The sequence below is a fragment of the Oerskovia turbata genome, from assembly GCF_000718325.1.
GTDB classification, from domain to species: domain Bacteria; phylum Actinomycetota; class Actinomycetes; order Actinomycetales; family Cellulomonadaceae; genus Oerskovia; species Oerskovia turbata.
This window is the reverse complement of record NZ_JOFV01000010.1, coordinates 1-112,556: the sequence shown is the minus strand read 5'-3', so window position 1 is coordinate 112,556 and position 112,556 is coordinate 1. Positions and strand designations below refer to the sequence as shown.

Here is a 112,556-nt window from a genome sequence, read left to right as displayed (position 1 = left end):
ACCGAGGTCCCGGCGAGGTAGAACGCGTGCGAGAGCACGATGATCAGGGCGATGAGGCCCAGGAAGATGATGGCGGGGTGCGGGACCTTGTTCCCGACCCGTTCGATTCCGTCGAGCATGCGCTCGAGGGGAGTGCGACGTACGACCGCGGCTTCCGACATGTCGGCCTCTCATGTCCCGATCGCCCCGTGCGGAGTGCGCGAGGACTCGGAGCAAGTATCGCGAGGAGAACGTGTGGATGTGAGGTGAATCACCGGGAGCGGGTGATCGGATGCCGCACCCGCGGGGACGGGTACGGGCCACCGTCTGCCGTGGACGTCTGCCGTGGGTGCTGAGGACGGTCGGGAGCGGGTCCCGGCGGGGCCGACGAGGGCTCGGTGGGGGGGCGGGGCAAGTGCCGGTTCGACCACGGCGCTCGGTTCGCGTACAGTATTCCTTCGGTGGCAGGTGTCCACCCGATGTTCTCTGCCTCCGCGGCAGGTGCACGGGGTGATGCCGATCACGAAGGGCAGTGGCGCAATTGGTAGCGCAGCGGTCTCCAAAACCGCAGGTTGCAGGTTCGAGCCCTGTCTGCCCTGCAAGGCGTCGCCCCTCCCGGGGCGTGCGCGTAGTCCGGTAACGGGTTACACCACGAGAGGTCAGCATCGGTTTCGGTTTCAACGTCACGTAGTGGGGATGAACAGTGAGCGAATCGCCATCAGAGGCGCTGGGTGCTGAAGGCGTGCGCGCCGGCGGTGACAAGAAGAAGGGCGACGCGAAGAAGGGCAACATCTTCTCGCGCATCGCGCTCTTCGTCCGCCAGGTGATCGCCGAGCTCAAGAAGGTCGTCACCCCCACTCGTTCCGAGCTGATCACCTACACCACCGTCGTCCTCGTCTTCGTGGCCGTGGTCATGGCGTTCGTGACGGTGCTCGACTTCGGGATCGGCCAGGCCGTCCTGTGGGTCTTCGGGGGCTGATCCCCGGAGGGCGCCCCGCGTCGCGAGCATCTCGCGGCGCCGGAGTTGTTCGCGCCCGGAGCGTATGGACCGGTACCGGTCCCGTCAGTTGCATGTTCGCGTAGTCAGCAGAAAGCAGGTTCGTTCGTGTCCCAGGAGTCGCTGGACCAGGCGGAGAACGTCGATCCCACCGAGCCCGTCGCCGAAGGCGCCGCGGCCGAGCTCGACGCGCCCGAGGCAGCCATCGACGAGGTCGAGGCGGACGACGAGGCGCAGGACACCCCGGACGCCGAGGTGGGGGACGAGGAGTCGGCCGAGGCCGACGACGAGCCCCGCGTCGACGAGGACGGCGACGTGCTCGACGACCTCGACCCGATCGAGGAGTTCAAGAAGGACCTGCGCACCAAGCCTGGTGACTGGTTCGTCATCCACTCCTACGCGGGCTACGAGAACCGTGTGAAGGCCAACCTGGAGAACCGCATCCAGAGCCTGAACATGGAGGACTTCATCTTCCAGATCGAGGTCCCCATGGAAGAGGTCGCGGAGATCAAGAACGCGCAGAAGAAGATCGTCCGCCGGGTCCGTATCCCCGGTTACGTCCTGGTGCGCATGGACCTGACCGACGAGTCGTGGGGCGCGGTCCGTCACACTCCCGGTGTCACCGGTTTCGTGGGCCACACGCACCAGCCCGTGCCGCTGACGCACGACGAGGTCTTCTCCATGCTGGCCCCGACGATCGAGCCCAAGGCCGAGGCCGGCAAGCCTGCCGCGACGGCCAAGGCGCCGTTCGAGGTCGACTTCCAGGTCGGCGAGTCGGTCACCGTCACGGACGGTCCGTTCGACACGCTCCCCGCGACGATCTCCGAGATCAACGCCGAGGGCCAGAAGCTCAAGGTCCTCGTCTCCATCTTCGGCCGGGAGACCCCGGTCGAGCTGTCGTTCAACCAGGTCGCCAAGATCTGACCCTGCTCGACAGCACCTGCAACCGGGTCATCGCCCACGGCGTCGGCCCAGACACAGAAAGCACGGAACACTCATGCCTCCCAAGAAGAAGGTCTCTGGGCTGATCAAGCTCCAGATCCAGGCCGGTGCCGCAACTCCCGCCCCCCCGATCGGCCCTGCGCTCGGTCAGCACGGCGTCAACATCATGGAGTTCTGCAAGGCCTACAACGCGGCGACCGAGTCGCAGCGCGGCAACGTCATCCCCGTGGAGATCACGGTCTACGAGGACCGTTCCTTCACCTTCATCACGAAGACGCCGCCGGCCGCCGAGCTGATCAAGAAGGCCGCGGGTGTCGACAAGGGTTCGCCCACGCCGCACACGGTCAAGGTCGCGAAGCTGACCTCTGCGCAGGTGCGCGAGATCGCTCAGACCAAGCTCGAGGACCTCAACGCGAACGACCTCGACGCCGCGACGCTCATCATCGCGGGCACGGCCCGTTCGATGGGTATCACCGTCGAGGGCTGAGCACCACCCCCTCCGGACCGGTCCTGACCGGTCCTTCGGTCGGCCTCCTGGCCGGCCAGTCATGAATCATCAGGTCCCGGCAGGTTCGCCCGCCGGGACAGTGGCAGGGTCCGCGCGGACCCGTAGACCACGACTGCTCGAGAAGGAGAAGCAGATGGCAACGCGCAGCAAGGCGTACCGCGCCGCAGCGGAGAAGATCGACCGCGACGAGCTCTACACCCCGCTCCAGGCTGTTCGCCTGGCGAAGGAGACCTCGCCCACCAAGTACGACGCGACCGTCGAGGTCGCTTTCCGTCTCGGTGTCGACCCCCGCAAGGCGGACCAGATGGTCCGTGGCACGGTCAACCTCCCCCACGGCACGGGCAAGACCGCTCGCGTCCTGGTCTTCGCGAACGGCGAGAAGGCGGAGCAGGCCCGTGCGGCCGGCGCCGACATCGTCGGTGGCGACGAGCTCATCGAGAAGGTGGCCGCGGGCTTCACGGACTTCGACTCCGCTGTCGCGACGCCGGACCTCATGGGCAAGGTCGGTCGTCTCGGTAAGGTCCTCGGCCCCCGTGGTCTGATGCCGAACCCGAAGACCGGCACCGTCACGATGGACGTCGCGAAGGCAGTCGAGGACATCAAGGGCGGAAAGATCGAGTTCCGTGTCGACAAGCACGCGAACCTCCACTTCATCATCGGCAAGGTCTCGTTCGACGAGAAGGCGCTCGTGGAGAACTACGCCGCAGCGATCGAAGAGGTCCTGCGTCTGAAGCCGTCCTCCTCGAAGGGCCGCTACATCACCAAGGCGACGCTCTCGACCACGATGGGCCCCGGCATCCCGCTGGACCAGTCCAAGGTCTCGAAGCTTCTCGAGGACGACGCGGCCTGATCGCCTCGCCCTCCAGCCCGACGGCGTCTCTCCCCTTCGCGGGGAGGGGCGCCGTCGGGCTTTGGTCGTCCTGGGGTGGTGCGCGTGGCCGGCTGTGGCTGGCTGTGGTTGGTGCTGGCAGATGCATGGGTTGAGATGTCTGGTTCGTCCTGCCGGTGACGTGATCCGCTCGGTGCCGCGTGGAGACGTTCACTGTCCCGATCGTCCCGGTTCATGCCCGGTCTGCTTGGTGCGGCCACAGTGATGCCTGTCTGGACAAGTGAGTCTCGCGACGCCGTCCGGACAACACATCCATGACGTGCACCATGACGACTGAAGGGTTGGACATGCGCAAGATCGCACACCTGGCACTCGCCGGGAGCCTGGCGGCGGGGACGTTCCTCGTGCCGGCGGCCGCGTTCGCGGCCGAGGGGGAAGCCCTCGTCCTGCAGGGAACTCGTACGGACAAGACGCTCGTGATCGGCCTGGACGGGGCCAGGCTCGACAAGATCGAGGCCGCGTCGACCCCGAACCTGCACGCGCTCATGCAGCGCGGGACGTACGGGCACAGCCTCCTGTATGCCACGAGCGACGCGCAGGAGGTGAGCCAGCGTGGAGCCCAGACGGTGTCGGGCGCGGGCTGGTCGACGATCCTGACGGGCGTGTGGACGGACAAGCACAACGTCCGGGACAACTCGTTCGCGGGCAAGAACTACGCGCAGTACCCGAGCTTCCTCGACCGTCTCGAGCAGGTCGACCCGAGCATCGCGACCTTCGCGGCCTCGACATGGGCGCCCATCACGTCGTCGGCGAGCAACGGGGACATCGTCTCGGCCGGGATCGACCTGCGCCTCGCGACGGGGTCGGACGTCAAGACCGAGCAGGCGGCGATCACGTACCTCGGGACGCAGGACCCGGACGTCAGCTTCCTTCACCTGGACGACATCGACGGCGCGGGCCACAGCCACGGCGCCGACGCTGCGCAGTACACGGCCGAGCTCGAGGTGCAGGACGCCCGCATCGGACGGATCCTCGCCGCGATCGAGTCGCGCCCGACCCGCGCTGTCGAGAGCTGGAACGTCATCGTCACGGCCGACCACGGGCACCTGCCCACGGGTGGTCACGGTGGCCGGGCCCAGACCGAGCGCGCGACGTTCGTCATCGCGGCGGGGGACGGCATCGAGGCGCAGGGGCGGCGGGAGAACCTCGCGATCACCGACATCGCGCCGACCGTCATGCGCCAGGCGGGTGTCGCCGTGGATCCCGCGTGGGGCCTCGACGGCACGGCCATCGGTGACGACGTTGCGGACGACTTCGACAGCCTGCGCCCGGCCCTCGCGCCGCGCGTCGACGAGACGACGGTCCCGGCCGGGACGCTCGGCTTCACGACGACCCCGCCGTCCGGCTGGAGCGTGGACAACTCGGCCATGCCGTCGGGTGGCGTGACCGAGTGGCGTGGCTGGTCGTTCACGACCCAGTCGTTCTGGTCCGCGGCGGAGCCGGGGCAGGCGCGCGAGAACTTCACCCGCGGGCGTGACGTGATCGCGGTCGCGGACTCCGACGAGTGGGACGACAAGAGCCACGGCGCGGGGAAGTTCGACTCGACGCTCGTCACGCCGACCTACGCGGTCGCGGGCAGGGAGCAGGCCGTGCTGAGCTTCGAGCACTCCTACCGTCACGACCGTGTGCAGGTCGCCGAGGTCCTCGTGAGCTTCGACGGCGCCGCACCGGTTCAGGTGGCTGCGTTCCCGGCCAGCGAGAACGGCCGACGCACGATCGTGACGGACGTCCCCGCCGGGGCGCGGGCCGCGCAGTACCGCTTCCGCTACAGCGGGACGAACGACTGGTTCTGGGCTCTCGACCAGGTGCGCTTCGCGACCTCGGGCGGCACGGACCCGGCCGGTGCGCAGGGCGTCGCGCTCCAGGCCGTCGTCGAGGAGCCCGTCGTCGAGGGACGGCTCTCGATGACGGTCGCGAGCGACGGTGCGCCTGTCACGCTCGCGGGCGGCCTGGACGGGGACCACCTGACCTACACCGCGGCCCTGCCGGTCGTGAGCGTCTCCGACACGCGCCTCGAGGCCGCCGGGTGGGCGGTGTCCGGGCAGTCGACCGCGTTCTCCGCAGGCGCGACGACGTTCGGTGCCGAGCGGCTGGGCTGGACGCCGCGTCTCGTGGTGGACAAGCCGGGCGTGCGGGTCGGGCCGAGCGTCTCCTCGGTGCTGGGCGGGGGAGCGGGGCTCGCGGTCCCGCAGACCCTCGCCGGTGCTGACGCGATCGGCCGCAAGGGCACGTCCGACGTCACGGCCGACCTCGCTCTCGAGCTTCCGGCCGACACCGCGCCAGGTTCCTACGGGGCGACGCTGACGATGTCGCTCTTCCCCGTGGACTGACCCTCTGCTCGCGGAGCCCCGGCCCACGGGCCACGGTTCTGCGAACGGCACCGAGCCGCCTGGTTCGTCGCTCCCGAGGGGAACGACGCGCCAGGCGGCTCGGGTCGTGCGAGGTTTCGACGGGCCTCCGGGGAGGGCTTCAGCAGGCGCCGAGGTCCTTCCACACGCCCCAGTCGCTGGGGGCCGGAGCGTCGCCGCGCGTCCACCACTTGGCCTGCCAGGTGCGCCCGTTGTGGGAGACGGTGTTGCCGCCCGTGTAGACGGTCGTCGCGCTCCACGGAGCGGCCGAGCAGGTCCCGCCGGTGGTCCCACCGGTCGTGCCGCCGGTGGTCCCGCCGGTGGTCCCACCGGTCGTGCCGCCGGTGGTCCCGCCGGTGGTCCCGCCGGTGGTCCCACCGGTGGTCCCGCCGGTGGTCCCACCGGTCGTGCCGCCGGTGGTCCCGCCGGTCGTGCCGCCCGTGGTCCCGCCTCCGGAGCCCGTACCGAGCCGTGCGCCGACGGCCGTCGCGAGCGCGTAGTTGTTCTTCTTGTCCCAGTTGATCGACCAGGTCATGACGCCGCCGATCTTGCCGTACGGCGTCGCAGGCTTGAAGGCGCCGCAGTTCGAGCCCGTCTCGAGGCAGTCGACGGCCTTGATCACGTTCGCGATGGGCTGGTAGCCGCCACCCGCCGCGGCCTGGACCGCGGGGACGCCGATGCCGACCTGGTCGGGCCGCAGGCCCATCTCGAGCTGGATGCAGGAGAGCGAGGTGAGGAAGTCGACGCTGCCCTGGCTGTAGACCTGCTGATTGCAGCCCATCATCGCGCCCGAGTTGTAGTACTGGGTGTTGACGATCGTGAGGATGTCCTTGATCGCGAGCGTGAGCTGGTAGTAGCCCATCGAGGTCGCCTGGTAGTCGATGGTCTGCGGGGCCATCGCGATGATGAGGCTCGGACCGGCCTTGGCCGACAGCTGTCGCAGCGCACTGGCCATGTACGTGGCGTTGATGCCGTGCTCGAGGTCGATGTCGACGCCGTCGAAGCCGTACTCCTGCATGAGGGCGTACGAGGTGTCGGCGAAGTTCTTCGCCTCGGTCGCGTTGGAGACGATGACGTTCCCCTTCTCGCCGCCGACGGACAGGATGACCTTGCGGCCCTGTGCCCGGATCGCGGCGATGTCGGCCTTGAACTGGGGCACGGTGTACCCGTCGAGCTCGGCCGTCGAGAGGTTGAACGTGATCCCGCCGGGGGTGCCGGCCAGGTTGTCGGCGAACGCGACGGCGACCAGGTTGTAGGCGGGCGGGATGTCGCTCAGCGGCATGACGACCGAGCCGTTGTCGAAGTTGTGCCAGTAGCCAGTGAGCCACTGGTGGCCCGGGGCGGTGGCAGCCGCGACGGTCGCGGGCTGGGCCGCGGGCTGCGGGGCGGCCTGGGCGCTCGTACCGGCGAGCGCGAGCCCGCCGAGGGCGACCGTGGCGGCGGTCAGCGCCGCGAGCAGGCGAGCCGGACGGCGGGCGCCGTCGGCGGGGTGTCGATGGGTTCTCACGTGGTGCTCCTCTAGCAAGGGGTCCGGGACGTCGTCGTCTCACCGGGACCGTCCGAGTGTCCGATCTGGGTCGGCCATGCCGACGCTACGTGAGCCGCGTCACGCCTGTGATGAGGGGATTCACCACTCTCTGCTGCGAGCGGTACGGGGATCCCCGTACGGGTCGCGTACCCGTAGCCGCGACCTCCCCCCGCCCGACGACGTCGCGCGGGTCGCGTGGAGCGGGTCGCCGAGGCGCTCGCCGGAGGCGCGGGAAGAGCCTGCGGGCGCGTGTATCAAACGCGGTGCCCGTCCCTCTCTCCCGGCAGGAAGGGGTCCGGTGCACCACCGGCCCGCTGTGTCGAGCGTGCGTGAGCACGGGCCGGAGGGAGGTCCTGCGGTGGCGGAAATGCTTGTCCCACCTGGGCAGACGCCCCTAGACTCGGGTTCCCCCGAAGTACCCGAGCACGATCGAGAGCAGACGGCGCACCCAGCCATGACACGGATCACCGAGGACGTCCCGGAAGTCGACGAGCCGGAGGTGAGCCTCGGGGACCGTGCCGCGGCCGCCCTGCTCGACTACCGGGAGGGCAAGCACCAGGCACTGGCCGACTTCGTGCGAGAGGCCACGCCGTTGCTGTGGCACACGGTCAGGGCCCAGGGCGTCGTCCGCGAGCAGGCCGACGACATCGTCCAGAACACCTGGATGGCCCTCGTGCGCAACGCGCACACGATCCAGGAGCCTCACGCGGTCCTCAAGTGGCTCCTCGTGACGGCCAAGCGCGGCGCCTGGGAGGCCGTCCGCAAGCAGCGTGACGACCAGAGGCGCCGGACCGAGCTGCCGGACGACATGCTCGACGGGCCCACTGGCACCCTGCCCTCCTCCGACCCCACCCCCGAGACCCAGGTCCTCGAGGTGGAGCGCGACCGCTACCTGTGGCGCGCTGTCCTCCAGCTGCCGGACCGCTGTCAGCAGCTCCTCCGGTTGATCTCGTTGGCGGACCGACCCGACTACAAGTACATCTCGAGCGCCATCGGCATGCCGGTGGGCAGCATCGGGTCCAACCGTGGGCGGTGCTTGGCAAAGCTCCGCGACATCATCGAGAGCGAGCAGGGGGACAGGACATGGGAAACATCATGAGCGCACCGTTGGGGTACAGCCCCGAGGAACCGCTGGACACCGTCGACCTCGAGATCCTGGCGGATCTCGCCCGTATCCACACGATGCTCGACCCGGTGCCGGACGGTCTCGTCGAGCGGTCGCTGTTCGCGATCACGCTCGCCGGTCTGGAGGCCGAGGTCATGGAGCTCGAGTACGTCCGCGTGCCGGAGATGTCGGTCCGGGGCGAGGCGCCGCCGATCGAGGCACGCACCATCACCTTCACGGCCGAGTCCCTCACCGTCATGATCACGCTGTCCGCTCGTGACGACGGTCGGATCCGCATCGACGGGTGGGCAGCGCCGGCCGGCGAGCTGACGGTCGAGCTGCACCGCCCGGACGGGATGGTCTCGACCGTCGCCGACGAGGACGGTCGGTTCGTGTTCGACGCCGTCGGGCCCGGTCCGGCGAGCCTGCTGCTGCGCGCCCTCGGCGCCGGCGGCGACGCCGTGACGACACCGATCATCGAGCTCTAGCCGTCCCGTCCTTCCGTCTTCTCGGAACGCCGGGCCGATCGGCCCGACGGTAGTCCCCTTCGTGCATTGGAGCACTGATGAGCCAGACCCCTGAGCAGCCTGCCGTCCCGCAGGGGCGACCGGCGTTCGGCGACCGTCCGGGCCGACTGCAGTGGCGTACCCGGACGCTCGACCCGATCACCGCACCACGCGGAGCGGGCAAGGCGTCACCGCACCCCACGTGGTACGTCGGCGACCGCATCCTCCTGCCCACGTCCCCCGAGGACCGGACGGCCGAGGGGCCGCTCCGCAGGCTCAGGGAGACCGCTGCGCGCTACGGCCTGACCGTCGAGATCGAGGAGTCGAGCGAGCAGGACGCCGCCCTGCTCGTCGAGGCGGACCTCGACCCCGAGACGACGGACGACCTTCGACAGGTCTTCGGGTTGTCGGTCCGGCTGCGCCGGGCTGTGGGGAACAACGGCCCGCTGCCCGACGCATGGGAGGTGATCGAGGATCTCGGTGGTCGTCTCGGTGCCGACGACGACGGCAGCCCTCGGGTCGCCCTCGACCACATGATCGCTCCGGCGCCGTACATCGGGGGGCAGCCGGCGATCCAGCCGTTCCCCTACACGCAGGGTCACCCGTACACGCAAGGACATCCCTACACCCAGGGCCATCCCTACACGCAGGGTCACCCGTACACGCAAGGACATCCCTACACCCAAGGTCACCCCGCCGGTACGGCGGAGTACTCCGTACCGGGGTGGGGCGGGCGGACCCCGGTCAACTGGGTCGGTCCGGTTCCTGCCCGCTCGCGGGGCCGCGGCGCCGACGACTTCACGGACGTGGACGGGGTCCGGCGCCCGGTCGTCGCCGTCCTGGACACCGGGGTCGGCAAGCACCCCTGGTTCGACGACGACCTCGACGTGCGTGGCACGGTCGTCGTGCGTGACCCCGAGCTGTTGGGCCAGCGGCTGTCGATCCTCCCGGAGACGGAGTACGAGTACGAGAACCCGGAGATCGGCGGGGTGTCGATCTCGCCCCTCACCGGCCCGCTCGACCCGGTCGCCGGGCACGGCACGTTCATCGCCGGCCTCGTGCACCAGAAGTGCCCGGACGCGGTCATCCTCGCTCCGCGCCTCTACGGCGGGTCGGGCGTCGTCCCTGAGCGGGACCTCCTGCGCTCGCTCCGCCGACTCCTGCTCTGGCACGTGCTCGGGCTCAGCGGACGGGCGGGCTACGCGCCGGTCGACGTCCTGGTCCTGTCGTTGGGCTACTACCACGAGCGTCCCGAGGACGCGGCGTTCGACGCTCCGTTCGGCACGGTCATCCGGGCGCTGCGGCGCTACGGCGTCCTCGTCGTGGTGTCCTCGGGCAACGACGGCCAGGTCCGCCCGATGTACCCCGCTGCGTTCGCGCCGCACATCGACCGTAAGGTGGAGCCTCCCGTGCCCCTGGACCCCTCGGAGCTGCTCCTCGCGGAGCCGCCGGTCATGGCCGTCGGTGCGCAGAACCCGGACGAGACGACGGCGCTGTTCAGCAACGACGGCCCGTGGGTGACGTGCGTCCGCCCCGGTGCGGCGCTGGTCTCGACCGCCCCGACGACGATGGACGGCGCCGTGGCTCCCTCGAGGTGGGTCAAGGAGCTCTGGTCGGACGGACGTCGAGCGACGATCGACCCCGAGGGGTTCCAGGGAGGGTTCGCGTCCTGGAGCGGGACGTCGTTCGCGGCGCCGGTCCTCGCGGGTGAGCTTGCGGCGACCCTGCTGGCCCGTCGAGCGCAGGATCCGACGTCACCCGCCGTGCTCGAGCCCGGTCGTGGGACGCCGCGACGCTGCGCCTGGCTGTGGGGATCCGTTACCCTGGCGACTGGGCTGGTGCCCGGAGATCCGGCGGTAGACATGGGGTGATCGGCGTGGCGCGTCGTGTGCCGGTGAGCGTGCTCGACGCGTGGGCGACGGCCCAGTCCGTCAACGCCCAGGGGCAGCACGCGCGCGCCGCGCGTCTCTTCCGGCAGATCACGGACCAGGTCGGCGAGCCTTCGCCCGAGGAACCACGGGAGATCGCGTACGTCAGGGTCCGGGCGCTCGTCGGGTTCGCGCAGACTCAGTTCGAGCTGACGGGCTCCCTGGCGGCCTCCTTGGAGACGCTCGACACGGCGGCACGGTGGGTCGAGACGTCCCACCTGCCTGAGCTCGACCTGATCGTCCATGGTCAGCGTGGCCTCCTGTTCTACCGGACGGGGCGGGGGGGGCGAGTCGCTCGCCGAGCTGGATGCCGCCGCGTCAGGGCAACGGGACGCCGATCCGCTGGACGCCGCAGTGCTGCTCCTCAACAGAGGGTCTCTCCACCTGGAGCTCGGCAATCTCGACCGCGCGTCCGCCGACCTTGCCGGGGCCGTCAGGTACGCGGACGAGATGGGTGACCAGCTCCTGCTGTCCAAGGCGAAGCACAACCTGGGCTACGTGGAGTTCCTGCGCGGCGACCTGCCGACCGCTCTGCGGGCCATGGAGGAGGCCGAGCACGGCGCGCCCGAGAGGCACGCGTCGGTCGGGCTCATCGACAAGGCGCAGGTCCTGATCGAGGCGGGTCTGCTCTCCGACGCGGACGCAGCGCTCGCCGAGGCGCGCGAGCACCTTGCGCGCAACAGGATGGTCAGGGACGTCGCCGAGGTCGAGCTCCTGCGCGCCCAGTGCCTCGTCGGCCTGCGCCGCTACACCGAGGCTCAGCGGCAGGCCCGAGCTGCTGCGGCCCGGTTCGATCGGATCGGCAACGGTCCCTGGGCGGCTCGTGCTCGGGTCGCCGAGCTCCAGGCGCGGCTCGCCGAGGACCGGTCGGTGGGTATCTCGGCCCGTGTGGCTCGTCGACGGGCGGCGCGGGCGCTCGAGCTCTCCGACGTCGGCGTCGGGCTCGGTGAGGCCGCAGGGCGTGGGGTGACCGTGCCTGCGCAGCTTCTTGCCGCCGAGTGGCTCCTCACGGCGACGGACCTGGCCGGGGCGCGGGAGGTGATGGCGAGGGTTCCTCGTCATCTGGGGCGTGCCGCACTGCCGCTCCGTCTGCAGCACCAGGCCGTGTCGGCGCAGCTGGCGTTCGCCACCGGGGAGCGTGGTGCTGCGCTCCGTGCCGTGCGCAAGGGGCAGCGCATGCTGGCCGAGCACCGTGAGGGGCTGGGATCGGTCGATGCCGTGACGGCCTCCGCGGTGCACGGCGTGCGGCTGGGGCACGTCGATGTCGCGGCCGCCCTGCGCACCGGCCGCGCGGCAGCGTTGCTCGACGCCGTCGAGCGTGGACGGGCGACCGTCGCGGGGAGCGGACGGGTCCGGCCGCCCTCGGACTCGCGGTCTGCCGAGCTGCTCTCCGCGGCGCGCCAGGAGATCGAGTCGGCCCGGCTCCTGGGGGCGAACCTCTCGGGCGAGCTGCTCGAGCGCCGTCGTGCGCACATGAGCGAGGCGCGGCGCCTGCAGGAGGCCGCCCGGCGTCGCGCCTGGCAGGACGGTGGGGGAGCGGCGACGCCGACCGCGGTCACGGCACGTCGCCTGCGCAGGGCGCTGTCGACGGCGAGCCCGTCGACGGTCGTCGCGGACTTCGTCGTGGCGGACGAGACGCTCCGCGTCCTGCGGGCTGACGCCTCGGGGCTGAGCATGATCCGGCTGGCCCCGATGGTGGAGGTCGGCGAGCGCATCCGGCGCGCGCGTGCGGATCTCGACGTCCTGTCGAACGGACTGATCCCGGCTCCCATGCGGGCCGCCGCCCGGGCGTCGCTCGACCGGAGCCTGGCGTGGCTGGACCGCGAGGTCCTCGCGCCGATCGACGCGCAGGGCGACCTGCACGTCGCCGCGCGCGACCTGCTGCTCGCGGTGCCGTGGTCGTCGTTGCCCTCGCGTGCGGGGCGGCGGACCTGGGTCAACTCGTGGATCGACCTGCAGGAGGCGTCGGTCGAGCGGACCAAGCCCGACGTCGTGGTCGTGGCGGGGCCGGGGCTGCGGGCCGCGGTCTCCGAGGCCGAGGCCGTGGCGCAGACATGGGGGCAGGCGACCGTCCTGACCGGCGAGGAGGCCACGTGCTCTGCCACGGTCGAGAGGCTCCCGTCGGCCGCGGTCGTGCATCTCGCGACACACGGGCGCCACGAGACCGACAACCCCTTGTTCTCCTCGTTGCGGCTCGCGGACGGTCCGTTGTTCGCGCACGAGCTCGACGGCGTGGACCTTCGAGGGGCGGTGGTCGTCCTCTCTGCCTGCGAGGCAGGACTGTCGACGGTCCGGATCGGTGGTGAGCCGCTGGGACTCACGAGCGTCCTCCTGCGGCTCGGGGCGGCGGCCGTGGTGTCGAGCGTCGCCCCGCTGCGGGACGACGTCGCCGCGCGGGTGATGCCCGAGTTCCACGGCCGGTTGCGGGCGGGGGCCACGCCGGGGGACGCGCTCGCGGCCGCGGTCGCGAGCGAGGACGAGCCGGTTCCCCTGGTCTGCTTCGGGCCGCTCGCGCTCTGACGGGACGGGCGTCCCCGGATTTGGAGCACGGGCGCACGTCACGTACCCTGTTCCAGTACCCAAGACCGCCGGTCGTACCGTCCTGCCCGCTGACTCGTCAGCTGCAGTCCGGACCGAAGTCCCGCAGAAGTGCGGAGGCCAGCGCAGGTGAGAGTTCACGGAGCGGGCGAGAGCCTGCACTTCGAGCCCCGCGCCTGCGCGGGGCTCTTCTCGTCTCCGCAGGACCTCACCCCCCAGGGCCCCCGCCCTGCGGAGACCGGTGGCACCACCACCGGAAGGATTGCCATGGCGAGGCCGGACAAGGCAGCCGCAGTCGCAGAGCTCACGGAGAACTTCCGCGAGTCGAACGCGGCCGTGCTGACCGAGTACCGCGGGCTCACCGTCGCGCAGCTCAAGCAGCTGCGTCGGTCGCTCAGCGGCAACGCAACCTACGCCGTGGTGAAGAACACGCTGACCGCCATCGCGGCCAAGGAAGCCGGCATCGAGATCGACGCCGACTTCAAGGGCCCCTCGGCCATCGCCTTCGTGACCGGTGACCCGGTCGAGGCGGCCAAGGGCCTGCGTGACTTCGCCAAGGCGAACCCCGCACTGGTCATCAAGGGCGGTGTCCTCGACGGACGCTCCCTGACCGCTGCGGACATCACCAAGCTCGCGGACCTCGAGTCCCGCGAGGTCCTGCTGGCCAAGCTGGCCGGCGCGTTCAAGCAGCCGCTCTACCAGGCGGCGTACCTGTTCAACGCGCCCGCCTCGCAGGCCGTTCGCACCATCGATGCCCTGCGCCTCAAGCAGGAATCGGAGAGCGCTGCCGCCTGATCCTCGTCTGAGGATCACGCAGCACGCACACACCCCCTCTGCTTCCAGCAGGGCTCTGTGGATCGTTGACAGGGCTGCTGCCGAGCACCAACCGAAAGGACCGCCATCATGGCGAAGCTCAGCACCGAAGAGCTCATCGAGCAGTTCAAGGGCCTCTCCCTCATCGAGCTCTCCGAGTTCGTGAAGGCGTTCGAGGACGCTTTCGAGGTCACCGCGGCCGCTCCGGCCGCCGTCGCCGTTGCAGGCCCCGCGGCCGCTGCCGCCGAGGAGGTCGAGGAGAAGACGGAGTTCGACGTCATCCTCGAGGCTGCCGGCGACAAGAAGATCCAGGTCATCAAGGAGGTGCGTGCCCTCACGAGCCTCGGCCTGAAGGAGGCCAAGGACCTCGTTGACGGCGCCCCCAAGCCCGTCCTGGAGAACGTCGCCAAGGACGCTGCTGACAAGGCCAAGGCTGCCCTCGAGGGCGCCGGCGCGACCGTCACCGTCAAGTGATCGCTGCCCTTCGGGGCGGTATCGCATGACAGGTCGCCTCGCGCGGCCTGACAGGTAGCACAGGCGACGAGGCCCGTACCCCCTCGGGGGTGCGGGCCTCTCGTCGCCTCTTCGTCTCCCGGCCCGACGCCGGAGCTCGCCTTCCACGGGAAGGCGGCGGACGCCGTCGGGCAGGGAGTTTCTTCGTGTTCTTGGGCGGCATATGGCGGCCACCGAGAAGATGTCCTCACCGGCCCGGTGGGGGAGTGCAGTGGGCGTGACGACGGTCTTGACAGGCCGCGGTTTCGCGTCGCTGGACACGCTTGACTGGGCCGGGTATGCTAGCGCTTTGCGCTCGCGTGTGCCCTCGGCACCCTCTGAACTGCCCGGACCGTCTTCGGTGTGCGTCCATCGTGCACCACGGCAGCCTCAGGGGGAAGAGGTCCTCCAGCCACGCAGCGTACAGCGTGCAATCGATCTGCAGGGAAGGACCCCTCTTGGCTGCCTCGCGCACCCCTTCTGCTCCGTCCGCCGACGCTATCGCGAACCGCACCGCTTCCCGGCGCGTATCTTTCGCCAAGATCTACGAGCCTCTCGAGGTGCCCGACCTGCTCGGGCTCCAGACCGAGAGCTTCGACTGGCTGCTGGGCAACCCGGCGTGGCGCGCACGCGTCGACGCCGCGGCCGCCGCCGGGCGCCAGGACGTCCCCGCGACGTCGGGTCTCGAGGAGATCTTCGAGGAGATCTCCCCGATCGAGGACTTCGGCTCCTCCATGTCTCTCTCCTTCTCCAACCACCGCTTCGAGCCCCCGAAGTACTCGGCCGAGGAGTGCAAGGAGAAGGACTTCACCTTCGCCGCGCCGCTCTTCGTCACCGCGGAGTTCGTGAACTACAACACCGGTGAGATCAAGAGCCAGACGGTCTTCATGGGCGACTTCCCGCTCATGACCGCACGCGGCACCTTCATCATCAACGGCACCGAGCGCGTCGTCGTCTCGCAGCTCGTCCGTTCGCCCGGTGTGTACTTCGAGCGCCAGGCAGACAAGACCAGCGACAAGGACATCTACTCCGCGAAGATCATCCCCTCGCGCGGTGCGTGGCTGGAGTTCGAGATCGACAAGCGCGACGCCGTCGGCGTCCGCGTCGACCGCAAGCGCAAGCAGTCCGTCACGGTCCTGCTCAAGGCCCTCGGCCTGACCGAGTCGCAGATCCGCGAGGAGTTCGCGGACTTCCCGTCGGTGCTCGACACGCTCGAGAAGGACCACGTCCACACCGAGGAAGAGGCGCTCGTCGACCTCTACCGCAAGATCCGTCCGGGCGAGCCGCCCACGGTCGAGGCCGGTCGCTCGCTCCTCGAGAACTTCTACTTCAACCCCAAGCGCTACGACTTCGCGAAGGTCGGCCGCTACAAGGCGAACAAGAAGCTCGGCGTCGACGCGCCCCTGGGCGACTCCACGCTGTCCGTCACGGACATCGTCGCGACGATCAAGTACCTCGCGGCCCTGCACGCCGAGGTCACGACCCTCCCCGGCACGCGTGCCGGCGAGCCCGTCGAGATCCGCGTCGAGACCGACGACATCGACCACTTCGGCAACCGTCGTATCCGTGCCGTGGGTGAGCTCATCCAGAACCAGGTCCGTACGGGCCTGTCCCGCATGGAGCGCGTCGTGCGCGAGCGCATGACGACCCAGGACGTCGAGGCGATCACGCCGCAGACCCTGATCAACATCCGCCCCGTGGTGGCGTCGATCAAGGAGTTCTTCGGCACCTCGCAGCTCTCGCAGTTCATGGACCAGAACAACCCGCTCGCCGGCCTGACGCACAAGCGTCGTCTGTCCGCGCTGGGCCCGGGTGGTCTGTCCCGTGACCGCGCCGGCATGGAGGTCCGTGACGTCCACCCGTCGCACTACGGCCGCATGTGCCCCATCGAGACCCCTGAGGGCCCGAACATCGGTCTGATCGGCTCGCTCGCCTCCTACGGGCGCATCAACCCGTTCGGGTTCATCGAGACGCCGTACCGCAAGGTCGAGGCGGGCAAGGTCTCCGACGAGGTCGTCTACCTGACGGCCGACGACGAGGACCGCTACGTCATCGCCCAGGCGAACACCGAGCTCAACGCCGACGGGTCGTTCCGTGCCGAGCGCGTCCTGGTCCGCACCAAGGGTGGCGAGACGGCCGACGTCCTCGGCACCGAGGTCGACTACATGGACGTCTCGCCGCGCCAGATGGTGTCGGTCGCGACCGCCCTCATCCCGTTCCTCGAGCACGACGACGCGAACCGCGCACTCATGGGTGCCAACATGCAGCGTCAGGCCGTGCCCCTGGTCCGTTCCGAGGCCCCGCTCGTGGGCACCGGCATGGAGCGCCGTGCAGCCATCGACGCCGGTGACGTCATCGTCGCGACCAAGCCCGGTGTCGTCACCGAGGTCTCCGCGGACCTGATCGTCGTCGCGAACGACGACGCGACCACGACGAGCTACCGCGCGGCGAAGTTCCGCCGCTCGAACCAGGGCACGTCGTACAACCAGCGTGTCGTCGTCGACGAGGGTGCTCGCGTCGAGGTCGGCTCCGTGCTGGCCGACGGCCCTGCGACGGACGAGGGCGAGCTCTCGCTCGGCCGCAACCTGCTCGTCGCGTTCATGTCCTGGGAAGGCCACAACTACGAGGACGCGATCATCCTGTCGCAGCGCCTCGTGCAGGACGACGTCCTGTCCTCGATCCACATCGAGGAGCACGAGGTCGACGCCCGTGACACGAAGCTCGGCCCCGAGGAGATCACGCGGGACATCCCGAACGTCTCCGAGGACGTCCTGGCGGACCTCGACGAGCGCGGTGTCATCCGCATCGGCGCAGAGGTCGGCGCGGGCGACGTGCTCGTCGGCAAGGTCACGCCCAAGGGTGAGACCGAGCTGACCCCCGAGGAGCGCCTCCTGCGCGCCATCTTCGGTGAGAAGGCCCGCGAGGTCCGCGACACGTCGCTCAAGGTTCCCCACGGCGAGTCCGGCACCGTCATCGGCGTCCGCGAGTTCAACCGCGAGGACGGCGACGAGCTGCCCGCGGGAGTGAACCAGCTGGTTCGCGTGTACATCGCGCAGCGACGCAAGATCACGGACGGCGACAAGCTCGCCGGCCGTCACGGCAACAAGGGTGTCATCTCGAAGATCCTCCCCGTCGAGGACATGCCCTTCCTCGAGGACGGCACCCCGGTGGACGTCATCCTCAACCCGCTGGGTGTCCCCGGTCGTATGAACGTCGGCCAGGTCCTCGAGACCCACCTCGGGTGGGTCGCGAAGCAGGGCTGGGACATCTCGCAGACCGACTGCGCAGCCGGCGAGGGCGACCTGTCCTGGAAGGAGCACGTCCCTGCGGTCGCTGCTTCGTCCGAGCCGGGCCGCCCCGTCGCGACGCCGGTCTTCGACGGGCTCGAGGAGGAGGCCCTCACGGGTCTGCTCTCCACGACGCTCCCGAACCGCGACGGCAACCGCATGGTGGGCCGCGACGGCAAGGCACGTCTGTTCGACGGCCGCTCCGGCGAGCCGTTCCCGGAGCCGGTCTCCGTGGGCTACATGTACATCCTGAAGCTCCACCACCTGGTGGACGACAAGATCCACGCCCGCTCGACCGGTCCGTACTCGATGATCACGCAGCAGCCGCTGGGTGGTAAGGCGCAGTTCGGTGGACAGCGTTTCGGCGAGATGGAGGTGTGGGCGCTCGAGGCATACGGCGCGGCGTACACCCTCCAGGAGCTGCTGACGATCAAGTCCGACGACGTCCCGGGCCGCGTGAAGGTCTACGAGGCGATCGTCAAGGGCGAGAACATCCCCGACTCGGGCATCCCGGAGTCCTTCAAGGTCCTCCTGAAGGAGATGCAGTCGCTCTGCCTGAACGTCGAGGTGCTCTCGAGCGACGGTGTCTCCATCGAGATGCGTGAGTCCGACGACGACGTGTACCGCGCTGCCGAGGAGCTCGGCATCGACCTCTCGCGTCGCCCCAACGCAGCATCCACGATCGACGAGATCTGATCTCGGAAGCGGTGGGGGCGTCCGTGAACGAACGCCCCCACCGCCACCCGACACTCTGTAGCACCTCCACCGCGCCGGCCGGGACGAACCCCGGACAGGCCGGCAGACGAAGGAAGTAGGACCACCTTGCTCGACGTCAATGTCTTCGACGAGCTGCGTATCGGACTGGCCACGGCAGACGACATCCGTGACTGGTCTCACGGCGAGGTCAAGAAGCCTGAGACCATCAACTACCGCACCCTCAAGCCCGAGAAGGACGGACTCTTCTGCGAGAAGATCTTCGGCCCCACCCGGGACTGGGAGTGCTACTGCGGCAAGTACAAGCGCGTGCGCTTCAAGGGCATCATCTGCGAGCGCTGCGGCGTCGAGGTGACGCGCTCGAAGGTGCGCCGTGAGCGCATGGGCCACATCGAGCTCGCCGCCCCTGTCACGCACATCTGGTTCTTCAAGGGTGTGCCCTCCCGCCTCGGTTACCTCCTCGACCTGGCGCCGAAGGACCTCGAGAAGGTCATCTACTTCGCCGCTTACATGATCACGTCGGTCGACGTCGAGGGCCGTCAGGAAGACCTCCCCAACCTCCAGAACGAGATCGACCTGGAGAAGAAGGAGATCACGGACCGTCGCGACAACGACATCAACACCCGCGCCCAGAAGCTCGAGGCCGACCTGGCCGCGCTCGAGGCAGAGGGTGCTCGTGCCGACGCCCGTCGCAAGGTCCGGGACTCGGCCGAGCGCGAGATGGCGGCGATCCGCAAGCGCTCCGACGCCGAGCTCGACCGCCTGGACCAGGTCTGGGACCGTTTCAAGAACCTCAAGGTCGCCGACCTCGAGGGCGACGAGATGCTCTACCGCGCCCTCCAGGACCGGTACGGCAACTACTTCGAGGGCTCGATGGGCGCCGCGGCGATCCAGAAGCGTCTTCAGGACTTCGACCTGGTCGCCGAGGCCGAGCTGCTGCGCGAGATCATCCGCAGCGGCAAGGGCCAGAAGAAGACCCGCGCCCTCAAGCGCCTCAAGGTCGTCAACGCGTTCCTGACCACGACCAACTCGCCCACAGGCATGGTGCTGGACGCCGTCCCGGTCATCCCGCCGGACCTGCGCCCCATGGTGCAGCTCGACGGTGGCCGCTTCGCGACCTCGGACCTCAACGACCTGTACCGCCGCGTGATCAACCGGAACAACCGCCTCAAGCGTCTCCTCGACCTGGGCGCCCCGGAGATCATCGTCAACAACGAGAAGCGCATGCTGCAGGAAGCTGTGGACTCGCTCTTCGACAACGGCCGTCGTGGTCGCCCGGTCACGGGCCCCGGCAACCGTCCTCTGAAGTCGATCTCCGACATGCTCAAGGGCAAGCAGGGTCGATTCCGTCAGAACCTCCTCGGCAAGCGTGTCGACTACTCGGGCCGTTCGGTCATCGTGGTCGGCCCGCAGCTCAAGCTGCACCAGTGCGGTCTGCCCAAGCAGATGGCCCTCGAGCTCTTCAAGCCCTTCGTGATGAAGCGCCTCGTGGACCTGAACCACGCGCAGAACATCAAGAGCGCCAAGCGCATGGTCGAGCGCGCCCGCCCGGTCGTGTGGGACGTCCTCGAAGAGGTCATCACCGAGCACCCCGTGCTGCTCAACCGTGCGCCCACGCTGCACCGCCTCGGCATCCAGGCCTTCGAGCCCCAGCTGGTCGAGGGCAAGGCCATCCACCTGCACCCGCTCGTGTGTGCCGCGTTCAACGCGGACTTCGACGGTGACCAGATGGCCGTGCACCTGCCGCTGTCGGCCGAGGCCCAGGCAGAGGCGCGCATCCTCATGCTCTCGAGCAACAACATCCTGAAGCCGTCGGACGGGCGTCCGGTGACCATGCCTTCGCAGGACATGATCATCGGTCTGTACCACCTGACGAACGACAAGAAGGACGCCAAGGGTGCGGGGCGCGCGTTCAGCTCGGTCGCCGAGGCCATCATGGCCTTCGACTCCGGCTCTCTGGACCTGAACGCCGAGGTCAGCATCCGCATGGACGGTCTGGTCTTCGCCGAGGGCGAGGCCCCCGAGGGCTTCGTCCCCGGAGAGCCGTTCGTCTTCGCGACGACCCTCGGTCGCGCGCTCTTCAACGAGACGCTGCCCGTGAGCTACGGCTACGTGAACGGCATCGTCGACAAGAAGAAGCTCTCGACGATCGTCAACGAGCTCGCCGAGACCTACCCCAAGGTCGAGGTCGCTGCCTCGCTCGACGCGCTCAAGGAGGCCGGCTTCCGCTGGGCCACCCGTTCGGGTGTCACCATCGCCATCTCCGACGTCGCGACCCCCGCGGCGAAGGCGGCGATCCTGGAGGAGCACGAGGCCCGTGCCCTGAAGGTGCAGCAGGAGTACGACCGTGGTCTGATCACCGACGACGAGCGTCGCCAGGAGCTCATCGAGATCTGGACGCAGGCCACCGACAAGGTCGCGACCGCGATGCGCTCGAGCTTCCCGGAGCGCAACACCGTCTACACGATGGTCGGCTCGGGTGCTCGCGGTAACTGGATGCAGGTCCGTCAGATCGCCGGTATGCGCGGCCTCGTGGCGAACCCGAAGGGTGAGATCATCCCTCGCCCGATCAAGTCCAACTACCGCGAGGGCCTCTCGGTCCTCGAGTACTTCATCGCGACGCACGGTGCCCGCAAGGGCCTCGCCGACACCGCTCTGCGCACCGCCGACTCGGGCTACCTGACCCGTCGTCTGGTCGACGTGTCGCAGGACGTCATCGTCCGCGAGGAGGACTGCGGCACCGAGCGTGGCCTGACGCTGCCCGTGGGCGAGAAGATCGGCGACCGCCTGGTCCGTCACGACAAGGTCGAGACGAGCATCTACTCGCGCACCCTCGCCTCCGACATGGAGGACGCTGACGGCAACGTCATCGCCAAGGCGGGGGACGACGCCGGTGACCTAGTCATCGACGCACTCCTCGCGGCCGGGATCGACACGGTCAAGGTCCGCTCGGTCCTGACCTGCGAGTCCCGCGTCGGCACGTGCGCCAAGTGCTACGGGCGCTCGCTGGCCACCGGCAAGCTCGTCGACATCGGCGAGGCCGTCGGCATCATCGCGGCCCAGTCGATCGGTGAGCCCGGCACGCAGCTGACGATGCGTACCTTCCACACCGGTGGTGTGGCCTCCGCGGACGACATCACGCAGGGTCTGCCCCGTGTGACCGAGCTCTTCGAGGCACGTACCCCGAAGGGTGAGGGCCCCATCGCGGAGTTCTCGGGTCGCATCACGATCGACGAGGCGGAGCGCACGCGCCGCATCGTCCTGACCCCCGACGACGGCTCCGAGGAGCTCGCCTACCCGGTGACGAAGCGTTCGCGCCTCCTCGTCAGCGACGGCGACCACGTCGAGGTCGGCACGCAGCTCGTCCAGGGTGCGGTCGACCCGAAGAAGGTCCTGCGCATCCTCGGCCCCCGCGCGACCCAGAAGCACCTGGTGGACGAGGTCCAGGAGGTCTACCGCTCCCAGGGCGTGGACATCCACGACAAGCACATCGAGGTCATCGTGCGGCAGATGCTGCGTCGCGTGACCGTGCTGGACTCGGGCGACTCGCAGCTCCTGCCGGGCGAGCTCGCCGAGCGCGGGCGCTTCGAGGACGCCAACCGTCGCGCGGTGTCGGAAGGTGGACAGCCGGCCTCCGGCCGTCCCGAGCTGATGGGCATCACGAAGGCGTCGCTCGCGACGGACTCGTGGCTGTCGGCGGCCTCCTTCCAGGAGACGACGCGTGTCCTCACCGAGGCGGCGATGAGCGGTCGTCGTGACCCGCTCCTCGGCCTCAAGGAGAACGTCATCCTCGGTAAGCTCATCCCGGCCGGTACGGGTCTGCCCCGCTACCGCAACGTCGAGGTCGAGCCCACCGAGCAGGCCAAGACGGAGCTCTACCCGAGCTTCGGCTACGACGAGATCGACTTCCAGGGGCTCGGCATGGGCTCCGGCGAGGCGATCCCGCTCGAGGACCTGGACTTCGGCGACTACCGCTGACCTCGGCGCCGTGGCCCGACGACCCTGCGTCGTCGGGCCACGGCGGACCGAGTAGCACAGGGGGTGACCTCGGCGCGCTGGACGCGCCGAGGTCACCCCCTGTCTCTTTGACTACCTGCCGCCTGGCAGGTAACGTAGTAGACCGTGCCCGCGCCGTCGTGCACGCTGTGTCGTTTCCAGCGTGCCGATGTGAGTGCGCGAGCATTCCGGTGCCTGAGCTCTTCGGCCGATCCTCGGATCGTTCGTGGGTCCAGCCCGGACCATCGAGCCGGTGGTACGTGGCGATTGCGACGCTCAGCGTCGCAGGTGCCGTTTGCCGTCGGCACCCACAGCCCGTTGAGACCACCGCCGGGGATCACCCCGGTCCAGCTCGAGAAGACACGGAGACGTAGTGCCTACGATCCAGCAGCTCGTCCGCAAGGGGCGGACCTCGAAGGCAGGGAAGTCCAAGACTCCCGCCCTCAAGGGTTCCCCGCAGCGGCGTGGTGTGTGCACGCGTGTGTACACCACCACCCCCAAGAAGCCGAACTCCGCACTGCGCAAGGTCGCACGCGTGAAGCTCTCGTCCCAGATCGAGGTCACCGCGTACATCCCCGGTGTCGGCCACAACCTCCAGGAGCACTCCATCGTGCTCGTCCGCGGCGGTCGTGTGAAGGACCTCCCCGGTGTCCGCTACAAGATCGTCCGTGGCGCGCTCGACACCCAGGGCGTCAAGAACCGCAAGCAGGCTCGCAGCCGCTACGGTGCCAAGAAGGAGAAGAGCTAATGCCTCGTAAGGGCCCCGCCCCGAAGCGGCCGCTCATCGTCGACCCTGTCTACGGTTCCCCGGTCGTCACCCAGCTCATCAACAAGGTCCTCCTGGACGGCAAGAAGTCGACCGCCGAGGCGATCGTCTACGGTGCCCTCGAGGGTGTCCGCGCGAAGACCGACGGTGACCCCGTCGTCGTCCTCAAGCGTGCTCTCGAGAACGTGCGCCCGGCCCTCGAGGTCCGTTCGCGCCGTGTCGGTGGCGCGACCTACCAGGTCCCCGTCGAGGTGCGCCCCACGCGTTCCACGACGCTCGCGCTGCGCTGGCTCACGGACTACTCGCGCGCCCGTCGCGAGAAGACCATGACCGAGCGCCTCATGAACGAGATCCTCGACGCGAGCAACGGCCTCGGTGCCGCGGTCAAGCGTCGTGAGGACATGCACAAGATGGCCGAGTCCAACAAGGCCTTCGCGCACTACCGCTGGTAGTCCGCCCGACCGGCCCTGGGGGATCACCCCCGGGGCCGTCGGCGGGTCCGGCCGGCTTCGGTAGAAGCAGCGCCCCCCGACTCAACCCACACAAAGGGGAAGTACCCGTGGCACTTGACGTGCTGACCGACCTGAACAAGGTCCGCAACATCGGCATCATGGCCCACATCGATGCCGGTAAGACCACGACCACCGAGCGCATCCTGTTCTACACCGGGGTGAACTACAAGATCGGTGAGACGCACGACGGCGCATCGACGACCGACTGGATGGAGCAGGAGAAGGAGCGCGGCATCACGATCACGTCTGCCGCCGTGACCTGCTTCTGGAACAAGAACCAGATCAACATCATCGACACCCCCGGCCACGTGGACTTCACGGTCGAGGTCGAGCGCTCCCTGCGTGTGCTCGACGGTGCTGTTGCCGTGTTCGACGGCAAGGAGGGCGTCGAGCCCCAGTCCGAGACCGTCTGGCGCCAGGCCGACAAGTACAACGTCCCGCGCATCTGCTTCGTCAACAAGATGGACAAGCTCGGCGCGGACTTCTACTTCACGGTCGACACCATCGTGAACCGCCTCAAGGCCAAGCCGCTGGTCATCCAGCTGCCGATCGGCTCCGAGAGCGACTTCACGGGCGTCGTCGACCTGCTCGAGATGCGCGCACTCGTGTGGCGCGGCGAGACCAAGATGGGCGAGGCGTACGAGGTCGAGGAGATCCCCGCGGACCTCCTCGAGAAGGCGCAGACCTACCGTGCCGAGCTCGTCGAGAACGTCGCCGAGGCCGACGAGGAGCTCCTCGAGAAGTACCTCAACGGCGAAGAGCTGACGGTCGCGGAGATCAAGTCCGCGATCCGCAAGCTCACCGTCTCGGGCGAGGCCTTCCCGGTGCTCTGCGGCTCCGCGTTCAAGAACAAGGGCGTCCAGCCCATGCTCGACGCGGTCATCGACTTCCTGCCGTCGCCCCTCGACGTCCCGGCCATCAACGGCCACGACGTCAAGGACGAGGAGAAGGTCGTCGAGCGCCACCCCGACGCCACGGAGCCGTTCTCGGCCCTCGCGTTCAAGGTCGCGTCGCACCCGTTCTTCGGCAAGCTGACGTACGTCCGCGTCTACTCCGGCCAGGTCACGCCGGGCACCCAGGTGCTCAACGCGACCAAGGGCAAGAAGGAGCGTCTGGGCAAGATCTTCCAGATGCACTCCAACAAGGAGAACGCGGTCGAGCTCGGCAGCGCCGGCCACATCTACGCGTTCATCGGCCTCAAGGACACGACGACCGGTGACACCCTGTGTGACATCGCGAACCCCGTCGTCCTCGAGTCCATGACCTTCCCGGAGCCCGTCATCGACGTGGCGATCGAGCCCAAGACGAAGGCCGACCAGGAGAAGCTCTCGGTCGCCATCCAGAAGCTCGCCGAGGAGGACCCGACCTTCCGCGTCAAGCTCGACGAGGAGACCGGCCAGACCGTCATCGGCGGCATGGGCGAGCTCCACCTCGACATCCTCGTCGACCGCATGCGTCGCGAGTTCAACGTCGAGGCCAACGTCGGCAAGCCGCAGGTCGCGTACCGCGAGACCATCCGCCGTACCGCGGAGAAGATCGACTACACGCACAAGAAGCAGACCGGTGGTTCGGGTCAGTTCGCCAAGGTGCAGGTCACCTTCGAGCCGCTCGACCTGACCGAGGGCGGCGAGCTCTACGAGTTCAAGAACGCCGTCACCGGTGGTCGCATCCCGCGTGAGTACATCCCGTCGGTCGACGCCGGTATCCAGGCCGCCCTCCAGCTGGGTGTCCTCGCCGGCTTCCCGCTCGTGGGCGTGAAGGCTACGCTCATCGACGGCGCGTACCATGATGTCGACTCTTCGGAGATGGCGTTCAAGATTGCCGGCTCGATGGTCCTCAAGGAGGGCGTCAAGCGGGCGGACCCGGTTCTGCTGGAGCCGGTCATGGCGGTCGAGGTGCGTACGCCCGAGGAGTACATGGGCGACGTGATCGGCGACCTCAACTCTCGTCGCGGCATGATCCAGTCCATGGAGGACGCGACGGGTGTCAAGGTCGTCCGTGCTCAAGTACCGTTGTCCGAGATGTTCGGGTACATCGGTGACCTGCGGTCGAAGACCCAGGGTCGCGCTGTGTACTCGATGTCATTCGACAGCTACGCCGAGGTTCCTCGGAACGTTGCCGAAGAGATCATCAAGAAGACCCGGGGCGAGTGAGTCCCCACAGGTCGAAGACCCTGTAACAACCATCAACCTGTAGCGACCCGCACGCCCCGCAGATGTCTTGTGCATCTGCATCGTTCGGCACAACTACCCAAGTCCCAGGAGGACCCCAGTGGCGAAGGCCAAGTTCGAGCGGACCAAGCCGCACGTCAACGTCGGAACCATCGGTCACGTCGACCACGGTAAGACGACGCTGACGGCAGCGATCTCGAAGGTGCTGCACGACAAGTTCCCGGACGTGAACCCCGAGTTCAAGTTCGACGAGATCGACAAGGCGCCGGAAGAGAAGCAGCGCGGTATCACGATCAACATCGCGCACATCGAGTACGAGACGGACAAGCGTCACTACGCTCACGTCGACGCTCCCGGTCACGCCGACTACATCAAGAACATGATCACCGGTGCCGCTCAGATGGACGGCGCGATCCTCGTGGTCGCGGCGACCGACGGCCCGATGGCTCAGACGCGTGAGCACGTTCTGCTCGCCCGCCAGGTGGGTGTCCCCTACCTGCTGGTCGCGCTGAACAAGTCCGACATGGTCGAGGACGAGGAAATCCTCGAGCTCGTCGAGATGGAGGTGCGCGAGCTCCTCTCCTCGCAGGGCTTCGACGGTGACGAGGCCCCCGTGGTCCGCGTCTCCGGTCTGAAGGCTCTCGAGGGCGACCCCGAGTGGGTCAAGTCCGTCGAGGCCCTCATGGAGGCCGTGGACGAGAACGTCCCCGAGCCCGTCCGCGAGCTCGACAAGCCCTTCCTCATGCCCGTCGAGGACGTCTTCACGATCACCGGTCGTGGCACCGTCGTCACCGGCAAGGTCGAGCGCGGCACCCTCGCGGTCAACTCCGAGGTCGAGATCGTCGGCATCCGCAACCCGCAGAAGACCACGGTCACGGGTATCGAGACGTTCCACAAGCAGATGGACGAGGCTCAGGCCGGCGACAACACCGGTCTGCTGCTCCGCGGCATCAAGCGCGAGGACGTCGAGCGCGGCCAGGTCGTCGTGAAGCCGGGTTCGATCACCCCGCACACCGACTTCGAGGCTCAGGTCTACATCCTGGGCAAGGACGAGGGTGGGCGTCACAACCCGTTCTTCTCGAACTACCGCCCGCAGTTCTACTTCCGTACCACGGACGTCACCGGCGTCATCACGCTGCCCGAGGGCACCGAGATGGTCATGCCCGGTGACAACACCGAGATGACGGTCGAGCTGATCCAGCCGATCGCCATGGAGGAGGGCCTCGGCTTCGCCATCCGTGAGGGTGGCCGCACGGTCGGATCGGGCCGTGTCACGAAGATCATCAAGTGATCTTCTGACCTCCTGATCCACTCCGGCAGCTCCTGAGCCTCGCGCTCAGGGGTTCCGGGACGGATCGATCGAAGGGCCCGGGTACCGCGAGGTACCCGGGCCCTTCGGCGTCCCGGGGGAGCGAGGGGCGGACGGCAGTCGATCCGAGGGCAGCGACCTTGGAGAGAGCTGTCGTCGAGGTGCTCCTCAGGACTCGACCAGGTCCCGTCCCTGCTGGTGAGCGTGGCGCGGACGGTCGTGCAGCGGTGTGCAGGCCGGCCTGGCGACCGTGGCGGCACGGTGGCCCTGGTCACAGAGTTCGGCAGGAGGCCCCATGGCGGTTACCCTGGAAGGACGACGTGCGCCGCTCGACGCGTGAGCACGTCGAGCGTCGCGTGAGGTTCGGCCCGAGTGGCTGGCGCCGCGCGCACGACGATTGGTCTTCCACGGTTTCCTGTGGCAGACTGTTCAGGTTGCCTGTTACGGGTGCGCTCTTTCATGTGTCGAACAGTGTGTTGAACCGCTAAGCATGCGGACCTCGGTGTTCCGAGGTTGCCGCGGGTTGAACTCTCTGTCGACACAGATCGAGGACCCCGCGGAACCCAGGTTCTGCACAGGCTCGACAACGTTGTGAACGGCTGTGACGCCGTCGGGCGCCAGAAGTTGGCCCGATGCGTGAGCGGTTCACATATCCAACGGCCCTGCACCGTTCTCGGTGCGTGCGCTCGGAAGGTCGCGATAGGCGACACGCCCGAGCGCGGGGGTCGGACAGCTAGCGGTTCGAGAGAGAGAGTCAGACGACGCCATGGCGGGACAGAAGATCCGCATCCGGCTCAAGTCCTACGACCACGAGGTGATTGACAGCTCGGCGCGCAAGATCGTCGACACTGTCACCCGCGCTGGTGCAACGGTCGTGGGCCCGGTGCCGCTGCCGACGGAGAAGAACGTCTTCTGCGTCATCCGGTCGCCTCACAAGTACAAGGACAGCCGCGAGCACTTCGAGATGCGCACGCACAAGCGGCTTATCGACATCATCGATCCCACGCCGAAGGCCGTCGACTCGCTCATGCGTCTCGACCTGCCTGCGGACGTGAACATCGAGATCAAGCTCTGAGGCGGGAGGACAACATGACTACGCCCCAGCAGAACGAGCGGCCCGTCACGGCCGTGCTCGGCACGAAGCTCGGCATGACCCAGCTCTGGGACGAGGCAGGCCGCCTGGTCCCCGTCACGGTCGTCGCCGTGGGCACGAACGTCGTGACCCAGGTCCGCACCGCGGAGACCGACGGTTACGCCGCGGTCCAGCTGGCCGCAGGCCAGATCGACCCGCGCAAGGTCACGAAGCCCCTCAAGGGCCACTTCGAGAAGGCCGGCGTCACGCCGCGCCGTCACGTGACCGAGATCCGCACCACCGATGCCGGTGAGTACACCCTCGGCCAGGAGATCACCGCGGAGGCCTTCGAGGCCGGCGCGAAGGTCGACGTCGTGGGCACCACCAAGGGCAAGGGCACCGCCGGTGTCATGAAGCGTCACGGCTTCCACGGCGTGGGTGCCTCCCACGGTGCGCACCGCAACCACCGCAAGCCTGGTTCGATCGGTGGGGCCTCGACCCCGTCGCGAGTCTTCAAGGGCGTGCGCATGGCTGGTCGGATGGGCTTCGACCGTCAGACCACGCAGAACCTGACCGTCCACGCGGTCGACGCAGAGAAGGGTCTGCTGCTCGTCAAGGGCGCAGTTCCCGGCCCCAAGGGCGGCGTCGTCCTCGTGCGTAGCGCCGTGAAGGGAGCATGACACTCATGGCAGCTCTCACTGTCGACGTCCTCGACGCCACGGGCAAGAAGGCCGGCACCGCCGACCTTCCCGCCGAGGTGTTCGACGTCCAGACGAACGTCCCGCTGATCCACCAGGTTGTCGTCGCGCAGCTCGCTGCAGCCCGTCAGGGCACGCACGACACCAAGAGCCGCGGCGAGGTCCGCGGTGGTGGACGCAAGCCGTACAAGCAGAAGGGCACCGGCCGCGCCCGTCAGGGTTCGACCCGTGCACCTCAGTTCGCCGGTGGTGGGGTCGTTCACGGCCCGACGCCGCGCGACTACAGCCAGCGCACCCCCAAGAAGATGAAGGCTGCTGCACTGCGCGGCGCCCTCTCCGACCGGGCTCGTGCCGGCCGTGTCCACGTCGTGACCGGCTTCGGGATCGACGGCCAGCCGTCGACCAAGGCCGCGATCAGCTCGCTCGCCAACCTCTCTCCCCGCAAGCACGTGCTCGTGGTGCTGGAGCGCGGCGACGAGCTGACGAGCAAGTCCCTCCGCAACGCGGAGCAGGTGCACCTCCTGGTCGCTGACCAGCTGAACACCTACGACGTGCTCGTCTCCGACGACGTGGTCTTCACCGAGGGCGCACTCGCTGCGTTCCTCGCCGGACCCGCCACGGGCTCTTCGGTCAAGGCCGTCGCGTCCGAGTCGGAAGCAGCTGACGAGGCCGAGGAGGCCGCGAAGTGACCGCCGTGACGAAGGACCCCCGCGACATCCTGCTCGCGCCGGTGGTCTCCGAGAAGAGCTACGGGCTCCTCGACGAGGGTAAGTACACCTTCCTCGTGGACCCGCGGGCCAACAAGACCGAGATCAAGATCGCCGTCGAGCAGATCTTCTCGGTCAAGGTTGCCTCCGTGAACACGATCAACCGCAAGGGCAAGACCCGGCGGACGCGTTTCGGGCTGGGCAAGCGCAAGGACACCAAGCGTGCGATCGTCACCCTCCGCGAGGGCACGATCGACATCTTCGGCGGGCCGGTCGGCTGAGGCCGGACGAGAGCAGATTGAGGACAGATCCCCATGGGAATCCGTAAGTACAAGCCGACGACGCCCGGCCGCCGCGGCTCGAGCGTTGCCGACTTCGTCGAGATCACGCGCTCGCAGCCGGAGAAGTCGCTGGTCCGTCCGCTCACCAAGAGCGGTGGCCGCAACAGCACCGGTCGGATCACCACCCGTCACAAGGGTGGTGGCCACAAGCGCGCATACCGAGTCATCGACTTCCGTCGTCACGACAAGGACGGCGTGCCCGCGAAGGTCGCTCACATCGAGTACGACCCCAACCGCACGGCACGCATCGCGCTCCTGCACTACGCGGACGGCGAGAAGCGCTACATCATCGCGCCGAACAAGCTGAAGCAGGGCGACGTCATCGAGAACGGCGCAGGCGCCGACATCAAGCCCGGCAACAACCTGCCGCTGCGCAACATCCCGACCGGTACGGTCATCCACGCCATCGAGCTCAAGCCCGGTGGCGGCGCGAAGATCGCCCGTTCGGCTGGTGCGTCGGTGCAGCTCGTCGCCAAGGACGGCCCCTACGCCCAGCTGCGTATGCCGTCCGGTGAGATCCGCAACGTCGACCTGCGCTGCCGCGCCACGGTCGGCGAGGTGGGCAACGCCGAGCAGTCGAACATCAACTGGGGCAAGGCCGGCCGTATGCGTTGGAAGGGCAAGCGCCCCTCCGTCCGTGGTGTCGCCATGAACCCGATCGACCACCCTCACGGTGGTGGTGAAGGCAAGACCTCCGGTGGACGCCACCCGGTGAGCCCCTGGGGCCAGCCTGAAGGCCGTACCCGCCGTCCCAACAAGCCGAGCGACAAGCTGATCGTGCGTCGTCGCCGTACCGGCAAGAAGCGCTGATAGGAGCCTGACAGATGCCACGCAGCCTGAAGAAGGGCCCCTTCGTCGACGGACACCTTCAGAAGAAGGTGGACGTCCAGAACGAGAAGGGGACCAAGAACGTCATCAAGACCTGGTCCCGTCGGTCGGTCATCACGCCCGACTTCCTCGGTCACACTTTTGCCGTGCACGACGGACGCAAGCACACTCCGGTGTTCGTCACCGAGTCGATGGTTGGCCACAAGCTCGGCGAGTTCGCACCCACCCGGACCTTCCGCGGCCACGTGAAGGACGACAAGAAGGGCCGTCGTCGCTGATCTGCGTGCAGACGCAGATCACGAGACGACGACTCCGAACGTCATGACGAGACAAGAAGGCAGGACAGCAATGGAAGCCAAGGCGCAGGCGCGGTTCGTCCGTGTCACGCCCCAGAAGGCCCGGCGCGTCGTGGACCTCATCCGTGGCAAGCAGGCCACCGAGGCCGTCGCGGTGCTGAAGTTCGCACCGCAGGCCGCGAGTGAGCCGATCCGCAAGGTCGTGGAGAGCGCGATCGCGAACGCACGGGTGAAGGCCGACCGCGCGAGCGTGGCATTCGACGAGCAGGAGCTCGTCGTTGCCCAGGCGTTCGTGGACGAGGGCCCGACCCTCAAGCGGTTCCGGCCTCGCGCTCAGGGGCGCGCGAGCCAGATCCTCAAGCGGACGAGCCACATCACCGTGGTTCTCGTTCCGCGCGAAGACACGAAGGGAAGGGCCCGATAGTGGGACAGAAGGTTCACCCGCACGGGTACCGCCTCGGCATCACCACCGACCACCGGTCGCGTTGGTTCGCCGACAGCACCAAGCCCGGACAGCGGTACCGCGACTACGTCCGTGAGGACGTGCAGATCCGCAAGCTCATGGCCACCGGCCTCGAGCGTGCCGGCATCTCCAAGGTCGAGATCGAGCGCACCCGTGACCGTGTGCGTGTGGACATCCACACGGCACGTCCGGGCATCGTGATCGGCCGCCGTGGCGCAGAGGCAGACCGCATCCGCGGCGAGCTCGAGAAGCTCACGGGCAAGCAGGTCCAGCTCAACATCCTCGAGGTCAAGAACGCTGAGATCGATGCTCAGCTCGTGGCCCAGGGGATCGCCGAGCAGCTCGCGAGCCGCGTGTCCTTCCGCCGTGCGATGCGCAAGGGCATGCAGTCCGCGCAGCGCGCCGGCGCCAAGGGCATCCGTGTCCAGTGCTCGGGCCGTCTCGGCGGCGCCGAGATGAGCCGCTCCGAGTTCTACCGCGAAGGCCGTGTGCCGCTGCACACGCTCCGCGCGAACATCGACTACGGCTTCTTCGAGGCCCGCACCACGTTCGGCCGTATCGGCGTCAAGGTGTGGATCTACAAGGGCGACATGACCGAGAAGGAGTTCGCTGCGCAGCAGGCGACCGCCGCTCCCCGCCAGGGCCGTGGTGGCCCCCGCGGTGGCGACCGTCCTGACCGTGGCGGAGACCGTCGTGGCGCCGGCCGTCGCAACGAGCGTCCGGCACAGTCCGAGGCACCTGCAGCTGCAGGGGCGGAGGCACCTGTCGCCGAGAAGGCTCCTGAGTCCGGAACGGAGGCCTGAGCATGCTGATCCCGCGCAGGCTGAAGCACCGTAAGCAGCACCACCCCTCGCGCTCCGGCGCCTCGAAGGGTGGCAACCAGATCGCGTTCGGCGAGTTCGGCATCCAGGCTCTCGAGCCTGCGTACGTCACGAACCGCCAGATCGAGGCTGCTCGTATCGCGATGACCCGTCACATCAAGCGAGGCGGAAAGGTCTGGATCAACATCTACCCGGACCGCCCGCTGACCAAGAAGCCGGCGGAGACCCGCATGGGTTCTGGTAAGGGTTCGCCCGAGTGGTGGATCGCCAACGTCAAGCCCGGCCGCATCGTCTTCGAGCTGGCCGGTGTCCCGGAGCCCCTGGCTCGCGAGGCCATGCGCCGCGCGATCCACAAGCTCCCGATGAAGTGCCGTTTCGTGGTGCGCGAGGGTGGTGGCAACTGATGGCTATCGGAACCAAGGAACTGGCTTCGAGCGAGCTGGACACGTTCGACGACGAGAAGCTCGTCGCCGAGCTGAAGAAGGCCAAGGAGGAGCTTTTCAACCTCCGTTTCCAGTCGGCCACCGGCCAGCTGGAGAGCCACGGTCGCCTGAAGGCCGTGCGCCGCGACATCGCGCGGATCTACACGATCCTGCGCGAGCGCGAGCTCGGTATCCGTACCGCACCGAGCGTGAGTGAGTGAGGCTGGAATGAGCGAGAACGCAACGAACGCCGCACCGGTGACCGAGACGGCCGCTGAGCAGCGCGCCAACCGCAAGACGCGGCGCGGCTACGTGGTGAGCGACAAGATGGACAAGACCGTCGTGATCGAGGTCGAGGACCGGGTCAAGCACCCGCTCTACGGCAAGGTCATCCGACGCACGAGCAAGGTCAAGGTCCACGACGAGCAGAACGCTGCTGGTGTCGGAGACCTCGTCCTTATCATGGAGACCCGCCCGCTGTCCGCGACCAAGCGGTGGCGCCTGGTGGAGATCCTCGAGAAGGCCAAGTAGGCCTTGCGGCCTACCAGGTCGTGACGGGCGGGAGTCCCGCCCGTCACGACCGGTCTCGGGCCGCACCAAGGTGCGGCAACCAGTAGACAGGACGGCGGGACCCCGCCGTGCCTGGCCGGTTCACCCGCAAGGGACCCGGCACTGACAGCTATCCGTTCGGCAAGGCTCGCTCCGCGAGAACCAGCTCGACGACAGGAGTTCACTACATGATCCAGCAGGAGTCGCGACTTCGCGTCGCCGACAACACGGGTGCCAAGGAGATTCTCTGCATCCGTGTTCTCGGTGGTTCGGGCCGTCGCTACGCCGGAATCGGCGACGTCATCGTCGCAACCGTCAAGGACGCTATCCCCGGCGGCAACGTGAAGAAGGGCGACGTCGTCAAGGCGGTCGTCGTCCGCACCGCCAAGGAGCGCCGTCGTCCGGACGGTTCCTACATCAAGTTTGACGAGAACGCGGCCGTGATCCTCAAGAACGACGGCGAGCCCCGTGGCACGCGCATCTTCGGCCCCGTGGGCCGCGAGCTGCGTGACAAGCGGTTCATGAAGATCATCTCGCTGGCTCCGGAGGTGCTCTGAACATGGCGAAGATCAAGAAGGGCGACCTGGTGGTCGTCATCTCTGGCAAGGACCGCGCAAGCCAGGGTCGCGTGCTCGAGGTCCTCACGGACTCCGACCGCGTGATCGTCGAGGGCATCAACCGCGTCACGAAGCACACCAAGGTGGGTCAGTCCCAGCGTGGGACGCGTACCGGTGGCATCGAGGTCGTCGAGGCGCCGATCCACGTGAGCAACGTGATGGTCGTCGACCCGGAGACCAAGAAGGGCACCCGCGTCGGGTACCGCACCGAAGAGGTCGAGCGTGACGGCCGTACGCGCAAGGTTCGCGTGCGCGTCGCCAAGCGTTCCGGTAAGGACATCTGATGAGCACTGAACTGCAAGCCCCTGAGATCGCGCGTCTCAAGCAGCGCTACCGCGACGAGATCGTCGCTGGCCTCCTCGAGGAGTTCGGCCACGAGAACGTCAACCAGGTTGCACGACTGACGAAGATCGTCGTCAACATGGGTGTCGGCGACGCGGCCAAGGACTCGAAGCTCATCGAGGGTGCCATCCGCGACCTCTCGGCCATCACCGGCCAGAAGCCGCAGGTCACCAAGGCCCGCAAGTCCATCGCACAGTTCAAGCTGCGTGAGGGCATGCCGATCGGCGCGCACGTCACGCTGCGCGGTGACCGCATGTGGGAGTTCCTCGACCGCCTGCTGTCGATCGCCCTGCCCCGTATCCGCGACTTCCGCGGACTCTCGGCCAAGCAGTTCGACGGCCACGGCAACTACACCTTCGGTCTCACGGAGCAGTCGATGTTCCACGAGATCGACCAGGACAAGATCGATCGCGTCCGCGGTATGGACATCACGATCGTGACGACGGCGACGACCGATGACGAGGGCCGCTCCTTGCTGCGCCGTCTCGGCTTCCCCTTCAAGGAGAACTGACATGGCGAAGAAGGCCCTGGTCAACAAGGCAGCCGCAAAGCCTAAGTTCGCGGTCCGCGCCTACACTCGCTGCCAGAAGTGCGGTCGCCCGCACTCCGTGTACCGCAAGTTCGGCCTGTGCCGTATCTGCGTCCGCGAGATGGCACACCGTGGCGAGCTTCCCGGCGTCACCAAGAGCAGCTGGTAACAACTACGTCGCAGGTCTGGCACGGTTCCCCTCGGGGAACCGGCCAGATACCCCGGCGAGGAAGGGCTGAAGCCCAATGACGATGACCGACCCGATCGCAGACATGCTGACCCGTCTGCGTAACGCGAACTCGGCTTACCACGAGACGGTTCAGATGCCGTTCTCGAAGCTGAAGTCGCACATTGCTGAAATCCTGCAGGCCGAGGGCTACATCTCCGGCTGGACCGTCGAGGACGCGCCCGTGGGCAAGTACCTCACGATCCAGCTGAAGTTCGGCCCGAACCGTGAGCGCTCCCTTGCCGGTGTGCGCCGCGTGTCGAAGCCCGGTCTGCGTGTGTACGCGAAGTCGACCAACCTGCCCAAGGTTCTCGGTGGCCTCGGCGTGGCGATTCTGTCCACGTCCTCCGGCCTCCTGACCGACCGTCAGGCAGCCAAGAAGGGCGTGGGCGGAGAAGTCCTCGCCTACGTCTGGTAATCGGAAAGGAGAGATACGCCATGTCTCGTATCGGCAAGATCCCCGTTCCGGTTCCCGCCGGAGTGGATGTCACGATCAGCGGCGCGCTGGTGACGGTCAAGGGCCCGAAGGGTTCCTTGGAGCACACCATCCCCGCCCCCATCGAGGTCTCCCAGGACGCCGACACCCTCGTGGTGACGCGCCCGAACGACGAGCGTGCATCGCGCGCTCTGCACGGCCTGACCCGCACCCTTCTCGCGAACCTGGTGACCGGTGTCACCCAGGGCTACGAGAAGAAGCTCGAGATCGTCGGTACCGGTTACCGCGTGACCGCGAAGGGCACTGACCTGGAGTTCGCTCTCGGTTTCAGCCACCCCGTCGTGATCTCCGCCCCGGCCGGCATTACCTTCGCTGTGGAGTCCCCGACCAAGTTCTCGGTCTCGGGCATCGACAAGCAGCAGGTCGGCGAGGTCGCTGCGAACATCCGCAAGATCCGCAAGCCCGAGCCGTACAAGGGCAAGGGTGTGCGTTACGCCGGCGAGGTCGTCCGCCGCAAGGTCGGAAAGGCTGGTAAGTAACGATGGCTCTCAAGGTTCTCGGCAAGGGCAAGGCAGTCTCGCGCAAGCGTCGCCACCTCCGCCTGCGCAAGAAGATCGCTGGCACGGCTGCTCGTCCCCGCCTCGTCGTGACGCGCTCCGCGCGCCACATCACGGCGCAGATCGTGGACGACACGATCGGCCAGACCGTTGCTTCCGCATCGACCATCGAGGGCGACCTGCGGTCGTTCGACGGTGACAAGAGCGCGAAGGCCCGCAAGGTCGGCGAGCTCGTCGCCGAGCGTGCCAAGGCCGCTGGTGTCGACTCGGTCGTCTTCGACCGCGGTGGCAACAAGTACCACGGCCGGGTGGCTGCAGTCGCCGACGGGGCCCGCGAAGGCGGTCTGTCCCTGTGATGATGGCCGAAACCACCACCGTGTACACGGTACGGAAGCAAAGGATTCTCTGATGGCTGCAGGGCAGCGCAGCAACACCGGCGCCCCTACGGGTGCCGCCAACGAGTCGACCGACCGCAACTCCGGAGGCCGCGGCGACGCTCGTCGCGACGGTCGCCGTGGTGACGGTCGCCGTGGTGACGCCGCCGAGAAGAACGCCTTCGTCGAGCGCGTCGTCACCATCAACCGCGTGTCCAAGGTCGTCAAGGGCGGCCGTCGCTTCAGCTTCACCGCGCTCGTCGTGGTGGGCGATGGTGACGGTACCGTCGGCGTCGGCTACGGCAAGGCGAAGGAAGTCCCCGCGGCGATCGCCAAGGGTGTCGAGGAGGCCAAGAAGAACTTCTTCAAGGTTCCCCGCATCCAGGGCACCATCCCTCACCCCATCCAGGGCGAGGCAGCCGCCGGTGTCGTCTTCCTGCGTCCGGCAGCCCCGGGTACCGGTGTCATCGCCGGTGGTCCGGTGCGCGCCGTGCTGGAGTGCGCGGGCATCCACGACGTCCTGAGCAAGTCGCTCGGTTCGTCCAACGCGATCAACATCGTGCACGCGACGGTCGAGGCCCTGCGCAACCTGGAGCAGCCCGAGGCTGTTGCAGCGCGTCGTGGCCTGCCGCTCGAGGCCGTGGCTCCGGCCGCGCTCCTGCGTGCACGTGCAGCTGGGGTAGGTGCGTGATGGCTCGACTCAAGGTGACCCAGACGAAGTCCGCCATCGGCGGCAAGCAGAATCAGCGCGACACGCTGCGCACTCTGGGCCTCAAGCGGATCGGCGACACCGCCGTGAAGGAGGACCGCCCGGAGATCCGCGGCATGGTCGCAACGGTGGCGCACCTCGTCGCCGTTGAGGAGGTCGAGTGATCATGGCTGAGAAGGCCAAGAAGGAGACCGCGGTCGAGGCTTCGACCGACGCTCCGAAGAAGAAGGCTCCTGCCAAGAAGGCTGCGGCGACCGAGGCCCCCCAGGCCGAGACGCAGCAGACCGTCGGCGCTGGTGGCACCCTCAAGGTCCACCACCTCCGTCCCGCCCCCGGCGCCAAGAAGGCCAAGACCCGTGTGGGTCGTGGTGAGGCGTCGAAGGGTAAGACGGCCGGCCGTGGTACCAAGGGCCAGAAGGCTCGTTACCAGGTGCCGGAGCGCTTCGAAGGTGGACAGATGCCGCTGCACATGCGTCTGCCCAAGCTTCGTGGCTTCAAGAACCCGTTCCGCACGGAGTACCAGGTCGTCAACCTGGACAAGCTCTCCGCGCTGTACCCCGAGGGTGGCTCCGTCACCGTCGAGGACCTGGTCGCCAAGGGAGCCGTCCGCAAGGGCGAGCTCGTCAAGGTGCTCGGCACGGGTGAGGTCACCGTCAAGCTCGAGGTCGCGGTCGACGCGTTCTCGGCTTCCGCCAAGGACAAGATCCTTGCGGCCGGTGGCTCCGTCTCGGAGGACTGACACGTAGGACAGGGCCGATAGCGCGATGCGCTGTCGGCCCTGTCTGCGTCTGGGGGTGGTCCGCCGGTGCCGCCGCTGCTCGGGGGAACGTAGAATCATCGCCGGTTGTCTCAATTTGCCGTCCATCGCGGCGCAGCGGCTAAGGTGCCCCATGGCGTCCCGTGCCGGGTGCGTCACATCTCGCCGACCAACCGGCGACACGACATCCCGCCTCGGCGGGCCAGGAGGATAGGTGCTCAGCGCATTCGCCCGGGCTTTCCGGACACCTGACCTGCGGCGAAAGCTGCTGTTCACGATCGCCATCATGGCGATCTTCCGTGTGGGCTCGTTCATCCCGACCCCTGGTGTGGACTACGCCAACGTCCAGCAGTGCATCGACACGCAGGACCAGAACAACCTCCTGGGCATGGTGAACCTGTTCAGCGGTGGCGCCCTGCTCCAGCTCTCGATCTTCGCGCTCGGCATCATGCCGTACATCACCGCGAGCATCATCGTGCAGCTTCTCCGTGTGGTCATCCCTCACTTCGAGGCGCTGCACAAGGAGGGCCAGTCCGGTACCGCGAAGCTCACGCAGTACACGCGCTACCTGACGATCGCCCTCGCGATCCTGCAGTCGACGACCGTCATCACCACGGCCCGCAGCGGGCTGCTCTTCCCCGGCTGCCCCGTCCCGGTCATCCCGGACGACAGCTTTGCGACGTCCGCGATCATGGTCATCACCATGACGGCGGGCACGGGCCTCATCATGTGGCTCGGCGAGCTGATCTCCGAGCGTGGTGTCGGCAACGGCATGTCGCTCCTGATCTTCACCTCGATCGCTGCCAGCTTCCCCACGGCGCTGTGGTCCATCGCGGGCGGCTCGAACGGCGCGATCAACTTCACGATCATGATCGCGGTCATCGTCCTGGTGATCGGCCTGGTCGTCTTCGTCGAGCAGTCCCAGCGTCGTGTGCCCGTCCAGTACGCGAAGCGCATGGTCGGACGCAAGATGTACGGCGGCTCGAGCACCTACATCCCGATCAAGATCAACATGTCCGGCGTCATCCCGGTCATCTTCGCGTCGTCGCTGCTCGCGGTCCCCGGCCTCATCGCCCAGTTCGGCGACACGACGGCAGGGTGGGTCCAGTGGGTCACGACCTACCTCGCGGACCCGGCCTCGCCGATCCACATCTCGATCTACGTGGTCCTCATCGTCTTCTTCTGCTTCTTCTACACGGCGATCACGTTCAACCCGGACGAGGTCGCGGACAACATGAAGAAGTACGGCGGCTTCATCCCGGGCATCCGGGCCGGCCGCCCCACGGCGGAGTACCTCGACTACGTCATCACCCGCATCACCTCGGCGGGTGCCATCTACCTCGCGCTCGTTGCGCTCATCCCGACGCTCGTCCTGGTCCTGCTGGGGGTGAGCACCAACATCCCGTTCGGTGGTAGCTCGATCCTCATCGTGGTGGGCGTCGGCCTCGAGACGGTCAAGCAGATCGACTCGCAGCTGCAGCAGCGTCACTACGAAGGGTTCTTGCGTTGACCGACACGACACCCGTTGCGGGCACCTCGGCCGAGGGCGCCGCGCGCCTGATCATCATGGGTCCTCAGGGGGCCGGCAAGGGCACCCAGGCGGCTCGCCTGGCGGAGCACTACGGCATCCCGGCGATCTCCACGGGCGACATCTTCCGTGCGAACATCAAGGGCGGCACCGAGCTGGGCAGGCTCGTGCAGGAGTACACGGCCAAGGGAGAGCTCGTCCCCGACTCGGTGACGAACGACATGGTGCGTGACCGCCTCGCGCAGGACGACGTCGCGCACGGTTTCATCCTCGACGGCTACCCGCGCAACGCGGCCCAGGTCGTCGAGCTCGACGGGATCCTCGCAGACCTCGGCGTCGAGCTGGACGCCGTCCTCGAGCTCACCGCGGACCGTGACGAGCTCCTCGCCCGCCTGCGCAAGCGTGCAGAGGTCGAGGGCCGGGAGGACGACACCGAGGAGGCGATCGCCCGTCGTCTCGACATCTATGCCGAGCAGACCGCTCCGCTGACGTCCGCGTACGCCGAGCGGGGCCTCCTGGCCCAGGTCGACGGCATCGGTGAGATCGACGACGTGACCAAGCGTCTCGTCGAGGCGCTCGCGCCTCTCGTCGACTGACCCGGGGACGGTAGGGACGCGAAGTGTTCGGTCGGGAGAAGATCGAGTACAAGACGGTCGACCAGGTGCGCACGATGCGCCGGGCGGGACTGGTGGTCGCCGACGCGCTCGCCACGGTCCGCTCGGCGGTGCGTCCGGGCATGACGACCGCGGACCTGGACGCGCTGGCGGCGGCCGTGATCGGCGATGCCGGTGCGACGCCGTCGTTCCTGGGCTACCACGGGTACCCGGCGACGCTGTGCGTGTCGGTGAACGACGAGGTCGTGCACGGCATCCCGGGCACGCGCGAGCTGCTCCCGGGTGACGTGGTCTCGGTGGACTGCGGCGCGATCGTCGACGGCTGGCACGGGGACTCCGCCTTCTCGTTCGTCCTGCCCGAGGCCGACGCGGCGGACGTCGCGCTCGTCGAGGCGACCGAGCGTGCGCTCTGGGCCGGCATCGCCGCCCTGGCGACCGGCGAGCGTCTGGGTGACGTGGGCAACGCGGTCGAGGACTCGATCGAGGCGTCGGCCGCGTCCGACGGCGTCCCGTACGGGATCATCGAGGAGTACGTGGGGCACGGCATCGGTACGTCGATGCACCAGCCGCCGGACGTCCTCAACTACCGGACGCGTGAGCGTGGGCCACGGCTCAAGCCGGGCATGTGCCTGGCGATCGAGCCCATGGTGACCCGTGGTGAGCGGTTCACGCAGGTGCTCGAGGACGACTGGACGGTCGTGACCGACGACGGTGCGCGCGCTGCCCACTGGGAGCACAGCGTCGCGATCCTCGAGGACGGCATCTGGGTCCTGACGGCCCCCGACGGTGGTGCTGCGAAGCTCGCCGAGCTCGGCGTGACCGTCTCCCCGCTCGACGTCTGAGGTTCGCCTCGGCGGCGGCCCGCTCCCGGCCTCACGAGGCCAGGGGCGGGCCTTCGCCGTGCCGGGGGAGCGGCGGCGTCCTGACGCCCTCGAGACGCTCCGTGGGCGCCACGGACGGCCCTCCGCGCGGCCCGCACGTGTGGCGTGTCCGGGGGCACACTGCCCCCGGTTCCTTCTGGCGGATCGATGCCGTAGGATAGTCCGCTGGGTGTAGTCCGCGTTCCCTGTTCGAGTTCAACCGACCGGGCAGCAGGGCGGAATGCACACGACGTCCACTCACCGGTCCTCGTAGAGAACGGGTGCGTGGGAAGCAGTTCGGACGAGAGTTAGCGGAGGATATGGCAAAGAAGGACGGTGTCATCGAGATCGAGGGCAGCGTGGTCGAGGCCCTGCCGAACGCGATGTTCCGCGTGGAGCTGGCCAACGGGCACAAGGTTCTGGCTCACATCTCGGGCAAGATGCGACAGCACTACATCCGGATCCTCCCCGAGGACCGAGTGGTGGTGGAGCTGAGCCCGTACGACCTGTCCCGTGGCCGGATCGTCTACCGCTACAAGTAGTCGTCAAGAATCCACCACTCGAAACAACTGCTGCCGCAGGCCTGGGTTCGCCCGCGCGTGCGTGCGGCGGCGGAGGAACAGACTGATGAAGGTCAAGCCCAGCGTCAAGAAGATCTGCGACAAGTGCAAGGTGATCCGCCGGCACGGTCGCGTCATGGTGATCTGCGAGAACCTGCGCCACAAGCAGCGCCAGGGCTGAGTCCCCGGCGCTCCGGCGCACGGTGATGCAGGTCCGCGAGAGCGGACCGATCGCCGGCACCCTCGGGTGCCAACCAGCGCACCACCACGAACCTCACGGTCGGGCCGCACAGGCCCGCTGAGGGGAACCCCCGGCTCGGAGGCCGGGGCCCGCAGCTCCGCGGGAAGATGGTGCGGTAGACCTCCGAACGAAGTAACAGGAGCCGGAAGGCACATGGCACGTCTTGTCGGCGTCGACCTCCCCCGCGAGAAGCGGCTCGAGATCGCGCTCACCTACATCTACGGCGTCGGCCGTACCCGCGCCCAGCAGACGCTGGCCGCCACCGGGATCTCCCCGGACGTTCGCGTGAAGGACCTCGGTGACACCGAGCTCGTCGCGCTGCGTGACTACCTCGAGGGCAACTACAAGCTCGAGGGTGACCTCCGCCGTGAGGTGGCTGCTGACATTCGCCGCAAGGTCGAGATCGGCTGCTACGAGGGCCTGCGTCACCGCCGCGGCCTGCCCGTCCGCGGGCAGCGCACCAAGACCAACGCGCGTACCCGCAAGGGACCCAAGCGCACCGTGGCCGGCAAGAAGAAGGCCCGCTAAGCAGTAGTCCGTGGAACGCGTGCAGCACGCCTGAGCCTCGAGCTCACCCGCGCGGCGCACGCCGACCCGGTCCGAACACCTCAGACCAGGAGAAGATCCAGAAATGCCTCCCAAGACTCGCGCCACCGCGGCCCGCAAGCCGCGCCGCAAGGACAAGAAGAACGTCCCCCACGGCCAGGCGCACATCAAGAGCACGTTCAACAACACGATCGTGTCGATCACCGACCCGACCGGTGCCGTCATCGCCTGGGCCTCGGCCGGGCACGTCGGCTTCAAGGGCTCGCGCAAGTCGACGCCGTTCGCCGCGCAGCTCGCTGCTGAGTCCGCGGCCCGCCGCGCCCAGGAGCACGGCGTCAAGAAGGTCGACGTCTTCGTCAAGGGCCCCGGCTCCGGCCGTGAGACCGCGATCCGTTCGCTCACCGCGACGGGCCTCGAGGTCGGCTCCATCCAGGACGTGACGCCCCAGGCTCACAACGGCTGCCGCCCCCCGAAGCGTCGCCGCGTCTGATCCTCTGCTTCGCTCGTCGTCGCGCTGGTCCCGGCCCCGCCGGCCTGCGCGACGACGGGCGCAGCACCCTGGACGGGTGGACAGAGTCCCGTCCAGGAGCACGCGTTGCCCGTGATGCGTCATATAGCGGACGCACACCGAAAGGAACACACCAGTGCTGATCGCACAGCGCCCCACCCTGACCGAAGAGGTCATCTCGGAGAACCGTTCGCGCTTCTCCATCGAGCCGCTCGAGCCTGGCTTCGGCTACACCCTCGGCAACTCGCTTCGTCGCACGCTGCTCTCGTCCATCCCGGGCGCTGCAGTGACCTCGATCCGCATCGACGGTGTCCTCCACGAGTTCACCACCGTTGCCGGTGTCAAGGAAGACGTCACCGAGATCATCCTCAACATCAAGAACCTCGTCGTCTCCTCGGAGAACGACGAGCCGGTCGTGATGTACCTGCGCAAGCAGGGTGCTGGCGCGGTCACCGCCGCGGACATCGTGCCGCCGGCGGGTGTGGAGGTCCACAACCCGGACCTGCACATCGCCACCCTCAACGACAAGGGCAAGCTCGAGATCGAGCTGACGGTCGAGCGTGGACGTGGCTACGTCTCCGCGAACCAGAACAAGTCCTTCGACGCCGAGATCGGCCGTGTTCCCGTCGACTCGATCTACTCGCCGGTCCTCAAGGTCACGTACAAGGTCGAGGCGACCCGTGTCGAGCAGCGCACCGACTTCGACAAGCTGATCGTCGACGTCGAGACGAAGCAGGCGATCTCCCCGCGCGACGCGCTGGCCTCGGCCGGCAAGACGCTCGTCGAGCTCTTCGGCCTTGCCCGTGAGCTCAACGTCGAGGCCGAGGGCATCGAGATCGGCCCGTCCCCGACGGACGCCGCGCTCGCTGCGGACCTCGCGCTCCCGATCGAGGAGCTCAACCTCACGATCCGTTCGTACAACTGCCTCAAGCGCGAGGGCATCCACCAGGTCGGCGAGCTCGTCGCTCGCAGCGAGGCAGACCTGCTGGACATCCGGAACTTCGGCGCGAAGTCCATCAACGAGGTCAAGGAGAAGCTCGCTGAGCTCGGCCTGAACCTCAAGGACTCGCCGCTGGACTTCGACCCCTCCACGGCGGACTACTACGAGGCCGACGAGGACGAGGCGACGTTCTCCGACGGGCAGCAGCAGTTCTGACCTTCCGTGCTCGCGGCTCGGCCGCACGCACGATCCACTTCTAAGGAGCAAGATCAATGCCTACCCCCAGCAAGGGTCCGCGGCTCGGCGGTGGCCCGGCTCACGAGCGTCTCATCCTCGCGAACCTGTCCACGCAGCTCTTCGAGCACGGCCGCATCACGACGACCGAGACCAAGGCCAAGCGCCTGCGTCCGGTGGCCGAGCGCCTCATCACGTTCGCGAAGCGCGGTGACCTGGCGGCTCGTCGTCGCGTCATGACCGTCGTCCGCGACAAGTCCGTCGTGCACACGCTGTTCACCGAGATCGCCCCGCAGATGGCGGAGCGCAACGGTGGCTACACGCGCATCACGAAGGTCGGCAACCGCAAGGGCGACAACGCCCCCATGGCCGTCATCGAGCTCGTGACCGAGCCCGTCAGCCCCAAGCAGGCCGTCGTCCGCGAGGCCGAGAAGGCTGCGAAGAAGGCCAGCAAGCCCAAGGCCGCCAAGGTCGAGGCTCCCGTCGAGGACGCCCCGATCGAGGACGCGCCCGTCGTCGAGGACGCTCCCGTCGTGGAGGACGCCCCCGTCGAGGACGCCAAGGACTCGAAGGAGAAGTGATCCCACCCCGGCTCTGCCGGACAGGTTCCTCCTGAAGGGCCCGGCACCATCTGGTGCCGGGCCCTTCGTCGTACCCCGAGGACCGCCGCTCGGTCCGTCGGCTGAGGTCGTCCGCTCGGACCGCCCGCTGGGGCCACCTGCCACCTGCCACCTGCGGCAGGCCGCCGGCCGCCCGCCGCGCACCGCGGGAAGCAGGCGACGGCGACCGACCCGGATGCCCGACGGCGGCGCCCACCTTCGTGTGCGGGGCGCCCGGGGCCGGGGTAGCCCCTAGATTGGTCCGTATGGGTCTGCCGGTGCTGTTCGTCCACGGTTCGCGCACGTCCCGCACGATGTGGCGGGCGCAGCTCGAGGCGTTGGACCGTGCGGGCATCGTGGCGGAGGCGGTGGACCTGCCGGGGCACGGCGAGAGGACGGGCGAGGCGTTCACGCTCGACGGTGCCGTGGTGACCGTCGCCGGGGCCGTGGACGACCTCGGGGGCCGGGCGCTCGTCGTCGGGCTCTCGCTCGGCGGGTACGTGGGGATCGAGCACCGCGCTCGCTTTCCCGAGCAGGTCGCGGGGCTCGTGGCGGCGAGCTGCTGCACCGTGCCTGCCTCCCGGTTGCGTCTCGCCTGGCGCGTCGCGGCGGACGGTATCGAGAGGCTGCCTGACAACGGCGCGGCGCTCAACCAGGCGCTCGTGCGCAGGACCCTGCCCGCGGCGGGGATCGAGGACATCGGTGCGGGCGGCTTCGCGCTGACGACCATGACGGCGATCCTCGACGAGGTCGGACGCACGCAGCCCCTGTCCGCGCTGGCCGCGACCGATTCTCCCGTGTGGTTCGTCAACGGACGGTGGGACCACTTCCGGTTCGGGGAACGCGCGTACCTCGCGGCCGCGCGCTCGGGGGGCGCGCGGGCCGAGCTCGTCGTCATCCCGGGGGCCAAGCACCTCGTGAGCCTCGACCGGCCGGTGGCGTTCACCCGGGCCGTCCTCGCGGCCCACCACGAGCTCGACCGGTCCTAGCTCAGACGAGCGTCAGGTCCCACGCCCTGGCCCCGCCCACGAGCGCCGCCGAGTTGGGGACGACCACGACGTCGTCGCCCAGTCGTTCGAGCGCGGTCGGCGTGATCTGGCGCGAGTTGCCGCCGCCCAGGTAGAGCCGGTCCCACCAGAACACGGGGCGCAGACCCTCGACGAGCGCGACGACGCGCCGTGACCACAGGCCGTTCCCGAGCCGCCGCCGCTCGACCTCGCCGATGTACTCGTCGTACGTCGTGCCGCGCCGGACGGGTGCGTGCGACCACTCGAGGTGCGGGGCGAGGCGTCCGCCGTGGAACAGTGCCGACCCGAGCCCGGTCCCGAGCGTGAGCACGAGCTCGAGCCCCGACGCCGCGACGACGCCGGCACCGTGCACCTCCGCGTCGTTGAGGACCAGCGCGGGCATCCCGAGGCGTTCGCTCACCGCCGCCTGGACGTCGAAGCTGGCCCACTGCTCGGCCAGGGCCGGGTCGACCCTGCTGCGCGGGCCCGAGCGCGTGATGTAGTGCGGGGTGTGCACGACGACGCCGTGGCGGATCATGCCCGGCATGCCGACGGTGACCCGGACCGCCGGGGGCAGGCGGTCGGCGATCTGCGCGATGACGTCGACCAGGAGCGACGGCGGCAGGGGGTAGGGCGTCGGGACCCGGACCGCGGCGGCGTGCGCGGTCCCGGCGGCGTCGAGCACGTTGGCCTTGATCCCGCCGCCGCCGCAGTCCACGGCGAGGGTGCGCACGTCGGGGGAGTCGGGGCCGGAGGGGCGTTCGGGCATGTCAGCACAGTATCGGGCGCTAGCGTAGGTGCACGTGACGAACGAGCAGCCGGTCCGTGTCCGCCTGGACCTCGCCTACCAGGGCACGGCCTTCGCGGGGTGGGCCCGCCAGCCTGGCCTGCGCACGGTCGAGGGCGCCCTCGAGGACGGGCTGGGACAGATCCTGCGGGGCGAGCCGCCGCGCCTGACGGTCGCGGGCCGCACCGACGCGGGAGTCCATGCGCGGGGCCAGGTGGCGCACGTCGACCTGCCGCGGGCCGCGTGGGACGCGATGCCGGGCCGCTCGGACCGCACACCGGGTGACGCGCTCGTCGCGCGCCTGGGGGGAGTCCTGCCGGGGGACGTCGTGGTGCACCGTGCGACGCCCGCACCGGAGGGTTTCGACGCGCGCTTCTCGGCGCTGTACCGCAGCTACACGTTCCGCATCGTCGACGACCCCGCCCTGCGCGACCCCCTGCGCCGCGAGTGGGTCCTGTGGAACCGTAAGACGCTCGACGCCGACGCCATGCACGACGCGCTCCAGCCGCTGCTCGGGGTCCGGGACTTCGCGGCCTTCTGCAAGCCGCGGCCGGGGGCGACCACGATCCGCGAGCTCCAGCACCTGTCGTGGGAGCGGGCGACCGACGGGCCCGACGCGGGGCTCGTCGTCGCTCATGTCCGCGCGGACGCGTTCTGCCACAACATGGTCCGCGCGCTGGTCGGTGCGTCGGTCGCCGTGGGGGAGGGGCGCCGTCCCGTGTCCTGGCCGGCCCAGGTCCTCGCGGCGAGGCGTCGGGACGCGGGGGCCGGCGTCGTGCCGCCGCACGGCCTGGTCCTCGAGGCGGTGACGTACCCGCCTGACGGCGAGCTCGCGGCCAGGGCCGAGCGCGTCCGCGCGGTCCGCATGGACGAGGACGTCTGGGACGCCGCGACCGAGGGGGCGCCGGAGGCCCGCCGGTCGTAGCGCCTACGGCTCCTCGACGATGTGGACCGCGGCTTCCTCGGCGCTCGCCGCAGCGCCGTCGATCCCGGCGTCGTCGGCGTACGTGTCGTTGGCGCGGCCGTCGAGCGCGTCGGGGTCCGCCACGAGGCGGCCCGAGCGCGTGGTGTCGGGCCGGTCGAGGGGGTCGGTGTCCCAGTCCTCGGGCTCCTCGTCGGCGAGCCGCTGGTCGAGCGACTCGCCGTCCTCGTCGAGCCGTTCGGGGTGCGCGTAGGTCAGGGGGGCACGCTCGGGCGGCGCGTACCCTTCGTCGAGCACGTCGTCGACGCCGCGGTCGACCAGGGTGTCGTCGCGCTGGAGCTGGTCGGAGTCGCCCTCGGTGCCGAGGGCGGGGTCGGTCCGGGTGGCAGGGGTGTCGTCGCTCATCCCTCCACACTGTCACCGGCGGGGCGTTCTCGCAGCCCGCGTGCGGCACCGGACGGGGTGGCGTGCTGCCCGACGGCGGAGCGCGCCCGGGTGCGATGGTGCGCTCGGCAGGCGGTCACCCTGGGAGGGCGGGGGCGTCACCGTCGGCGGGTAGGTGCGTCACCGCCGGCGAAAGGAGTCGTCAACCGGGGCTTCGGGCAGGGAGGATGAGCCCGTGGGTCACATCGACATCAGCGACATCAGCTACTTCCTGCCCGACGGGCGTCCTCTCCTCGCCGGGGCGACCCTGCGCGTCGCGGACGGGGCCAAGGTCGCGCTCGTCGGACCCAACGGCGCCGGCAAGACGACGCTCCTGCGCATCGTCGCGGGCGACCTGTCCGCGCACGGCGGCACCGTGGGGCGCAGCGGCGGGCTCGGAGTGATGCGCCAGTTCGTCGGCCGGATCGACGACGAGCGCACGGTCCGCGACCTGCTCGTCGACCTTGCGCAGCCCTCGATCCGCGACGCCGCGCGAGAGCTCGCCGCGGCCGAGCTCGACATCATGACGGTCGACGACACCCCGTCCCAGATGCGCTACGCCCAGGCGCTCGCCGACTGGGCCGACGCTCGGGGCTACGAGGCCGAGGCCGAGTGGGACAAGGTCACCGACGAGGTCCTGTCGATCCCGTTCGAGCAGGCGCAGTTCCGCGAGGTCCGCACGCTGTCGGGCGGCGAGCAGAAACGCCTCGTCCTCACGGCCCTGTTCCGGGGGCCGGAGGAGGTGCTGCTCCTCGACGAGCCCGACAACTACCTCGACGTGCCGACCAAGCGCTGGCTCGAGGAGAAGCTCGCGGCCTCGCCCAAGACGGTGCTGTTCATCAGCCACGACCGCGAGCTCCTGGCGCGGACCGCGACCCAGGTCGCGACCGTCGAGCCCACGGCCGCGGGCGGGACGATCTGGGTGCACGGTGGCGGCTTCGGCACCTACGCCGAGGCTCGGGCCGACCGACGCAGCAGGCTCGAGGAGCTCCTGCGTCGTTGGGAGGAGGAGCACGCCAAGCTCAAGGACCTCGTCAACACCCTCAAGAACAAGGCGGCCTTCAACGACGGGCTCGCGAGCCGCTACCAGGCCGCCCAGACCCGCCTGCGCAAGTTCGAGGAGGCCGGGCCGCCCCAGGTCCTGGCGCACGAGCAGAACGTCAAGGTCCGCCTCACGGGTGGGCGCACGGCCAAGCGGGCCGTGACGTGCGAGCAGCTCGAGCTGACCGGGCTCATGGCGCCGTTCGACCTCGAGGTCTTCTTCGGCGAGCGCGTCGCGATCCTGGGGTCCAACGGCTCGGGCAAGTCGCACTTCATGCGGCTCCTGGCGCGCGGCGGGTCGGACCCGGACGTCGAGCACCGGCCGGTCCACGAGAGCACTACGGATGCCGAGTACGCCGGGGGTGCACCGGGTGCTCCGGGCGACGCAGCCGTCGTCCCACCCGTGGCGCACACGGGCCGGGCCGCGCTCGGCTCGCGCGTGCGCCCGGGGTGGTTCGCGCAGAACCACGCGCACCCCGAGTTCGAGGGCCGGACGCTGCTCGAGATCCTGCACCGCGGGGACGGCGCGCGCTCGGGCATGGGCCGGGAGCCCGCGAGCAAGGCGCTCGACCGCTACGAGCTCGTCGGTCAGGCCGAGCAGCGCTTCGAGACGCTGTCCGGCGGGCAGCAGGCACGCTTCCAGATCCTGCTGCTCGAGCTGGGGGGAGCGACGCTCCTGCTGCTCGACGAGCCCACGGACAACCTCGACCTGCACTCGGCCGAGGCGCTCGAGTCGGGCCTCGCGGCGTTCGAGGGCACGGTCCTGGCCGTCACGCACGACCGGTGGTTCGCGCGCGGCTTCGACCGGTTCGTGGTGTTCGGGTCGGACGGCCGGGTCGTCGAGACCCCCGAGCCGGTCTGGGACGTCGAGCGGGTCAAGCGCCAGCGCTGACCCGGCAGGTGCCGGACCGGCCGGACCGTCCTGACCGGCCGGCCCGCGGCGCGTGTGCGGTGAGGAAGACCACACGCACGGCGGCGGGCCGGTAGCACGACCTGCGTGTCGCCGTCGGGCTCCTAAAATGGAGCAATGGCCGTCCCCAAGATCGTCCTCTTCTACGCCTTCACACCGCTCGCCGACCCGCGCGCGGTGCAGCTGTGGCAACGCTCCCTCGGTGAGCGGTGGGGACTGACGGGACGCGTCATCGTCTCCGAGCACGGCATCAACGCGACGCTGGGCGGGACGGTCGAGAACCTCAAGCAGTACGTCAAGACCACCAAGCAGTACCCGGGGTTCTCGGACATCGACGTGAAGTGGTCGGACGGCACGGGCCGTGACTTCCCGCGGCTGTCGGTCAAGGTGCGCCCCGAGCTCGTGAGCTTCGGCGCGGTCGACGAGCTCACGGTCGACCAGGACGGCGTGGTCGACGGCGGTGCGCGACTCGACCCCGAGGCTCTGCACGAGCTCGTGGCCGAGCGTGGGGACGACGTCGTGTTCTTCGACGGCCGCAACGCGTTCGAGGCCGCGATCGGCAGGTTCCGCGGCGCCGTCGTGCCGGCGGTCGAGACGACCCGCGACTTCGTGGCCGAGCTCGACTCGGGCGCGTACGACGATCTCAAGGGCCGCCCCGTCGTGACCTACTGCACGGGCGGCGTGCGCTGCGAGGTCCTGTCCTCGCTCATGCTCGCGCGCGGCTTCGAGGAGGTCTACCAGCTCGACGGGGGGATCGTGCGCTACGGCGAGACGTTCGGCGACCAGGGGCTGTGGGAGGGCTCGCTCTACGTGTTCGACGAGCGCATGCACGTCGAGTTCGGGAGCGAGACCGTCCCGCTCGGCGAGTGCAGCGAGTGCGGCGGCGCGACCGCCAAGTACGAGAACTGCGTCGACCCGGGCTGCCAGACGCTGCGCCTGTTCTGCGCCGACTGCGCAGGCGTCGCGCGCACGCTCCAGTGCGACACGTGCGCCGATCTGCGCCCCGGTGCGTATCCCCGTCCTCGGGACGGCGCGCCCACCGGCCTCTCCTACGACGACCACCGGGTGACCGCCTGATCCGGCGCTGTGGCGCCCGCGCGTGCGTCGTCGCGCACCGTGCGCACCGAGGTCCACATCACCCTCGGTGTGACGCAGCAAGTTTTGACCCTGCACGGGACGTCCAGGTAGTCTGTTGAGTCGTTGTGCTTCCCCTTCGGTATCTCGTCACCTGTGCGCCCACTCGCTCCGTGACCTGGACACCTGTCAACCGAAGGCCAAACGACTTGTCGGACGCAGGCTCCTGCGCCGAAGACATCGAAGACACGAAACGAAGGCTACGACCGTGCGTACGTACACCCCGAAGCCCGGCGACGTCCAGCGTGACTGGTACGTCATCGACGCGACCGACGTCGTCCTGGGCCGTCTCGCCACCCACGTGGCGACCCTGCTCCGTGGCAAGCACAAGGCCACCTTTGCTCCGCACGTCGACGGCGGTGACTTCGTCATCGTCATCAACGCCGGCAAGGTCGCCCTGACCGGCAACAAGCGCGAGCAGAAGCTTGCCTACACCCACTCCGGTTACCCGGGTGGTCTTCGGGCGGTCGCGTACAGCGACCTGCTGGAGAAGCACCCCGAGCGGGCTGTGGAGAAGGCCGTCCGCGGCATGATCCCCAAGACCTCGCTCGGCCGCGCCCAGTTCGGCAAGCTCAAGGTCTACGCAGGCTCTGAGCACCCGCACGCCGCGCAGCAGCCGAAGACTTTCGAGATCACCCAGGTCGCGCAGTAGGCTCCGCCTGCTCGTAGACGAGAACTTAGGACGCGAGGACACACCAGTGGCCGAGACCACCGTCGACATCGACGTGCTGGACGAAGAGACCCCCAGCAACTACACCTCTGAGAGCGCAGCCCCCACGGGCCGTGGCCAGAGCATCACCGCCCCCGCGCAGGCCCTGGGCCGTCGCAAGGAGGCCATCGCCCGCGTGCGCCTGGTGCCCGGCACCGGCCAGTGGAAGATCAACGGCCGCACCCTCGAGGGGTACTTCCCCAACAAGGTGCACCAGCAGCTCGTGAACTCCCCGCTGAAGCTGGTCGACGTCGAGGGTCGCTTCGACGTCATCGCCCGCATCAACGGTGGCGGCACGTCCGGCCAGGCCGGCGCCCTGCGCCTCGGCATCGCCCGTGCGCTCAACGAGGTCGACGCCGAGCACAACCGCCCGGCGCTCAAGAAGGCCGGCTTCCTGACTCGCGACGCACGCGTCGTCGAGCGCAAGAAGGCCGGGCTCAAGAAGGCCCGCAAGGCTCCGCAGTACTCCAAGCGCTGATCCAGCGCTTGCGCGCGACGGCCCCGGTGGACACTGTCCACCGGGGCCGTCGTCTTTTGTCAGGGATGCTGACGAGCGACCGGACGGGTCGGCTCGCAGCGGGGGCGGGGCAGGCCCTGGTGCCTGTACCGTCCCGTTGAGGGAGGAAAACTCATGGGACGACTGTTCGGCACCGACGGCGTGCGGGGGCTGGCGAACAGGGACGTCACGGCCGAGCTCGCGCTCGGCCTGGGCGTGGCTGCTGCGAACGTGCTGGGACGCACCGGGCAACCCGACGGGCACCGCCCGCGCGCCGTGATCGGCAGGGACCCCCGGGCCTCAGGCGAGTTCCTGGGCGCCGCGGTGACCGCAGGCCTCGCGAGCGCAGGGGTCAACGTGCTCGACGTCGGCGTGCTGCCGACCCCGGCCGTCGCGTTCCTCACGAGCACGCTCGACGTCGACTTCGGCGTCATGATCTCGGCCTCGCACAACCCGATGGCCGACAACGGCATCAAGTTCCTGGCGCGCGGCGGCATCAAGCTCGAGGACTCGCTCGAGGACGAGATGGAGCGCCAGCTCCACGCCGAGTGGGACCGTCCGCTCGGCGCCGAGGTCGGTCGCGTGCGCCGCGACACCGGGAGCGCGGGAGCCGACTACGTCGAGCACCTCATCTCGAGCATCGGTGCGACGGGCGACGCCCTGCCGCTCTCCGGCCTGCGGATCGCGGTCGACTGCGCGAACGGCGCGGCGAGCGACGTGGGGCCCGCGGCGCTGCGCGCGGCGGGTGCCGACGTCGTCGTCATGAACGCGAGCCCCGACGGGCGCAACATCAACGAGAAGTGCGGGTCCAACCATCCCGAGCAGCTCCAGGCCGTCGTCGTGGCGTCCGAGGCCGACTTCGGGGTCGCGTTCGACGGCGACGCGGACCGCTGCATCGCGGTCGACCACCGCGGGGTCCTCGTGGACGGCGACCAGATCATGGGGGTGCTCGCCCTCGCCGAGAAGGAGAAGGGCCGCCTCGCCGACGACACCCTCGTGGTGACCGTCATGAGCAACCTCGGGCTGATCCTCGCGATGCGCGACGCCGGGATCCGCACCGTCCAGACGGGTGTCGGCGACCGCTACGTTCTCGAGGAGATGCGCGCCAAGGGATACACGCTCGGTGGTGAGCAGTCCGGGCACATCATCCTGTCGCAGTTCGCGACCACGGGGGACGGGGTGCTGACCGCGCTCCAGCTCGCCGCACGCATCCAGGAGTCCGGCGCCAAGCTGGCCGACCTCGCGGACGCCGTGCCCAAGCTGCCGCAGACGCTGCTCAACGTGCGCGGCGTGGACAAGGCCCGGGCCGCGACCGACGAGGTGCTCCAGGAGGCCGTCGCTGCCGCCGAGGAGCGGCTCGGCGAGACCGGGCGCGTCGTCCTGCGCTCCTCGGGCACCGAACCGCTCGTACGGGTCATGGTCGAGGCCGCGACGCAGTCCACGGCCGACGCCGTCGCCGAGTCCCTCGCGGGTGTCGTCCGGGACAGGCTGGCCCTGTGACGGCTCGACCGGCCGACGCCGGTGCTGGCGCCGGGTTCGGCGGTCCCGTCGACGACTCGCTCAGGGACCAGGTCGCCGACCACCTCGCGCGGTACGACGACGGCGTGCTGCCGATCGTGCAGGCAGGGCACCCCGTCCTGCGCCGCCCCGCCGCCCCCTACACCGGGCAGCTCGGGGACCTCTTCCCCCGACTCGTCGAGGCGATGCGCACGACCATGCACGCCGCCCCGGGCGTCGGGCTCGCCGCTCCCCAGGTCGGGCTCGGGCTCGCGGTCGCCGTGCTCCAGGACGCCGGTGTCACCGACCCCGAGGACGCGGACCTGCGGGAGCGGCACCCCGTGCCGTTCCGGGTGCTCGTCAACCCGTCCTACGCACCGGTGGGGGACGAGCAGCGGGCCTTCTTCGAGGGCTGCCTGAGCGTCAGCGGGTGGCAGGCCGTCGTCGCGCGGCACCGGTCCGTGCGGCTGACCGGGCAGGACGAGCACGGCGCGCCCCTCGACGAGGTCCTGACGGGATGGCCTGCGCGGATCGTCCAGCACGAGACCGACCACCTGCGGGGCGAGCTCTACCTCGACCGCGCAGAGCTGCGGTCGCTGGCCTCGAACGACAACATGATGCGGTTCTGGGGCGGCACCCCGGACCCCGTCGAGGCGTCAGAGGCCCTGGGCTTCCGGCTGCCCTGAACACATCGTCCGGACGACGTCACAGCATCCCTCCGGGGGACCTCCCTAGGGGTGGATCTCCTTCCGGAGGATGACGTGACCGGCCCGACGATCCGGCAGAATCGTCCTCGGACGGTGGGGGTCGACATCAGGGCAGACTGGGGGGTTTCCCCGATGGTGTCGGGCCTCCGTATCCGTAGGCTGGTCACAGGCGTCGACCCGACGTCTGTGACCAGCCTGGTCCGCCCCGCCAGCCGACGAACAGAGGACCCGTGATCGAGGCCGTTTCGACCTTCTTGGAGAACCTGGAGATCTGGGTCCTCGCACTCGCGGCGTCCGTGTGGATCTACCCCGCCCTGTACGCCTTCGCGACGATCGACGGCTTCTTCCCGCCGATCCCGAGCGAGTCCGTGGTCATCACGCTCGCCGTCGCGGCCAGCGCCTCGGGCAACCCGAACCTCGTGCTCGTCCTGGTCATCGCTGCCGCGGGAGCCTGGACGGGCGACCAGATCGCCTACTCGTTGGGCCGCGGGATCGGGACCGAGCGCATCCGCTTCCTGCGGACCGTGCGGGGGCGCAAGGCCGTCGCCTGGGCCGACCAGGCGCTCAAGGCCCGCGGCGCGGCCTTCATCCTGGCGGCACGCTACGTCCCGATCGGGCGGGTCGCGGTCAACATGACCGCAGGCGCCGTGGGATACCCGCGCCGCCGCTTCATGGCCTACTCAGGCCTGGCAGCCGTGACCTGGGCCCTCTACTCGGTGCTCATCGGACTCGTCGCTGCGCAGTGGCTCGGGCACCAGCCCCTGCTCGCCATGGTCATCGGCGTCGTCATGGGCGTGCTGTCGGGCGTGATCGTCGACCGGATCATGAACAGCATGGCGCGCAGGCGCCGAGCCCGGGAAGCAGCCCGCGAGGCGGCGACAGGGGCGACCCCGATCCACGGCGAGGCGCCCGACCGGCCGGTGGCGACGTCGTCGGGCGTCGAGGGCGACCAGGACACCGTCCGCCGCGCCTCCTGACCACCCCCGACCCGCTCAGACCTTCCGCAGGCGGGCGCGCTGGACCGAGTGGTCCGATCCCTTCGTCAGCACGAGCGTCGCCCGCCCCCGGGTGGGCAGGACGTTCTGCTCCAGGTTCGGCGCGTTGATCGAGTCCCAGATCGACCGGGCCTTCGCGACGGCCTCCTCGTCCGTCAGGTCCGCGTAGCGCCTGAAGTACGACTCGGGGCGCGCGAACGCGGTCCGGCGCAGCGACAGGAACCGGTCGACGTACCACTGGCGGATGTTGCGCGTGCGGGCGTCGACGTAGATCGAGAAGTCGAAGAAGTCGCTCACCGCGACCGTGGACTCGTCGGACGGCCCGGGGCGCGCGGGCTGGAGGACGTTGAGGCCCTCCACGATCAGGACGTCCGGCCTGCGGACCACCGTCTCGGCACCCGGGACGATGTCGTAGGTCAGGTGGTCGTACACCGGGCTGCGAACCTCGGGAACACCCGCCTTCACGCGGGACAGGAACCGGATCAGCGCCCGCCGGTCGTACGACTCCGGGAACCCCTTGCGCTCCATCAGGCCACGACGCGCGAGCTCCGCGTTCGGGTAGAGGAACCCGTCGGTCGTGAGGAGCTCGACCCGCGGGGTCTCGGGCCATCGCGCGAGCATCTCGCGCAGGATGCGCGACGTCGTCGACTTGCCCACCGCGACCGACCCCGCGACCCCGATCACGTACGGCGTGCGCGTCGAGTTCTCCCGCAGGAACGTCGACGTGGCCTCGTGCAGGCCGCTCGTCGCCGTCACGTAGAGGTTGAGCAGCCGCGAGATGGGGCGGTAGATCGCGTCCACCTCCGCGAGGTCGATCGGGTCACCCAGCCCGCGCAGCTTGACGACGTCGGCGTCCGTCAGCGGCAGCGGCGTCGACTCGGAGAGCCTGCTCCACGCGGCACGATCCAGGTCGACGTACGGGGACGACGTCGCGAGGTCGGGCAGGCGTCCGGAACCGGGCGAGGCGTCCTGATCGGTCGCGGGAGCACCCTCGAGCGGAGGGACGGGCAGGTCGGAGGAAGGAACCACTCGGACGATTCTGCCGGACGACGGGCCGCACCGTGAACACGAACAGGCCGGACCACTAACAAAGAACCGCGAGATGTCGCGGCTGCGAAGGCCCCAGATCGTCCGGCTAGACTCCGAAACCATGTGTGGAATCGTGGGTTACGCAGGCCCTACTGAAGCGTCGGGGCGACCCCTCGACGTCGTCCTCGAAGGACTCGGCAGGCTCGAGTACCGCGGCTACGACTCGGCCGGGGTCGCGCTCGTCGCGCCCGACCGGAGGGACGTCGCGACGGCCAAGAAGTCCGGGAAGCTCGTCAAGCTCGTCGACGAGCTCCAGGCTCGCCCGCTGCCCCCAGCCTCCGCGGCGATCGGGCACACGCGGTGGGCCACGCACGGTGCGCCCAACGACACCAACGCGCACCCGCACCTCGCGGACGACGGCCGCCTCGCCGTGATCCACAACGGGATCATCGAGAACTACAGCGGGCTTCGCGAGTCCCTGCTCGCCGACGGTGCGACGTTCCTCTCCGAGACCGACACCGAGGTCGCAGCCCAGCTCCTCGCCCGTGCGTACCGCCGCACCGGGGACCTGACCGAGGCGATGGCCGACGTCGCGCGCCGGCTCGAAGGCACGTTCACCCTGCTCGCGGTCCACGCGGACGCCCCGACCACCGTCGTCGGTGCCCGGCACGACTCGCCGCTCGTCGTCGGCCTGGGCGACGGCGAGAACTTCCTCGGCTCCGACGTCGCCGCGTTCATCGCGTCCACCAAGGACGCGCTCGAGCTCGGCCAGGACCAGATCGTCACCATCACCCCGGACAGCGTCGAGGTCGTCGACTTCCACGGCAAGCCCGCCGAGGCCACCCGCTTCACGGTCGACTGGGACGCCGCCGCCGCCGAGAAGGGCGGTTTCACGTCCTTCATGGACAAGGAGATCCACGACCAGCCGCAAGCCGTCGCGGACACCCTGCTCGGACGCACCGACGCCGAGGGGCGCCTGGTCCTCGACGACCTGCGCATCGACGAGGCCGTGCTGCGCACCGTCGACAAGATCATCGTCATCGCGTGCGGCACCGCGGCCTACTCGGGACACGTCGCCAAGTACGCGATCGAGCACTGGTGCCGCATCCCCGTCGAGGTCGAGCTCGCGCACGAGTTCCGCTACCGCGACCCGATCGTCAACGAGAAGACGCTCGTCGTCGCCGTCACGCAGTCGGGCGAGACCATGGACACCCTCATGGCCGTGCGGCACGCCCGCGAGCAGGGCGCCAAGGTCATCTCGATCGTCAACACCCACGGGTCGACCATCCCGCGCGAGTCCGACGCCGTGCTCTACACGCACGCCGGGCCGGAGATCGCCGTCGCCTCGACCAAGGCCTTCCTGTCGCAGATCACCGCGGCCTACCTCCTGGGGCTCTACCTCGCCCAGCTGCGCGGCAACAAGTTCCCCGACGAGATCCGCGAGATCCTCGACGACCTGCGCGAGATGCCGCGCAAGATCCAGACCGTCATCGAGCGAGGCGAGTACGTCAGCGCCGTGGCCCGCTCCATGAAGGACGCGACGTCGGTGCTCTTCCTGGGGCGCCACGTCGGGTTCCCCGTCGCCCTCGAGGGTGCGCTCAAGCTCAAGGAGCTCGCCTACATCCACGCCGAGGGCTTCGCCGCGGGCGAGCTCAAGCACGGGCCCATCGCGCTCATCGACGAGGGGCAGCCGGTCTTCGTCGTCGTGCCGTCTCCGCGCGGGCGCGACTCGCTGCACTCGAAGGTCGTCTCCAACATCCAGGAGATCCGCGCCCGCGGCGCACGGACCCTCGTGATCGCCGAGGACGGCGACGACGCGGTGCTGCCGTACGCCGACGAGATCTTCTGGATCCCGCAGTCGCCCACGCTGCTCTCGCCGCTGCTCGCGGTCGTCCCGTTGCAGGTCTTCGCCATGGCCCTCGCCACGGCCAAGGGGCTCGACGTCGACCAGCCGCGCAACCTCGCGAAGTCGGTCACGGTCGAGTAGTCGACCGTCCGTCCTCGCCGGAAGCCCGCCGTGCCCTCGTGCGGTGGGCTTCCGGCCTCCGTGGCCGGGCCGTCGGCACGCCCGGGCCAGCGCATAGGGTGAGCGCATGATCATCGGGGTGGGTATCGACGTCGTGGACGTCGCGCGGTTCATGGACACGCTCGAACGGACTCCGCGCCTGCGCGAGAAGCTGTTCACCCCGGCCGAGCGGGACCTGCCGGCCTCGTCGCTCGCGGCCCGGTTCGCGGCCAAGGAAGCCATCGCGAAGGCGCTCGGGGCGCCCGGCGGCATGCGCTGGCAGGACGCCACGGTCCACCGCGTCGTCGGGGGAGCGCCCCAGGTCGAGATCACGGGGACGGTCCAGGAGCGGGCGACCGCTCTGGGGGTCGTGACGTTCCACCTGTCGATCTCGCACGACGCCGGGATCGCGTCGGCCATGGTGGTCGCGGAGGGCTGAGGGGGCTCCGCCGTCGAGCATGCGGTCGGCGTCGCGAAACGCTTCGAAGTGAACGCCGACCGCCTGCTCGGCACCGGGGCCGCCCGTCCGGGCGACACCAGGCTCAGCCCTGCAGGGCCGGGATGACCTCGCGCTCGAACAGCTCGATGCCGCTACGGTCGTACGCGGCCTCGGGGAAGTACGTGATCGCGTAGGTCATGCCTGCGCCCTCGACCTTCTGCAGGTTCTCGACGATCTGCTCGGGAGTGCCGACGAGCGGCCCCGAGCGGAAGTCGGCCACGGTCTCCTCGACCTTCGCGGGGACGGTCTTGGCGTAGTGCTCGCCGATCCACCGCAGTCGGTCCTCGACGTCGGCCTCGGTCGCCCCGATGACCACGTTGTAGTTCGACGAGCGCGTGATCTCGTCGAACGGACGCCCGATCGCCTCGCAGTGCCCGCGCAGCACCTCAGACTTGTGCGTGAAGGCCTCGAGCCGTCCGTCGAAGTTCGTGTACTGCGCGTGCTGGGCCGCGATGCGCAGCGTCTTCCTCTCACCGCCGCCCGCGACCCACAACGGGATGCTCGGGGCGCTGGCGCCCTCCGGGCCCACGCCGTCGAGGACCTGGAGCGGCTGCGGGTGGCACAGTGCGCCGTCGACCTGGAAGTACGTGCCGTCGAGCGTCGCCGAACCCGTGCGCCACATCTGCTCCATGACCTGCACGCCCTCGTCGAGCGCACCCAGGCGCGCACCGGCTCCGGGGAAGCCGTAGCCGTACGCACGCCACTCGTGCTCGTACCAGCCGGCGCCGATGCCCATCTCGGTGCGGCCACCGCTCACGATGTCGACGGTCGCCGCAACCTTCGCGAGGTAGGCGGGGTTGCGGTACGCGATGCACGTGCACATCTGGCCCAGGCGCACGCGCTCGGTCGACGCGGCGAACGCGGCCATGAGCGTCCAGGCCTCGTGCGTGGCCTCGCCCGTGGGTTCGGGCACGGTGTGGAAGTGGTCGTACACCCACGCCGACTCCCACGCGTGGCGCGCGCCCGGGAGGCGCTCGCCGGCCAGCGCGGTGTCCGCGTGGCGCGCGAGGGAACGCATGGTCTCCCACTGCTCCGAAGGGTCGATGCCGACGAGGTCCTGACGCCAGCCTTGCGGGATGAAGAGTCCGAATCGCATGGTCGCCAATCTAGCCCGGCGGGTCGGGGGCGCGTCGCCCCGGGGGCACGGGCGGCCCGGCGGGGACCCGGGCAGCGGGGCAGGATGGGCCCATGATCGAAGCGTTCACCGCCGCCCAGGTCCGTGCCGCCGAAGAGCCGCTGCTCGCGCGCGGGGTCCCGCTCATGGAGCGCGCTGCGTTCGCGCTCGCGACGGTCGTCGCGCAGGACCTGCGGCGCGGCCCGCGTGGGTGGACGCCCGACGGCGCCGAGCGGCCTCGGCGCGTGACCGGCCGACGGGTGGTGCTCCTCGTGGGATCGGGCAACAACGGCGGCGACGCCCTGTTCGCGGGGGCGTACCTGGCCCGGCGCGGCGTCGCGGTCGAGGCGGTCTGCACGAGCGAGCATCCGCACACCGAGGGTTTGGCCGCCCTGCGCCGCGCGGGCGGGCGGGCGATCGACCTCGCGGCCGGGCGTGGGCCCTGGTCGCAGGCCGTGGACACGGTCCTCGCGGCCGACGTGGTCGTCGACGGGCTGGTCGGGATCGGTGCGACCGGGGCGCTGCGAGGCGTGGCCGGGGAGCTGGTCGCGGCGCTCGTGGACGAGCGGTCCCGGCGGTCTCGGGGTCAGGCACCGGGGGGCGGGGCGGGCGAGGGGTTCCCGTGGGTCGTCGCGGTCGACGCGCCGAGCGGCATCGGCGTCGACGACGGCTCGGTCCCCGGGCCCGTCCTCCCCGCGGACCGGACGGTCACGTTCGGCGCGCTCAAGCCCGGGCTGCTGCTGCCCCCCGCGACGCATCGTGCCGGGGTCGTGACGCTCGTCGACGTCGGGCTGGAGGACGTGGGCGGGGCGGGGAGCGGCGCGCCGGGTCCGCGGGTGCGGCGCCTCGAGCGTGGGGACGTCGCTCGCCTGTGGCCCGTCCCCGGGCCGACCGACCACAAGTACACGCGCGGTGTCCTGGGCGTCGTCGCGGGTACCCCCACGTTCCCGGGGGCCGCGGTCCTGGCCGTGACGGCGGCGGTCCGTGCGGGCGCGGGCATGGTGCGCTACCGCGGGCCCGACGACGTCGCTCGCGTCGTCGTCTCGGCGCGCCCCGAGGCGGTGCCCGCAGAGGGCAGGGTGCAGGCCTGGGCGCTCGGCTCGGGGATCCCGGCGGCCCAGGAGCGGCCGACCGCACGGGAAGGTGACGGGGAGGGTGGACGCGGGCGGAGCGCCGACGCCGGGCAGCACGAACGGGTCCGGCGGGCGCTCGCGGTCGCGTGCGGGGTGCTGGCCCAGGACGGGGCCGGACCGCGGGTCCCGGCCGTGGTCGACGCCGGAGCCCTGTCGTTGCTGCCGGACCGTTGCCTGCCGTCGGTCGTGCTGACGCCGCACGCGGGGGAGCTCGCGACCCTCCTGAGCGCGCGGGGCGAGGACGTCGAGCGCGAGGAGGTCGAGGCTGAGCCGCTGCGCTGGGCGTGCAGGGCGCACGACCTCACGGGCGCGACCGTGCTGCTCAAGGGCGCGGCGACGGTGGTCGTCGGTCCGGACGGGGTGTGGTCGCAGGCCGACGGATCTGCGTGGCTCGCGACGGCCGGGGCAGGAGACGTCCTCACGGGCCTCCTGGGCGCCCTGCTGGCGGCGTACGGGGGGCGCGTGGTGCAGGAGCCCGGCCTGGCGGCGGAGCTCGCTGCTGCGGCTGCTACGGTCCACGGGTGGGCGGGCGACCGTGCGAACTCTGGGGGACCCGTCGCGGCGCTGGACGTGGCCGAGGCGCTGCCGGGCGTGATCGCGAACCTTCTCGCCGAGGGTGACGCCCGGCCCCGCCGAGGGTGACGGGCGGCCCCGCCGAGGGTGACGAGACGAGAGGCCGAGGGTGACGCGTGCGGATCGAGGGTGACCAGGTTCTGGTCGAGGGTGACGTCACGGCTGCCCTCGTGGCGCGGTGCCGATCACTCGTCGACTCGGTTCGACGCGCGCAGGGGACGGGCGATCCCGTGCGGGTGCTCGTCGGGATCGCGGGTGCGCCGGGAGCCGGCAAGTCGACTCTCGCCGGTGAGGTCCTGGCGTCGCTCGCGCACCCCGTCTCCGGGGCGCCCGCGGTGCGTGCCGTCGTCGTGCCGATGGACGGGTTCCACCTCGCGGACGCCGAGCTGGGCCGCCTGGGTCGCCGCGACCGCAAGGGCGCGCCGGACACGTTCGATGCGCACGGCTATGTGGCGCTCCTCGAACGTCTCCGGTCACCGCGCCCGGGAGTCACGGTCTACGCCCCGGCGTTCGACCGGGATCTCGAGGAGCCGGTCGCCGGGGCGGTCCCCGTGGCGCCGGACGTCGAGCTCGTGCTGACCGAGGGCAACTACCTCCTGCTCGGCGCGGGCCACGACGAGGGGCGCTGGGACGCGGTGCGTGCTCTCCTCGACGAGGTGTGGTTCGTGGAGCTTCCCGACGAGACCCGGGTCGCGCGGCTCGTGGCCCGGCACGTCCGTCACGGCAGAGCGCCCGCCGCTGCGCGTGACTGGGTGCTCGGCTCGGACGAGACCAACGCCCGGCTGGTGGCCTCGACGCGGGACCGCGCCGACGTCGTCGTGCATCGCTGAGCGCCCGACGCCACCCGGCGCGGAGGCTTGTTGCGCGGGGCAGCGGCTACCGTGGTGGCCGTGCCCACCCCGACGACCCCCCGTGTCCCGCCGCGCCGTCGGCGGATCCCGTTCCAGCCGCTGCCCGTCCGGGACGGGCTCAACGCGACGCGCGTCGTCCTGCCCGAGAACGGGGACGGCAGCGAGGGCTCGCCCCGGTGGGAGACCGTCCTCGACCATCTGGTCCACCGCTTCCCCGACGACCAGCCGCGCCTGCGGGAGAAGGTCGCCGCGGGCGAGGTCGTCGACCACCTGGGGCGGCCGGTGACCGCGCAGACGCCCTTCGCGCAGCACGCGCGCGTGTTTCTCTACCGGGACCCGCCCGTCGAGACGCGCGTACCTTTCGAGATCGAGATCTTGTACCAGGACGACGACCTGGTCGTCATCGACAAGCCGCACTTCCTCGCGAGCATCCCGCGGGGTTCGTTCATCGCGGAGTCGGCGCTCGTGCGGCTGCGGCGAGACCTTGATCTGCCTGACCTCTCGCCCGCCCACCGCCTCGACCGCGTGACCGGCGGGGTCCTCGTGCTGACCGTACGACCCGAGGTCCGCGGCCCGTACCAGACGCTCTTCGCCGAGCGGCAGGTGATCAAGGTCTACGAGGCCGTCGCAGGCGTCGACCCGGGTCTCGAGCTCCCGCGCGTCGTGCGAAGCCGCATCCACAAGGAGCGCGGAGTCATGCGCGCGTTCGAGGTGCCCGGCGAGCCCAACTCCGAGAGCCTCGTCGAGCTTGTGGACACCCGGGAGGTCGCGGCCGGCCCGGGTCAGGGGGAACCCACCACGCTCGGCCTCTACCGCCTGACGCCGCACACCGGCAAGACCCACCAGCTCCGGCTGCACATGAACTCGCTCGGTCTGCCGATCCTGCACGACAACTTCTACCCGACGTTCTACGACGTGCGCCCCGACGACTTCAGCCGCCCCCTCCAGCTCGTCTCGCGCTCGATCGAGTTCGTCGATCCGCTCAGCGGGAAGCAGCGACGGTTCGAGACGACCCGCGCCCTCCAGGAGTGGTCCTAGGCCCGACGGCGTCACCGTCGGCACGTAGGTACGTCACCCTCGGCGGGCGATCCCGTCACCCTCGGCGGGTGGGTGCGTCACCGTCGGCGGGGTTCCGGTCACCCTCGGAGGGCGGTCCGGTCACCCTCGGCGGGTGGGGGCGTCACCGTCGGCGGGGGAAGGAAGCGGTGAGAGAATCGGTGACCGTGAGCCCCTTCAGCGACCCCAGGCACGGATCCGCGGACGACGTCACCCCTCTCACGGCGGCCGGTGCCCCGTACCCCGCCGACCACTACCCGGCGCGCGCCGTGATCGACCTGGGCGCGATCCGCTCGAACGTCGAGGCGCTCGCGTCCCGTGCGGGCACCGCGCAGGTCATGGCCGTCGTCAAGGCCGACGCGTACGGTCACGGCCTGCTGCCGAGCGCCCGTGCGGCGCTCGCGGGCGGCGCCACGTGGCTCGGCACGGCGCAGGTCTCCGAGGCGCTCGCGCTGCGCGCCGCGGGCATCGGCCCGGACCAGGCGCGGATCCTGACGTGGCTCTACGCGCCAGGTGCCCCGCTCCGGGCGCTCGTCGAGGCCGAGATCGACGTCTCGGTCGCCTCGCTGTGGGCCGTCGAGGAGGTCGCCGACGCGGCCCGCGCGGCCGGTCGCCCGGCCCGCGTGCACCTCAAGATCGACACGGGTCTGGGACGCAACGGGATCATGCCGGACCAGCTCCCGGCCGCGCTCGACGCGGCGCTGCGGGCCGAGTCGGAGGGCGTGCTGAGCGTCGTCGGGATCTGGTCGCACTTCGCGTTCGCGGACGAGCCCGAGCACCCGACCGTCCTGCACCAGGTCGAGGTCTTCGACGAGGCGGTCCGCACGGCCGAGGGCGCGGGCGCCCGGTTCGAGGTGCGCCACCTCGCGAACTCCGCGGCGACCCTGACGAACCCGGGCGTGCACTACGACCTCGTGCGTCCGGGCCTCGCGGTCTACGGTCTGTCGCCGGTCCCGCAGCTCGGGACGCCCGACGACTTCGGTCTGATCCCGGCCATGACGCTCGAGGCCGAGCTCGCGACGGTCAAGCGTGTCCCGGAGGGGCAGGGCGTGTCGTACGCGCACGCCTACACGACGTCGCAGGCGACGGTCCTCGGCGTGGTGCCCCTCGGGTACGCGGACGGCATCCCGCGGCACGCGTCGGGCGCCCTGCCCGAGCAGCCGGGTGGTCCGGTGCTGGTCGGCGGCCCGGTCGACGAGGCGGGCGGTATCGACGGCACGGGCCGCGTCCTGCACGTCGCGGGGAGGGTCTGCATGGACCAGTTCGTGCTGGACCTGGGCCCGTACGCCGCGGAGCAGGCGGGCGACGTCGTGACGCTGTTCGGTCCGGGCGCGGGCCTCGCGCGCGGCGGGGCCCCGACCGCGGAGGACTGGGCGCTGGCCGCCGGGACCATCAGCTACGAGATCACGACGCGCCTGGGCGCGCGCGTCCCGCGCGTCTACCGGGGCGGGGGCGCGTCGGGCCCGACGGCGGAGCCCACCACGGGCGGTGACGCCACCCTCGGGGGGCCCGCCCCGGCGCGGGCGGACCGCGCACAGGACCACACGCTGCGTGACCGCACGCACGACGACCAGGAGTGGCTGTCATGACCGACCTGACCTTCGACCTGCCCGACGCGGAAGCGACCCGTGCGTTCGGCCTGGCCCTGGCGCGCGAGCTGCGCGCGGGCGACCTCGTGATGCTCACGGGCGACCTGGGTGCGGGCAAGACGACCCTGACGCAGGGCATCGGCACGGGGCTGGGGGTGCGCGGTCAGGTCGCGTCGCCGACCTTCATCATCGCGCGCGTCCACCCGCCGCTCGCGGACGGCCCGTACCTGGTCCACGTCGACGCCTACCGGCTCGGCTCGCTCGACGAGGTCGAGGCCCTCGACCTCGACGCGAGCCTCGACGAGTCGGTCACGGTCGTCGAGTGGGGGCAGGACCTGGTGGAGTCGCTCGCGGAGGACCGCCTGGAGATCACGATCGAGCGCCCGCGGGGCGGCGTCGACACGTCTGTGACGGCCGGGACGTCCCGGCCCGGCGAGACCGACGAGCCGGTCGACCAGGACGACGCGCCCGAGTCGCCCGAGGCCGGCGTCCGGCACGTGTCCGTGCGGGCCCTGGGCGACCGGTGGGCCGACGTCGCCCGCCTCGCCGACGGGCTGCGTGCGGCGGTCGAGGCCGCGGCGGAGCACGCCGCAACGGCCCCGGCCGCCGGTGGCTCGGCACAGGACCTGGCCGCGCAGCGGCCCGCGGATCAGTAGGCTGGGACCGTGGCAGTTCTTGCGCTCGATACGTCAGCCGCCGTCGCGGTCGCCCTCGTCGGGGACGGCGGTGAACGGCTCGCTGTGCGCTCGGCGGACGAGCGCCGTCGGCACGCCGAGACCCTGGCCCCGCTCATCAGCGAGGTGCTCGCCGAGGCCGGGGTGGACCGCACCGCGCTGACCGCCGTCGTCGCGGGCACGGGGCCCGCTCCGTTCACGGGACTGAGGGTCGGGCTGGTCACGGCGCGCACGCTCGCGCTGTCGCTCGGCATCCCGGCGTTCGGCGTGTCGGGGCTCGACGCGATCGCCGCGCAGGCGGTGAGCGACCTGGGGCTGACCCCGGGCGAGGAGGTCCTCGCGACGGCCGACGCGCGTCGGCGCGAGGTCTACTGGGCGCGCTACCGCGTCGTGGCGCACGAGGGCCCGCACGCGATGCCGGTGGTCGAGCTCGTCGCCGGACCGGACGTGGGTCCGGCTGCGGGCCTGGCCGACCAGGTCGAGGGCGCCGTGGTCGTGGGCGAGGGGGCCGCGCTCTACCCCGATCACCTGCCGCTCGCCGAGGACGCCCCGCTGGTCCCCGACGCGGTCGTGCTGGCGCGGCTCGCGATCGCGCGACGCGACGCGGACGTCGACCAGCCCACCGAGCCGCTGTACCTGCGCCGCCCCGACGTCCAGGAGCCCGCAGCCCGCAAGCGCGCGACCGACGCCCCACCGGCGGACCGGAAGGCGAGCGAGGCGTGAGCGCGCACTACGAGGTGAGGCTGCGGCCGTTGCGTGCGGCGGACCTGCCACGCGTCGTGCGCCTCGAGCAGGAGCTGTTCGGTCCGAGCGCCTGGACGTACGGGATGCTGGCCGAGGAGCTCGGTGCGCTGGGTCGCTGGTACGTCGCGGCCGAGCCCGTCCGGATCTACGCGGCCGGTCCGCAGGACCTCGTCGGCTATGCGGGGCTGTGGTTCGACGGCGATGTCACGCAGGTCATGACGATCGGGGTGGACCCGCAGTACCACCACCTGGGCATCGGGTCGGTGCTCCTGACGGCGCTGATCGACCGTTCGCGCCAGGTCGGTGCGAGCGCTGTCCTGCTGGAGGTCGCGGTCGACAACGACGCGGCGCTGGCGATGTACGGCAAGTTCGGGTTCGAGCAGCTGGGCATCCGCAAGCGGTACTACCAGCCCGAGGACGTCGACGCCTACACCATGCGTCTCGAGCTGACGGACGACTCCGTCGCGCCGGTGCCTGCGGGCCGCGAGAGCGACGTGCTCCCTGACGAGCCGGGCGTCGCGTGAGCGCTCGCGACGCGGTGCTCGTCTCGGCGCGGGCGCTGCACGACGAGGTCGCCGCGGGCACGGGCGACCTGGTCCTGCTCGACGTCCGCTGGGCGCTCGGCGTGACCGACGGCCACGAGCAGTACCTCGCGGGGCACGTGCCGGGGGCGGTGTTCGTGGATCTCGAGACCGAGCTCGCGGCGCCGCCGTCGCCCGTGCGGGGTCGGCACCCGCTGCCGGACCTCGCCGACCTCCAGGCGGCGGCTCGCCGCTGGGGTGTGCGCGCGGGCTCGCGCGTGGTCGCGTACGACGCCGTGGGGGCCACGTCGGCCGCGCGTGCCTGGTGGTTGCTGCGCTGGGCGGGCCTCTCGGACGTCCGCCTGCTCGACGGCGGCCTGGGCGCCTGGACCGGCGATGGCCTGCCCGTCGAGACGGGCGAGGTGGTCCCTGTCCCGGGCGACGTCGTGCTGTCCCAGGGGGCGCTCCCCACGCTCACGCCCGACGACGCAGCGCACCTGGCGTCGTCGGGCGACGGACTGCTGCTGGACGCCCGGGCGGGCGAACGCTTCCGAGGGGACGTCGAGCCCGTGGACCCGCGCGCGGGGCACGTGCCGGGCGCGGTGAGCGCGCCGACGACAGGCAACCTGGGACCCGACGGGCACTTCCTCGACGAGGCGGCGCTCCGTGAGCGTTTCGCGGGACTGGGCCTCGGGCGCGACGCGAGCCGTGGGGTCGGCGTGTACTGCGGATCGGGCGTCACGGCCGCGCACGAGGTCGCGGCCCTCGCGACGATCGGGATCGATGCCGCGCTCTACGCGGGGTCGTGGTCGCAGTGGTCGAACGACGAGGCCCGCCCGGTGGCCACGGGGGCCTGACCGGACGGGCCGGGGGGTCGTGCGGGGCGGTCGCCTCAGAGGGTCTGCGACGCCTGGTCGAACGTGAGACGCGTCTGGCGCGGGTACGTCGCGCCCTCGCCGGCCGGGGTGCCGACGTTGATGACGACGAGCGACTTCCAGCCGTTCTCGCCGAAGAACTCGGCGTCGATGCCCGCGGCGTCGAACCCGCCCATGGGGCCGACGTGCAGACCGGCGGCACGCAGGCCCACGACGAAGTAGCCGACCTGGATCAGCGCGGACGTGCGGGACATGCCCACGCGGGTCTCCTCGCCCGCCGCCTCGAGGTTCTCCTTGGCGCCCTCCATGTGCGGGGCGAGGACAGGGAGGTACTCGTGGAAGTTGGGGTCGGCCGCGGCGACGATCGTGAGCGGGGCCGCGAGGGTCTTGGCCTTGTTGCCGTCGGCCATGTGCTCGACGAGGCGCGCACGGGCCTCGGGGTCGCGGACCACGAGGAGGCGCAGCGGCACGGTGTTCATGGCGGTCGGGCCCCAGCGGACCAGGTCGTAGGCGGCCTGGATCTTCTCGTCGGCCACCGCCTCGTCCTCGAAGGCGTGCACGGTCCGGGCCTCGCGGAACAGGAGGTCGGCGACCTGGGCGTCGATCTCGAGCAGGTCGTCGAAGGCGGCGTCGGTGGGGGTGAAGGTCTCGGTGCTCATGCCTCGGTCAACAGTTGAAGCATCAATCACCCTTCCCGGCGGGGCCGTGACGTGCGACACATCAGGTCCCGGGTGCCCGGCCGGTTGCTGGTCACGGCACCTCCGGGCCAGACCCGAGCCGCGGCGCGCACGACGACCGCCGCCGCACGACTACCCTGGGACCCATGGTTTCTGGCGGTTCCACTGACACCCTCGGCGCGCCCCTGGTCCTCGGCATCGAGTCGTCCTGCGACGAGACGGGCGTCGCGCTCGTGCGCGGTCGCGAGCTCCTCGTCGACGCGGTCGCGAGCTCGATGGACGAGCACGCCCGCTACGGCGGCATCATCCCCGAGGTCGCCTCGCGAGCCCACCTCGAGGCGATGATCCCCACGATCCAGCGTGCGCTCGGCGAGGCCGACGTCGACCTCTCCGAGATCGACGCGATCGCCGTGACGGCCGGGCCCGGCCTCGTGGGCCCGCTCACGATCGGCGCCTCGGCCGCCAAGGCCCTGTCGATCGGCCTCGACAAGCCGCTGTACGGCGTCAACCACGTGATCGGCCACGCCGCCGTGGACGAGCTCGTACACGGCGAGTTCCCCGAGCGCGTCATGGCGCTCGTGGTCTCGGGCGGGCACTCGTCGCTGCTCCTGGTCGACGACATCGCGACGGACGTGACCGAGCTCGGCTCGACGCTCGACGACGCCGCGGGCGAAGCCTTCGACAAGGTCGGCCGCCTCCTCGGGCTGCCGTACCCGGGTGGACCGCACATCGACCGCCTCGCGCGCGAGGGCGACCCGACCGCGATCCGGTTCCCGCGCGGCCTCACGGCCCGCAAGGACCAGGAGAAGCACGCGTACGACTTCTCGTTCTCAGGGCTCAAGACCGCGGTGGCGCGGTGGGTCGAGGCGCGGGTCGACAGCGGCCTCGAGGTGCCCCTCAACGACGTCGCGGCCTCCTTCGCGGAGGCCGTCGCCGACGTCCTCACGGCCAAGACCATCGCGGCCTGCCAGCGGCACGGCGTCGAGACCCTCGTGGTCGGCGGAGGGTTCAGCGCGAACTCCCAGCTGCGCGACATGGCCGCCGAGCGCTGCGCCGCAGCCGGCATCGACCTGCGCATCCCGCCGATCCGCTACTGCACCGACAACGGTGCGATGATCGCCGCGCTCGGGTCCGCCGTCGTGCGGGCCGGTGTGGCGCCGTCGGGCCTGGACATCCCCGTCGACTCGTCAATGCCTCTCACGACCGTCTCGGTCTGAACCGGGACTCGATCCCGTTCTCGTCGCGCTGCCCGCTGACGCGTGTCGCGCCTTGGTGGGCCGCGCCTCAGCGGGCCGGGCGCAGCAGGAACGTGAACTCGTCGGCGTCCGCCGCAGCGTGGTGCCCGTCCTCGTCCTGGACGGCGACCGTCTCGAGACCCGCCGCGGTGGCGAGCGCCCGGAAACCGTCCTGCGTGTACCAGTGGATCGTCCAGAGCCGCTCCTCGACCGTGCTCGCGCCGTCCAGGACCCGCTCGTAGCGCAGCGCGCTGTGCTGGGTCCGCGTGTGCTCGTCGCGCTCCTCGGCCACGACCCCGACCCGCAGGACGGCACCGTCCTCCCGCGTCGTCTCGCGGGGGACGCCCACCGCGTCAGGGGGAGTGGGCGACGGGACGAAGAGCGGGACCAGCGCGGTCCCGTCGTCCGTCAGGTGGGACCGGATGCCGCGCAGCGCCGCGAGGGCCGTGTCGTCGTCGGGCAGCAGGCAGAACGTGGGCCCCGCGAGGTAGACCGAGCGGTAGGTGTGCGGCAGGTCGAGGGCCTCCATGCGCTGGTGGTGGAGGGTCACGTCGAGCCCCTGGACCGCTGCGAGCCCGCGGCAGCGCTCGAGCATGTCGGCCGACGAGTCCACGCCCTCGACGTCCAGTCCCAGCGAGCGCAGGACCAGGAGCGGGTCGCCGTCGCCGCAGCCCAGCTCGAGGGCCGGCTCTCCCGAGTCGAGCACGAAGCGCGCATAGCGTTCCGGGTCCTCGTAGCCCGACTTCAGGGGAGCGTAGAGCTCGGCGACGATGCCCGTGTAGAAGTCCGCAGGATCCATGCGTCCCATGGTCTCAGCAGGGGCAACGCATTTTTCGGACCGGCGCGCGGGGGCGCGCGACCGCCGGTCGGACGTCAGAGCGGGCGGCCCGCCCGCATCTCCGCGACGAGCGCCCGCACGACGGCGTCGAGCTCGCCCCCGTTGCGCCGCGCCACGGCCCGCTGCCGCTGGTAGGAGGCGCCCCGGCGCAGGATGAGGCGCACGTCGTCGAGCTCGGCGAGGCACCCGAGGCGCGCCGCGACCGGCTCGAGCTCGACGAGCAGCTTGCTCACGGCCTCGGTCACGAGCTCCTCGTTGCCCGCACGGTCGAGGATGATGATCGCGTCCATGCCGTAGCGCGCCGAGCGCCACTTGTTCTCCTGCGCGAACCACGCCGGGATCGTGGGGAGCTCCTTGCCCTCGTCGAGCAGCGTCGACAGGTGCTCGACCAGGCAGTGGTTGAGCGCGGCGAGCGCGAGGACCTCGGTCAGGTTGGTCGCGCCGTCGCAGATGCGCGTCTCGAGCGTCCCGAAGCGCGGGGACGGCCGCAGGTCCCAGCGGACCTCGTCGAACTGGTCGATCACGCCCGTGTGCATCATGTCGCCCACGTAACCCTCGAGCTGCTCCCACGTCTCGAACTGGAAGCCCAGGCCCGCCGTCGGGAGCTGCTGGAACATGAGCGCACGGTTCGACGCGTAGCCCGTGTCCTTGCCGCCCCAGAACGGCGACGACGCCGAGAGCGACTGCAGGTGCGCGAAGTACCCGAGCATGGCGCGCGAGATGGGCAGCACCTTGGCGCGGTCCTCGATCCCGACGTGCACGTGCACGCCGTAGATGAGCATCTGCCGCCCCCACCACTGAGTGCGGTCGATGAGGGTCGCGTAGCGCTCCTTGTCCGTGACCTTCTGCTGCGCCCAGCGCGCGAACGGGTGCGTGCCCGCGCTCATGAGCTCGACGCGCAGCGGGTCGGTCAGGACGCGGATCTCCTCGACCGCGGCCTCGAGGTCGCGGCCGGCGTCGCCGACCGTGCGGCACACGCCGCTCACGACCTCGACCGTGTTGAGGAGCAGCTCCTGGCGGATGTGCGGGTGCTGGGACCCGTCGGTGGGCTCGACGGCGTCGAGCACGGTCTGGGCGACCTGGCGCAGGTCGCCCGAGTCCTTGTCGACGAGCGCGAGCTCCCACTCGATGCCGACGGACGAACGTTCGGACCGGGCGAAGGGAAGGTGCACCGATCAGCCCCTTTCTCCAGGAGTGGGGGAGTCGAGGACGCTCGTGCCGTCGGGCCGGGTCAACGGCTCGACGACCAGGACCTGCTGCGATCCGCCGACCCGGGTCAGGACGACGGTCGCCTCCGCGGTGCCGCGCAGGTCGAGCTGCTTGCGGAGCTGCTCGGGCACGACGGCCGTGCCCCGCTTCTTGATGGTCAGCCGCCCGACGCCCCGCTCGCGCAGGTACGCCTTGAGCTTCTTGAGGCTGAAGGGCATGACGTCCAGGACGCGGTACCCGGTGGCCACATCAGCCCTGTCGGCGCTGCCCACGACCGCGCGCGGCGCGGGGTGGTCCGTCGTGACGTACGCGATGGTCCGGTCCAGCAGCCGACCGCCGAGCTCCTCGGCAGCGTGGGCCACGAGCCCCGCGCGGATGATCGCGCCGTCGGGCTCGTACAGGTAGTGCCCGACGGCGCCGACGTCCGGCACGGGCTCGTCGTCGCCCTGGTCGTGGCGCAGGGTGCGCGACACGGTGCGGCGGTCGCCGTCCGCGTCGGTCGTGGTCCGCAGCACGAGGGCCGTGCGCCCGGGCCCGTCGGGGGCCAGCGGACCGAACCACAGCGCGGCCTCGACCACGTCGCCGTCGACCGAGACCCACTGGGTCTCCGCGTCGGTGGGCAGGCCCGCGTGCGGGATGCCCGGACCGACCTTGATCCCGACCGCGGGCACGACCGAGCGCAGCGCCCACACGTCGTCGAGCGGGGGAGCGTACGAGCGCGGGTCGAAGATACGGGTGCCTGAGCGTGTGCGCCGGGCCGGGTCGGCGAACACGCCGTCGACGCCCTCGGCCACCAGGTCGATGCTCAGGCCGTCGGCGTGGCGGACCTCTGCCTCGGGGAAGTGACGCAGGTTGACCGTCGCGATCGACGCGGTGACCTCGTCGATGTCGGTCGCGAGGACCTGGAGGCCGGTCCCGGCGAAGGTCATGGAGTCCGCGCCGATGCCGCACGTCAGGTCGGCCACCTTGGTGACCCCCGCCGCGTGGTAGCGCCGGGCGTGGTGGGCCGCGACCACGAGCCGGGTCGCCTGCTCGAGGCCGTCCTGGGTGAAGAGCATGCCGTCGGCGAACGCGTCGAACTTGAGGTGGGCCTTGGCGCGCAGGCGGGACTGGGTGAGGGCCGCCGCGGCGAGCTCGGGGTCGACGCCCTGGGCGCGCAGGCCGGTCGCGAGCACCATGGCCTGGCGCTCGTCGTAGGGCGGGAGCGCGCTGAGGAGCGACCATCCCGCCGGGCTGAGCAGCTTGGTCAGTGCCGACGCGTCCATGCGTCGATCTTTCCACGCCCGGCGCTCGTTGGCACTCGCCTTGACCGAGTGCTAATGCGGACCTAGATTGAGCGTAGGTCGTCCGCACCCCCGGGTGAGGACGACGAGAGCGACACCCGCCGGTCCGGCACCCGCGACGACGGACGGCAGGCAGCGCTCGACACCTACCCGTTGCAGTTCTCACAGCGAAACGGAGGTCCGACGTGTCGGTCCCCATCAAGCCGCTCGAGGACCGGATCGTCGTGAAGGCCCTCGAGGCCGAGACCACGACCGCATCCGGCCTGGTCATCCCGGACACCGCCAAGGAGAAGCCCCAGGAGGGCGAGGTCCTGGCCGTTGGTCCGGGGCGTATCGACGACAACGGCAACCGCGTCCCGCTGGACGTCGTCGTCGGCGACAAGGTCATCTACAGCAAGTACGGCGGCACCGAGGTCAAGTACGGGGGCCAGGAGTACCTGGTGCTCTCCGCGCGCGACATCCTCGCCGTGGTCGTCTCCTGATCTTCTGATCACAGGCTGACGCCCAGCAGCTCTGCTGGTGACGAAGGGCCCCGCAACCGAGAGGTTGCGGGGCCCTTCGTCTGTCCGGTGCCGGCGGGATCTCGAGGCCGGCGCGGGCGCCGGGGACGGGTGGTGGGTGCTGCGGTGGTGGGTGCTGCGGTGGCGACCGGGCGGGTCAGCCGGTCTTCGCGACGCCCGCAAGGATCGCGGCGCGCTCGTCCTCGCTGAGGCCGCCCCACACCCCGTAGGGCTCGCGGACCTTGAGGGACTGCTCGCGGCACTGCATCATCACCGGGCACGAGGCGCAGATCGCCTTGGCCGCTTCGGCGCGTCGTCGTCGGGTCGAGCCGCGCTCGCCTTCCGGGTGGAAGAACAGGGTGTCGTCCTGGTCGCGGCACGAGCCCTGGTACTGCCATTCCCACAGTTCCATGACCGGTCCGGGGAGCCTCGAGATCTCTGTCATGCAGGACAACCTACAAGCGTTGCAGAAGTTGTTCAAGTGGCTGGGGTGGGCAACTTCGTGAACCGGTTCTTGGCGGTCTGCATCGATTTGCGTCACGCGTGGCGCGAACTGCACTCGTTTCAGGAGTGATTCAGCCGATCCGGTCATCACGGACTGAGACACGCCGTGTCCGAAGTGGCGAGCCGCTGAACCGGTCGGCAGAATCGGGTGCATGACTTCACTCCGGTCCGCCCCGAACCCCGGCGGGCCCCGACGGAAGGCGACCGAGGCACCAGCTCTCGCCGTCGCGGCCGTCGCCAAGAGGCTGGGCGTCGCCCCGGCCACCCTCCGCACCTGGGACCGTCGATACGGCCTCGGGCCCTCCGAGCACACCGCTGGTTCCCACCGGCGATACACCGCCGACGACGTCGCGCGGCTCGTCATCATGCGTCGCCTGACGCTCGAAGGGGTCGCCCCGGTCGACGCCGCGCGCGCAGCGCTCGACGCCGACGAGACCGAGCTGGCCCGCGAGATCGAGGACGGGGACAGCGACGCCGACGACGCCGACCGCACGGGCGGTCCCGACGACGGCGACGGCGACGGCGACCCCGAGCCGGGCGCAGACCCCTCCCCGGCGCCCGACTCCCCGTCCGGAGGGGTGCGGCTCCTGCGCTCCGTGCCGCGGGCCGCCGACGACGAGCCCGTGCGTCTCGGCGCCCCGCGCCCGACGAGCGTGTCCGACGTCGTGGACGCCGCCATCGCGTTCGACCAGAAGAAGTGCGACCAGCTCCTGCGTATCGCTCCCGGCACCGACCCGGGCCACTGGTGGTCGACGCTCGTCGAGCCGGCGCTGCATCGCATCGCCGAGCGGACCTTCCTCGCGTCCCCCGGCGAGATGCCCGAGGTCGTGTTCTCCAACGCGACGCTCGCCGCCCTGCGTGAGTACACGCACGCCTCCGAGGAGGCGCTCGTCGCGGGAGGCGGTCCGCCGCCCAACCACCCGAGCCGCATGCGCCGGATCGTCCTGATCTTCGCCGCGCCGGGGGAGCAGGTGCCGCTCGCGGCGCACGCCCTGGCCGCGGCGCTCGGTGCCCAGGGGGCCATGGCGCGCATCGTCACGGGCTCGGCCACGGCGCACCGCTCGCTCGAGCTCGTCACCATGGTCCGTCCGGCCGCGATCGCCGTGGTGACCATGCAGCCCAGGCCCGTGCTCGACGTCGTGCACACGCTGCACGAGGCCAACCCGGACCTGCCGATCTTCGTGGGCCTCGCGAACGACGAGGCCGCGGCGAGCCTGCCCTACGCCTCGACCGTCCAGCGTGTGCGCAGCTTCACCGGTCTGCTCCACGAGGCTCTCGCCGTCGTGCGGTGACCTGCGCCACGCGCAGGCTCGCGGCCGTCACCCGGCCGTCCCGGTGGCGGGACGGCCGGGAACATGCGGGAGGGCCTGAGCGTAGAATCTTGATGTGACCGACTCTCTCGCAGCCCCCGCACACGACCCCTTCGGCTTCACCGGACTGACGTACGACGACGTCCTCCTGCTCCCGAACGAGACGGACGTCATCCCGAGCGAGGTCGACACGACCGCCCGGTTGACGCGCGAGATCACCATGTCCGCACCGCTGCTCTCGGCCGCGATGGACACCGTGACCGAGTCACGCATGGCGATCGCGATGGCCCGCCAGGGTGGGATCGGCATCATCCACCGCAACCTGTCGATCGAGGCGCAGGCCAAGGAGGTCGACCTCGTCAAGCGGTCCGAGTCCGGCATGATCACCGACCCGGTCACGGTCGGCCCCGAGGCCACGCTCGCCGAGCTCGACGCGCTGTGCGGCCAGTACCGGGTGTCCGGTCTGCCCGTCGTCGAGCCCGACGGCACGCTCGTCGGCATCATCACGAACAGGGACCTGCGGTTCGTCAACCCCGCGGACTTCGGTGAGCGGCGCGTGTTCGAGATCATGACGCCCATGCCCCTCGTGACGGCTCCGATCGGCATCGCGCGCGACGACGCCGCTGCGCTGCTCGCCAAGCACAAGATCGAGAAGCTTCCGCTCATCGACGCCGAGGGGCGCCTGGGTGGCCTCATCACCGTCAAGGACTTCGTCAAGACCGAGCAGTACCCGGGGGCGACCAAGGACGGCGAGGGGCGCCTGCGGGTGGGCGCCGCGATCGGGTTCTTCGGTGACGCGTGGGCCCGTGCGACGGCGCTCGCCGAGGCTGGCGTGGACGTCCTGGTCGCCGACACCGCGAACGGGCACGCACGCCTGCTGCTCGACATGATCCGCCGGCTCAAGGCGGACCCGGCGTTCAAGGACGTCCAGGTCGTCGGCGGCAACGTCGCGACCCGCGCGGGCGCGCAGGCGCTCGTCGACGCGGGGGCCGACGGCGTCAAGGTCGGCGTCGGACCGGGGTCGATCTGCACCACCCGCGTCGTCGCGGGCGTCGGCGTCCCGCAGGTCACCGCGATCTACGAGGCCTCGCTCGCGTGCCGTCCGGCAGGCGTCCCCGTCATCGGCGACGGCGGCCTGCAGTACTCGGGCGACATCGCGAAGGCCCTCGTCGCGGGCGCGGACACGGTCATGCTCGGATCGCTCCTCGCGGGCTGCGACGAGAGCCCCGGAGACCTGGTGTTCGTCAACGGCAAGCAGTACAAGCTCTACCGCGGCATGGGCTCGATCGGGGCCATGGCCTCGCGCGGCAAGAAGGTGTCCTACTCCAAGGACCGCTACTTCCAGGCCGACGTCGCGAGCGACGACAAGATCGTCCCCGAGGGGATCGAGGGACAGGTGCCCTACCGTGGCCCGCTCGGCGCCGTCGCGCACCAGCTCGTCGGCGGTCTGCACCAGTCGATGTTCTACGTCGGCGCGCACACCATCCCCCAGCTCCAGGAGCGCGGCAAGTTCGTGCGCATCACGCCGGCCGGGCTCAAGGAGTCGCACCCGCACGACATCCAGATGACGGTCGAGGCCCCCAACTACACGGGGCGCTGACCCCGCGGCCCGGCCCGGCCCGGCAGGGCCGGGCGCGGGACGAGACGACAGGACGGGCGCGACCCTCGCGGGGGTCGCGCCCGTCCTGTCGTCCGCGCCGGGGTGGTCAGTCGCGGAACGTCTCGATGCGCGCGCCGAGCTCGATGAGCCGCTCCTGGAGCTGCTCGTAGCCGCGCGAGATGATGTCGACGTTGCGCAGCACCGAGGTGCCCTTCGCCGCGAGCATCGCGAGCAGGATCACGACGGCGGGCCGCAGCGCGGGAGGGCAGCTCACCTCCGCGCCGGACCAGTGGGTCGGACCCGTGATGTCGAGCCGGTGCGAGTCGAGCAGCCGGACGTCGGCACCGAGGCGCGTGAGGTCCGTCAGGTGGATCGCGCGGCCCTCGTACACCCAGTCGTGGATGAGCGTGTGGCCGCTCGCACACGCCGCGATGACCGCGAAGAAGGGCAGGTTGTCGATGTTGAGCCCCGGGAAGGGCATGGGGTGGATCTTGTCGATCGGCGCGTGCAGCTCGCTCGGGTGGACGGTGACGTCGACCAGGCGGGTGCGGCCGTTGAGGGCCAGGTACTCGGGGGAGAGCGAGTAGCGCAGGCCCATCTCGGACAGCGTCGCGAGCTCGATCTCCATGAACTCGATGGGCACGCGCGCGACCGTGATCTCGGAGCCCGTGACGATGCCGGCGGTCAGCAGGCTCATGGCTTCGACCGGGTCCTCGGACACCGCGTACTCGACGTCCGCGTCGATGTCGGTGCGTCCGTGGATGCGCAGCGTCGTGGTGCCGATGCCGTCGATGCGCACGCCCAGGAGCTCCAGGTAGAAGCAGAGGTCCTGGACCATGTAGTTGGGGCTCGCGTTCCGGATCGTCGTCACGCCCTCACGCGACGCGGCGGCCATGATCGCGTTCTCCGTGACGGTGTCGCCACGCTCGGTCAGCACGACGCTCAGGTCCTGCGCGCCCGGGGGCGTGACGGCCGCCTCGTAGTTGCCCGACGCTGCGGTGACCGACAGCCCGAACGGGCGCAGCGCGATCATGTGGGGCTCGACGGTCCGGGTGCCCAGGTCGCAGCCGCCCGCGTAGGGGAGCGAGAACTCGTCCTGGAGGCCGAGCAGGGGGCCGAGGAACATGATGATCGACCGGGTGCGGCGGGCTGCGTCGACGTCGATCGAGGCGAGGTCGAGCTGCTCGGGCACGACGATCTCGAGGTCGCGCCCGTCGGCGGACCACGTGGCCTGCACGCCGATGCTGCGCAGGACGTCGACGATGCGGTCGACCTCCACGATGCGGGCGACGCGGCGCAGCGTGGTGCGTCCTCGGTTGAGGAGCGAGGCGCACAGCAGGGCGACCGCGCCGTTCTTCGAGGAGTTGACCTCGATGCGGCCCGAGAGCATGTGGCCGCCGCTGACCCGCAGGTGGGAGTGCTTGGGCGCACCGAACGAGATGATCTCCGAGTCGAGCGCGGCGCTGATCCGCGCGAGCATGTCGAGGCTCACGTTCTGCGCGCCTTGCTCGATCCGGTGGATCGCGCTCTGGCTCGTCCCGAGCCGCTCGGCGAGCTGGGCCTGGGTGAGGCCCTTGTTCTGGCGTGCGCCGCGGATGAGGGCGGCGACCTGTGCGAGGTGCTGGGGTGCTTCGTCGACCATGGTCATGAGCCGACGATAACTCACGGATGAGATATCGGCTCGCCGATCCCGCGGGGTTGGCGGGACTTCACGGGATCATCACGAGCGGCCCATATGTTCTATGAGGTTTTCGTGGTCCGTAGGCCGTGGCTCAGGACGGCCACGCGGTGCTGGCCCCTGCGCCGACGTATCCCTGCCCGGCACGCCACGTGTTGAAGTTCTCCGCCCAGGCCCTGTGGGCCGTGATCTGGTGACGGTGCAGCGAGCCGAGGTCCTGCTCGGCGAGCTCGGGGAAGACCCGGGTCATGGCCTCGAGCACGTCGAGCGTCGCGAGCACGTCGACGTCGGCGGTGTGGAGGTTGCCGCCGTCGGTCACACCGTAGTGCGCGCACAGGTCGCCGAGCTTGCGCTTGCCCTTGCGGAAGCGGTCGAGCGAGCGGTCGAGCACGAGCGGGTCGATCACGGGCGTGACCTCGCCTCCCAGCCGTTCACCCAGGGTCGGCAGCGCGTGGCGTGCGAGCTCTGCGTCGAGCAGCGACAGGTCGAACGCCGCGTTGAACGCGACGACCGGCACGCCGATCGCGAGGTCCGCGGCGATGAGCGACGCGATCTCCTCGAGGGCCGGTCCAGGGGCCACCCCGTGCGTGACCGCGTGCTCGGTCGAGATACCGTGGATCGCGGCCGCCTCCGCGGGGATGGGCACACCGGGATCGACGAGCCAGGTCCGGACCTCGGTGCTCCGCCCCGGGACGCGCCGCACGAGCGCCGCGGTCACGATGCGGTCGTTCGTGACGTCGACCCCGGTGGTCTCGGTGTCGAAGCCCAGCAGCGGTCCGGTCGTCCAGCTCATCGTCGTGCTCCTTGCAGTCGTCCTGTGGGTGGTGGCCCGGCGGTCCTCGCCGTTCACGACCGTCCCTGGTCTCTGCTGGTGAGCATGCCAGCGGCCACTGACAGCACCGACAGCACCGACAGCACCGACGGGTGGTGCTGCCGGGACGTCGTGGTCCACCGCGTGGCGTGCGAGGACGTGCCCGCGCCAGAGGCCGGTATCCTCGTCGGGTGAGCAACGAGATCGAGATCGGTCGTGGCAAGCGCGGACGGCGCGCCTTCTCCTTCGACGACATCGCCGTGGTCCCTTCCCGGCGTACGCGTGACCCGGAGGACGTGTCGGTGGGGTGGCAGATCGACGCCTACCACTTCGACCTGCCGATCCTGGCGGCCCCCATGGACTCCGTGATGAGCCCGGCGACCGCGGTCGCCCTGGGCAACGCGGGCGGCCTGGGCGTGCTGGACCTCGAGGGCCTGTGGACGCGGTACGAGAACCCGGAGCCGATCCTCGCGGAGATCGCGACGCTCGACGCCGCGAGCGCGACGCGTCGCATGCAGGAGGTGTACGCCGAGCCGATCAAGGCCGAGCTGATCACCCAGCGCCTCAAGGAGATCCGGGAGTCGGGCGTCACGGTCGCGGGCGCCCTGTCGCCGCAGCGCACGCAGGAGTTCTACAAGACTGTCGTGGACGCCGGGGTCGACCTGTTCGTCATCCGCGGCACCACGGTCTCGGCCGAGCACGTGTCGGGCAACGCGGAGCCGCTCAACCTCAAGCGCTTCATCTACGAGCTCGACGTCCCGGTCATCGTGGGTGGCGCTTCGACGTACACCGCGGCCCTGCACCTGATGCGCACGGGCGCTGCGGGCGTCCTCGTCGGCTTCGGCGGCGGCGCGGCGCACACGACGCGAGTGAGCCTCGGCATCCACGCGCCCATGGCGACGGCCGTCGCCGATGTCGCGGCCGCGCGTCGGGACTACCTGGACGAGTCGGGCGGCCGCTACGTGCACGTCATCGCCGACGGCGGCGTGGGGCGTTCGGGCGACCTGGTCAAGGCCGTGGCGTGCGGTGCGGACGCCGTGATGCTCGGTGCCGCGCTGGCGCGTGCGACGGAGGCTCCGGGCAAGGGGTGGCACTGGGGCTCCGAGGCCCACCACCCGCAGCTTCCCCGTGGCGAGCGCGTGAGCGTCGGCACGGCGGGCTCGCTCGACGAGATCCTGTTCGGCCCGGGCCGCCAGGCCGACGGCACGCTCAACCTCGTGGGTGCGCTCAAGCGTGCGATGGCCACGACGGGCTACTCGGACCTCAAGGAGTTCCAGCGCGTCGAGGTCGTCGTCTCGCCCTACCAGCCGCGCTGATGCCTCCGGGCCGCATCCGCGACGGGGTCGGGTTGACGAACGCCCTCGGCGCGGGTGCGCCTGTCGGGGGCGAGCCCGGCCCCGCGCAGGCCGCCCCCGAGGGCGCGGTCGTGCCGGTGCGTGACGGCGCCGTCGGGCCGTTGCGTGCGGGCGGTGTCGACTTCCGCGAGATCACGGACGACGACGTCGAGCAGGTCGTCGCCCTCTGGGAGGCGTGCGGCCTCGTACGGCCGTGGAACGACCCCCATCTCGATGTCGCTGATGCCCGGACGGCTCCGTCCTCGACGATCCTCGTCGCGCACGACGGCACCCCGGACGCTTCGGCGGGCGGGGCGGGCGCCGTCGTCGCGACCGCGATGGCCGGGTTCGACGGGCACCGCGGCTGGGTCTACTACGTCGCGGTGGCGCCCGACCTGCAGGGTAGGGGGCTCGGCCGCGACGCGGTGGTCGCCGCGGAGGCGTGGCTCGCGTCGCAGGGTGTGCGCAAGGTGCGCCTCATGGTGCGCACGACCAACACGAAGGTCCTGGGCTTCTACGAGCGGCTCGGGTACGTCGACACCGAGTGCACCGTCCTCGGCCGCGACCTCGCCTGAGACGCCGGGCCCGACGAGACGCCGGGCCCGGGAGGGGGCGTCAGATGGTCGACCAGCCGCCGTCCGACAGAAGGAGCACGCCGTTCACGTTCGCCGAGTCCTCCGAGAGCAACCAGGTGATCGAGGCCGCGAGCTGCTCGGCGGTCGCGGGGGCGGGCACGGTCGCCTGCATGATCGGCCCGAGTCGCTGGGCGCCGAGCTCGGAGCGGAACGACGCCTCGATGTTGGTCGCGACGGCGCCCGGCGCCACGGCGTTGACGCGCACGCCTGCGGGGCCGTAGAAGAGCGCGGTGCTCTTGGTCAGGCCCACGACCGCGTGCTTCGAGGTCGCGTAGGGGGTGCCCGAGGCGCCGGCGCGGATGCTGGCCTCGCTCGCGACGTTGACGATCCGGCCGTGACCGGCCTCGACCATCGCGGGCAGGACGGCGCGCATGAGCTTCATGGGTGCGGTCACGTTGATCCGCATGACGCGCTCCCACAGGGCGTCGTCGATCTCGGCCGTGGGGACGAACGAGTCCATGATCCCGGCGTTGTTGACGAGGCCGGTGATGCGTCCTTCGCCGGCCTCGACGATCTGTGCGATCACGGCGTCGTCGGACACGTCGCCGACGATGGTCAGGAGGGGGGCTTCGCCGCTCTCGGCGACGAGCGTGGCGAGGCGGTCGGCGTCGAGGTCGCTCGCGATGACGCGGGCGCCCTCGGCGAGGAGGCGGGTCGCGGTGGCCTTGCCGATGCCGGAGCCTGCGCCGGTGACGACGACGGTCGCGCCGGTGAAGCGGTTCGGGATGGTCGACGTGCTCATGATGGGGGTCCTTCCGCCGGGTCGAGGTGCCGGGGTTCGGCTCCTGCTATCTTTCTAACACTCAGTGTCATAAATTTGTCTCGCGAGGAGATGTGATGTCGCAGACACCCGCACGCCGGGGACGTCCCGCCACGGTCGACCCTGCGCACGTCGCAGCCACGGCCCTGCGCCTGTTCACCGAGCAAGGGTTCGGGAACGTCACGATGGACGACGTCGCGAGCGCGTGCGGCGTCGGGCGGCGGACCCTCTTCCGCCTCTTCCCCTCGAAGGCCGCGATGGTCTGGGGCGGCTCGGGGGAGGCGCGCGACGCGATCACCGAGGTGCTTGGCGCGAGCAGCCCGACGAGCCTGGCCGAGGCGCTCGACGTCGTGCGCACCGCGTTCGTCGCGTCCTCGACCTTCCCCGCCGACGCCCTCGAGATCACCCGTCAGCGGCTGCGGCTCATCGGGTCGGACGACGAGCTGCTCGCCTGGGGCACCTCGCGCATCGGGACCTCGGCCGCGCTCGTCGAGTCCTTCCTGGCCCGCGCCGAGGGCGGACCCCAGCCGTCGCTGCGGGCGCGGTCGCTCGCCGCGGCATGCTCGGCCGCGAACTTCGCGGCCCTCCTCTGGTGGGCCGAGGCCGCTGCCGAGCGGGACCCGGCCCACGTCGTCGACGACGCCCTCGCGCACCTCCTCGACGGAGCGCGCACCTGGGCGGCGCAGGGCTGACCGGGCCGAGCCCGACCGCAGGGGATTGTGTGAAGGATGTTCTGCCCGGGGGTACCGCCGCGTAACCTGTCACGCATGGCAAGCGAAACATCGGACGGCAGCGCCGCCATCGACGGCCTCCTGGACCCGGAGCACCCCTCCGCGACGTACGTCCTGGAGCCCGACGTCGTCGCTCCCCTCGTGGCCCGCGTCGTCACCTCCCACACGGCGGGCGAGCACCGCTCGGTCCTCCCGTTCACGGGGGCGCCGCTCGCGTCGATCCCCCTGTCGTCTCCCGAGGACGTCGAGGCCGCGGTCGAGCGTGCGCGCCGCGCCCAGCGTTCCTGGGCGCACACCACGGTCGCCGAGCGTGCCGCGGTGCTCCTGCGCTTCCACGACCTGGTCCTCGAACGGCAGGCCGAGATCCTGGACCTGCTCCAGATGGAGACGGGCAAGTCGCGCCGCAGCGCGTTCGAGGAGGTCGGCGACGTCGCCCAGGTCACGCGCCACTACGGCATGCGGGCCGCGCACTACCTCGGCGAACGTCGCGTGGGCGGGATGCTGCCCGTCCTGACCCGCGCGAGCGTGCACCGCCGCCCCGTCGGGGTCGTCGGCGCCATCGCACCCTGGAACTACCCCCTCACGCTGGCCCTCGCCGAAGCCCTGCCGGCCCTCGTCGCGGGCAACGCCGTCGTGATCAAGCCGGACCCCCAGACCACGCTCACGGCCCTGTGGGCCGCGGAGGTCCTCGAGGAGGCCGGGCTGCCCGGCGACCTGCTGCTCGTCGTGGCAGGTGGCGGAGAGATCGGCGCGGCCCTGACGGGACTCGTCGACCACATCGCGTTCACGGGCTCGACCGCGACGGGCCGCAAGGTCGCCGCGCAGGCCGGGGAGCGGCTCATCGGGACCACGCTCGAGCTGGGCGGCAAGAACCCGCTGTACGTCGCAGCGGACGCGCACGTGCCGTCGGCGGCCCAGGGTGCGGTGCGTGCATGCTTCGCCAACAGCGGTCAGCTCTGCGTGTCGGTCGAGCGCCTGATCCTGCACGAGGACGTCGCCGAGGAGTTCCTCGACGCGTTCGTCCCGCTCGTTCGCGAGCTGAGGCTCGGCACCGGGCTCGACTACTCGGTGGACATGGGCTCGCTCACCTCCCAGGCGCAGCTCGACCGCGTGGTCGCGCACGTCGACGACGCGCTGTCCCAGGGCGCTCGCGTGCTCGCGGGCGGTGTGCACCGCGCGGACATCGGCCCCTTCTTCTACGCGCCCACGGTCCTCGACCACGTGCCACCCACCGCGGTGTGCGCGCGCGAGGAGACGTTCGGCCCGGTCGTCTCGGTGACCCGGGTGCCCGACGACGCGGCGGCGATCCGTGCCATGAACGACTCCGAGTACGGTCTCAGCGCGAGCATCTGGACGCAGGACACGGCCCGTGGACGTCGCCTCGCGGCACAGGTCGAGGCCGGTGCCGTCAACGTCAACGACGGGTACGCGTCGGCGTTCGGGTCGGTCGCCGCCCCGATGGGCGGGTTCAAGAGCTCGGGTCAGGGGCGCCGGCACGGCCGCGAGGGGATCGAGGCGCTCACCGAGGCGCAGACGATCGCGGTCCAGCGCGGGGTCTCGCACGGACTGAGCTTCGACACCCTCTACGCGCAGCCCGCCGACCGTGCGAGCCGCCTGCTCACGACGGCTTTCGCGGTCATGAAGAGGCTGCGCCTGCCGTAGCGGCCGAGAGCGGGTCCAGGACGTCCGTGACCGCCGTCTCACGCGTGCCCAGGTGCGCGGGCTCCCGGCCGGTCACGGCGTCCCAGGCGGCCTTGAGCGAGGCGGGTGCCTCGCGCACGCGGTACATCAGGGCCTTGGCGGGCTCGACGCTCTCCGCGGACACGCCGACACCGACGGCGTCGATCCCCGCTTGCGCGCACGAGAACAACGCCCGGGGCAGGTGGTAGTCCTGCGTGAGGACCACGGCGTCGGTGACCCCGAAGACCTCACGGGCCCGCACGCACGTGTCGTGGGTGTCGAAGCCCGCGAAGTCGCGCACGACGCGCTCCGCGGGGACCCCGTGCCCGACGAGCCAGTCGAGCATCGCGGTCGGCTCGTCGTAGTCCTCGCGCGAGTTGTCACCGCTCACGAGGATCACCTCGACCGTGCCGCGCTCGTACAGCTCTCGTGCCGCGTCGAGGCGCCGTGCGAGGTACGTCGACGGCGAGCCGTCGGGGCGCAGGCCCGCGCCGAGGACGAGGGCCACCGGGCGTGCGGGCACGTCCTCGACGCCGGGGTGCACGCGCAGCTGCCCGCTCACCTGGACCCACGCCACGGGCGCCGCGACCACGAGGACCAGCGCAGCGGCCCCGATGAGCGCGGCGCGTCCGCGGCGGACGCGCAGCCAGGACGGTCCGGGCCGACGGACCCGTTCCGACGGGAGGCTCCCGGGACGCTCCGTGGAGGCGTCCCCCGGTCCCGCCGCACCGTGCGCTGTCCCCGGGGGCGCGGCCCGGTCGGTCCCCTGCTCGTTCATGCGGGCGAGCCTACTGGCTGACGCTACCGGCGCGGGTCGCCGCCGGGCACGAGGCCGCGCGCGGTGAGGCTCGCGAGCTCGGTCCGCAGGTTGTGCTCGGCGCGCTCCTGCCAGCGGTCGCGACCCAGCGGGGTCCGGAAGAGCGAGGGGAGCGCGAGCAGCTGCTCGAGGACGGCGGCACGACCTGCCACGAACTGCTCGTCAGGCACGTGCGCGTACTCGGCGCGCACCTGGCGCACGTAGCGCGCGTACCGGTCGGGCGCGCTGCCGAGGACCGCGAGGTCCGCGTCGGACACGAGCGCGCCTGCCGCGTCGTCGGGGTCCGGGTCGTGCGTCGCCGTGAGCCGCACGAGTCGCGCGACCTCCGCGACGTCGTCGTGCGTGAGGTGCACCCTGCCCGGGGCGGGGGACCGGTCCTCGGTGAGCGACGTCGTCGGGCCGGGGACGAGCGGTGACAGGCGTGCGACCGCGAGCGTGGCCGAGGCCTCCTCGTCCTGCCCGGCGACGCCCTCGTGGACCGCGTCGTGGAACCACAGCGCGAGCTGCGCACGCAGCGACCTGCCCGACGGCGCAGGCTCGCCCGGGGAGGGCACGCCCGGCGAGCGGCCCTCCAGGACCGCGAGGGAGTCGAGCACGTGGACCAGGTGCGCAGGCCCGTGGTAGGCGCGGTGCGGCTCGTGCCAGCGGGCGACCAGGTCTTCTCCCACCTCGCGTGCCCCCGGAAGCCCCGGCAGGGCCGCGTCCCAGCGCGCCAGCAGTGCGGCGGCCTTGGCCGCTCCCCGCTCGCGGGCCGGGACGCGCAGCCCCGAGGCCCGCAGCCGCACGATGAGCTCGCGCCCCGACACGTCCTGGGCCCCCGCGGCGACGCAGTCGGCGTGACGCTCGGCCGGGACGTCGTAGTGGTCGAGGTCGAACGCGCGCCGACCCAGCCCCAGCCGCTCCGCGAAGACGTGCAGCTCGTCGAGCGAGGAGTCCGAGACGAGGTGGGACCAGGAGGTCCCGTGGGCCGGCCAGGTCGGCGGGTCGATGAGAAGAGCCACGCCTCGACCATAGAGGGTCGAGGCGTGGCTCGGGTCGTGCGCAGGCAGTGCCGTGCCCGCGCACGTGCCGTCGCGCCGTGCCCGGGTGCGCGACGACGGCGGTGGGGCGGTCAGGACTCCTGAGACGCTTCCGGCTCGGGCTGCGCGGCCGACTCAGGCTGCGCGGCCGGCGCGGACGGCTCGGAAGTCGATCCTGCCGATGCGGCCGGCGGGAACGTCACGGGCTTCCCCGCCTTCTCGGTCTCCTCGACGATCTCCACGCTCAGGCGGGCGATCGCGAGCTCCTCCATGGTCGGCACGACCATGACCAGCGTGCTCGTCCAGTCGGGCGAGATGACGCGCGGCTCCTTGCTGCGGACGGCGTTCCGCTCGGGGTCCACCGCGATCCCGAGGCCCGCGAGCCCCTCGACGACCTGGGCGCGCACGATGTCGTCGTTCTCGCCCACACCTGCCGTGAACGCGATGACGTCGATGCGTCCCAGCACGGCCATGTACGCGCCGATGTACTTGCGCAGCCGGTGGAGGTACACGTCGAGCGCGAGCTTCGCGTCCTCGTTCCCCGCGGCGATGAGGTCGTGCAGCGCACGGAAGTCGTTCTCGCCCGCGAGACCCTTGATGCCCGAGCGCTTGTTGAACAGGTCGTCGAGCTCGTCGATCGACATGTTCGCGTTGCGAGCGAGGTGGAAGACGACGGCGGGGTCGATGTCCCCGGTGCGGGTCCCCATGACCAGGCCCTCGAGCGGGGTCAGGCCCATCGACGTGTCGACCGCGACGCCGCCGCGCACGGCCGATGCCGACGCGCCGTTGCCGAGGTGCAGCACGATGATGTTGAGGTCCTGCAGGCGGCGGCCCAGGACACGCGCGACCTTGCCCGACACGTAGTGGTGGCTCGTGCCGTGGAAGCCGTAACGGCGCACGCCGTACTTCTTCGCGGTCTCCTTCTCGAGCGCGTAGGTCGAGGCCGCCTCGGGCAGCGACGAGAAGAACGCCGTGTCGAACACCGCGACGTGCGGCACGTCGGGCAGGAGCTCGCGGGCGACCGAGATACCCGTGACGTTCGCCGGGTTGTGCAGCGGCGCGAGCGGAGCCAGGTCGAGGATCTGCTGCTCGACCTCGTCGTTCACCAGGACCGGGCGGGAGAACTGCGCCCCACCGTGGACCACACGGTGACCCACCGCGTACACGTTGGCGTCGGCGAGCCGCGGACCGACCTCGTCGAACAGCGACAGCGCGATGCGCAGCGCCTCGGCATGGTCCGCGACCGGCTCCTCACGGGTCGTCGTGTTACCCGCGAAACGATGCTTGATGACGCCGTTCGACTCGCCGATGCGCTCGATGGTGCCCGCGGCGATGGCCTCACCACCGACCGGGTTGACGAGCTGGTACTTGAGCGAGGACGAGCCCGAGTTCATCACGAGGACCGAACCGTGCGCGCCGTACGCCGAGTACGGGTTCGAGCGCTCGTGCTCCGGGAGGACGGTCATGCGGGTGCTCCGTTCGTGCCGGGCTCGCCGGACGAGCCCGCCTGTGCCTGGATGGCCGTGATGGCCACGGTGTTGACGATGTCCTGGACCAGGGCACCGCGCGAGAGGTCGTTCACGGGCTTGTTGAGGCCCTGGAGGACGGGTCCCACCGCGATCGCGCCCGCCGAGCGCTGCACCGCCTTGTAGGTGTTGTTGCCCGTGTTGAGGTCGGGGAAGATGAAGACGGTCGCCTTGCCCGCGACGTCCGAGACCGGCATCTTCGACGCCGCCACGGACGCGTCGACCGCGGCGTCGTACTGGATGGGCCCCTCGACGAACAGGTCGGGGCGACGGCTGCGCACGATCTCGGTCGCGGAACGCACCTTGTCGACGTCGACGCCCGAGCCGGACTCACCGGTCGAGTAGGACAGCATCGCGACCCGCTGGTCGACACCGAACTGGAGCGCCGTCGCCGCCGACGAGATCGCGATGTCGGCGAGCTGGGTGTCGGTGGGGTCCGGGTTCACGGCGCAGTCGCCGTAGACCAGGACACGGTCCTCGAGACACATGAGGAAGACCGACGACACGACGGACACCCCCGGCATCGTCTTGATGATCTCGAACGACGGCTTGATGGTGTGCGCGGTCGTGTGACGCGCGCCCGAGACCATGCCGTCGGCCAGACCCAGGTGGACCATCATCGTCCCGAAGTAGGACACGTCCGGGACGATCTCCCGCGCGCGCTCGACCGTCATGCCCTTGTGCGCGCGCAGCCGCGTGTACTCCTCGGCGAATCGCTGGACGAGCTCCGGGTCGTGCGGGTCGATCACGGTCGCGGCGTCGATGTCGAGGCCCAGCTCGGTCGCCCGGGCACGGATCGACTGCTCGTCGCCCAGGATCGTCAGGTCGGCGACCTGACGGCCCAGCAGGGTCGAGGCCGCGCGCAGGATGCGGTCGTCGTCGCCCTCGGGCAGCACGATGTTCTTGCGGTCCGCGCGGGCCCGCGAGAGCAGCTCGTACTCGAACATGAGCGGCGTGACGACCTCGGGTCGCGGGACGTCGAGTCCCGCGATGAGCGCGGCGCCGTCGACGTTCTGCTCGAACAGCGCGAGCGCCGTGTCGACCTTGCGCTGCGACTCCTTGGACACCCGGCCGCGCACGCGCGACGCGGCGCTCGCCGAGCGGAACGTCCCGAGGTCGGTGCGGATGATCGGCAGGCTCGGGTCGAGAGCCTCGACCAGACGGCCGGTCGAGTCCGTCGGGTAGAAGCCGCCGTTGAGGACGATGCCCGCGAGCGACGGGAAGTTGCGCGCCTGGTGCGCGGCGAGCAGACCGATGAGGATGTCGCTGCGGTCACCCGGCGTGATGACCACTGCGCCGTCGACGAGCTTCTCGAGCAGGTGCTCGAGCGACATGGCCCCCACGAGCAGGTCGAGGACCTCGCGGCCCAGCAGCTCGGGGTCGCCGAGCGCGAGCCGACCCCCCACGGCCTCCATGATCGCGGCCACGGTCGGCGCGTTGAGGAACGGATCCTCCGGGATGGCCCACCCGGGCAGCGAGCCCGACGCCGCGTGGGGGCCCTGACCCTCGGGCGTGATCGTCGAGAGCTGCGCGCGCACCTGGTCGATGCTCTCGGGGCGGCACCGGTTCGCGACGACCGCGATGGGCTGGGCGTGGTTCGAGCGGAGCTCGTTGACGCTGACCTCGGTGAGGTTCGCGATGGCCTCGGGCGTGCGGTCGCGGCCCGAGACGACCAGGAGCACCGGGGCGCCCAGGTTGGCGGCGATGCGGGCGTTGAACGCGAGCTCGGTCGGGCCTGCGACGTCGGTGTAGTCCGTGCCGACGATCACCACGAAGTCGCACTGCGTGGCGACGTCGTGGTAGCGGGCGACGATCTGGGCGAGAGCCGCCTCGGGGTCGGCGTGGACGTCGTCGTACGTGACGCCCATGGCCTCCTCGTAGGTGAGGTCGACGCCGTCGTGCGCGAGCAGCAGCTCGAGCACGTAGTCGCGGTCCGCAGAGCCGGGGGCGGCGGTACCGGCCCCGTCGGCAGGGGCCGTGGCCCACGCGACGGAGCTCGGGGCGGTCCTCGTCACGGGCCGGAAGACCCCGACCCGCTGGACCCGACGGGTCAGCAGGTCGAGGACGCCCAGCGCGATCGTGGACTTCCCCGTCTCGCCCTCAGGTGAGGCGAGGTAGATGGATCGGGCGGTGCTGGTCACTCGTTGTCGCCTCCGGTAGCGGCGGCCGCGTCGTACGACGGGCCGCTCCCTTCTGTCGCGGTGTCGCCCGCGTCGGGCCACACCCAGTCACGGACCGAGGGGATGTCCTCGCCGTGCTCTCTCGTGTACTGCCGTGCTTCGAGGCGGGCGTCCACCATCTTCTGGCGCAGACCGGCCGCCCTCGACCCCAGCGACGGCACACGGTCGATGACGTCGATCACCAGGTGGAACCGGTCGAGGTCGTTGAGCATGACCATGTCGAACGGCGTGGTGGTCGTTCCCTCCTCCTTGTAGCCGCGCACGTGGATGTTCTCGTGCCCGTTCCGGCGGTAGGTCAGGCGGTGGATGAGCCACGGGTACCCGTGGTACGCGAAGACCACGGGCTTGTCCGTGGTGAAGAGCGTGTCGAAGTCACGGTCGGAGAGCCCGTGCGGGTGCTCCTTCTCGTCCTGCAGCCGCATGAGGTCCACGACGTTCACGACGCGCACCTTGAGCTCGGGCAGGTGCTGACGCAGCAGGTCGGCCGCGGCCAGGGTCTCGAGCGTGGGGACGTCCCCGGCACAGCCGAGCACCACGTCGGGGTCCTCGCCCGGCACCTCGGTGCCGGCCCACTCCCAGATGCCCAGGCCCCGGGTGCAGTGCGCGACCGCCTGGTCCATGGTGAGGAAGTTCGGCGCCGGCTGCTTGCCCGCGACGACGACGTTGACGTACTGGCGCGAGCGCAGCACGTGGTCGTAGGTCGAGAGCAGGGTGTTGGCGTCCGGCGGCAGGTAGACGCGGACGATCTCGGCCTTCTTGTTCACGACGTGGTCGATGAAGCCCGGGTCCTGGTGGCTGAAGCCGTTGTGGTCCTGACGCCACACGTGGCTCGAGAGCAGGTAGTTGAGGCTCGCGATCGGGCGGCGCCACGGGATGTCGTTCGTGATCTTGAGCCACTTGGCGTGCTGGTTGAACATCGAGTCGATGATGTGGATGAACGCCTCGTAGCACGAGAACAGCCCGTGCCGCCCCGTCAGCAGGTAGCCCTCGAGCCACCCCTGGCACTGGTGCTCGGACAGCATCTCCATGACGCGACCCGCACGCGCGAGGTGCTCGTCGACGTCGGGCCCGAAGAAGTCCGCGTTCCACTGCTTGTCCGTGACCTCGTAGACGGCCTGCAGGCGGTTCGACGCGGTCTCGTCGGGGCCGAAGATCCGGAAGTTGTCCGGGTTGAGGCGCACGACGTCCGTGAGCCACCGGCCCAGGACCCTCGTCGCCTCCGACATGCCCCCGCCGGGCGCGCTGACCTCGACCGCGTAGTCGCGGAAGTCGGGCAGGCGCAGGTCCTTGAGCAGCAGGCCGCCGTTGGTGTGCGGGTTGTCGCTCATGCGCAGCGTCCCGGGCGGCGCGAGCCGCGCGACGTCCGCGTCGAGGCGGCCCTCGTCGTCGAACAGCTCGTGGACGCGGTACGAGTCGAGCCAGTCCTTGAGGTCCTGCAGGTGCTCGGGGGTGTCGCGCGCGCTCGCGAGCGGCACCTGGTGCGAACGCCAGGAGTCCTCGGTCTTCTTGCCGTCGATCGACGTGGGGCCCGTCCACCCCTTGGGGGTGCGGAAGACGATCATGGGCCAGGCCGGGCGCTCGTCGTTGCCCGCCGCGGCCTCGGCCTTGATCCGCGCGATGTGGTTGAGGACCTCGTCGAGCAGGACCCCGAACCGGCGGTGCACCTCGTAGTGGTCCTCGCCGTCGAACCCGCCCGTGAAGAAGTACGGGGTGTGGCCGTAGCCGATCATGAGGTCGCGCAGCTCGTCGTCGCTGATGCGCGCGAGGATCGTCGGGTTCGCGATCTTGTACCCGTTGAGGTGCAGGATCGGCAGGACCACACCGTCGTTGACCGGGTTGACGAACTTGTTCGAGTGCCAGCTCGTGGCCAGCGGGCCGGTCTCGGCCTCGCCGTCACCCACGACCGCGGCGACCAGCAGGTCCGGGTTGTCGAACGCGGCGCCGTACGCGTGCGAGAGCGCATAGCCGAGCTCACCGCCCTCATGGATCGATCCGGGCGTCTCCGGGGCGACGTGCGAGGGGATCCCGCCGGGGAACGAGAACTGGCGGAACAACCGGCGCAGGCCCTCGGTGTCCTGGGTGACGTCGGAGTAGACCTCCGAGTACGTCCCCTCGAGGTACGAGTTCGCGACCAGGCCAGGACCGCCGTGCCCGGGGCCCGTCACGTAGATCGTCGACTGCTCGCGCTCGACGATCGCACGGTTCAGGTGCGCGTAGAGGAAGTTCAGGCCGGGCGTCGTGCCCCAGTGGCCGAGGAGGCGCGGCTTGACGTCGTCCCGGGTGAGCGGCTCGCGCAGCAGCGGGTTCGACAGCAGGTAGATCTGACCCACCGACAAGTAGTTCGCGGCCCGCCACCACCCGTCGACGCGCGCGAGCGTCTCCTCGGAGAGGGGGGCGACCTCGGCGGATCGCCAAGGGGTTCCTGCTGTCGGACGCGAGGTCGACGTGGTCATCGCACGCTCCAGATGTCACGGGGGATGGTGGCACCTTCATACAACCTCATCGATGGGGGCGACGCATGGTTTCGACGGCCCCACGGGATGTGAGGTGCGTCGGCCGAGGCAGAAAAGGACGAAGGTCCCGAGCGCGCCGTCAGGAGGTCCCAGGACGGGCGTCCTGCCCCTCGGGCAGTGGTCTGGGTCACGTCGAGGGGCGCGGATTCTCTGCGCTCCACCCCGCCCGGCTACCGTGGACTCGTGTCCGACCAGGCCCCCTCCCGCCCCGGCTTCTGGGCTGTCGCCCGCAGCCCCCGCATGATCGGCTTCCTGCTGCTCTTCCTCCTCGCGGCGGGTGTGTGCGGCCGGCTCGGGGTGTGGCAGCTCGACCGTGCCTACCAGCGGGCCGAGCTCGCCGAGCAGCACGAGATCGCCGAGGCCGAGGCCGCCGGGCCCGAGGGGCTCGGCGTGCTGCTTCCTCCGCAGTCGACCTTCCCGGGCGAGCTCGTCGGACGCCAGGCCTGGGTCGAGGGCGAGTACGAGCCCGAGGGTCAGCTCCTCGTCGCGGGGCGCGCGCTCGACGGGCGCACGGGCTACCTGGTCCTGACGCCGCTGCGCGTGAGCGACGACGGCACGGGCGGTGAGTCCTGGGCCGACCTGTCCGGCCCGCCCGTGGTCCCCGTCGTCCGAGGCTGGGTCCCGACGGCGGACGGCCCGGCCCTCGAGGTCCCGTCCGGCGAGGTGCGGCTCACCGCCTACCTCCAGGCCTCCGAGGCCGCTGGGACCGGCGGGCTGCCCGAGGGGCAGACCGACTCGATCTCCTCGGCCGCGCTCGCCAACGTGTGGGGCAACCCGATCTACGGCGGGTACCTCGTGCTCATGGAGTCCGACCCGGCGCAGCTCGCCGCGGCTGACGGCGGCCCCCACCTCCTGCCCCGGCCCACGATCGAGGGCGGCAACGGGGTCAACGTCCAGAACGCCTTCTACGCGCTCCAGTGGTGGATCTTCGGCGCGTTCGCGGTCGCGCTGTGGGTGCGGCTCGTGCGCGACGAGGCGGCGGGCGGGCGCAAGCGTTCGGACGGCCTCGGGGGAGGGATCGCCGGGTTGCCCGACCTGCCCCAGGCGCCGCGCGGTGAGGTGCCCGACGCCGGTGCCGCCGAGGGGCCCGCGCCGAGCGGCGACCCGGTCAGCCGTCCGACGGTGTGAGCTCGAGCAGCATCTCGACGGTTCCCGCGTCCTCGACCTGGACGAAGCCGAGGTTCGGCGCGGTCACGCCGTAGTCGGAGAACGTCACGGGGATCGAACCGCTGACCTGCGCTCCGCCGCCCGTGGTCCGGGCCTCGAGGGTCGCGGTGACCTCGTGCGGGACGCCCTTGATCGTGAGCGCGCCCGGGGCCTCGACCGTCGCGGTGCCCGTCGCCAGCCCGGAGAGGTCGACGGGCGCGGTGAGGACGAAGGTCGCGGTCGGGTGCTCGCCGGTGTCGAGGATGCGCAGGAACTGCCGGTCGCGTCCGGAGTCGTCGGTCTCGACGGTCGTCATGTCTACCTCGATGCTCGCCGCCGTGAGGACGCCGCCCTCGACCGTGACGTCGCCGCGCACGTCGCCCGTGCGTCCGACCACGGTCACGTCCTGCCCCGAGAGCACCTCGTCGACGCGGTACCCGGCCTGGCTCCCGGTGTCCACGGCGTAGACGCCGTCCTGGACACCGTCGACGGTCGAGCCGGCGGCGTCGGCGGCGCTCTCGCCGGACGAGGCGTCGTCGCGGGGCGCCGTCGAGGCGAGCGAGAGGGGAGCGGCCTCGGTGCCGGCCTGAGATCGGGCGTAGACCCACGTTCCGCCGAGCAGGAGGAGCGCGCACAGCATCGCGATCCCGACGGTCAGTGCGATCGTCTTCTTCATGGCCCCTCGCATCCTCGTTGAACGTTCAACCAATCGTGAGGGTACCTCCTGAGAGATGCCTGGAAGCGGGGCACGTGTCTGCGGCCGTCCCTACTCCTGCTGCCACGAGCTCCAGAGGCGCGCGTAGTCGCCGCCCGCCGCGACGAGGTCGTCGTGCGGCCCGATCTCGGTGATGCGGCCCCCGTCCACGACGGCGACCCGGTCGGCGTCGTGCGCGGTGTGCAGGCGGTGCGCGATCGCGACGACCGTGCGCCCCTCGAGGACGGCGTTGAGCGACCGCTCGAGGTGCCGGGCCGCACGCGGGTCCAGCAGCGACGTCGCCTCGTCGAGGATCAGGGTGTGCGGGTCGAGCAGCACGAGCCGCGCGAGCGCGACCTGCTGCGCCTGCGCGGGCGTGAGCACGTGACCGCCCGAGCCGACCTCGGTCGCGAGCCCGTCGGGCAGGGCCTCGACCCAGCCCCGGGCGTCGACCGCGGCCAGCGCCGCGAGCAGCGTGGCCTCGTCCGCGTGCTCGTCGGCCAGGCGCAGGTTGTCCGCGAGCGACCCGACGAACACGTGGTGCTCCTGCGTGACGAGGGCGACGTGACGGCGCAGGTCGTCGAGCGGGAGGTCGACCAGCTCGACGCCGCCGACGGTCACGGAGCCGCCCGTGGGTGGATGGATGCCCGCGAGCATGCGCCCGAGCGTCGACTTGCCCGCGCCCGACGGGCCGACGACCGCCAGGCGCTCGCCGACCGCGAGGTCGAGGTCGATCCCGTGCAGCACGTTGTGCCCCTCGCGGTACGCGTACTCGACGTCCCTCGCCACGACGTGCTCGTCCGTGGGCACCTCGTCCCCGGCCTCGCGGTCGCTGTCGACGAGCTTGACGCCCACGATGCGTGCGAGCGAGGTCGCGGCGACCTGGATCTCGTCGAGCCAGAAGATGAGCTCCCAGACGGGGCCCGCGAGCTGGAACGCGTACATGGCGATGGTCGTCACAGCGCCGATCGTCGCGTGCCCGGTCGAGAGCAGGTAGCCGCCCCACACGATGACCGCGACCGGCGCGAGCACGAACGTGAAGTCGACCGCGGGGAACAGGACCGTGCGCAGGTTCAGCGTGTACCTCTCGGCCGCGAAGGCCTCGCGCAGGTCCGCCTCGACCCGGGCCCGGCGCCGGGCCCCCAGGCGCAGGGCGTCGACCGTACGGGCGCCCTCGACCGACTCGGTGATGGTGCCGTTGAGCGCGGCGTACGCCGCGGACTCGCGCTGGTACCCGGGCGAGGCGCGCCGCAGGTACCAGCGTGAGACGACGACCATGAGCGGGACGCCCAGGAACAGCGACACGGCCACGAGGGGCGAGGTGAGCATGCTCGCGACGACCGTGAGCAGGATCGTGACGACCGCGACGATGAGGCGCGGGACGCCGAACCGCACGGCGTGCTGGATGCGGTTGACGTCGTTGGTCGTGCGCGCGACGAGGTCTCCCGTGCCGGCGCGCTCGACCGTCGACAGCGGCAGCGTCGTGACCGTCTCCAGGAAGTCCTCGCGCAGCTCGGCGAAGACCGTCTCGCCGAAGATCATCGAGGACTTCTGGGCGTAGCGGATGAGCACGGCCTGGACGAGCACCGCGCCCACGCCGATCGCGATGACCTGGTTGACGTAGGCCGAGGTGGTGCCCTGCGCGACCGCGTCGACGAGCCGTCCAAGGATCCACGGTCCGGCGAGCCCAGCGATCGCGGCGACGGTGTGCAGGACGGCGAGGCCGACCAGGGGCCTGCGGTGCTCGCGGACCAGGTAGGCGGTGTGCTCGCGGACCTGGGAGGCGTCGGCGACGGGGAGCTTCATGACACGCCCTTCGAGGCGTCGGTGAGCTCGGCGGAGCCCGTGGACAGGTGGTCGTCGGGGCCGTCCGCGGTGGGCGCCTCGTCCATCGAGCGCCCGACGACGGCGCGGTAGCGGGCGGCCTCCTCGCCCTGGTGCGCGCCCCGCGGGCGGTGCAGGAGCTCGCGGTGCGTGCCGTGCGTGACGACGCGGCCGTCCTCGACGAACAGGACGTCGTCGACGTGGTCGAGCACGAGCGGGCTCGCGGTCACGATGAGCGTGGTGCGCCCGCGCCGGACCTCGGCGAGGCGTTCGGCGATGCGGGCCTCGGTGTGGGCGTCGACCGCGCTCGTCGGCTCGACGAGCACCAGGATCTCGGGGTCGGTGAGGATCGCGCGGGCCAGGGCCACGCGCTGGCGCTGACCGCCGGACAGCGAGCGGCCCTTCTCGGGGAGCTCTCCCGCGAGGCCGTCGGGCACCGAGTCCAGGACGTCGTGCGCGTCGGCGATCATGACGGCCCGCAGGAGCTCGGCCTCGAGGCTCCCGCCTCGCACGTCGATCTCCTCGCCGAGCACGCCCGAGAACAGGTGGGGCGTGGCCTCGGCGACGACGATGCGTTCGCGCACCACGTCCTTGTCGAGGTCGGAGAGCCGGATCCCGCCCAGGTGCACGGGCGTGCCCGCCTCCGCGACGTCGTCGAACCGGCCCATGCGCGTGGCGATGCGCGCCGACTCGTCCGGGTCCACGCTCACGAGTGCGACGACGCGCCCGGGCGTGAGCTCGACGCCGCTCGCGTCGTCGACCAGGGGCGCCCCGGCGGGCGGTGCCGACGCCGTGCCCGGGGTCGCGCCCGTCGCGGGCACGACCGAGAGCACCTTGACGAGCTTCTTCGCGGCCACGTGGGCGCGCGTCGTGATCTGGAGCGTCTGGGTCGCGATCTGCAACGGCCACGACAGGAACGCGGCGTACCCGTAGAACGCGACGAGCTGGCCCGGGCTGATGTCCCCGGCCACGGCCGCGTGCGCGCCCAGGTACAGGACCAGGGCGACGAACAGGCCCGGCAGCAGGACCTGGAGCCCGTCGAGGTAGGACTGCGTGGTCGCGACGCGCACGCCCGTCTCGCGGACGGCCTGCGACTGGGTGCGGTAGCGGTCCGTGAAGACCTTCTCGCCGCCGATGCCGCGCAGGATGCGCAGACCCGAGACGGTGTCCGCACCCAGGGTGGTGAGCCGGCCCGACGCCTCGCGCTGCGCGGACTGGTGCTGCTGGAGGGGCTTGACGAGGAACGCGAGGATGCCCGCGACGACCGGCAGCCCGAGGACCACGACGAGGCCCAGCTGGAGCGAGGTGCTCAGCATGATCCCCGCGACCACCGCGTACGCCATGAGGGAGCCCGCGAAGCGCGCCGCGATCGCGTAGACCTCGCCCACGCGCAGCGCGTCCGACGCCACCGCGGAGACGACCTCTCCCGTGGGGAGCTCGTCCGTGATGGTGTGCCCCGAGCGCGCCACGGTGTCGCCCACGAGCTGCGACGTGGTGAACGCGGAGCGCAGCCAGTTCTCGATGTCGAACCGGTGGCCGAGGGCGGCCGCGCCCACCTGGACCAGACCGATGCCGAGCATGACCGCGGCCCAGCCGAGCAGGACCGCGCCGAATCCCTCGTCGAGGCCCTCGTCGAGCGCGCGGCCCAGGACGTAGGGCATGACGGCCTGGCACCCGAAGGTGACGACGCCGAGGAGGACGGCGACCAGGAGGATGCCCCACTGGCGGCGCGCGAGCCACCAGAGGAAGGCGCCGGGGCCGGTGAGCGGAGGGGTGCCCGGGTCGGGGAGGGGGAGGGGGCGCACGGTCACTAACATTAGGGGTGGCCACCGACACCGGGCCACGGATTTTCGCTCAGCGTAAGGAAACCTTCCCATGACCACGCCCGACCCCGCCGGCTCGCAGACGACCTCCGACGCCGTGGTGGACACCCCGTCGCAGGAGGTCGTGGACCGCGCCGTCCGCAAGGCCCGCGGCGCGCTCCAGCGCTACCGCGTGATGGCTCTCATCACCGGTGTGATGCTCCTGATCCTGTGCGTCGAGATGATCGTCAAGTACGGCGTCGGGCAGTTCGTCGACGTCGACGGCGTGATGCGCTACGTGGGCTGGATCCCCTTCGCGCACGGGTGGGTCTACGTGGTCTACCTCGTGACGGTCCTCGACCTGTGGTCCAAGATGCGCTGGAGCTGGGGCCGTCTGGCCACCATGGTCTTCGCGGGCGTCGTGCCCGTCATGTCCTTCATCCTGGAGAAGAAGGTCCACCGCGAGGCCGAGGCCAAGCTCGACGCCCTCGTGGAGCAGTACGCGCGATGACCTCGCTGCCGCCGCTGGTCGCGCCCTCTCCCGAGCCCCTGTCGCCCGAGGAGCTCGCCCGGTACTCGCGGCACCTCGCGCTGCCGGGCATCGGGATCGAGGGGCAGCAGCGGCTGCGCGCCGCGCGCGTGCTGGTCGTGGGAGCGGGCGGGCTGGGCAGCCCCGCGCTGCTCTACCTGGCCGCCGCGGGCGTCGGCACCATCGGCATCGTCGACGACGACCGCGTCGAGGTGTCCAACCTCCAGCGCCAGGTGATCCACGGCGGCTCGGACGTGGGGCGGCCCAAGGTGGCCTCGGCGCGAGACGCGATCGCGGAGGTCAACCCGCACGTGAGCGTCCGCCTGCACGAGCAGCGCCTCGACGCGGGCAACGTCCTGGCCGTCCTGGACGGCTACGACGTCGTCCTCGACGGGACCGACAACTTCGCGACCCGCTACCTCGTGGGCGACGCCGCCGAGATCGCGGGCGTCCCGTGCGTGTGGGGCTCGATCTTCCGGTTCCAGGGCCAGGTCAGCGTCTTCTGGGCGACGCCTCCCGGGGGCGAGGGCGTGGTCTACCGCGACGTGTTCCCCGAGCCACCGCCGCCCGGCACCGTGCCCGACTGCGCGACGGGCGGCGTCCTGGGCGCCATGTGCGGCACGGTCGGGTCCGTCATGGCGACCGAGGCGATCAAGCTGATCACGGGGGCGGGGCGCACGCTGCTCGGCCGCCTCGCGGTCTACGACTCGCTCGAGCTCACGTGGCGCCACCTCACGGTCCGGGCCGACCCGGCCCGCGTCCCCGTGACCGGGCTCCTGGCGGGAGACCACGCCTACGAGGCGTTCTGCGGGTTCGCCCCTGAGGGGGCAGCGGTCCCGGCCGCCGTCCCCTCCGGGACAGGTCCGTTCTCCGGCCCGACGGCGGACGGACGCCTCGCGGTCGACCTCGCCCGGGTCCCGGGGCACGACGCGACCCAGGGTCCTGGTGCGCCGAACGGTCGAGGGGGAGCGACGTCGTCGGGCCCCGTGGACGCCCCGACGGGAGCCGGTCCGGCGCCGACCAGCCTGACCCCCCGCGAGCTCGCCGACCGCCTCGCCGACCCCCACGACGACGTGCTGCTGCTCGACGTGCGCGAGGACTGGGAGACGCAGATCGTCGCGATCGACGGCGCACGCGTCGTGCCGAGCGGGGTCTACGCGGGGCCCGGCGCGACCGCGGCGCTCGCTGACCTGCCGCGGGACCGGACCGTCGCCGTGCTGTGCAAGGTCGGGGGCCGGTCCGACCGGGTCGCGGCCCTGGCGCGGGCTGCAGGCGTGGACGCGCGCAACGTCGAGGGCGGGGTCCTGGCCTGGGTGCGGGACGTCGAGCCGGGACTCCCGACCTACTGACGGTCTCTGTTGCCGAGGTAGAGGCCAGTCGTCGAGGTAGAGGGGCAGAACCCTCTACCTCGACGGGAGACCTCTATCTCGGTGAAGCCGACGGGCCGCTCAGAGCGCCAGGTCCAGGTTGCCGGCGCCCAGCAGGCCGGACCCCGTGAGCCCGGCCCGGCCCACCATCCCGTCGACCGGTGAGCTCGCGAGCGCCTGCTCGCGCCGCGGGATGCGGCCCGCGAGCGTCGCGAGCCGCCCGGCCTCGACCGCGAGCCGCATGGCCGTGGCCATCCGCACCGGGTCGGCGGCGCGCGTGACCGCGGTGGCCAGGAGAACCCCGTCGCACCCGAGCTCGAGGGCGTGCGCGGCCTCCGACGCGGTCCCGATCCCCGCGTCCAGGATCACGGGGACCCGGGCCGCAGCCGCGATGGCCGCGATGTTGCGCGGGTTGAGGATGCCGAGCCCCGACCCGATGGGGGCGCCCAGCGGCATCACGGCCGCGCACCCCACGTCCTCGAGGCGGCGCGCGAGGATCGGGTCGTCGTTGGTGTACGGCAGGACGGTGAAGCCGTCGCGGACCAGCGTGTCGGCGGCCTGGACGAGCCCGATCGGGTCGGGCAGCAGCGTCACGTCGTCGGCGATCACCTCGAGCTTGACCCAATCGGTGCCGCACGCCTCGCGGGCCAGGTGGGCCGTGAGGACGGCCTCCTTGGCGGAGAAGCAGCCAGCGGTGTTGGGCAGGGCGCGGATGCCGAGACGGTCGAGCAGGCCCCAGATGCCGGTCTCGCTCGTACCGTCGGCGGCGCCCGGCCCGCCCGGCGGCCGCACGCGTGCGACGCGGCGCATCGCGACGGTCGTGAGCGCTGTCCCGGAGGCGACGAGCGCCTCCTCGAGCGTGAGCAGGTTCGCGGCGCCGCCCGTGCCCATGACGAGGCGCGAGCCGACCGGCACGCCCGCGACGACCAGGGAGTCGTCGGGTGCGCGGTCCGTGTCCTGCCTGGTGTCAACCACCTTGCACCGCCGTGACGACCTCGACGCGGTCGCCGTCGCGCAGGGCCGTGGACGTCCACGTGCTGCGGGGGAGCACGGCGTCGTCGATCGCGACCGCGACGCCGCGGGGGACGTCGCCGGTGTCCCCGAGGAGTTCCGGTAGGAGCACGGCCACCAGGGCCGCGACGGTCGTGGGGGCGGCGAGCGGATAGGGCTCGCCGTTGACGAGGGCGGTGCCGGTCATGGGGTCCTCCGGGAAGCAGGGGCGCCGAGGTAGAGGCCAGTGGTCGAGGTAGAGGGCTCTGACCCTCTACCTCGACGCGAGGCCTCTACCTCGCGGGGCGGGGCAGGGAGAAGGGCAGGGGAGAAGCGCATCGGGTCGATCGCCGCGACCGTCGGCGGCAGCGGGTCCCCGGCGAGGAGCGCGTCGACCGCGGCCCCCGTCACAGGGGCGAGCAGCACGCCGTTGCGGTAGTGGCCCGTCGCGAGGACCAGGCCGGGCACGCTCGTCGGTCCCAGGAGCGGCAGGTTGTCGGGGGTCCCCGGGCGCACGCGCGGCGTGACCTCGACCAGGGCCAGCTCGTCGAGGCCGGGCAGAAGCGCGCGGGCGTCCCGCAGGAGCGCGAACACGCCGCCCGCGGTCGCGCGCCGGTCGTCGGGGTGCTCCTCGCTCGTCGCCCCGACGACGACCTCGCGGTGCCCGTCGGGGCCGGGCGTACGCGGTACGACGTACACCGGACGCCCTTGCACGACCCCGCGCACCACGTGGTCGAGCGTGAACCAGGCCGGGGCGTCGAGCCGCAGCGTCTGCCCCTTCACGGGGCGGGTCGGGGCGCACACCTCGGGCACGTCCGTGAGCAGGCTCCCCGAGTCCGCCCCGGCCGCGAGCACCACGGTCCCCGCACGGTGCTCGACGCCCGCGTCGTCGAGAGCCCCGGTCACGGGAGCGTCCGGTCCGGGCGAGCGCAGGAGCCGGACGGCCCGGCGGCGCACGACGGCGGCGCGCGGGTCCCGCGCGAGGGCCGCGGTCAGGGCGCGGTGCACGGCCCGCGGGTCGACCTGGTGGTCGCCCGGCGCCCAGAACGCTCCCGCGACGCGCTGACCGACGAGCGGCTCGCGCTCCCGGGCTGCCGCGACCGTGATCTCGGTCGAGTCGAGCCCCCACGCCTCCTGCAGCGCCCGCACGCGCCGCCCGAGGGCCAGGTCGTCCCCGTCGTAGGCCAGCGTGAGCGTGCCCGTGGCGCGCAGCCCCACGTCGAGCCCCGAGTCGGCCTCGAGCTCGGCCGCGAACGCGGGCCACCGCCCGGCGGAGTCGGCGCCCAGGCGCAGCGCGGCCTCCTCGCCGAAGTCGGCCTCGGTCACCGGGGCCAGCATCCCGGCAGCCGCGTGGGTCGCACCGTCGCCCGGGGACGGGTCCAGGACGCTCACGCGCAGGCCGGCGCGCGAGGCCCGCCACGCCGCGGTGAGCCCCACGATGCCGCCGCCCACGACGAGGACGTCCGTGGCGCCGTCGGGCTCGTCGCTGCTGCGCCGTGCGCGCGCGGTACGGCCCGACGGCGCCGCGCACCCCGGGCTCCCCTCGCGCCCGGGTGGGCACGCAGGCAGGGCAGGGTGGTCGGTGGACAGGGCTGCGCTCATGCGCTCGCTCCCTTCGCTGGCATGACCCAGATCAGGTTCGACGGTCGGCTCTCGCCCTCTCAGCCCGTGCGGGGCTCCCGTGCTTCGCGGCCACCCTACAACGAGGCCGGGGTCGGGCCGTGGCACGACCACGGGCTGCGCCACGGCCGCGCACCGCACCGGGCCCGCCTATCCTGGGCGCCGTGACCACCACCCCGACCGGCGTCGCCGAGCGCCTGCGCGCCGCCCGGCTGTACCTGTGCACCGACGCGCGCGAGGAGCGCGGCGACCTCGAGGACTTCCTGCACGCGGCGCTCGCGGGCGGGGTCGACGTGGTCCAGCTCCGGGACAAGACGCTCGACGCCGCACGCGAGCTCGAGCTGCAGGACACGGTCGGGCGCGTCGCGACCGAGCACGGGGCGCTGTGGGCGGTCAACGACCGGGCCGACGTCGCGCTGCTGACCGGGGCCCCAGTGGTGCACATGGGTCAGGGCGACCTGCCCGTGCCCGCGGTCCGGTCGCTCCTGGGCGGGGGCCCGCTCCTGGGCCGCTCGACGCACTCGCTCGCCCAGGCCACGGCCGCCGAGGCGGATCCCGAGGTCGACTACTTCTGCGTCGGCCCCCTCTGGGCGACGCCCACCAAGCCGGGGCGCGACGCCGTCGGGCTCGACCTGCTGCGACAGGTCGCGGCGACCCGGCCGACCACGCCGTGGTTCGCGATCGGGGGAGTCGACGCCGACCGGCTCGACCAGGTGCTCGACGCGGGGGCCGAGCGCATCGTCGTGGTCCGCGCGATCACGGGGGCGGCCGACCCCGAGCGCGCCGCCCGCGAGCTGCGCGGGCGACTGCCCGCCTGACACGCGCAGTGATCCCCGTCGCACGTGCTGGACCGATGCCGGGGATCGGCCCCGGGCCAACTATCCTGGGGTGGTGACACCCACCCCCTCAGCCCCCCGGCCCGTATTGGTCGTCGACTTCGGCGCACAGTACGCCCAGCTGATCGCGCGTCGCGTGCGTGAGGCCAAGGTGTACTCGGAGATCGTCCCTCACACCTTCACCGTCGAGCAGATGCTCGCCAAGGACCCGGCAGCGATCATCCTGTCCGGCGGTCCGTCGTCCGTGTACGCGCAGGGCGCGCCCTTCGTGGACCCCGCGCTGTTCGAGGCCGGCGTGCCCGTCCTGGGCATCTGCTACGGCTTCCAGGCCATGGCCAAGGCGCTCGGCGGGACGGTCGCGCAGACCGGCCTCAGCGAGTACGGCGGCACGGCCGTCGAGGTCTGCCAGGCCGGTGCGCTGCTCGCGGGCTCGCCCGACCAGCAGACCGCCTGGATGAGCCACGGCGACGCCGTGCACGCGGCCCCCGAGGGCTTCGAGGTCCTCGCGACGTCGGCCGGCTCGCCGGTCGCAGCGTTCGAGGACACCGGGCGCCGCCTCTACGGCGTGCAGTGGCACCCCGAGGTCAAGCACTCCCCGCTGGGCCAGAAGGCCCTCGAGAACTTCCTCTACCAGGGCGCCGGCCTCGCCGGTGACTGGACGCCCGGCAACGTCATCGCCGACCAGATCGCGCTGATCCGCGAGCAGGTCGGGGACGCCCGCGTCATCTGCGGCCTGTCCGGCGGCGTCGACTCCTCGGTCGCCGCGGCCCTCGTCCAGCAGGCTGTGGGCGACCAGCTCACGTGCGTGTTCGTCGACCACGGCCTGCTGCGCGCGGGCGAGGTCGAGCAGGTCGAACGCGACTTCGTGGCCGCCACGGGCGTCAAGCTCGTCGTCATGGACGAGAAGCAGCGCTTCCTCTCGGCGCTCGCGGGCCACTCGGACCCCGAGACCAAGCGCAAGATCATCGGCCGCGAGTTCATCCGCGCGTTCGAGCAGGCCGCGCGGCAGATCGTCGAGGAAGAGGGTGAGCACGGGGGCGAGGTGAAGTTCCTCGTGCAGGGCACGCTGTACCCGGACGTCGTCGAGTCCGGCGGCGGCGAGGGCACCGCGAACATCAAGAGCCACCACAACGTGGGCGGCCTGCCCGACGACCTGCAGTTCTCGCTCGTCGAGCCGCTGCGGGCCCTGTTCAAGGACGAGGTGCGCGCCGTGGGCCGCGAGCTCGGCGTGCCCGAGGTCATCGTGGCCCGTCAGCCGTTCCCCGGCCCCGGGCTCGGCATCCGCATCGTCGGCGAGGTCACGGCCGAGCGCCTGGAGATCCTGCGCGCGGCCGACGCGATCGCGCGCGAGGAGCTCACGAAGGCCGGCCTGGACGACGAGATCTGGCAGTGCCCTGTGGTGCTCCTGGCCGACGTCCGCTCGGTCGGCGTCCAGGGCGACGGCCGCACCTACGGTCACCCGATCGTGCTGCGCCCCGTCTCCTCCGAGGACGCCATGACCGCGGACTGGACCCGTCTGCCGTACGACGTCCTCGCGATCATCTCGACGCGCATCACGAACGAGGTCAAGGACGTCAACCGCGTCGTGCTCGACGTGACGAGCAAGCCGCCGGGCACCATCGAGTGGGAGTGACCTCCCGCTGAGCCCCGAAGGGCCGGCCCCCGCAGAGCGATCTACGAGGGCCGGCCCTTCGGCGTTCGCGGTGGTGCGGGGCCGGGCCGCACCCGCGGGCCCGACGACGGCGCCGAACCGCGCACCGCGCCCTGTGACCTAGCTGTTCCGGAGCGCCGCCCGCTCCGCGCGGTACGCCGCCGCCTTCCCGTACGCCTTCTCGACGTCCGCGAGCACGCTCGGCCACCCGCTCGACGGACGGACCTCGCGGTTGTGCGCGACGATGCGGTCGAGCAGGCCGTCCTGCGTCACGAGGCGCACGATCTGGTCCGTCATCGCGTCGTCGTCGGCGGCGAGCAGCCCGTCGACCCCGTCCGTCAGCCGTTCCGCCACCCCGGACTCCGCGCGCGTCACCACGGCCAGGCCCGCGGCCTGCGCCTCGAGCGCCGCGATCCCGAACGACTCCTGGATGGCCGGGGCGAGGAACACGTCGGCGCGCGAGTAGAGACGCTTGAGCTCGTGCGCGCCCAGGCGTCCCGGGAGGCTCACGGTCGAGGCGAGGCCGTGCTCCTTGACGAAGCGGCGGGCCGCGTCGAGCTCGGGGCCGTCGCCCGCGATCGTCGCGAACAGCGCGTCGTGCGGGAGCCGTCCGACGGCCTGCCGGATCGACTCGAGCAGGGGCAGGACCCGCTTGCGGGGCGCGAACCGTGTCGCGGCGACGACGTGCACGGCGCTGCCCTCGCCGCGCGCGTCCCGCTCGACCCGCGGCACGGCCCACTCGTCGAGGTCGAGCCCGTTGTGCAGGATCTCGACGGGTACGTCGGGTCCGGCGATGCGGCGCAGCGGGGCGGCGGTCAGCTCGCTCACGGCCGACAGCAGGATCGGCAGCCTCGACCAGTGCGTCACGCGGTCGAGCGCGGCGAACCAGCGTTCGGCCGAGCCCCAGACGCTGTGCACGGTCAGGACCGCGGGCAGGCCCAGGCGGGTGACGGGCTTGAGCGAGGCCTGCACCGACGGCGTCAGGACGCCCATGTGCAGGTGCACGACGTCGGGTCGCGCGTCCCGCAGGATGCGCGTCACGTGCTGGGCGGCGCGCGGGTGCACGGGGTAGCCACCGGGGATCCGGGCTGCGACGCGGTGGATCGTGACGCCGTCGTGCACCTCGCGGCTCACGCCGTGCTCGCCGCGCGACGCGGGCGTCGTGGTGACCACCTCGACGTGGTGGCCGGCCGCGGCCTGCTGGGCCGCGAGGCGGCTCACCTGGGTCTCGATGCCGCCGAGCAGCGGCAGGTAGCAGTCCGTCACATGGGTGATCCTCACCCCTGGATTCTTCCATCGATGCGTCCACGGCCCGTGCCCGGCTGGTCGGGTTCGGGAGTGATCGGACCGTTCGTCCGGCGGAAACGACGAATCGTCGCTACGTTGACACCAAAGAATCGGCTCGGGGAGGGATATCGCAATGTCCAGCACTGTCACGGTTCGGCCGGCGAAGGGCGTAGGGGTCATCGGGATCCTCACCGTCATCGCCGGGATCGTCATGATCATCGCGGGCGGCGTCACGTGGGGCGTCGTGTCGTCGCAGCTGTCGGCCGAGGACATCACGGTGTCCGACGACGCGGAGTTCCTCGCAGGACGTCACGTCAACGGCCCGTTCACCGCCTACGCCCAGGCGGAGGTCATCAACAAGCACGCGCTCGAGATCAGCGACGGCCAGACGTACGCCGAGCTCCCGCAGGACGACGAGCGACGCGCCACGGTCATGAACGCCTCGTTCCTGCGCGCGTCGCTGTTCACGTCGGTCGTGGCGTTCGGCGTCGCGGCCCTGGTCATCGGCCTGGGCGTCCTGTTCATCCTCATCGGGATCGCGCTCCGGCGGATCGCGAGCGGTCCGGCCGTCGCGGTCGAGACCTCGGGCGGCTCCTCCTCGGACGGCAACCTGTCGGCGGCCCCGGTCCCGGCGACGCACACCCCGGCCCACGCCGCGCCCGCGGCGCCCGTCACGCCCGCACCGACGACCCCGGCTCCTGCGACCCCGCCGGTCACGCCGCCGACCCGCACGTCCACCCACGCGGCGCCCGCCGAGGTCCCCACGAGCCCTGGTGTCCCGACGACGCAGACCGAGCCGGTCGTGGAGCCCAAGAGCCCGGGGGTCCCGCCCACCGGGACGGACACGCCTCCGGCCACGCCGCCCGCGGGGGACACGCCCCCGCGCTGAGGTACTGCTCCAGGTGCACGACGGCGGCGCACCGGTCCCTGGACCGGTGCGCCGCCGTCGTGCTCACCTCGTCTGCACCGACGTGCCGGGCTCAGCGCCGGGCACGCTCGCGGGCGCTGCGGCGGCTGCTCGACACGATCGAGCTCACCACGAGCACCAGGCCCGCGACGCTCAGCAGGGCGATGAGCGCGAGGTCGAGGTCGTACGTCGCGCCGAGCGCCAGCGCGAGGATGCCGACCCCGACGGCGACGATGACGAATCCCCACACGACCGTCCCGACCCGCAGCCCGCGGTTGCGCGGGTCGTCGCCCAGGGCGGGGTCGGTCGGTGCCTGAGCCCTCTGCTGCGCGGTGGCGTTCCACTGCGCGGCGGGGTCGACCGCGGGCGTCGGGCCGGGAGCCGGGCCGGGAGCCGGTGCTGCCGGGGGAGCGGGCGACAGGGCCGGGACCGGCTCGGGGTCGACCGGTGCGTCCTGCACCGGGTACGCCTGGGTGTGCGTCGGGGCGGGCCCGCCGACGGGCAGGACGAGCGTGGGGTCGGAGACCGGCAGGGCCTGGGTCGGCTCGTCCCGGAAGATCTCGCCCGCGAGGTCGGCCTCGTGCGGCTCGTGCGGCTCGTGCGCTTCGGGCGCAGGGCCGGTCGCGATGACCTGCGTCGCGTCGGCGTCCACCTCGGTGCGCTCGTCGTCCGGGCTCTCGTCGTCGGTGGCCTCACCGGACGTGACGGGCAGCTCGACCGTGGGGTCGACCGGCGGGAGTGCCTGGGTCTCGCGCGCGTCGTCGGACTCGTAGGGGTTCTTCTCGGTGGTCATGATTCCTCCCGGATGGTCACGTCGCCGGCGGAGACGTCGACCTCGAGCAGGAGCACGGGGTCGACGCCGTCGGAGACGGAGTCGGTGACGAAGGTGTGCGGGCGGGTGTTGACGCCGTTGATGGAGCGACGCTCGCCGTCGACCGTCCAGGTCGCGTTGCCCGCGAGGACGCGCACCTCGGCCTCGACGGGGGTTCCTGCCGGGACGATCACGGTGAGGTCGCCGGCGCTCAGGCCGATGGGGACGACGACCGGGTCCCCGACGGTGCTCAGGTCGAGCTGGCTGAGGTCGACCACCGGGTTGCCGAACGTGAACGCGAAGCCGTTCTCGGCGTCCTGGACCGAGGTCACGGTGTACGTGGCGTCGGAGACGCGGGCCGTGAGGTCGGCGTCGAAGCGTTCGACGCTGCTCAGGCCCGCGATCGGCAGCGCGATGATCGTCGCGACGATCGCGAGGCCGCCCAGTGCGCCGCTCGTCCGGCCGCGCAGGCCGGAGACGATGACGCCGAGCCCGAGCAGGACGATCGTCGCGCCGATCCACGTGTAGAAGAACGGCACGTCGATCACGTCGCGACGCTCGAGGAGCATGAGGACTGCGGCGCCCAGGAGGCTCACGCCGAGCGTGGTGCCCACGACCGCGGTCCCGGGGCCTCGCGGACGCCGGGCTGCGCGGGCACGCTGCTCCTCGGCGCGACGCTGGCGCTCGGTCTCGCGCTCGGCGCGGCGCCGGGCCTGGTCGTGGGCGGCCTGCTGCGCGGCTGCCTGCTGGGCCGTGTAGGCCTGGGGCGCGACGGGGCGCTGGGCGGGGTAGCCCTGCGGCGGCACCGGCGCGGAGGCGGTGTACACGGGGCCCGACGGCGCCGCGAAGTGGGCGGGGTACGTCGCCCCGGGCGCTGGCTGGGCGCCAGGGGCAGGTGCTCCGTACGGCGGGCGCGGCTGCTGCCGGCCCTGCGGGGGCTGGCCCTGCTGGACGGGGGCGCCGGTGAAGGGCTGCGCGGGGTAGGGCTGCTGCGGCGGCACGGGGCCACCCGGGTGCTGGGCGGTCTGGGCGGCCGTCCGGGGAGCGGCGTACCTGCGGTAGTCGCTGCGCCGGTTGACGACCAGGACGATCACGACGACCACGGCCGCGGTCCACAGCAGGCCGTTGAGCCACTCGAGCCCGGCGAAGTGCCACCACGAGAGCCAGCCGTTGTTCCAGCTCAGGCCGACGATCGTGGTGGCCGCGGCGCCGAGCATGGCCACGTCGAAGTCGCCGCGGATCGCCTGCTGGAGGTGGATGCGTCCGTCCCGGGACTCGGGGAGCAGGGCCCACGCGAGCCCGTACAGGACGAGGCCGGCGCCGGTGAGGAACACCGAGACGACGAGGATGCCGCGCACGATCAGAGGGTCGATCCCGAACCGGTCGGCGACACCGCCCGCGACGCCCCCGACCCAGCGGTCCTCGGACCGGGAGATGCCGATACGGCGCACGGTGTCGAAGAAGCCGTCCATACCGCTGGACTGGTGGGGCGGGCTGGGCGGTCCGGACGGGCTGGGCGGTCCGGACGGGCTGGGCGGCGGGCCGCCCGACGGGCCGGGTCGGGCTCCGGTCGGTCCGGAGCTCCCGGCCAGTGGTTCTGGGGAGGTGTCCTCGGTGCTCATGGCTCAAGCCTGCCCGGGAGGCGGCCCCGGGGGTATCGGGTGATCCCCTGATCGGACCCTGATCCTCGGGACGGGCGACCCTGAACTTTCGCCCCGACAGCGGACGAACGGGGCGTTCCGGCCGGTGGGGCGGCCCGGGCGTGTGACCATCAGAGGGTGACACCGACAGAGCGACCAGCCAGGAGACTTCCCCTCCGGCGCCCCGAGCAGGGGCGCTGGGTCGGTGGGGTGTGCCGCGGCCTCTCGCTGCACCTCGACCTTCCCGTGGCCGCGGTGCGCCTCGTGCTGGCGCTGATGGCGCTCGCGGGCGGCGCGGGCATCGTGCTGTACGTCTTCCTGTGGGTCACGGTCCCCGCGGGTGACCCGGCGCAGGTGGCCGACGAGGAGCGTCCTGCGTCGCTGCGGCGCATCGCTCCGCGGCTCCAGGGCCGGGTGCGCAAACTGCCGGTGCGCGACGTCGCGATCGGGGTCGTCCTGCTGAGCGGTGCGGCCGTGCTCCTGGCGTCGCGGGCCGGCGTGAACATCGAGGTCTCCTGGGTCCTGCCGGTCCTCATCGCGCTCGCGGGCACGGCGCTGGCCTGGTCCCAGCTCGACGCCGCGCAGCGGGGGCGGTGGTTGTCGAGGGCGGGGGGCCGTACCCCGGCCGGGGTGGTGCGGCTCGCGGGTGGCCTCGTCCTGGTGCTCGTGGGGGTGCTCCTCCTGGTGGGGCAGGACTCGACGGCCTCCGACATGGTCCGGGCGACGGTCGCGTCGGTGGCGGTCCTCGCAGGTGCGGCGATCGTGCTCGCCCCGTGGTGGTTGCGCCTGGTGCGTGAGCTGGGCGACGAGCGGGCGGCCCGTGCCCGGGAGGCCGAGCGGGCCGACATCGCGGCGCACCTGCACGACTCGGTCCTCCAGACCCTGGCCCTCATCCGGTCGAGCGCGGCCGACGCCGACACGGTCGCGCGGCTGGCTCGTGCTCAGGAGCGCGAGCTCCGCGAATGGTTGTACAACGACCGACCCGCCCCTGGTACATCGCTCGCGGCGGAGCTCCGGACGCTCGTGGGAGAGGTCGAGGACCGGCAGAGCTGGCGGCTCGCGGCGGGGGCCGGGGCCGCGGCCGGGGTCAGCGCGGCAGGGACGGTCGGCGACGGGGGCTCGGCGGGGACGGCGGCCGTCGTCGTCGACGTCGTCGTCGTGGGGGACTGCGTCCCGACCGACGAGACGACCGCCCTCCTCCAGGCCACGCGCGAGGCGCTCGTCAACGCCGTGGCCCACGGACGGCCCCCCGTCTCGGTCTACCTCGAGGTCTCGGACGACGCCGTCGAGGTGTTCGTCCGCGACCGCGGGGACGGGTTCGAGATGAAGGACATCGCCCAGGACCGCTTCGGGGTGCGGGAGTCGATCATCGGCCGCGTCACGCGCAAGGGCGGGAGCGCCGAGGTCGTCTCACGGCCGGGCTGGGGCACCGAGGTGCGGCTCAAGGTGCACCGGGCCGCCGAGAGCACCGCGCCTCCCGCCGCCTCGCCCGCCGCGCCTCCCGCCGCCGAGACTGCGGAGGGAACGACGTCCGGACCTAGGATGCCCGTGGAGCCCGACGCGGGTGCGGCACGGGCCGGGCACGAGAGGCCGTCGCCGCGGAGCGCGCAGGGCCCGGAGCCGGTCCCCGTGCAGCCCCACGGACGACCCGGACAGACCGCCCGAACGACCCAGGAGCGAACGTGACCACCATCCCCAGCCCCGCGCAGAGCCCGCTCCCGGGGGCCCCGGTCCCGGTCGTGCTCGTCGACGACCACCACATGTTCCGGGCGGGCGTGCGGGCCAGCCTCGACGGACGGGTCGACATCGTCGGGGAGGCCGACAGCGTCGACGGTGCGGTCGAGGCGATCCGCACCCTGCGCCCACCGGTCGTGCTGCTCGACGTGCACCTCCCCGGAGGCAACGGGGGCGGTGGGGCGGAGGTCATCACGCGGTGCTCGGACCTCCTGGGATCCACCCGGTTCCTCGCGCTGTCCGTGTCCGACGCGGCCGAGGACGTCGTGGCGGTGATCCGCGCGGGCGCCCGGGGCTACGTGACCAAGGCGATCTCCGGGCCCGACCTGGCGGGAGCCGTGGTGCAGGTCGCGAGCGGCGACGCCGTCTTCTCGCCGCGCCTCGCGGGCTTCGTGCTCGACGCCTTCGGGACCGGCCAGGCGGACGTGGCCGTGGCCGACGACGAGCTCGACCGGCTCTCGGCCCGGGAGCAGGAGGTCATGCGTCTCATCGCCCGCGGTTACGCGTACCGCGAGGTCGCCTCGGAGCTCTTCATCTCCGTCAAGACGGTCGAGACCCACGTGTCCTCGGTGCTGCGCAAGCTCCAGCTCTCGTCGCGGCACGAGCTCACGCGCTGGGCGGCCGCGCGACGGCTCCTGTAGTCCCCGCGCCGCGCGGGCTGCGAGGGTCTCGACCGCCCGCCAGGCCCGAGATGCCGCCGTATTGCCAGGTGAGAAACAGGGTTCGGGCGCCGCGTCGGAGCGATAGCCTGGAGGCAGCCGGTGACGCCCTCCGGCCCGACGAAAAGGAACCTCCGACGTGACGTACGTGATTGCTCAGCCTTGTGTGGACGTGAAGGACAAGGCGTGCATCGAGGAGTGTCCGGTGGACTGCATCTATGAGGGC

111 protein-coding genes, 1 tRNA gene and 1 pseudogene (1 of these 113 running past the window's edge) are annotated in these 112,556 nt (G+C 71.0%); 85 read left to right on the top strand and 28 right to left on the bottom strand.

Translation table 11 applies throughout. The features are described 5' to 3' along the window. Positions 1–119 carry the 5' end (the start) of an AbgT family transporter gene (locus tag IE95_RS0112485; protein WP_240666401.1) on the bottom strand. Its footprint begins 1,486 nt before the window's first position, so the window shows 119 of its 1,605 coding nt (coding positions 1–119); it begins with the start codon at positions 117–119; its stop codon lies off the left edge, out of view. Between the two features lie 386 nt (positions 120–505). On the opposite strand from IE95_RS0112485, the gene IE95_RS0112480 reads away from it, so the two are divergent. The 6 genes from IE95_RS0112480 to IE95_RS0112455 all read left to right on the top strand — a co-directional run bounded on the left by IE95_RS0112480 (position 506) and on the right by IE95_RS0112455 (position 5,645). Beyond that, positions 506–578 (top strand) — tRNA-Trp (locus IE95_RS0112480). Positions 579–682: 104 nt separating this feature from the next. Next, a complete protein-coding gene (gene secE, locus IE95_RS0112475; protein ID WP_030151956.1) occupies positions 683–958 on the top strand; it encodes a preprotein translocase subunit SecE in 276 nt (91 codons plus the stop codon). A gap of 126 nt (positions 959–1,084) precedes the next feature. Beyond that, entirely contained in the window at positions 1,085–1,900 is an 816-nt protein-coding gene (gene nusG / locus IE95_RS0112470; protein ID WP_030151955.1) for a transcription termination/antitermination protein NusG, read from the top strand. A 73-nt stretch (positions 1,901–1,973) separates the two neighbouring features. Continuing rightward, positions 1,974–2,405, top strand: a complete 432-nt coding sequence (gene rplK / locus IE95_RS0112465) for a 50S ribosomal protein L11 (RefSeq protein ID WP_030151954.1) — start codon at positions 1,974–1,976, stop codon at positions 2,403–2,405. A 154-nt stretch (positions 2,406–2,559) separates the two neighbouring features. Continuing rightward, entirely contained in the window at positions 2,560–3,276 is a 717-nt protein-coding gene (rplA, locus tag IE95_RS0112460) for a 50S ribosomal protein L1 (RefSeq protein WP_030151953.1), read from the top strand. A gap of 326 nt (positions 3,277–3,602) precedes the next feature. Beyond that, positions 3,603–5,645: an alkaline phosphatase family protein gene (locus tag IE95_RS0112455; protein ID WP_051703061.1), complete on the top strand. Its 2,043-nt coding sequence runs from the start codon at positions 3,603–3,605 to the stop codon at positions 5,643–5,645. A gap of 139 nt (positions 5,646–5,784) precedes the next feature. Here the strand turns inward: IE95_RS0112455 and IE95_RS18985 are convergent, their stop codons facing one another. Further along, a complete protein-coding gene (locus IE95_RS18985) occupies positions 5,785–7,170 on the bottom strand; it encodes a glycosyl hydrolase family 18 protein (protein ID WP_206053342.1) in 1,386 nt (461 codons plus the stop codon). A gap of 475 nt (positions 7,171–7,645) precedes the next feature. Between IE95_RS18985 and IE95_RS0112440 the strand changes: the two genes are divergently transcribed. From IE95_RS0112440 to IE95_RS0112230, 43 genes are all read left to right on the top strand, one after another. Continuing rightward, positions 7,646–8,290 (top strand): RNA polymerase sigma factor, encoded by a 645-nt coding sequence (locus IE95_RS0112440; protein WP_030151950.1) that lies wholly within the window; start codon positions 7,646–7,648, stop codon positions 8,288–8,290. Then, complete coding sequence (locus IE95_RS0112435; protein ID WP_030151949.1) at positions 8,287–8,784, top strand: carboxypeptidase regulatory-like domain-containing protein; 498 nt, start codon at positions 8,287–8,289, stop codon at positions 8,782–8,784. The genes IE95_RS0112440 and IE95_RS0112435 overlap by 4 nt, the downstream gene beginning before the upstream one ends. Positions 8,785–8,861: 77 nt before the next feature. Then, positions 8,862–10,673: a S8/S53 family peptidase gene (locus tag IE95_RS0112430; RefSeq protein ID WP_030151948.1), complete on the top strand. Its 1,812-nt coding sequence runs from the start codon at positions 8,862–8,864 to the stop codon at positions 10,671–10,673. Between the two features lie 411 nt (positions 10,674–11,084). Then, entirely contained in the window at positions 11,085–13,250 is a 2,166-nt protein-coding gene (locus tag IE95_RS18980) for a CHAT domain-containing protein (protein ID WP_036571960.1), read from the top strand. Positions 13,251–13,535: 285 nt separating this feature from the next. Next, positions 13,536–14,063 carry a 50S ribosomal protein L10 gene (gene rplJ, locus IE95_RS0112420; RefSeq protein ID WP_030151947.1) on the top strand — a complete coding sequence of 176 codons (528 nt, stop codon included), beginning with the start codon at positions 13,536–13,538 and terminating at the stop codon, positions 14,061–14,063. A gap of 108 nt (positions 14,064–14,171) precedes the next feature. Continuing rightward, positions 14,172–14,555: a 50S ribosomal protein L7/L12 gene (gene rplL / locus IE95_RS0112415; protein ID WP_030151946.1), complete on the top strand. Its 384-nt coding sequence runs from the start codon at positions 14,172–14,174 to the stop codon at positions 14,553–14,555. Positions 14,556–15,031: 476 nt separating this feature from the next. Beyond that, the gene (rpoB, locus tag IE95_RS0112410; RefSeq protein WP_030151945.1) at positions 15,032–18,556 is read left to right on the top strand and encodes a DNA-directed RNA polymerase subunit beta; all 3,525 of its coding nucleotides are present in this window, start codon (positions 15,032–15,034) and stop codon (positions 18,554–18,556) included. Positions 18,557–18,682: 126 nt separating this feature from the next. Further along, complete coding sequence (locus IE95_RS0112405; protein WP_030151944.1) at positions 18,683–22,552, top strand: DNA-directed RNA polymerase subunit beta'; 3,870 nt, start codon at positions 18,683–18,685, stop codon at positions 22,550–22,552. Positions 22,553–22,943: 391 nt separating this feature from the next. After that, the gene (rpsL, locus tag IE95_RS0112400; protein ID WP_030151943.1) at positions 22,944–23,318 is read left to right on the top strand and encodes a 30S ribosomal protein S12; all 375 of its coding nucleotides are present in this window, start codon (positions 22,944–22,946) and stop codon (positions 23,316–23,318) included. Beyond that, positions 23,318–23,788, top strand: coding sequence for a 30S ribosomal protein S7 (gene rpsG / locus IE95_RS0112395; RefSeq protein WP_030151942.1), 471 nt, complete (start codon positions 23,318–23,320; stop codon positions 23,786–23,788). Before rpsL ends, rpsG begins: the two co-directional genes overlap by 1 nt. Positions 23,789–23,895: 107 nt before the next feature. Continuing rightward, positions 23,896–26,001 (top strand): elongation factor G, encoded by a 2,106-nt coding sequence (fusA, locus tag IE95_RS0112390; RefSeq protein WP_030151941.1) that lies wholly within the window; start codon positions 23,896–23,898, stop codon positions 25,999–26,001. 118 nt (positions 26,002–26,119) lie between these two features. Then, positions 26,120–27,310 carry an elongation factor Tu gene (gene tuf, locus IE95_RS0112385; protein WP_030151940.1) on the top strand — a complete coding sequence of 397 codons (1,191 nt, stop codon included), beginning with the start codon at positions 26,120–26,122 and terminating at the stop codon, positions 27,308–27,310. Between the two features lie 784 nt (positions 27,311–28,094). Next, complete coding sequence (rpsJ, locus tag IE95_RS0112380; protein ID WP_012867945.1) at positions 28,095–28,403, top strand: 30S ribosomal protein S10; 309 nt, start codon at positions 28,095–28,097, stop codon at positions 28,401–28,403. Positions 28,404–28,417: 14 nt separating this feature from the next. Then, on the top strand, positions 28,418–29,080 hold the full coding sequence (rplC, locus tag IE95_RS0112375; RefSeq protein WP_030151939.1) for a 50S ribosomal protein L3: 663 nt from the start codon (positions 28,418–28,420) through the stop codon (positions 29,078–29,080). 5 nt (positions 29,081–29,085) lie between these two features. Beyond that, positions 29,086–29,787, top strand: a complete 702-nt coding sequence (gene rplD, locus IE95_RS0112370; protein WP_030151938.1) for a 50S ribosomal protein L4 — start codon at positions 29,086–29,088, stop codon at positions 29,785–29,787. Continuing rightward, entirely contained in the window at positions 29,784–30,086 is a 303-nt protein-coding gene (rplW, locus tag IE95_RS0112365; protein ID WP_030151937.1) for a 50S ribosomal protein L23, read from the top strand. Before rplD ends, rplW begins: the two co-directional genes overlap by 4 nt. Before the next feature lie 33 nt (positions 30,087–30,119). After that, positions 30,120–30,956: a 50S ribosomal protein L2 gene (gene rplB, locus IE95_RS0112360; protein ID WP_030151936.1), complete on the top strand. Its 837-nt coding sequence runs from the start codon at positions 30,120–30,122 to the stop codon at positions 30,954–30,956. Between the two features lie 14 nt (positions 30,957–30,970). Beyond that, positions 30,971–31,252, top strand: coding sequence for a 30S ribosomal protein S19 (gene rpsS / locus IE95_RS0112355; protein ID WP_012867940.1), 282 nt, complete (start codon positions 30,971–30,973; stop codon positions 31,250–31,252). Between the two features lie 70 nt (positions 31,253–31,322). Continuing rightward, positions 31,323–31,694 (top strand): 50S ribosomal protein L22, encoded by a 372-nt coding sequence (gene rplV, locus IE95_RS0112350; RefSeq protein WP_030151935.1) that lies wholly within the window; start codon positions 31,323–31,325, stop codon positions 31,692–31,694. Further along, positions 31,694–32,536, top strand: coding sequence for a 30S ribosomal protein S3 (gene rpsC, locus IE95_RS0112345; RefSeq protein ID WP_030151934.1), 843 nt, complete (start codon positions 31,694–31,696; stop codon positions 32,534–32,536). Before rplV ends, rpsC begins: the two co-directional genes overlap by 1 nt. A gap of 2 nt (positions 32,537–32,538) precedes the next feature. Further along, on the top strand, positions 32,539–32,958 hold the full coding sequence (rplP, locus tag IE95_RS0112340) for a 50S ribosomal protein L16 (RefSeq protein WP_030151933.1): 420 nt from the start codon (positions 32,539–32,541) through the stop codon (positions 32,956–32,958). Then, positions 32,958–33,197, top strand: coding sequence for a 50S ribosomal protein L29 (rpmC, locus tag IE95_RS0112335; RefSeq protein ID WP_030151932.1), 240 nt, complete (start codon positions 32,958–32,960; stop codon positions 33,195–33,197). The genes rplP and rpmC overlap by 1 nt, the downstream gene beginning before the upstream one ends. A 7-nt stretch (positions 33,198–33,204) precedes the next feature. Next, the gene (gene rpsQ / locus IE95_RS0112330) at positions 33,205–33,507 is read left to right on the top strand and encodes a 30S ribosomal protein S17 (protein ID WP_030151931.1); all 303 of its coding nucleotides are present in this window, start codon (positions 33,205–33,207) and stop codon (positions 33,505–33,507) included. Between the two features lie 206 nt (positions 33,508–33,713). After that, the gene (rplN, locus tag IE95_RS0112325; RefSeq protein WP_021480431.1) at positions 33,714–34,082 is read left to right on the top strand and encodes a 50S ribosomal protein L14; all 369 of its coding nucleotides are present in this window, start codon (positions 33,714–33,716) and stop codon (positions 34,080–34,082) included. 2 nt (positions 34,083–34,084) lie between these two features. Continuing rightward, the gene (gene rplX, locus IE95_RS0112320; RefSeq protein ID WP_030151930.1) at positions 34,085–34,426 is read left to right on the top strand and encodes a 50S ribosomal protein L24; all 342 of its coding nucleotides are present in this window, start codon (positions 34,085–34,087) and stop codon (positions 34,424–34,426) included. Then, positions 34,426–34,995, top strand: coding sequence for a 50S ribosomal protein L5 (rplE, locus tag IE95_RS0112315; RefSeq protein WP_030151929.1), 570 nt, complete (start codon positions 34,426–34,428; stop codon positions 34,993–34,995). The genes rplX and rplE overlap by 1 nt, the downstream gene beginning before the upstream one ends. Before the next feature lies 1 nt (position 34,996). Next, positions 34,997–35,182 carry a type Z 30S ribosomal protein S14 gene (locus tag IE95_RS0112310; RefSeq protein ID WP_012867931.1) on the top strand — a complete coding sequence of 62 codons (186 nt, stop codon included), beginning with the start codon at positions 34,997–34,999 and terminating at the stop codon, positions 35,180–35,182. 76 nt (positions 35,183–35,258) lie between these two features. Continuing rightward, a complete protein-coding gene (gene rpsH, locus IE95_RS0112305) occupies positions 35,259–35,657 on the top strand; it encodes a 30S ribosomal protein S8 (RefSeq protein ID WP_030151928.1) in 399 nt (132 codons plus the stop codon). A 20-nt stretch (positions 35,658–35,677) separates the two neighbouring features. Continuing rightward, positions 35,678–36,214 carry a 50S ribosomal protein L6 gene (rplF, locus tag IE95_RS0112300; protein ID WP_030151927.1) on the top strand — a complete coding sequence of 179 codons (537 nt, stop codon included), beginning with the start codon at positions 35,678–35,680 and terminating at the stop codon, positions 36,212–36,214. A gap of 2 nt (positions 36,215–36,216) precedes the next feature. Next, on the top strand, positions 36,217–36,588 hold the full coding sequence (gene rplR / locus IE95_RS0112295; protein WP_030151926.1) for a 50S ribosomal protein L18: 372 nt from the start codon (positions 36,217–36,219) through the stop codon (positions 36,586–36,588). A gap of 52 nt (positions 36,589–36,640) precedes the next feature. Then, positions 36,641–37,297 carry a 30S ribosomal protein S5 gene (gene rpsE, locus IE95_RS0112290; RefSeq protein ID WP_030151925.1) on the top strand — a complete coding sequence of 219 codons (657 nt, stop codon included), beginning with the start codon at positions 36,641–36,643 and terminating at the stop codon, positions 37,295–37,297. Beyond that, positions 37,297–37,479 (top strand): 50S ribosomal protein L30, encoded by a 183-nt coding sequence (rpmD, locus tag IE95_RS0112285; RefSeq protein ID WP_030151924.1) that lies wholly within the window; start codon positions 37,297–37,299, stop codon positions 37,477–37,479. The genes rpsE and rpmD overlap by 1 nt, the downstream gene beginning before the upstream one ends. Before the next feature lie 2 nt (positions 37,480–37,481). Then, positions 37,482–38,054, top strand: coding sequence for a 50S ribosomal protein L15 (gene rplO / locus IE95_RS0112280; protein WP_030151923.1), 573 nt, complete (start codon positions 37,482–37,484; stop codon positions 38,052–38,054). Positions 38,055–38,286: 232 nt separating this feature from the next. After that, complete coding sequence (gene secY, locus IE95_RS0112275; RefSeq protein ID WP_030151922.1) at positions 38,287–39,582, top strand: preprotein translocase subunit SecY; 1,296 nt, start codon at positions 38,287–38,289, stop codon at positions 39,580–39,582. Positions 39,583–39,638: 56 nt separating this feature from the next. Further along, the gene (locus tag IE95_RS0112270) at positions 39,639–40,196 is read left to right on the top strand and encodes an adenylate kinase (RefSeq protein ID WP_030151921.1); all 558 of its coding nucleotides are present in this window, start codon (positions 39,639–39,641) and stop codon (positions 40,194–40,196) included. Positions 40,197–40,219: 23 nt separating this feature from the next. Then, complete coding sequence (gene map / locus IE95_RS0112265) at positions 40,220–41,056, top strand: type I methionyl aminopeptidase (RefSeq protein WP_030151920.1); 837 nt, start codon at positions 40,220–40,222, stop codon at positions 41,054–41,056. Positions 41,057–41,394: 338 nt separating this feature from the next. Then, the gene (gene infA / locus IE95_RS0112260) at positions 41,395–41,616 is read left to right on the top strand and encodes a translation initiation factor IF-1 (protein ID WP_012867920.1); all 222 of its coding nucleotides are present in this window, start codon (positions 41,395–41,397) and stop codon (positions 41,614–41,616) included. A gap of 85 nt (positions 41,617–41,701) precedes the next feature. Beyond that, positions 41,702–41,815 (top strand): 50S ribosomal protein L36, encoded by a 114-nt coding sequence (rpmJ, locus tag IE95_RS0112255; protein ID WP_009740505.1) that lies wholly within the window; start codon positions 41,702–41,704, stop codon positions 41,813–41,815. A 213-nt stretch (positions 41,816–42,028) separates the two neighbouring features. Further along, positions 42,029–42,403 (top strand): 30S ribosomal protein S13, encoded by a 375-nt coding sequence (rpsM, locus tag IE95_RS0112250; protein ID WP_030151919.1) that lies wholly within the window; start codon positions 42,029–42,031, stop codon positions 42,401–42,403. 103 nt (positions 42,404–42,506) lie between these two features. Then, positions 42,507–42,911 (top strand): 30S ribosomal protein S11, encoded by a 405-nt coding sequence (gene rpsK / locus IE95_RS0112245; protein WP_030151918.1) that lies wholly within the window; start codon positions 42,507–42,509, stop codon positions 42,909–42,911. A gap of 154 nt (positions 42,912–43,065) precedes the next feature. Further along, complete coding sequence (locus tag IE95_RS0112240) at positions 43,066–44,085, top strand: DNA-directed RNA polymerase subunit alpha (protein WP_030151917.1); 1,020 nt, start codon at positions 43,066–43,068, stop codon at positions 44,083–44,085. Between the two features lie 56 nt (positions 44,086–44,141). Further along, positions 44,142–44,684 carry a 50S ribosomal protein L17 gene (gene rplQ / locus IE95_RS0112235; RefSeq protein WP_030151916.1) on the top strand — a complete coding sequence of 181 codons (543 nt, stop codon included), beginning with the start codon at positions 44,142–44,144 and terminating at the stop codon, positions 44,682–44,684. A 284-nt stretch (positions 44,685–44,968) separates the two neighbouring features. Continuing rightward, on the top strand, positions 44,969–45,691 hold the full coding sequence (locus tag IE95_RS0112230; RefSeq protein WP_030151915.1) for an alpha/beta fold hydrolase: 723 nt from the start codon (positions 44,969–44,971) through the stop codon (positions 45,689–45,691). Between the two features lies 1 nt (position 45,692). On the opposite strand, the gene IE95_RS0112225 is transcribed toward IE95_RS0112230, so the two are convergent. Beyond that, complete coding sequence (locus IE95_RS0112225; protein WP_030151914.1) at positions 45,693–46,478, bottom strand: ROK family protein; 786 nt, start codon at positions 46,476–46,478, stop codon at positions 45,693–45,695. Positions 46,479–46,512: 34 nt separating this feature from the next. Between IE95_RS0112225 and truA the strand changes: the two genes are divergently transcribed. Further along, on the top strand, positions 46,513–47,421 hold the full coding sequence (gene truA, locus IE95_RS0112220; protein WP_051703069.1) for a tRNA pseudouridine(38-40) synthase TruA: 909 nt from the start codon (positions 46,513–46,515) through the stop codon (positions 47,419–47,421). Positions 47,422–47,424: 3 nt separating this feature from the next. On the opposite strand, the gene IE95_RS0112215 is transcribed toward truA, so the two are convergent. Beyond that, entirely contained in the window at positions 47,425–47,823 is a 399-nt protein-coding gene (locus tag IE95_RS0112215; RefSeq protein WP_030151912.1) for a DUF5709 domain-containing protein, read from the bottom strand. 214 nt (positions 47,824–48,037) lie between these two features. Between IE95_RS0112215 and IE95_RS0112210 the strand changes: the two genes are divergently transcribed. From IE95_RS0112210 to IE95_RS0112180, 7 genes are all read left to right on the top strand, one after another. After that, positions 48,038–49,774, top strand: coding sequence for an ABC-F family ATP-binding cassette domain-containing protein (locus tag IE95_RS0112210; protein WP_030151911.1), 1,737 nt, complete (start codon positions 48,038–48,040; stop codon positions 49,772–49,774). Positions 49,775–49,909: 135 nt separating this feature from the next. Continuing rightward, entirely contained in the window at positions 49,910–50,869 is a 960-nt protein-coding gene (gene trhO / locus IE95_RS0112205) for an oxygen-dependent tRNA uridine(34) hydroxylase TrhO (RefSeq protein WP_084690209.1), read from the top strand. Positions 50,870–51,134: 265 nt separating this feature from the next. Beyond that, a complete protein-coding gene (gene rplM, locus IE95_RS0112200) occupies positions 51,135–51,578 on the top strand; it encodes a 50S ribosomal protein L13 (protein ID WP_030151909.1) in 444 nt (147 codons plus the stop codon). A 46-nt stretch (positions 51,579–51,624) separates the two neighbouring features. Then, positions 51,625–52,113 (top strand): 30S ribosomal protein S9, encoded by a 489-nt coding sequence (rpsI, locus tag IE95_RS0112195; protein WP_036571959.1) that lies wholly within the window; start codon positions 51,625–51,627, stop codon positions 52,111–52,113. Positions 52,114–52,266: 153 nt separating this feature from the next. After that, the gene (gene glmM, locus IE95_RS0112190) at positions 52,267–53,631 is read left to right on the top strand and encodes a phosphoglucosamine mutase (protein WP_030151907.1); all 1,365 of its coding nucleotides are present in this window, start codon (positions 52,267–52,269) and stop codon (positions 53,629–53,631) included. Beyond that, positions 53,628–54,314: a peptide deformylase gene (locus IE95_RS0112185; protein WP_030151906.1), complete on the top strand. Its 687-nt coding sequence runs from the start codon at positions 53,628–53,630 to the stop codon at positions 54,312–54,314. The genes glmM and IE95_RS0112185 overlap by 4 nt, the downstream gene beginning before the upstream one ends. Before the next feature lie 251 nt (positions 54,315–54,565). After that, positions 54,566–55,312 (top strand): DedA family protein, encoded by a 747-nt coding sequence (locus IE95_RS0112180; RefSeq protein WP_051703059.1) that lies wholly within the window; start codon positions 54,566–54,568, stop codon positions 55,310–55,312. A 15-nt stretch (positions 55,313–55,327) separates the two neighbouring features. Here the strand turns inward: IE95_RS0112180 and coaA are convergent, their stop codons facing one another. Further along, positions 55,328–56,275 (bottom strand): type I pantothenate kinase, encoded by a 948-nt coding sequence (gene coaA / locus IE95_RS0112175; RefSeq protein ID WP_030151904.1) that lies wholly within the window; start codon positions 56,273–56,275, stop codon positions 55,328–55,330. Between the two features lie 205 nt (positions 56,276–56,480). On the opposite strand from coaA, the gene glmS reads away from it, so the two are divergent. Both glmS and IE95_RS0112165 read left to right on the top strand, forming a co-directional pair. After that, on the top strand, positions 56,481–58,346 hold the full coding sequence (gene glmS, locus IE95_RS0112170) for a glutamine--fructose-6-phosphate transaminase (isomerizing) (protein WP_030151903.1): 1,866 nt from the start codon (positions 56,481–56,483) through the stop codon (positions 58,344–58,346). A 106-nt stretch (positions 58,347–58,452) separates the two neighbouring features. After that, positions 58,453–58,803, top strand: coding sequence for a holo-ACP synthase (locus IE95_RS0112165; RefSeq protein WP_030151902.1), 351 nt, complete (start codon positions 58,453–58,455; stop codon positions 58,801–58,803). 103 nt (positions 58,804–58,906) lie between these two features. On the opposite strand, the gene IE95_RS0112160 is transcribed toward IE95_RS0112165, so the two are convergent. Further along, positions 58,907–59,959 carry a TIGR03560 family F420-dependent LLM class oxidoreductase gene (locus IE95_RS0112160; RefSeq protein ID WP_030151901.1) on the bottom strand — a complete coding sequence of 351 codons (1,053 nt, stop codon included), beginning with the start codon at positions 59,957–59,959 and terminating at the stop codon, positions 58,907–58,909. Positions 59,960–60,051: 92 nt separating this feature from the next. Here IE95_RS0112160 and IE95_RS0112155 point away from each other — a divergent pair, with 92 nt between their 5' ends. From IE95_RS0112155 to IE95_RS0112120, 8 genes are all read left to right on the top strand, one after another. Continuing rightward, a complete protein-coding gene (locus tag IE95_RS0112155; RefSeq protein ID WP_030151900.1) occupies positions 60,052–61,752 on the top strand; it encodes a bifunctional ADP-dependent NAD(P)H-hydrate dehydratase/NAD(P)H-hydrate epimerase in 1,701 nt (566 codons plus the stop codon). Between the two features lie 47 nt (positions 61,753–61,799). Beyond that, positions 61,800–62,513: a nucleoside/nucleotide kinase family protein gene (locus IE95_RS0112150; protein ID WP_276319039.1), complete on the top strand. Its 714-nt coding sequence runs from the start codon at positions 61,800–61,802 to the stop codon at positions 62,511–62,513. 60 nt (positions 62,514–62,573) lie between these two features. Continuing rightward, positions 62,574–63,572 carry a pseudouridine synthase gene (locus IE95_RS0112145; protein ID WP_240666402.1) on the top strand — a complete coding sequence of 333 codons (999 nt, stop codon included), beginning with the start codon at positions 62,574–62,576 and terminating at the stop codon, positions 63,570–63,572. 287 nt (positions 63,573–63,859) lie between these two features. Next, on the top strand, positions 63,860–65,179 hold the full coding sequence (gene alr / locus IE95_RS0112140; RefSeq protein WP_240666404.1) for an alanine racemase: 1,320 nt from the start codon (positions 63,860–63,862) through the stop codon (positions 65,177–65,179). Continuing rightward, positions 65,176–65,835: a tRNA (adenosine(37)-N6)-threonylcarbamoyltransferase complex ATPase subunit type 1 TsaE gene (tsaE, locus tag IE95_RS0112135; protein WP_084690206.1), complete on the top strand. Its 660-nt coding sequence runs from the start codon at positions 65,176–65,178 to the stop codon at positions 65,833–65,835. Before alr ends, tsaE begins: the two co-directional genes overlap by 4 nt. Before the next feature lie 9 nt (positions 65,836–65,844). Beyond that, on the top strand, positions 65,845–66,576 hold the full coding sequence (gene tsaB / locus IE95_RS0112130; protein ID WP_030151895.1) for a tRNA (adenosine(37)-N6)-threonylcarbamoyltransferase complex dimerization subunit type 1 TsaB: 732 nt from the start codon (positions 65,845–65,847) through the stop codon (positions 66,574–66,576). Beyond that, positions 66,573–67,121, top strand: a complete 549-nt coding sequence (gene rimI, locus IE95_RS0112125) for a ribosomal protein S18-alanine N-acetyltransferase (RefSeq protein ID WP_051703058.1) — start codon at positions 66,573–66,575, stop codon at positions 67,119–67,121. The genes tsaB and rimI overlap by 4 nt, the downstream gene beginning before the upstream one ends. After that, a complete protein-coding gene (locus tag IE95_RS0112120; RefSeq protein ID WP_084690204.1) occupies positions 67,118–67,975 on the top strand; it encodes a sulfurtransferase in 858 nt (285 codons plus the stop codon). Before rimI ends, IE95_RS0112120 begins: the two co-directional genes overlap by 4 nt. A gap of 35 nt (positions 67,976–68,010) precedes the next feature. On the opposite strand, the gene IE95_RS0112115 is transcribed toward IE95_RS0112120, so the two are convergent. Then, complete coding sequence (locus tag IE95_RS0112115) at positions 68,011–68,652, bottom strand: malonic semialdehyde reductase (protein ID WP_051703057.1); 642 nt, start codon at positions 68,650–68,652, stop codon at positions 68,011–68,013. A gap of 164 nt (positions 68,653–68,816) precedes the next feature. On the opposite strand from IE95_RS0112115, the gene tsaD reads away from it, so the two are divergent. Further along, the gene (gene tsaD / locus IE95_RS0112110) at positions 68,817–69,887 is read left to right on the top strand and encodes a tRNA (adenosine(37)-N6)-threonylcarbamoyltransferase complex transferase subunit TsaD (RefSeq protein WP_030151891.1); all 1,071 of its coding nucleotides are present in this window, start codon (positions 68,817–68,819) and stop codon (positions 69,885–69,887) included. Between the two features lie 67 nt (positions 69,888–69,954). Here the strand turns inward: tsaD and IE95_RS0112105 are convergent, their stop codons facing one another. The 3 genes from IE95_RS0112105 to IE95_RS0112095 all read right to left on the bottom strand — a co-directional run bounded on the left by IE95_RS0112105 (position 69,955) and on the right by IE95_RS0112095 (position 73,217). After that, on the bottom strand, positions 69,955–70,704 hold the full coding sequence (locus tag IE95_RS0112105; RefSeq protein ID WP_030151890.1) for a class I SAM-dependent methyltransferase: 750 nt from the start codon (positions 70,702–70,704) through the stop codon (positions 69,955–69,957). A 74-nt stretch (positions 70,705–70,778) separates the two neighbouring features. Next, on the bottom strand, positions 70,779–71,915 hold the full coding sequence (locus IE95_RS0112100; RefSeq protein WP_030151889.1) for a glutamate--cysteine ligase: 1,137 nt from the start codon (positions 71,913–71,915) through the stop codon (positions 70,779–70,781). Positions 71,916–71,918: 3 nt separating this feature from the next. Further along, a complete protein-coding gene (locus tag IE95_RS0112095; RefSeq protein ID WP_030151888.1) occupies positions 71,919–73,217 on the bottom strand; it encodes a class I SAM-dependent methyltransferase in 1,299 nt (432 codons plus the stop codon). A gap of 203 nt (positions 73,218–73,420) precedes the next feature. On the opposite strand from IE95_RS0112095, the gene groES reads away from it, so the two are divergent. Next, entirely contained in the window at positions 73,421–73,717 is a 297-nt protein-coding gene (groES, locus tag IE95_RS0112090; RefSeq protein ID WP_030151887.1) for a co-chaperone GroES, read from the top strand. 175 nt (positions 73,718–73,892) lie between these two features. Here groES and IE95_RS0112085 read toward each other — a convergent pair whose 3' ends face one another. Then, positions 73,893–74,180, bottom strand: coding sequence for a WhiB family transcriptional regulator (locus IE95_RS0112085; protein WP_030151886.1), 288 nt, complete (start codon positions 74,178–74,180; stop codon positions 73,893–73,895). 211 nt (positions 74,181–74,391) lie between these two features. Between IE95_RS0112085 and IE95_RS0112080 the strand changes: the two genes are divergently transcribed. Together IE95_RS0112080 and guaB are read left to right on the top strand one after the other, a co-directional pair. Continuing rightward, positions 74,392–75,531, top strand: a complete 1,140-nt coding sequence (locus IE95_RS0112080) for a MerR family transcriptional regulator (protein WP_030151885.1) — start codon at positions 74,392–74,394, stop codon at positions 75,529–75,531. 94 nt (positions 75,532–75,625) lie between these two features. Beyond that, positions 75,626–77,149, top strand: coding sequence for an IMP dehydrogenase (gene guaB, locus IE95_RS0112075; RefSeq protein ID WP_030151884.1), 1,524 nt, complete (start codon positions 75,626–75,628; stop codon positions 77,147–77,149). A gap of 106 nt (positions 77,150–77,255) precedes the next feature. Here guaB and IE95_RS0112070 read toward each other — a convergent pair whose 3' ends face one another. Then, on the bottom strand, positions 77,256–78,797 hold the full coding sequence (locus tag IE95_RS0112070; RefSeq protein ID WP_030151883.1) for a UDP-N-acetylglucosamine 1-carboxyvinyltransferase: 1,542 nt from the start codon (positions 78,795–78,797) through the stop codon (positions 77,256–77,258). A 124-nt stretch (positions 78,798–78,921) separates the two neighbouring features. Next, complete coding sequence (locus IE95_RS0112065; RefSeq protein WP_030151882.1) at positions 78,922–79,620, bottom strand: exonuclease domain-containing protein; 699 nt, start codon at positions 79,618–79,620, stop codon at positions 78,922–78,924. Between the two features lie 84 nt (positions 79,621–79,704). Between IE95_RS0112065 and IE95_RS21265 the strand changes: the two genes are divergently transcribed. Genes IE95_RS21265 through IE95_RS0112050 form a run of 3 tightly spaced genes read left to right on the top strand, consistent with a single transcriptional unit; the run spans position 79,705 to position 81,547 of the window. Next, positions 79,705–79,833, top strand: coding sequence for a hypothetical protein (locus IE95_RS21265; protein WP_276319038.1), 129 nt, complete (start codon positions 79,705–79,707; stop codon positions 79,831–79,833). Further along, a complete protein-coding gene (locus IE95_RS0112055; RefSeq protein WP_030151881.1) occupies positions 79,830–80,954 on the top strand; it encodes a GuaB3 family IMP dehydrogenase-related protein in 1,125 nt (374 codons plus the stop codon). Before IE95_RS21265 ends, IE95_RS0112055 begins: the two co-directional genes overlap by 4 nt. Positions 80,955–80,986: 32 nt before the next feature. Beyond that, a complete protein-coding gene (locus IE95_RS0112050; RefSeq protein ID WP_338068427.1) occupies positions 80,987–81,547 on the top strand; it encodes a GNAT family acetyltransferase in 561 nt (186 codons plus the stop codon). 40 nt (positions 81,548–81,587) lie between these two features. On the opposite strand, the gene IE95_RS0112045 is transcribed toward IE95_RS0112050, so the two are convergent. Continuing rightward, the gene (locus tag IE95_RS0112045; protein WP_030151879.1) at positions 81,588–82,349 is read right to left on the bottom strand and encodes an SDR family NAD(P)-dependent oxidoreductase; all 762 of its coding nucleotides are present in this window, start codon (positions 82,347–82,349) and stop codon (positions 81,588–81,590) included. Between the two features lie 95 nt (positions 82,350–82,444). Between IE95_RS0112045 and IE95_RS0112040 the strand changes: the two genes are divergently transcribed. Together IE95_RS0112040 and IE95_RS0112035 are read left to right on the top strand one after the other, a co-directional pair. Then, positions 82,445–83,059, top strand: a complete 615-nt coding sequence (locus IE95_RS0112040; RefSeq protein WP_030151878.1) for a TetR family transcriptional regulator — start codon at positions 82,445–82,447, stop codon at positions 83,057–83,059. Between the two features lie 75 nt (positions 83,060–83,134). Next, positions 83,135–84,760, top strand: coding sequence for a succinic semialdehyde dehydrogenase (locus IE95_RS0112035; RefSeq protein WP_030151877.1), 1,626 nt, complete (start codon positions 83,135–83,137; stop codon positions 84,758–84,760). Here the strand turns inward: IE95_RS0112035 and IE95_RS0112030 are convergent. From IE95_RS0112030 to IE95_RS0112010, 5 genes are all read right to left on the bottom strand, one after another. Beyond that, the gene (locus IE95_RS0112030; RefSeq protein ID WP_084690202.1) at positions 84,735–85,556 is read right to left on the bottom strand and encodes a SanA/YdcF family protein; all 822 of its coding nucleotides are present in this window, start codon (positions 85,554–85,556) and stop codon (positions 84,735–84,737) included. The two genes, IE95_RS0112035 and IE95_RS0112030, sit on opposite strands and share 26 nt — an antisense overlap. A gap of 23 nt (positions 85,557–85,579) precedes the next feature. After that, positions 85,580–86,596, bottom strand: coding sequence for a DUF4031 domain-containing protein (locus IE95_RS0112025; RefSeq protein WP_030151875.1), 1,017 nt, complete (start codon positions 86,594–86,596; stop codon positions 85,580–85,582). A 110-nt stretch (positions 86,597–86,706) separates the two neighbouring features. Further along, positions 86,707–88,080 (bottom strand): acetate/propionate family kinase, encoded by a 1,374-nt coding sequence (locus tag IE95_RS0112020; protein WP_084690201.1) that lies wholly within the window; start codon positions 88,078–88,080, stop codon positions 86,707–86,709. Next, complete coding sequence (pta, locus tag IE95_RS0112015) at positions 88,077–90,281, bottom strand: phosphate acetyltransferase (protein ID WP_036571958.1); 2,205 nt, start codon at positions 90,279–90,281, stop codon at positions 88,077–88,079. Before pta ends, IE95_RS0112020 begins: the two co-directional genes overlap by 4 nt. Then, positions 90,278–92,773 carry a phosphoketolase family protein gene (locus IE95_RS0112010; RefSeq protein ID WP_030151872.1) on the bottom strand — a complete coding sequence of 832 codons (2,496 nt, stop codon included), beginning with the start codon at positions 92,771–92,773 and terminating at the stop codon, positions 90,278–90,280. The genes pta and IE95_RS0112010 overlap by 4 nt, the downstream gene beginning before the upstream one ends. Positions 92,774–93,016: 243 nt before the next feature. On the opposite strand from IE95_RS0112010, the gene IE95_RS0112005 reads away from it, so the two are divergent. Further along, positions 93,017–93,961, top strand: a complete 945-nt coding sequence (locus IE95_RS0112005) for an SURF1 family protein (protein WP_240666424.1) — start codon at positions 93,017–93,019, stop codon at positions 93,959–93,961. On the opposite strand, the gene IE95_RS0112000 is transcribed toward IE95_RS0112005, so the two are convergent. From IE95_RS0112000 to IE95_RS0111990, 3 genes are all read right to left on the bottom strand, one after another. Beyond that, a complete protein-coding gene (locus IE95_RS0112000; RefSeq protein WP_051703056.1) occupies positions 93,942–94,655 on the bottom strand; it encodes a YceI family protein in 714 nt (237 codons plus the stop codon). The genes IE95_RS0112005 and IE95_RS0112000 overlap by 20 nt on opposite strands. Positions 94,656–94,745: 90 nt before the next feature. Beyond that, positions 94,746–96,479 (bottom strand): ABC transporter ATP-binding protein, encoded by a 1,734-nt coding sequence (locus tag IE95_RS0111995; protein ID WP_030151869.1) that lies wholly within the window; start codon positions 96,477–96,479, stop codon positions 94,746–94,748. Continuing rightward, positions 96,476–98,314, bottom strand: coding sequence for an ABC transporter ATP-binding protein (locus IE95_RS0111990; protein WP_036571956.1), 1,839 nt, complete (start codon positions 98,312–98,314; stop codon positions 96,476–96,478). Before IE95_RS0111990 ends, IE95_RS0111995 begins: the two co-directional genes overlap by 4 nt. Positions 98,315–98,372: 58 nt before the next feature. Here IE95_RS0111990 and IE95_RS0111985 point away from each other — a divergent pair, with 58 nt between their 5' ends. Further along, positions 98,373–98,810 (top strand): DUF3817 domain-containing protein, encoded by a 438-nt coding sequence (locus tag IE95_RS0111985; RefSeq protein WP_036571955.1) that lies wholly within the window; start codon positions 98,373–98,375, stop codon positions 98,808–98,810. Then, the gene (gene moeB, locus IE95_RS20880; RefSeq protein ID WP_030151866.1) at positions 98,807–100,177 is read left to right on the top strand and encodes a molybdopterin-synthase adenylyltransferase MoeB; all 1,371 of its coding nucleotides are present in this window, start codon (positions 98,807–98,809) and stop codon (positions 100,175–100,177) included. Before IE95_RS0111985 ends, moeB begins: the two co-directional genes overlap by 4 nt. A gap of 99 nt (positions 100,178–100,276) precedes the next feature. Here the strand turns inward: moeB and IE95_RS0111975 are convergent, their stop codons facing one another. The 3 genes from IE95_RS0111975 to thiO form a co-directional block, all read right to left on the bottom strand. Then, complete coding sequence (locus tag IE95_RS0111975) at positions 100,277–101,086, bottom strand: thiazole synthase (RefSeq protein WP_129429418.1); 810 nt, start codon at positions 101,084–101,086, stop codon at positions 100,277–100,279. Between the two features lie 76 nt (positions 101,087–101,162). Next, complete coding sequence (thiS, locus tag IE95_RS0111970; RefSeq protein ID WP_030151864.1) at positions 101,163–101,393, bottom strand: sulfur carrier protein ThiS; 231 nt, start codon at positions 101,391–101,393, stop codon at positions 101,163–101,165. Next, the gene (gene thiO, locus IE95_RS0111965) at positions 101,390–102,787 is read right to left on the bottom strand and encodes a glycine oxidase ThiO (protein ID WP_084690198.1); all 1,398 of its coding nucleotides are present in this window, start codon (positions 102,785–102,787) and stop codon (positions 101,390–101,392) included. Before thiO ends, thiS begins: the two co-directional genes overlap by 4 nt. 173 nt (positions 102,788–102,960) lie before the next feature. On the opposite strand from thiO, the gene thiE reads away from it, so the two are divergent. Both thiE and guaA read left to right on the top strand, forming a co-directional pair. After that, complete coding sequence (thiE, locus tag IE95_RS0111960) at positions 102,961–103,623, top strand: thiamine phosphate synthase (protein WP_129429417.1); 663 nt, start codon at positions 102,961–102,963, stop codon at positions 103,621–103,623. A 73-nt stretch (positions 103,624–103,696) separates the two neighbouring features. After that, a complete protein-coding gene (gene guaA / locus IE95_RS0111955) occupies positions 103,697–105,274 on the top strand; it encodes a glutamine-hydrolyzing GMP synthase (protein ID WP_030151861.1) in 1,578 nt (525 codons plus the stop codon). Positions 105,275–105,412: 138 nt separating this feature from the next. On the opposite strand, the gene IE95_RS0111950 is transcribed toward guaA, so the two are convergent. Beyond that, the gene (locus IE95_RS0111950) at positions 105,413–106,573 is read right to left on the bottom strand and encodes a glycosyltransferase family 4 protein (protein ID WP_030151860.1); all 1,161 of its coding nucleotides are present in this window, start codon (positions 106,571–106,573) and stop codon (positions 105,413–105,415) included. Positions 106,574–106,712: 139 nt separating this feature from the next. Between IE95_RS0111950 and IE95_RS21315 the strand changes: the two genes are divergently transcribed. Next, entirely contained in the window at positions 106,713–107,468 is a 756-nt protein-coding gene (locus tag IE95_RS21315; RefSeq protein WP_338068426.1) for a hypothetical protein, read from the top strand. A gap of 91 nt (positions 107,469–107,559) precedes the next feature. Here the strand turns inward: IE95_RS21315 and IE95_RS0111940 are convergent, their stop codons facing one another. After that, complete coding sequence (locus tag IE95_RS0111940; protein ID WP_030151858.1) at positions 107,560–108,279, bottom strand: hypothetical protein; 720 nt, start codon at positions 108,277–108,279, stop codon at positions 107,560–107,562. Beyond that, positions 108,276–109,919: a PspC domain-containing protein gene (locus tag IE95_RS0111935; RefSeq protein WP_084690196.1), complete on the bottom strand. Its 1,644-nt coding sequence runs from the start codon at positions 109,917–109,919 to the stop codon at positions 108,276–108,278. The genes IE95_RS0111940 and IE95_RS0111935 overlap by 4 nt, the downstream gene beginning before the upstream one ends. Positions 109,920–110,075: 156 nt before the next feature. On the opposite strand from IE95_RS0111935, the gene IE95_RS0111930 reads away from it, so the two are divergent. The 3 genes and pseudogenes from IE95_RS0111930 to IE95_RS18975 all read left to right on the top strand — a co-directional run. After that, positions 110,076–111,623, top strand: coding sequence for an ATP-binding protein (locus IE95_RS0111930; protein WP_084690194.1), 1,548 nt, complete (start codon positions 110,076–110,078; stop codon positions 111,621–111,623). 74 nt (positions 111,624–111,697) lie between these two features. Beyond that, the gene (locus tag IE95_RS0111925; protein ID WP_206053360.1) at positions 111,698–112,312 is read left to right on the top strand and encodes a LuxR C-terminal-related transcriptional regulator; all 615 of its coding nucleotides are present in this window, start codon (positions 111,698–111,700) and stop codon (positions 112,310–112,312) included. A 157-nt stretch (positions 112,313–112,469) separates the two neighbouring features. Then, positions 112,470–112,556 (top strand): annotated as a pseudogene (locus IE95_RS18975) (ferredoxin); the annotation flags it as partial.

What these genes read in the sequence shown, in the direction of transcription:
- IE95_RS0111985 (WP_036571955.1), top strand. Translation starts at nt 98,373, where the DNA reads ATGACCACGCCCGACCCCGCCGGCTCGCAGACGACCTCCGACGCCGTG.
- rpsM (WP_030151919.1), top strand. Translation starts at nt 42,029, where the DNA reads ATGGCACGTCTTGTCGGCGTCGACCTCCCCCGCGAGAAGCGGCTCGAG.
- glmS (WP_030151903.1), top strand. Translation starts at nt 56,481, where the DNA reads ATGTGTGGAATCGTGGGTTACGCAGGCCCTACTGAAGCGTCGGGGCGA.
- rpsQ (WP_030151931.1), top strand. Translation starts at nt 33,205, where the DNA reads ATGAGCGAGAACGCAACGAACGCCGCACCGGTGACCGAGACGGCCGCT.
- trhO (WP_084690209.1), top strand. Translation starts at nt 49,910, where the DNA reads ATGGCCGTCCCCAAGATCGTCCTCTTCTACGCCTTCACACCGCTCGCC.
- IE95_RS0112040 (WP_030151878.1), top strand. Translation starts at nt 82,445, where the DNA reads ATGTCGCAGACACCCGCACGCCGGGGACGTCCCGCCACGGTCGACCCT.
- rplN (WP_021480431.1), top strand. Translation starts at nt 33,714, where the DNA reads ATGATCCAGCAGGAGTCGCGACTTCGCGTCGCCGACAACACGGGTGCC.
- rpsK (WP_030151918.1), top strand. Translation starts at nt 42,507, where the DNA reads ATGCCTCCCAAGACTCGCGCCACCGCGGCCCGCAAGCCGCGCCGCAAG.
- IE95_RS0112155 (WP_030151900.1), top strand. Translation starts at nt 60,052, where the DNA reads ATGATCGAAGCGTTCACCGCCGCCCAGGTCCGTGCCGCCGAAGAGCCG.
- IE95_RS0111990 (WP_036571956.1), bottom strand. Translation starts at nt 98,314, where the DNA reads ATGTTAGTGACCGTGCGCCCCCTCCCCCTCCCCGACCCGGGCACCCCT.
- IE95_RS0111995 (WP_030151869.1), bottom strand. Translation starts at nt 96,479, where the DNA reads ATGAAGCTCCCCGTCGCCGACGCCTCCCAGGTCCGCGAGCACACCGCC.
- rplC (WP_030151939.1), top strand. Translation starts at nt 28,418, where the DNA reads ATGACTACGCCCCAGCAGAACGAGCGGCCCGTCACGGCCGTGCTCGGC.
- rplV (WP_030151935.1), top strand. Translation starts at nt 31,323, where the DNA reads ATGGAAGCCAAGGCGCAGGCGCGGTTCGTCCGTGTCACGCCCCAGAAG.
- rplJ (WP_030151947.1), top strand. Translation starts at nt 13,536, where the DNA reads ATGGCGAGGCCGGACAAGGCAGCCGCAGTCGCAGAGCTCACGGAGAAC.
- rplB (WP_030151936.1), top strand. Translation starts at nt 30,120, where the DNA reads ATGGGAATCCGTAAGTACAAGCCGACGACGCCCGGCCGCCGCGGCTCG.
- IE95_RS0112045 (WP_030151879.1), bottom strand. Translation starts at nt 82,349, where the DNA reads ATGAGCACGTCGACCATCCCGAACCGCTTCACCGGCGCGACCGTCGTC.
- thiO (WP_084690198.1), bottom strand. Translation starts at nt 102,787, where the DNA reads ATGAGCGCAGCCCTGTCCACCGACCACCCTGCCCTGCCTGCGTGCCCA.
- rpmC (WP_030151932.1), top strand. Translation starts at nt 32,958, where the DNA reads ATGGCTATCGGAACCAAGGAACTGGCTTCGAGCGAGCTGGACACGTTC.
- IE95_RS0112225 (WP_030151914.1), bottom strand. Translation starts at nt 46,478, where the DNA reads ATGCCCGAACGCCCCTCCGGCCCCGACTCCCCCGACGTGCGCACCCTC.
- IE95_RS0112440 (WP_030151950.1), top strand. Translation starts at nt 7,646, where the DNA reads ATGACACGGATCACCGAGGACGTCCCGGAAGTCGACGAGCCGGAGGTG.
- rpsE (WP_030151925.1), top strand. Translation starts at nt 36,641, where the DNA reads ATGGCTGCAGGGCAGCGCAGCAACACCGGCGCCCCTACGGGTGCCGCC.
- glmM (WP_030151907.1), top strand. Translation starts at nt 52,267, where the DNA reads ATGGGACGACTGTTCGGCACCGACGGCGTGCGGGGGCTGGCGAACAGG.
- tsaD (WP_030151891.1), top strand. Translation starts at nt 68,817, where the DNA reads ATGGTTTCTGGCGGTTCCACTGACACCCTCGGCGCGCCCCTGGTCCTC.
- IE95_RS0112095 (WP_030151888.1), bottom strand. Translation starts at nt 73,217, where the DNA reads ATGGACGCGTCGGCACTGACCAAGCTGCTCAGCCCGGCGGGATGGTCG.
- rplK (WP_030151954.1), top strand. Translation starts at nt 1,974, where the DNA reads ATGCCTCCCAAGAAGAAGGTCTCTGGGCTGATCAAGCTCCAGATCCAG.
- IE95_RS0112065 (WP_030151882.1), bottom strand. Translation starts at nt 79,620, where the DNA reads ATGAGCTGGACGACCGGACCGCTGCTGGGCTTCGACACCGAGACCACC.
- IE95_RS0112165 (WP_030151902.1), top strand. Translation starts at nt 58,453, where the DNA reads ATGATCATCGGGGTGGGTATCGACGTCGTGGACGTCGCGCGGTTCATG.
- rpmJ (WP_009740505.1), top strand. Translation starts at nt 41,702, where the DNA reads ATGAAGGTCAAGCCCAGCGTCAAGAAGATCTGCGACAAGTGCAAGGTG.
- moeB (WP_030151866.1), top strand. Translation starts at nt 98,807, where the DNA reads ATGACCTCGCTGCCGCCGCTGGTCGCGCCCTCTCCCGAGCCCCTGTCG.
- rplA (WP_030151953.1), top strand. Translation starts at nt 2,560, where the DNA reads ATGGCAACGCGCAGCAAGGCGTACCGCGCCGCAGCGGAGAAGATCGAC.
- IE95_RS0112085 (WP_030151886.1), bottom strand. Translation starts at nt 74,180, where the DNA reads ATGACAGAGATCTCGAGGCTCCCCGGACCGGTCATGGAACTGTGGGAA.
- IE95_RS0112455 (WP_051703061.1), top strand. Translation starts at nt 3,603, where the DNA reads ATGCGCAAGATCGCACACCTGGCACTCGCCGGGAGCCTGGCGGCGGGG.
- rpmD (WP_030151924.1), top strand. Translation starts at nt 37,297, where the DNA reads ATGGCTCGACTCAAGGTGACCCAGACGAAGTCCGCCATCGGCGGCAAG.
- IE95_RS0111935 (WP_084690196.1), bottom strand. Translation starts at nt 109,919, where the DNA reads ATGAGCACCGAGGACACCTCCCCAGAACCACTGGCCGGGAGCTCCGGA.
- IE95_RS0112020 (WP_084690201.1), bottom strand. Translation starts at nt 88,080, where the DNA reads ATGACCGTCCTCCCGGAGCACGAGCGCTCGAACCCGTACTCGGCGTAC.
- IE95_RS0112160 (WP_030151901.1), bottom strand. Translation starts at nt 59,959, where the DNA reads ATGCGATTCGGACTCTTCATCCCGCAAGGCTGGCGTCAGGACCTCGTC.
- IE95_RS0112435 (WP_030151949.1), top strand. Translation starts at nt 8,287, where the DNA reads ATGAGCGCACCGTTGGGGTACAGCCCCGAGGAACCGCTGGACACCGTC.
- IE95_RS0112080 (WP_030151885.1), top strand. Translation starts at nt 74,392, where the DNA reads ATGACTTCACTCCGGTCCGCCCCGAACCCCGGCGGGCCCCGACGGAAG.
- IE95_RS0112270 (WP_030151921.1), top strand. Translation starts at nt 39,639, where the DNA reads ATGGGTCCTCAGGGGGCCGGCAAGGGCACCCAGGCGGCTCGCCTGGCG.
- IE95_RS0112000 (WP_051703056.1), bottom strand. Translation starts at nt 94,655, where the DNA reads ATGAAGAAGACGATCGCACTGACCGTCGGGATCGCGATGCTGTGCGCG.
- IE95_RS0112035 (WP_030151877.1), top strand. Translation starts at nt 83,135, where the DNA reads ATGGCAAGCGAAACATCGGACGGCAGCGCCGCCATCGACGGCCTCCTG.
- IE95_RS0112230 (WP_030151915.1), top strand. Translation starts at nt 44,969, where the DNA reads ATGGGTCTGCCGGTGCTGTTCGTCCACGGTTCGCGCACGTCCCGCACG.
- IE95_RS0111975 (WP_129429418.1), bottom strand. Translation starts at nt 101,086, where the DNA reads ATGGGCACGGGCGGCGCCGCGAACCTGCTCACGCTCGAGGAGGCGCTC.
- IE95_RS0111925 (WP_206053360.1), top strand. Translation starts at nt 111,698, where the DNA reads ATGTTCCGGGCGGGCGTGCGGGCCAGCCTCGACGGACGGGTCGACATC.
- IE95_RS0112310 (WP_012867931.1), top strand. Translation starts at nt 34,997, where the DNA reads ATGGCGAAGAAGGCCCTGGTCAACAAGGCAGCCGCAAAGCCTAAGTTC.
- rpsH (WP_030151928.1), top strand. Translation starts at nt 35,259, where the DNA reads ATGACGATGACCGACCCGATCGCAGACATGCTGACCCGTCTGCGTAAC.
- thiS (WP_030151864.1), bottom strand. Translation starts at nt 101,393, where the DNA reads ATGACCGGCACCGCCCTCGTCAACGGCGAGCCCTATCCGCTCGCCGCC.
- rplR (WP_030151926.1), top strand. Translation starts at nt 36,217, where the DNA reads ATGGCTCTCAAGGTTCTCGGCAAGGGCAAGGCAGTCTCGCGCAAGCGT.
- IE95_RS0112115 (WP_051703057.1), bottom strand. Translation starts at nt 68,652, where the DNA reads ATGAGCACCGAGACCTTCACCCCCACCGACGCCGCCTTCGACGACCTG.
- IE95_RS21315 (WP_338068426.1), top strand. Translation starts at nt 106,713, where the DNA reads ATGTCCAGCACTGTCACGGTTCGGCCGGCGAAGGGCGTAGGGGTCATC.
- rplO (WP_030151923.1), top strand. Translation starts at nt 37,482, where the DNA reads ATGGCTGAGAAGGCCAAGAAGGAGACCGCGGTCGAGGCTTCGACCGAC.
- infA (WP_012867920.1), top strand. Translation starts at nt 41,395, where the DNA reads ATGGCAAAGAAGGACGGTGTCATCGAGATCGAGGGCAGCGTGGTCGAG.
- IE95_RS0111940 (WP_030151858.1), bottom strand. Translation starts at nt 108,279, where the DNA reads ATGACCACCGAGAAGAACCCCTACGAGTCCGACGACGCGCGCGAGACC.
- rplF (WP_030151927.1), top strand. Translation starts at nt 35,678, where the DNA reads ATGTCTCGTATCGGCAAGATCCCCGTTCCGGTTCCCGCCGGAGTGGAT.
- IE95_RS0112105 (WP_030151890.1), bottom strand. Translation starts at nt 70,704, where the DNA reads ATGGATCCTGCGGACTTCTACACGGGCATCGTCGCCGAGCTCTACGCT.
- IE95_RS0112430 (WP_030151948.1), top strand. Translation starts at nt 8,862, where the DNA reads ATGAGCCAGACCCCTGAGCAGCCTGCCGTCCCGCAGGGGCGACCGGCG.
- rplX (WP_030151930.1), top strand. Translation starts at nt 34,085, where the DNA reads ATGGCGAAGATCAAGAAGGGCGACCTGGTGGTCGTCATCTCTGGCAAG.
- rpsJ (WP_012867945.1), top strand. Translation starts at nt 28,095, where the DNA reads ATGGCGGGACAGAAGATCCGCATCCGGCTCAAGTCCTACGACCACGAG.
- rpsS (WP_012867940.1), top strand. Translation starts at nt 30,971, where the DNA reads ATGCCACGCAGCCTGAAGAAGGGCCCCTTCGTCGACGGACACCTTCAG.
- IE95_RS21265 (WP_276319038.1), top strand. Translation starts at nt 79,705, where the DNA reads ATGCCAGCGGCCACTGACAGCACCGACAGCACCGACAGCACCGACGGG.
- rplD (WP_030151938.1), top strand. Translation starts at nt 29,086, where the DNA reads ATGGCAGCTCTCACTGTCGACGTCCTCGACGCCACGGGCAAGAAGGCC.
- rplQ (WP_030151916.1), top strand. Translation starts at nt 44,142, where the DNA reads ATGCCTACCCCCAGCAAGGGTCCGCGGCTCGGCGGTGGCCCGGCTCAC.
- IE95_RS0112070 (WP_030151883.1), bottom strand. Translation starts at nt 78,797, where the DNA reads ATGACCATGGTCGACGAAGCACCCCAGCACCTCGCACAGGTCGCCGCC.
- rplL (WP_030151946.1), top strand. Translation starts at nt 14,172, where the DNA reads ATGGCGAAGCTCAGCACCGAAGAGCTCATCGAGCAGTTCAAGGGCCTC.
- rpsG (WP_030151942.1), top strand. Translation starts at nt 23,318, where the DNA reads ATGCCTCGTAAGGGCCCCGCCCCGAAGCGGCCGCTCATCGTCGACCCT.
- IE95_RS0112010 (WP_030151872.1), bottom strand. Translation starts at nt 92,773, where the DNA reads ATGACCACGTCGACCTCGCGTCCGACAGCAGGAACCCCTTGGCGATCC.
- tsaE (WP_084690206.1), top strand. Translation starts at nt 65,176, where the DNA reads ATGACCGACCTGACCTTCGACCTGCCCGACGCGGAAGCGACCCGTGCG.
- IE95_RS0112030 (WP_084690202.1), bottom strand. Translation starts at nt 85,556, where the DNA reads ATGAACGAGCAGGGGACCGACCGGGCCGCGCCCCCGGGGACAGCGCAC.
- rplE (WP_030151929.1), top strand. Translation starts at nt 34,426, where the DNA reads ATGAGCACTGAACTGCAAGCCCCTGAGATCGCGCGTCTCAAGCAGCGC.
- rplP (WP_030151933.1), top strand. Translation starts at nt 32,539, where the DNA reads ATGCTGATCCCGCGCAGGCTGAAGCACCGTAAGCAGCACCACCCCTCG.
- IE95_RS0112215 (WP_030151912.1), bottom strand. Translation starts at nt 47,823, where the DNA reads ATGAGCGACGACACCCCTGCCACCCGGACCGACCCCGCCCTCGGCACC.